The organism is Rhizobium sp. NFACC06-2 (assembly GCF_900101425.1).
Classification (GTDB): Bacteria; Pseudomonadota; Alphaproteobacteria; order Rhizobiales; family Rhizobiaceae; genus Agrobacterium; species Agrobacterium leguminum.
In genome coordinates, this window is record NZ_FMVA01000018.1 from 1 (window position 1) to 100449 (window position 100449).

Sequence of the window (100449 nt, forward strand, 5' to 3'; positions counted from 1 at the left end):
GTCCATCAAGGGTGGCAAGCCATTCATCGATGGCGGTGCCGGTATTGGCGATGCGGACGGCTTTTTGTGTCGCGGCATCGAAAAGATCCAGATGTGCCTTTGAGACGTCGCATCCGATGTAAACAGGGTGTACCATGGCAAGCCTCATCCTGTGCTACGAGGTCCGCGCTCACGGCCTCCATCAACTGTTCAGGTTGGGATCATCAAGAGCGGGCGGAGGTCCAAAAGCCAGCAGGCGGTCTCTAACGACCAGGATTCCGACGGCCTTCCGCCCGCACTCTACATAGCACAAATCCAATACACAGGATTCCGGCTCAGGGCCGGAATGACGGAGGCTGGGGGTAAACCCAGCAAACACCGGCTTATCCTGACACTCCGGAAATACCGTCGCATATTCGCCGCTTCTGCTGGCCCATTGATGACCTCGCCCTTACCGCTTTGCACATTTTGACGCAGGTCAAAAAGGTGATTTGCCGCCCGTCGTTTTTTGCGTTATCGAAATTTCAGAAATTACTGAAAATTCAGGAAACGTAAAAATGCCGACCAGCCTGTCCCCGCTCGTTCAGTCCTTCGTGCTGCATTTCGGTGAGATGGGCAGCCGCTGGGGCATCAACCGCACCGTCGGCCAAGTCTATGCTTTGCTTTATATTTCGCCGCAGCCGCTGTGTGCGGACGAGATTGTGGAGGCGCTGGGCATTTCCCGTTCCAACGTGTCGATGAGCCTCAAGGAGTTGCAGGCGTGGAACCTTGCAATTCTCAAGCATTTTCCGGGTGACCGGCGCGATTTTTTCACGACGCCTGACGATGTCTGGCAAATTCTCCGCACCCTTGCCGAAGAGCGCAAGAAACGCGAGATCGATCCCACGCTCAGCGTGCTGCGCGAAATTCTGATGGAAACGCCGGAAAACGAAGATGAGCGGCATGCGCAAAAGCGCATCGATGAGATGAAGACGCTGATCGAGCAACTGACCGGCTGGTATGACGATGTGAAGCGGCTGGAGACGGAAAGGCTGGCTTCGCTTCTGGCGCTCGGTTCGAAGGTCACGAAGCTTCTGGAGGCCAAGGACAAGATCGTCTCCCTCGCCAGACCCCGTGGCGCGAAGAAGGACGGGTGAGGAGATCGGCCGTGAGCATGTCCGTGGAAATCCGCCAGGGGGCTGATAGTGACGGGGCAGTCTGTCCCGCTCCGGTTGGAGTCTCGCCCGACGCGACGCGTAGGCGCTTCGTCAGCAATGCCAATCGCAAAACCTGCCGCGACAGAGCCGCCGGGCGGGCGAAAATGACAGGCTTGCCAGCGGTTGGGAAATCCGTTGCCCTGCTGCATGTGCTGGCGGCTTTGCTCTGGTTGCCGCAGGCAGGTTTGCTTGCCTTTTCAGTCGGAAGAATTGCCGATGGCGCGCCGATGATGGCGATCGTGCCGGCTGCGGCTGCGGTTCTCATCCTCGGCCTCATCAAGGCATGGCTGGAAAAGATCGCGGCGCGGCTGTCGTTTCGTGCCGCTCGCGCGGCGTTGTCGCAGCGGCGGCTGGAAGCACTGCAGGCGGTGGCGAAGGTTTCCCCGCTCGATCTGTCGCGTACCGCCTCCGGTGAGGCGGCAGGCGTCCTGGCCGAGGCGGCGGAAGCGCTGGTGCCTTATCTTTCCCGTTTCCAGCCGGCGCGGATGAAGGCGACCATCGTGCCGCTGGTTTTCGTGGTGGCGATCCTGCCCTTTACCTGGATTGCGGCGCTGGTGCTGCTGCTCGCCATGCCAACCATCCCGCTTTTCATGGCGCTCATCGGCTGGCAGGCCAAGGCCGCCAGCGAAAAGCAGCTTGCCGAGACGGGCAATATGAATGCCTTCCTGCTCGATCGCCTGCGCGGGCTGGAAACGATCCGCACACTGAAAGCCGTCGATCTGACGGCGGAGCGTCTCAGCGCCGATGCGCAGAACCTCAAGAAGCGGACGATGGCGGTGCTCAGGATCGCCTTTCTCTCCTCGGCGGTGCTGGAGCTTTTCGCAGCGCTCGGCGTAGCCATGACCGCCGTTTATATCGGTTTTCATCTGCTCGGTTTTCTCAATTTCGGCGCTTGGGGCGAGAAGCTGACGCTTGCCGAAGGTCTTTTCATCCTGCTGCTGGCGCCGGCCTTTTTCGAGCCGCTGCGGGAACTCTCCGCTGTCTGGCACGACCGTGCGGCCGGTGAAGCCGCACTTGATGCGCTCGGCAAATTGACGGCCGGCGGTGCGGCCATCGCGGGTGAGGGTGCGGATGTGGCGTCTGTCCTATCCCCGACGCCGGGCCTGCTGGAGATCGACAATCTCTCTTTCGCTTATCCGAGCGCCCCACCTGTCATCCAAAATCTCAACCTGACCGTTCAGCAGGGTGAGCGGATAGCCATTCTTGGGCCTTCCGGTTGTGGTAAATCCACTGTACTCTCCTTGATTGCCGGGTTGGCCGAGGCGGGTGAGGGCGCAATCAGGATCGGCGGCGTGACGCTTGATGACGCGACGGCGGATGGGCTGCGTGGAACGATCGGCTGGGTCAGCCAGAGGCCGTTCTTTTTTGCCGGGTCCCTGAAGGCGAATATTCGTTTTGACCGCCCGGCGGTCAGCGACGCCATGGTGGAAGAGGCCCTGCGCAGTACCGGGCTGGATAGATTGACGCAGGCGCGCCGGCGCCTGCAGATCGGCGATGGCGGATATGGAATTTCGGGCGGGGAGGCGGTGCGGCTTGCCATTGCGCGTGCTTTCGCAGACCCCGCAACGCAGCTTGTTCTGGCCGATGAGCCGACAGCCCATCTCGACCGGGAAACGGCTGCCCTCGTCACGGATAACCTGCTGCAACTGGCAAATGGCAGGACATTGATCGTCGCGACCCATGATCCGGTGCTTGCGGCGCGCATGGACAGGATCGTGGATATGACGGCGATCCATTCGAGGGGGCAGCCATGATCGCGCGTTTTGCGATATTGAGACCCATTATTGGCCTGTTCTGGTCGGCGCGGCGCGGCATGCTCCAGGCGGGCGCGGCTCTTGCGGTAACGACGGTGCTGGCGGGCATCGGCCTTCTCGGCGTTTCCGGCTGGTTCATCACCGCAACGGCGATTGCCGGTCTTCTGCCGGCAACGGCCTATGCTTTCGATGTCTTTGCGCCTTCGGCCGCCATTCGTCTTCTGGCGCTGGCGCGCACCGCCGCCCGTTACGGCGAACGCATGACGACCCATGACGCCACGCTTTCCCTGCTTGCAGCACTTCGGGAAAAGCTGTTTCGCGGCTTTGCCGCGCCGCAGGCCGCGAAATCCCTGGAGGCGAGGCCTGCGCGCCTGCTGAACCGGCTGACGGCGGATATCGATGCGCTGGATTCGCTTTATCTGCGCGTGCTGGTTCCCGCCGCCGTCGCGGTCCTTGCTGCAATCGCGACAGGCCTCGGGCTTGCTTTTCTCCATCCTCTGGCGGGCGTTCTGGCGGCGGTTTTCCTCATCGCGGCGGGGCTTGGAATTTCGGTGCGCGCCGCCTTGCGGGCGGAAACATTCTCGCGCCGCCGGGCAATCGGGCTGGAGGCCCTTCGTGCCCGCACGGCCGATCTCGTGAGCGGGCAGACGGAGCTCTTGACCACCAGCCGCCTTTCCGCGCAGGTCGCGGCGGTGAAACGGGCGGATGACTACCTCTCTGCCTGCGATGATACCCTGAACCGTATCGAAACCAGTGCCGGTTTTTCCTTCGGTGTTTCAGCGGCCATTCTTTTGAGCGCCGCCCTTCTCGGCATGGCCTGGCTCGCGGAACAGGGGGCGGTGAGCGCGCCGGCCGCAGCACTCGGGCTGCTCGTCTGTTTTGCCGCGCTGGAGCCTTTCACGGCGTTGCGCCGTGGGGCGATGGAACTTGGGCGCACGCTGTTTTCCGCACGGCGCATCGCGCCGCGTCTTGCGGCGAAGGCTGAGGGTCGCTGTCCCGCTTCGCCGGTCAGCGGCATGGCGGCGGAGCTCAAAAACGTGCGTCTGGAGCGGGAAGGGAACGACAATCCGGTCCTGACGAATATCAATCTCGCAATCGCCTCCGGAGAACGGGTTGCGATCATCGGCCAGAGCGGCGCGGGCAAGACGAGCCTCATCCAGCTTCTGGCGGGTGAATTGCGGCCGGCGGCCGGCACAGTCAGCGCCCTGCCGTCCACTCTCATGACGCAGCGAAGCCAGCTCTTCCGCGACAGTCTCGCCGACAATCTGCGGCTGGCGAAACCCACCGCAACCCGCGCCGAGTTATGGGACGCGCTCGAGGCGGCAGGCCTTGCCGAACACGTCAAAACCCTGGCCGCCGGGCTGGAGACAAGGCTTGGCGAGGCGGGGCAGGGGCTTTCCGGCGGTCAGTCGCGCCGGCTGGCGCTCGCCCGTTTCCTGCTCGCCGACCGGCCGCTCTGGCTTCTTGATGAGGTGACGGAAGGGCTGGATGGCGAGACCGCCCGCGACGTGCTCACCAGGCTGTTTGCGAGGGCAGAGGAAAAGACTGTCGTGATGATCACCCATAATCGCCGCGAGGCGGAATTTGCCGATCGCATCATCGTGCTGAAAGAGGGGCGTCAATTTGATGAATGTCAAAGCGGCACCCCGGAATACGGCGTAGTGCTGGAGACACTGCGCCCGGACTGAGATTTTTTGAGAGCCGGCGTCGTCTTGAAAATGGAAGGCCGGCCTTCCGGAAAAGGTGGATAGGACTATGGAACTCGACATAGTGGCGCTGTCGCGCCTGCAATTTGCAGTGACGGCTTTATATCACTTTCTGTTCGTTCCCCTGACGATCGGACTATCGGTGGTGATCGCCATCATGGAAACGGTCTATGTCATGACCGGCCGCACGGTCTGGCGGCAGATGACGAAATTCTGGGGCACGTTGTTCGGTATCAACTTCGTGCTCGGCGTTTCCACCGGCATCGTCATGGAATTCCAGTTCGGCATGAACTGGAGTTATTACAGCCATTATGTCGGCGATATCTTCGGTGCGCCGCTGGCCATCGAGGGCATGATGGCCTTCTTCCTGGAAGCCACCTTCGTCGGCCTGTTCTTTTTCGGCTGGGACAAGCTGTCGAAACTCGGCCATCTCGTCGCGACATGGTGCGTGGCGCTCGGTTCGAATTTTTCGGCGCTGTGGATATTGATCGCAAATGGCTGGATGCAGAACCCGACGGGCTCCGCCTTCAACCCCCAGACCATGCGGATGGAGGTGACTGACTTCTTCGAGGTTCTGTTCAACCCGGTGGCGCAGGCGAAGTTCGTTCACACGGTTTCTGCGGGTTACGTGACGGCCTCCATCTTCGTGCTCGGCGTTTCGGCCTGGTATGTGCTGAAAGGCCGTCATGTCGATCTTGCCAAGCGTTCGATGACGGTCGCCGCCTCCTTCGGTCTGGCGTCCGCGCTGTCGGTCGTCGTGCTGGGTGATGAAAGCGGCTATCTCTCCACCGAACACCAGAAGATGAAGCTCGCCTCCATCGAGGCCATGTGGGAAACCGAGCCGGCCCCGGCTCCCTTCACGGCCATCGGTTTTCCCGATCAGGAAGCACGCGAAACGCATTTCGCGGTGAAGATCCCGTGGGTGATGGGCCTCATCGGCACCCGCTCGCTCGACACGCAAATTCCCGGCATCAACGATCTGGTGGAGCAGGCCAAGACCCGCATCCGCGACGGTATCAAGGCCTATGACGCGTTGATGCAGATACGGGCCACCGGCAAGGGCGCGGAGTTGCCGGAAGAGGTGCGCGGCACCTTTGCCGAACTCGGCCATGAGCTCGGTTATGCCCTGCTGCTGAAACGATATGTCGACGATCCGCGCCAGGCGAATGAAGAGCAGATCGCCAAGGCGGCGGCGGATACCATTCCGCATGTGCCGACCCTGTTCTGGTCGTTCCGCATCATGGTCGGTCTTGGCATCTTCTTCATCCTGCTGACGGCGACGTTCTTTTATCTTTCGGCCCGCCGCCGGCTGGATCATTATCCGTTGCTGCTGAAAGTGGCGGTCTTCGCCATTCCCCTGCCGTGGATCGCGGCGGAAATGGGCTGGGTGGTGGCCGAGTTCGGCCGCCAGCCATGGATCATCGAGGGCGTGCTGCCCACGGCCGCGGCCGTCTCCAGCCTCAGCGCCTCCACGGTCCTCATCACGCTCCTGTGTTTCATCGCCATCTACACGGTGCTGTTCATCGTTGAAATGGGGCTGATGCTGAAGGCGATCCGCAAGGGGCCGGAGCCGGACCATGAGCCGGAAGCGCCGCTCGTTCCTGAAAAACTCGTCGCCGCGGAGTAAACGATCATGATATTGCACCAACTCATCGACTACGAAATCCTCCGCGTCATCTGGTGGCTGCTGCTCGGCGTGGTGCTGATCGGTTTTGCCGTGACCGGCGGTTTCGATCTCGGCACCGGCGCGCTGCTGCCCTTCGTGGCGAAAACGGATATCGAGCGGCGTGTCGTCATCAATTCCATCGGCCCAGTCTGGGAGGGCAATCAGGTCTGGCTCATCCTTGGCGGCGGCGCGATTTTCGCCGCCTGGCCGCCGCTTTATGCGGTGTCGTTTTCAGGGTTTTACCTGGCGATGTTCGCCACCCTGTTTGCGTTGATCCTGCGGCCGGTCGGTTTCAAATATCGCTCCAAGCGTGAAAGCGCCGCCTGGCGCACCGGCTGGGACTGGGCGCTTTTCATTGGCGGCTTCGTTCCCGCGCTGATCTTCGGTGTGGCCATCGGCAATGTGCTGCAGGGCGTTCCCTTCCACCTCAATGACGATCTCAGGATTTTCTACGATGGCACGACGCTGTTCGAGCTTCTGAACCCTTACGCCATCCTCTGCGGTCTCGTTTCCGTCGCCATGCTCATCATGCACGGTGCGGCATGGCTGGTGCTGAAGACGGATGGTCCGGTCGCGGCCCGTGCCCGCGCTTTCGGCAGCATCGCGGCGCTTGCCACCACCGTTCTTTTTGCGCTCGGCGGTGTCTTTCTGTGGCTCGGTGTCGATGGTTATCGCTTCACCTCTGAGGTCGTCACCGACGGTCCGTCCAATCCGCTGTCGAAGACGGTCGAGGTTGCGGGCGGTGTCTGGTTTGCCAATTATGCGGCGCATCCCTGGATGATGCTGGCGCCGGCGCTCGGTCTTGCCTTCCCGCTTGTGGCTTTCGTCTTGCTCCGGGCCCGCAGGGAAGTGCTGGCGCTGCTTTCCAGCTCGCTTGCGATTTTCGGCATCATCTCCACGGTGGGGCTGACGATGTTTCCCTTCATCCTGCCGTCTTCGGTCGATCCGAAATCGAGCCTGACGGTGTGGGATGCATCTTCCAGCCACATGACGCTGTTCATCATGCTGGTCGTCGCCCTCGTCTTCATCCCGATCATCGTTGCCTATACGTCATGGGTCTATCGCGTGCTGTGGGGCAAGGTGGATGAAAGGGCGATCCGCGACGACAGCGGTCATGCTTATTGATTGAGAAAGAAGGAGATCGAACATGTGGTATTTCGCCTGGCTGCTCGGCCTGCCTCTCGCCGCCATCTTCGCCGTCATGAACGCCATGTGGTATGAGCTGATGGAAGAAAACGCGAAAAAGGCCGAAGCGAAGCTGGATAAATAAAGCTTCGAGGGACGCGGCATAAAAAGGGGCGGCATCCAAACCGGATACCGCCCCTTTTGCTATAACTGCCGTGCGTGCGATGCGTGGCATCAGTGGATCGCGATGCCGCGCTTGTCCGCTTCTTCCTTGATGATGTCTTCGACGATGGCCCTCTTGAGATTTGGATTTCCAAGAAGATAGTCGTCGGCGATCTCGAAGATCGATTTCGGATTCTCGGTCCTGTGCAGGGTGTCGAGGTCCTGGCCGATCTGCTCTCGAAGGCTGGAATAGTCGTCCATCGCGGCGCTCCCGTTTATCGGTTCAATCCAGAAGGTCGGCCGGAACCTTGCCGCCGTTTTCGGACAGTTTCTTGATGACGGCCTTGTGCAGCCAGATGTTCATGGTCGCCGAATCCGAAGTATCGCCGGTATAACCGAGTTCGCCGGCCAGTTCCTTTCGGGCGCTGAGGCTGCTGTCCAGATTGAGCGCTTTCAGAAGGTCGACGATCGAATGTTTCCAGTCGAGTTTCTGGCCGTTCTGCTTGACGGCCGCATCCAGGATCGAAGCGACGTCGACATTGCCGGTGGGGGCCGGAGCCGCGGCTGTCGGAGCGGGTGCGGCCGGTGCGGCCGGGCTTGCCGTGGCTGCCGGCGTGCCGGCCGGAGCCGAAGTCTGCGGCGCGGCTTCGGCCTTGCCGAAAATAGCGTTCTTGATCTTGTCGAAAAAGCTCATGGTGTCCTCCCCTTAGCGGCGAAATGCCCGCCCGACGGCGATGAGAATGCAGGCGCCGATGAAGCCGGCGATGAGATAGCCAATCCAGCCTCCGAGCGAAATGCCCACGAGCCCCAGAAGGAAATTGGCGACGATGGCGCCGACAATGCCGAGGATAATGTTCATGAAAAGACCCATATTGCTTTTCATGAACTGTTCGGCCAGCCAACCGGCTACGCCGCCGATGATGATTGCTGCAATCCAGCCAACTTGTGCGTCTTCCATAACAAGCCTTTCCTTTGTGAGAGAGGTCCGCAGGCATATGGACAGGCTTTTGCGCGCACTGATCCCCCCGCCTTGAATAGACCCCAGGCGGAGCAATAACGGGGATATGGGCGATTGGTTCCGTGCGGCGAACTATGCGCCGCATATTCTTTAGCTCTGGCTTTGAAAGTCGAGGCCGATATCGAGAACTGGCGCGCTGTGGGTCAGCCAGCCGACGGAGATGAGATCGATGCCGGTTGCGGCGATGGCTGCGGCCGTCTGCGGATTGATGCGGCCGGACGCTTCGGTAATGGCGCGACCGGCGACGATTCCCACCGCCTCGCGCAGCTGTTCGGGTGTCATATTGTCGAGAAGGACCGCATCGACGCCCTCATCCATGACTTCGCGCAACTGCGCAAGCGTATCGACCTCCACCTCGATCTTGACGAGATGCCCCACGCCCTGACGGGCGCGGCGGATGGCGTCGCGCACGCCGCCGGCTACGGCGATATGGTTGTCCTTGATGAGAACGGCGTCATAAAGCGCAAAGCGGTGGTTCATGCCGCCGCCGGCGCGCACGGCATATTTTTCAAGCGCTCTCAGCCCCGGCGTCGTCTTGCGGGTGCAGGCGACCGAGGCCTTGGTGCCGGCAATGGCGGCAGCGATTTTTGCGGTGACGGAAGCGATGCCCGACAGGTGGCCGAGGAAATTCAGCGCCGTGCGCTCCGCCGTCAGAAGGCCGCGCGAGGGGCCTTCGATCGTTGCGATGATATCGCCGGGCGTCACGGCGGCCCCATCCTGCACATGCCGTTTCATCGCGATGGCCGGATCCACGAGCTGGAAAGCCAGTTTCGCCGCGTCGAGACCGGCGATAACGCCCGGTTCGCGCGCGGCCATGACGACGACCGAGCGATGATCGGCGGGAATGACGGCGGCGGACGTGATGTCGCCCGCCAGTCCGAGGTCTTCCAGAAGAGCGTTGCGCACGAGCGGTTCGATGATGAGGCGTGGCAAGGGTGAAAGGATCATGTCAGGCGCTCCGCGCAAGGCTGGCCGAGGAATGGCTGGAAGAGGAAAATTCATGGGCGATGGTGAGGAGGTCGCTGAGGTTCAGCCTGCGCCTTGTGGCCGTCGCATGTTTTTCAGGGAAATCGTCGCGGAAATGCGCGCCGCGCGATTCCGTGCGCAGCGCCGCAAAGACGGCGATGGCCAGCGCGACAAGGGCAGGATCGGATGCCGGGCCGTTCCGCTCAGCCAGTGGCAGAAGATCGCGGATCGCGCCCGTCAGTCCTTCCGCATGTCTTGCGATGCCGAGATGGCGGGAAACGACGGGCCGGACGGGGGAGAGGTCGGCTGCCGGGAAATCGGGCATGGGGAGTGTTGCGATATCCGCTGCCTGTTTTCCCGCATATGCCTGCCTGCCGGCAATGTCTTCTGCGGCACGCATGCCCATGGCTGCCGCTTCCAGCAGGGAATTGCTGGCAAGCCGGTTCGCGCCATGCAGGCCCGTGCAGGCGGTTTCGCCGGCAACCCACAGGCCCGGCACCGAGCTTCGGCCTCTGCCATCGGTGGCGACGCCGCCCATATGGTAATGCACCGCCGGGCGCACCGGCACGAGTTCACGGGCCGGGTCTATCCCGGCTTCGCGGCAGAGCAGGTCGATCGAGGGGAAGCGAGCGGAAAAGCCGGAGCCGAGCGCCTTGCGGGCATCGAGAAAGACCTTGCCGCCACGCAGTATTTCGCGGTCGATGGCGCGGGCGACAATATCGCGCGAGGCGAGTTCCGCACCCGGAACGGCCGCCATGAAACGTTCGCCGTTTTCGTTGAGAAGCAGCGCGCCTTCGCCCCGCACCGCTTCGCTCACCAGCGCCAGCGGCCGTCGGGGCGAGGAAAGCGCCGTCGGGTGGAATTGCACGAATTCCATATCGGCGAGGATGGCGCCGGCGCGGGCGGCGAGCATGATGCCCTGCCCGAAATTGCCGGCGGGATTGGTCGTCGCCTCATAAAGCCCGCCGAGGCCGCCGGTGGCGAGAACGACCTGGCTTGCCGGCAAAGTGAAGCAGCCTTTTGGCCCGATGCAGGCGAGACCAACGACGACGCCGTGTTCCGTCAGCAGGCGGCGAACCTCCGTGCCTTCCAGAACGGTTACGGACGGCGTGCGAAGAACGGCGGCGGCGAGAGCCCTGACGATGGCCGCGCCTGACCCGTCCCCTTCGGCATGCAGGATGCGCCTTCTGCCATGGGCGGCCTCCAGCCCGAAGACGAGCCTGCCTTCGGCATCCCGGTCGAAGCGCACTCCCGCCCGCTCCAGCGCCTCGATGACGGCGGGGGCGGCGGAAACGATCTCTGCGGCCATTTCCGCGTCGCAGAGGCCGTCGCCTGCGGCGAGCGTATCGGCAAGATGCAGCGCGGCGTTATCGTCCGGCCCGAGACTGGCGGCAATGCCGCCCTGCGCCCAGGCGCTGGAGGTCTCGCCGCCCAGAACGCCGCGTGTGAGAAGCAGCACGGGCTGCGGCGCAAGCGTCAGCGCCGCCATCAGGCCCGCAATGCCGCTGCCGACAATGACCGTCCAGCCCGTATGCGACGGGAGGCGTTCGCTCATACTTCCAGCATCCTTTCCACGGCGCGGCGGGCGGCGACAGCGATGGCCGGGTCGACCGTCACTTCGTGGCGGTTTTCCTCAAGGGCCGTGCGGATATTGCCAAGCGTGATGCGTTTCATATGCGGGCAGAGATTGCAGGGGCGGATGAATTCGACATCCGGGTGATGCACGGCGACATTGTCGCTCATCGAACATTCCGTCAAAAGCACCACGCGAGCAGGTCGTTCCCGGCCGACATAATCCGACATGACGGCGGTGGAGCCGGAAAAATCCGCAGCCTCGACGACATCGGGCGGACATTCCGGATGCGCCAGCACGGTGACGCCCGGATAGCTTTCGCGCAATTCGCGAATATCATCGGCGGTGAAAAGCTCGTGCACTTCGCAATGGCCGCGCCATGCGATCAGTTCGACATTGGTTTCCCGCGCCACGTTTTTCGCCAGATATTCATCCGGCAACATCAGCACGCGCGGTACGCCGAGCGATTCCACCACCTGACGGGCATTGCCAGAGGTGCAGCAGATATCAGATGCCGCCTTCACCGCGGCGGAGGTGTTCACGTAGGTCACGACCGGAACGCCGGGATAGGCCTTGCGCAGAAGCGCGATGTCCTCGGGTGTGATGGAATCGGCCAGCGAACAGCCGGCGGCCATATCCGGAATGAGCACGGTTTTCTCCGGATTGAGCAGTTTCGCCGTCTCGGCCATGAAATGCACCCCAGCCAGAACGATGACATCCGCCTCAACCTCCATCGCCTTGCGGGCAAGGGCAAGGCTGTCGCCAACGATATCGGCGACGCCGTGGAAGATTTCCGGTGTCTGGTAGTTGTGGGCGAGGATGACGGCATTGCGCTTGCGCTTCAGCTCGAGGATCGCTTCCACATCGTCCTGAAAGCCCATCCATTCGGCCTTGGGAATGACGCGGGCAACGCGGTCGTAAAGGCTTGCGGCGGAAATCTGCTCGTTCACGGTGCTCTCCCATTTATACTCTTTTTGAGTATATCTAGGGCAAAGACATATTCTCATTGTGAGCATATGTCAATTGCGGGAGAGTGGCAGTTTCGTTCCGGAAAGGGCGCGTTCATCGAGAACGGTCTGGCGGAAGCGGAAGAGCTTTGCCGGGCGGCCGCCGGTTTCGGTCGCCATCTCGCCGGTCTCTTCCACCAGTTGCTGCTGTTCGATCAGCCGGCGGAAGTTCTGCTTGTGCAGCGTCAGCCCGGCCAGCGCCTCGATGGCGCGCTGTAGCTGCAGGAGTGTAAAGGCGTCGGCCATCAGTTCGAACACCACGGGGCGATATTTGATCTTGGCCCGCAGACGCGCGATGCCGGTGGCAAGGATGCGGCGGTGATCGGCAAACATCGGCCTGCCGAAATTGATCTGCGGTTCGCCTTGCGCCTCTTCGACCAGCCCGGCTTCATACAGCAACTCGTAACGCTGCAGGGTCAATTCCTCGTTCCAGCCGCCGCCATCGAGGCCGAAGGTGAAATCGGCCCGCAAATGGCGCTGGCTTTTCGAGGCGGGATCGGAATCCGCCCAGGCGCGCAGCCTGTCGATGATGCTGTCCAGAACTTCCGGGCGCCCCTGACGGTGATCCTCCCAGGGAAAATATTCGTACCAGCCGTGCCAAAGCGGGCGTTTGCCGCCGGAGGCTTCCTGTTCGCGAACCAGCCCGAGATAACCGATGGAGATGGTTCTACCACCTAAAATGTCGTTGTTGCGGTCGCGATCGGCGAAAGTATAGAGCTGTTCGAGATAACCGACGGGGTGATGGGTCTGTTCGTGAATCCATTCCCGCAAGCCGCTCTGGAGGGTTCTGTGCCCGAATTCGAACGGTCCCGACGGAAGCGCTGCACCTTCCCGAACGGTCATGACCCGCGGCTCCTCCGTGGTGATGGCGGTGACGACGGCGATGAGTTCGGCATGGGCAAGCCCGATGGTCACGGCGGCTCCTCTGGTCGTTGGCGCAAGATCAATCTTCTTTGGCACAGGAAGGTTGCTTCGCCAACATGGCGGCAGAAAAGGGTTGTCGATAAATAGTCTCACTGAAAACGGGGCGCCATCAGACAAAAGGATGAATTCTTGTGGTTAGTCGTCCGTCATCTGATATGTTACAGACCCGCACGAGCATTTCAGACTGTAGAAGGCCGATGTTGGAGAACGTATCTCTCGAAGAGACACTTGTGGGTTATTATACCTGGAACATCGGGCAAAACCTGATTTACCTCGATGCCGTGGCGGCCCGCCTGCGCGAATTCTCCCCGGAAAAAGCCGCTTGCGGCATTCCGGTCGAAGATTTCATCGCGCAGATAGAAAGCGGCTCGCGCGCACGCGTCGCCAAGGCGGTCTACAATTCGCTGACAAATGGCGTGTTCTATGATCAGGAATATCGCATTCAGCTCAAATCTGGCGGCTTCCGCTGGTTGCGGACAACGGGGCGGGTGATCCTGGACAGCGACCAGCTTCCGATCATGGCCATGGGCACGGTGCGGGATGTCAGTGCGGGCAAGATTTTATTGATGTGATAAGCGGCGGACCGCTTCGCGGGGCGGCGGCCGATCGATTTTAATTTGTTCATTGTTTTGATGTTGCGGTGACATGGTCCGGCAGATCGCAATTTTGCTGTTTCAGATCGTCCTGGCCATTGGCCTCGGCATAGCCGGCATCCGCATCGCCTCGCTCGTCAATGGTGAGGAAACATCGGCGCCATCAGGTCTTGCGGCCAATACGGAACTGCTTTGGACGACCTCGCCGGTGCGGGTCGATCCGCGTAGCCAAAATTACGAGCGCATTCCGACGCCTCCCGATCTTTATCCGCTGAAAATGCATGCGGACCAGCGCCTGCGCGTCATCTCCAGCAGCCGCTTCACATTCAAGGGCAAGGAGTTCCGCCTCGCCGGCGTGGAGGATGTCGAACGCAACCGCGTCTGCACCGGCCCCGACGGCCGCCGTTACGCCTGCGGCCTCAACGCCTTCAAAGCGCTGGAGAACCGGCTACGCGGCAGATATCTCGAATGTCGGACGATGGAGGAAGGTGATGCCGGCGGTTCCGTGGAGTGCCGGATCAACGGGCAGGATGTGCGAGCGCTGCTGCAATAGGCGATCGGGTCGAACGGCTTGCGAGATGCGCGACAGCGACTGGCAGAAGAGAAGATATTTTTTGTCTGGGAAGATTTGGTGGAGCTAAGCGGGATCGAACCGCTGACCTCTTGCATGCCATGCAAGCGCTCTCCCAGCTGAGCTATAGCCCCATAAGGGTTCCGGCATTTCTTCCGGTTCCGGGAACCGAAGCGGTTGTTGTTCCGTTCGGTGGCGGCTTACTACTGCGGCTTTCCGACGAGTGCAAGCATAAAAAACGGCCCGGCGTCATTTTTTTGTCGTCGGGCCGAATTATCAAGTAAAATCAAGCTTCTTCGTCGTCGCCCGATACGCCGATGATGCCGGACATGTCGTCGTCGTCATCTTCGTCGTCGGTTTCGAGGAAGGTGTCGTCGTCATCGTCGATTTCGACGTCATCGTCGTCGCCGAGATCCGGGATATCGTCGCCGTTGTTGTCGCCATCGGCATCTTCCAGCGAGACGAGTTCGACTTCCGTGTTTTCGGTATCGACTTCCGCCACTTCCTCTTCTTCAGCCTGCTCCATCTTGGCCTGGGCGGTGCTTTCCTCGAAGAAGGAGAGCGGCCAGGACTTGCCGGTGTAGGGAGAAACGACCGGATCGCGGTTCAGATCGTAGAACTTCTTGCCGGTATCGGGGTCTGTGCGCTTGGTACCAAGTTCCGCTTTTGCCACTGTCTAAGCCTCAAATTGTCGAATGAGTTTCGGTGTGTACGCCGTAAAACCGGCATAGACGGTAAAATTTATAGCCGGTCCCCTTAATCGTTGCGCTCTTTCGTGTCAAAGACAAACTTCGGGTGCCGCCTGCCTTGGCGCAACCCCTATGCGGGGATGCTGATATAAATAGGAAGGTGTTGCGCACTCTATTATATGAATGACGAATGCACAGGCGGAAAGCTTCATGACCTTCACGATCGCCATAGACGGGCCGGCTGCGGCGGGCAAAGGAACCCTGTCGCGCAGGATTGCCGAGACCTATGGTTTCCACCATCTCGATACCGGGCTGACCTACAGGGCGACCGCCAAGGCGCTTCTGGATGCCGGCCTGCCGCTCGATGATGAGGCCGTGGCGGAAAAGATCGCGCTGGAAGTCGATCTTGCGGGGCTCGATCGCGCCGTTCTTTCCCGGCACGATATTGGCGAGGCCGCATCCAAAATCGCGGTGATGACGCCGGTGAGGCGCGCGCTCGTGAAGGCGCAGCAGCTTTTTGCGGCAAAGGAGCCGGGCACTGTGCTCGACGGCCGTGACATCGGCACGGTGGTATGCCCTGAGGCGCCGGTGAAGCTTTACGTTACGGCCTCTGCGGACGTGCGGGCGCGACGCCGTTACGATGAAATTCTGGCCAATGGCGGCAGCGGCGATTATGATGCCATTTTCGCTGAAGTGAAAAAACGCGACGAGCGCGACATGGGCCGCGCCGACAGCCCGTTGAAGCCGGCTGAAGACGCGCACTTGCTAGATACGTCGGAAATGAGTATAGAGGCGGCGTTTCAGGCCGCGCGGACGATCATTGACGCCGCCCTGAAGAGATAGGTTTTTCGCGGAACGGCTTCCTGCCGTCCGCGTTTAGTCCGGAATTGCCCGAAGACATGTCCTTGCGCCGGAAAGCCTTTTTAAAAGGCGGGCATGGGGTCGGGTATCAACAACACTAGCCCACCGGCGCTTTTGTATTCGCCATAGCGCGGATGCAATCAGGAGATTTCATGTCAGTATCTACCCCCACGCGCGAAGATTTCGCAGCGCTTCTCGAAGAATCCTTTGCCTCCAACGATCTTGCCGAAGGCTATGTTGCCAAGGGTATCGTAACGGCAATCGAGAAGGACGTTGCCATCGTCGACGTCGGCCTCAAGGTTGAAGGCCGCGTACCGTTGAAGGAATTCGGCGCGAAGTCCAAGGACGGCACGCTGAAGGTCGGCGACGAAGTCGAAGTTTACGTCGAGCGCATCGAAAACGCTCTCGGCGAAGCCGTTCTGTCGCGCGAGAAGGCTCGCCGCGAAGAAAGCTGGGTCAAGCTCGAAGCCAAGTTCGAAGCTGGCGAGCGCGTCGAAGGCGTTATCTTCAACCAGGTCAAGGGTGGTTTCACCGTCGATCTGGACGGCGCTGTTGCCTTCCTGCCGCGTTCGCAGGTCGACATCCGTCCGATCCGCGACGTTACCCCGCTGATGCACAACCCGCAGCCCTTCGAAATCCTCAAGATGGACAAGCGTCGCGGCAACATCGTTGTTTCGCGCCGTACGGTTCTCGAAGAGTCGCGTGCCGAGCAGCGTTCTGAAATCGTTCAGAACCTCGAAGAAGGCCAGGTTGTTGACGGCGTCGTCAAGAACATCACCGATTACGGTGCGTTCGTTGACCTCGGCGGCATCGACGGCCTGCTGCACGTTACCGACATGGCATGGCGCCGCGTCAACCATCCGTCGGAAATCCTCAACATTGGCCAGCAGGTCAAGGTTCAGATCATCCGCATCAACCAGGAAACCCACCGTATCTCGCTCGGCATGAAGCAGCTCGAGTCCGATCCGTGGGATGGCATCTCCGCCAAGTACCCGGTTGGCAAGAAGATCTCCGGTACCGTCACGAACATCACCGACTACGGTGCATTCGTCGAGCTGGAGCCGGGCATCGAAGGCCTGATCCACATTTCCGAAATGTCCTGGACCAAGAAGAACGTACACCCCGGCAAGATCCTGTCCACGAGCCAGGAAGTTGACGTTGTCGTTCTCGAAGTCGATCCGTCCAAGCGCCGTATCTCGCTCGGTCTCAAGCAGACGCTTGAAAACCCGTGGCAGGCATTCGCTTACAGCCATCCGGCTGGCACGGAAGTCGAAGGCGAAGTCAAGAACAAGACCGAATTCGGCCTGTTCATTGGCCTCGAAGGCGATGTCGACGGCATGGTTCACCTGTCGGACCTCGACTGGAACCGTCCGGGCGAGCAGGTCATCGAAGAGTACAACAAGGGTGACGTCGTCAAGGCTGTCGTTCTCGACGTTGACGTTGAGAAGGAACGCATCTCGCTCGGCATCAAGCAGCTCGGCAAGGACGCTGTCGGCGAAGCCGCTTCTTCCGGCGACCTGCGCAAGAACGCAGTCGTTTCCGCTGAAGTCATCGGCGTCAACGATGGCGGCATCGAAGTGAAGCTCGTCAACCACGAAGACCTCACCTCGTTCATCCGTCGCGCTGACCTTTCCCGTGACCGCGACGAGCAGCGCCCCGAGCGCTTCTCGGTTGGCCAGGTTGTCGACGCCCGCGTCGTCAACTTCTCGAAGAAGGACCGCAAGGTCATGCTTTCGATCAAGGCTCTGGAAATCGCTGAAGAGAAGGAAGCCGTCGCACAGTTCGGTTCGTCCGACTCGGGCGCTTCGCTCGGCGACATTCTCGGCGCGGCTCTGAAGAACCGCGGCGAATAATCGCTTCGATCCTTTGAAATGAAGAACCCGCCGGAATTTTCCGGCGGGTTTTTTATTGGTTTCAGTTCGCACCGGCGAACGGGCAGCGGCGCGTTTCTCAGAGCATGCCGCTCATCTTCAGATAATAATTTTCCGCGCTGTCGTCGGAAGCCACCGCTGTCGGGCTTTCCTGCGTGTCGATCCCGTCATTGGCGGCGATGCGCTCTTCTTTTTCGTCCTGACCGTCGGAATTATCAGCGCCGGCTTCGGCCTCGCCGTCCGTCTCATCCTCGGAAAACGGGCCGCCTCCGCGCGGCGGCGTTTCCGATTCATAGTCCTCATCCGCCGGCGGATAGGCGACGAGCGGCAGCGGTGTTCCGTCTTTTACCAGAGCAGCGGCGATCAACGATTGCGAAGCCGATTGCTCCAGCATCGCCATCCTCGCTTCCGGGTCCAGCATGGCCCGAGGCAGCGGCTGGGCTTCGGGGCGAGGGGTCGCCGTTTCCGTTTCTTCACCCGAGGGGCGGGCTGCGGCTGTTGCGAGGGTCGGTTTTTCGGCGGGCTGATCGTCGGACGGTTGCTGCGCAACACCCTGCGGCGCGGGCGGAGGCTCTTGCGTGCCGGTCGGCTTGAGCGGAAGTTTGCCGGCAGTGGCGGCAAGCAGCAGGCTGTTCACGGTCTCCGCGTCGTCTGCGAACAAACCGGATGGCGTGGTAAGGCCCGTGCGGATTTCTTTCTGCTCCGGTTTCATCGTCTCCCGATGCGGAAGGGCAGGGCGGGCTTCGCCGGTTTCGGCGCGGAGCGGATTTGCCGGGCGGGCCTCGGCCGATACTTCCTTCATCACGCTGCCGGTTTGTGGCGGCAGCGGACGTGCCGTGTTTTCGGCTCTTCCATCCGGCCTTGCGGCATTGGTCGGCGTATCATGTGTGTCGGCAGTCGGGGTGGAAAGCGTGGGCCGGGGGTCCAGTTGCGCCGTCAGCGCCGCCACCGTTGCTTTCATCGCTGCGCCACTGAGGGCGAGCGGCCCGATGAGCAGCGGCAGGAGCCGGCTGACGGTCGCGGAATTTGCCGCCTGCGCTGTCGCGGCCGAAGAAGGGCGCGCTTCCGCATTCTGGCTCTCTGCGTTCTGCTGTTTCGGCTGGGCCGATTGTGCGGGGGCGGGATTGGAGGAATTGTTCTGCTGATAGGAGGAAACCACCGCCTTTGCCGCAAGGTCCGTTCCCTTGTAACGGGAAAGCTCGATCAGCAGCGCGAGGCGGGCAGCATCCGGTCCGGTCGGCTGTTTCAGGATTTCGGCAAGCATCGAAAGGGTCAGGCCCTGCAGGGCCTTGCCGACCTGCTGTTCCAGCGCCAGTCGTTGTGGCGCCGGCATCGTGCGGAGGGCCTCCGTCAGCCGCGTCACATAGGTCTCTATGGCTTCGCCATCCCGCCGGGGCAAGTTCATCAGCTTGCCGAGCGCTTCCGCGAGAACGGCGGTACTGCGCGAGAGCTGAAATTCGCTGGTGAGGGAGGCAATTGCCGCGCGGGCAAAAAGGCTGCTGTTTTCAGGGGCGGGAATGTTCGGTTGCGGCGGTGCAGCCTCTTTCACCTGCTCGCGCGGTGTCAGTGAAACCGTGGTTCCATAAGCGGCATCGGTTGCCGCAATTTTCGGTACAGGCGGTAACATGCTGCGCTCCGTTTCTATCGGTGACCGCCGCTGGCTGCGAAAGGGCCAATCCCCATTGGCTCTGTGATCCGCATCTGGCTTGAATGTTGAAAAATCGCCGCGCCGGTGATGGACAGGTGTCATCTCGCCCGCTCATGCGGGAGCGCCGTATACGCCTCTGGCCGCAATGCCGGTTGCAGCGCATACAGAATCATCGAGCTCAATCTTGGCTTGCAGATATTAAGATTTGGCTAACCAACGAATTGCGCGCCCGGTCAGGGCGAAACGCCGATGAACATGCGGTAAAGGCCGTTATCGTCGGAATTGACCGAGGAAATATGGTCGGGATCGCTGGGCGCCGTCTCAAAAGCTTCCGGCGGCATGGCATCGAGCCAGCTTGCCTTGGGAAGATTTCGATCCGGTTGAATGTTGACGGGGTCGATGGGGCTGTCTTCCTCAGCGGGCGCGGTGAAGGCCGCATCATCCGGAACGAGCGTCGGGGCGGCCATGGATAGCAGCGCCTGCGCGGCATTGGGTTCTGTGTCGTAAACGGCGCTGCCGGATAGGCTGGAAATATCGGTCATGTCTGAACTCACATCATGTTTCGCTCAAGTGACGATCGGAAGCGGCAATCATGCCGCCTTTTTCTTCAGCAGTTCATAAAGGCCATTGTCGTCGATCGAGATCGGCAAAATGGCGTTGCGGGTGTCTTCGACAAGCGCCTGCGCATCGAGCAGTTTTTCGCCGTCGTCTTTCGCATCGGCCGGATTGGTGGCTGCGTCTGTCTCCGCAGGTTCATTTTCGTTTTCCGCCGGGGCGGCTTGCTCAGCCGGCACAGCCGCAAGCACGGCGATCAGCGCCGTTTCCGACGATGTGTCGGCTGCCGCCTGCGGGTCGACGCTTTCCGTTTTTTCGTCGCCGGAAGCATCGATATGCTCCTTCACGACGTCCTGAAGCTCCTGCACGTCTTCAAGCTTGCCCTGCGCATCGCGCGCCTGGATATCCTGTTCCCGCTCGGCCTTCACCTCGGCATCGTTGATTTCGCCAATGCGATCTCTGCCGCGTTCGGCCTGCAACTCTTCCCTGGTTTTCGGATCGGCGACATCTTCGAGACGCTGAATGACCTTCAGGGTTTCACGCGTCATGAAGCGGGTGCCCTGCGCCTGTTCGTCCAGGGCCTCCTTCACGGCGCGCGCCTCATCGCCATAGGGGTTGGCGATGGCGGAGATCATCTGCCGGGCGGAGACGCCGAGTTGTTTGAGGCCGGTCGATTCTTCCAGATCGTCGACATTTTTCGGCAGGGTCGCGCGCGCCGCCATGATGGCTTTCGACATCTGCTCGCCGAAATCCTCTTCCGTGCCTGTGAGGCCTGCACCCTTCGCGATGCGGGCGGCAAGGGTGGCCATGGGATCGGTCTTGCTGTTGACGCCATTGTTCAGCACGTCCACGACCTCAGCCTCTGAAACGCCGAAGGATTTCAGGGAAATTTTCGTGGCTTTCCCCTGCGCATCGGTTTTTTCGAAGCTGTCGGTCAGGGTCAGCGCATCCTGAAGCCTTCGCGCGAAGGAAAAGCTCGATTCGTCCTTTTCCTGTGTGATGCCCAGCGCGGAGGAAAAACGGGAGACGAGCGAGGCGAAGGCATCGGCATCGGGTTTCATGACGCCGAAGAGATAGGCGCTTATCTTCTCATTGGCGGCGCGCTGGCTTTCGTCTGGCTGCGGGGTCGTCTTGACCGCATCGTCCTTTTTGGTGCCGTTGGCCTTTTCCTGCTCTTCGCGCTGGCGTTCCTCGATGGTTTGGACCATCGAGCGCATGAGGTCGCTGACTGCAATGCCCGCCGTCTGCTGTAGCGGAGTAATCATCCCTCGAAGTCCCCGGCCGCCAAAGTTGCGGCCGAGAATAGGCAATTCTGGTAAATCAGTGCTTAAACCAGATGCGGGCTCGCTCAGCTATGGGCGAAAATATCGGTTTCTTCCCAGCCGAGGAGGTCGAGCTTCGCGCGGGTCGGCAGAAAGGCGAAGCAGGCGTCGGCATGGTCGAGGCGGCCGTCACGCACGAGGCGCCCTGTCAACTTGTCGCGCAGCGCGTGCAGGTGCAGCACGTCGGAGGCGGCATATTCGAGCTGCGCCGGCGACAGGGTCTCGGCAGCCCAGTCGGAAGATTGCTGGGCCTTGGAAATATCGACTTCCAGCATTTCCTTGAGGTTGTCCTTCAGCCCATGCCGGTCCGTATAGGTACGGGTCAGCCGCGAGGCAATCTTGGTGCAGAAGACCGGCGTGGTGGTCACGCCGAAGGTGTGGAACAGGACGGCGATATCGAAACGGCCATAGTGAAAGATTTTCTGGCGGGCGGGGTCGGCAAGCATCCGCACGAGGTTCGGAGCTTGTCTCTGGCCGGCGGCGATGCGAATGACGTCCGCCGTGCCGTCGCCCGGCGAAAGCTGAACGACGCAGAGGCGGTCGCGGCGCGGCACCAGTCCCAGCGTTTCCGTATCGATTGCGATGGCGCCGGTGTAACGCGCGGCATCTTCGGCGGAAATATCGCCTTCGTGGTAACGGATGGGTGCTGCCATGTCCTGCTCCAGAAATTCCAGTTTCCTGCTCCGGCTATAACGGAAAGAGCGGCGGGACGATACCGTTTTATCGGCTTGTCCAGTGCGCCACGCCGCATGCCCTTGGCACTTGCCTTTGCGAAAGCCCCCGGGTTAGGGTCGGGAAATCCTTTCCTGACAAATCGCATGAATTCCCGATGACAAAGAAAATCTATCTCGCCGGACCGGAAGTATTCCTCCCGAACGCGCGCGAAATGCTCGACATCAAGGCCTCGCTGGCGCGGGAAGCCGGTTTCACGCCGCTTTCGCCGGGCGATCTGCAAATTCCGCCGGCGGACACCAGGGTCGGTCACGGCTGCAACATCAATGCCGTCGATGAGCGGATGATGCTGGAAGCGGATGCGGTGATTGCCAATCTCACGCCGTTTCGCGGGATCGCCGCCGATACGGGAACCAGCTATGAGCTGGGCTTCATGTGCGCGCTGGGCAAGCCGGTTTTCGCCTATACCAATGTCGCGGCCAATCACTTCACCCGCATCAAGGCGCATTATGGCGGCGTCGCCACCCTGGATGAAACGGGCCGTTATCGCGGGCCGGACGGGCTGTCGATCGAGAATTTCGACATGGTCGACAATCTCATGCTGCATGGCGGGATTTTGCGGCGCGGCGGCGTCATCATCGTTGGCGATGCTCCCGAAGAGGCTTTGTATACGGATCTCGAGGCCTACAGGCGCTGTCTTACGGCGGCGGCCGAAAAGTTACTGACACCGATTGACCCTGAAAAAACCAATAGAGTGGAGGCATCATCATGAGCGGAACCATCCTCATCACCGGCGCGACATCCGGCTTCGGACAGGCCACGGCGCGGCGCTTCGTCAAGGAGGGCTGGAAGGTCATCGGCACGGGCCGGCGGGCGGAACGGCTGGAGGCGCTTTCAGCCGAGCTCGGTCCCGCCTTTCATGGCCTCGCCTTCGACATCACCGACGAGGAGGCGACAGGCAAGGCGCTGTCCGGATTGCCGGAAAGCTTCCGGGATATCGACGTTCTCGTCAACAATGCCGGCCTCGCACTCGGCACCGCGCCCGCACCGCAGGTGCCCTTGAAAGACTGGCAGACCATGGTGGACACCAACATCACCGGTCTCCTGAACATCACCCACCATCTGCTGCCGACGCTGATCGGGCGCAAGGGTATTGTCGTCAACCTCTCGTCAGTGGCCGCGCATTACCCCTATACGGGCGGCAATGTGTATGGCGGTACCAAAGCGTTCCTGCGGCAGTTTTCGCTCGGCCTGCGTTCCGACCTGCATGGCAAGGGCGTGCGGGTGACATCCATCGAGCCTGGCATGTGCGAAACGGAATTTACGCTGGTGCGCACCGGCGGCAATCAGGAAGCCTCGGACAATCTCTACAAGGGCGTCAATCCGATCACGGCGGAGGATATTGCCAACACCATCCACTGGGTTGCCTCGCAGCCGAAGCATATCAACATCAACAGCCTCGAACTCATGCCGGTCAACCAGTCCTTCGCCGGTTTCCAGGTCTATCGGGAAAGCTGATGTCTCGCGATTTTAGGGAGTGCTGAAAAACAGGGCAGGAATTTGCGAGCTATGCAAAAACGCAATGCTGCATTGCGAGACTTGCTCTGTTAAAAATCGCAGAAGCCGCTATATTCAAATCATCGAAGCGATGCACTCCTCCTCCCAGCGTTGCTCGATGTGGATCGGTGGTACTCCTCCTCCCAATCACCGATCAAGTTTGAAGCCTGCCGCACCTCCTCCCGCGGCAGGCTTTTTCCTTTTCTGGGCATCTATTCCTTGAATATTTTGGGCTGTCGACTTTCAGCGCACCGGATCGGTGCCGAAGACGGTCCGCGGTCTCCCCTTGGATTTCCGGGGGATTTTGAATTTCTGCGTCAAGGCAACGAGCGTTGAAATCAGGCGTGCGTCGATCACATTTTCGTTATGTCTAGATAAATTTGCACAGTTTTGTGGTGACGTGCCCTGCCGGGCCATTGCCTACCCCCCGCCCTGTGTTTAAGCATGAGCAAAAGAACGCTTGGGAGGTTGCCGGCACGCCTGTGTCTGCGGCCCGAAAGCGGCGGGGAGAGAATGGCAGACTTTCAAGAGGCGCTGAAGCGGTTTCAGCCGATCGCGGTTTCATCGATCGCTGAAGACGAGCTCAGGTTGCGACTACGCGGCCTGCAGGCGCGAATGATCCAGCAAAATATCAAGGCGGTCTGGCTCGATGCATCATCGTCGCTGACCTATTATACCGGCCTGTCGCTTGGTCTTTCCGAGCGCATTCATGGCGCCCTGGTGCCGGCGGAAGGCGTGCCGGTCTATGTCAGCCCGACCTTCGAGGAGCCCAAACTTCAGACGCTCATCCGCATTGCGGGTGAGGTTGCCGTCTGGGAGGAGGATGAAAGCCCCTTCGACCTGATGGCAAGGCGCATTGAGGCGCTGGCCTGTCCCGGCCATCTTGTCGCCATCGATCCCGCCACCCCCTTCGTCTTCGCATCGGCCCTCATGCAGCGTCTTGAAGGGCGCATCATTTCCGCCCAGCCGATGATCGTCGCCCAGCGGCAGGTCAAATCCGCAGCCGAGATCGCCATCATCCAGAGGGCGATGGACGCGAGCTACGGCGTGCAGAAGGCCGTGTTCGAGACGCTGCGTCCCGGCGTTTCCACCACGGAAGTCGCTGATTTTGTTAATGCGGCTCATATCGCCCTTGGCCTGAAGCCGCTTTTCGTGGCGGTGCAGTTCGGCGAGGCGACGGCCTATCCGCATGGCGTGCCCCATGCGCAGACGCTCAGCGAAGGCGATATGGTGCTGGTCGATCTTGGCGGCATTCTTCACGGCTATCGTTCCGATATCACCCGCACCTATGTCTTCGGCAAACCGACGGAACGGCAGCGTTTCCTCTGGAACGCCGAGCGCGACGCGCAGGCGGCGGCCTTTGCCGCAGCCAAAGTCGGCGCTGCCTGCTCGGATGTGGACAGGGCCGCGCGCGACAGCCTGGTAGCGGCCGGCTTCGGCCCGGATTATCAGCTTCCCGGCCTGCCGCACCGCACCGGGCACGGGCTTGGGCTGGATATTCACGAAGAACCCTATATCGTTGCAGGAAATGCCACGGCGCTGGAGCCGGGCATGTGTTTTTCCATCGAGCCGATGCTGTGCGTTTATGGCGAATGCGGCGTCCGTCTCGAGGATATAGCCTATATGACGGAGGCGGGACCGCGCTGGTTCTGCCCACCGGAGAAGAACCTCGACCGGTTGTTTCAGCCGGTCGCCGGGTAATTGGTCGGGAGGCAAAGGACCGAACGGCGATAGGGGTGATCCCATGTCGCTGCTGACCAGAAGAGGTAGGCCCCCGGACGGGGCCGCAGGAACTCAGAAAAAGAGGGAAAGGACCACCAGATGAAAACGCTGACCCGCAGTTTGCTTATCGCCTCTGCGATTGCGATCACTTCCGCCATGCCCGCCATGGCGAAGACCTTCGTTTATTGCTCCGAGGCATCGCCGGAAGGCTTCGATCCGTCGCCTTATACCGCAGGCGGCACCTTCGACGCTTCCGCGCATCCGGTCTACAACCGTCTGACGGCGTTCAAGAAGGGCACGACCGAAGTAGAGCCGGGCCTTGCGGAAAAGTGGGACGTTTCCAAGGATGGTCTCGAATACACTTTCCACCTGCGCAAGGGCGTCAAGTGGCACTCCAACGACAAGTTCACGCCGAGCCGCGAATTCAACGCTGACGACGTGATCTTCAGCTACAACCGCCAGGGCGACGCGAAGAATCCGTGGAACCAGTATATCGCAGGCATCACCTACGAATATTACAACTCCATGGAAATGCCGTCCCTGATCAAGGAAATCGTCAAGGTCGACGATTACACGGTCAAGTTCGTGCTGACCCGCCCGGAAGCGCCGTTCCTCGCCAATATCGCCATGCCTTTCGCTTCGATCGTGTCGAAGGAATATGCCGATACGCTTGAGAAGGCCGGCACCAAGGAAGACTTCAACAACCTGCCGATCGGCACGGGTCCGTTCAAGTTCGTCGCCTACCAGAAGGACGCGGTCATCCGCTATCAGAAGAATGCCGACTACTGGGGTGAAGCCCCGAAGATCGACGACCTGATCTTCGCGATCACGCCTGACGCCGCCGTTCGCCTGCAGAAGCTGAAGGCCGGCGAATGCCACCTGATGCCTTATCCGGCTCCGGCTGACCTCGCCACCATCCGCGCCGACAAGAACCTCAAGCTCGATGAACAGCCGGGCCTGAACGTCGCTTACTTCGCCTACAACACGACCGTTGCACCTTTCGACAAGCCGGAAGTGCGCAAGGCGCTGAACATGGCGATGAACAAGCAGGCGATCATCGACGCCGTGTTCCAGGGTGCAGGCCAGGTTGCCAAGAATCCGATCCCGCCGACCATGTGGTCCTACAACGACAGCATCAAGGACGATGCTTACGATCCGGAAGCAGCCAAGAAGGCTCTCGAAGCCGCTGGCGTCAAGGATCTGTCTATGAAGATCTGGGCAATGCCGGTTCAGCGTCCGTACATGCCTAATGCCCGTCGCACCGCCGAGCTGATCCAGTCGGATTTTGCGAAGGTCGGCGTCAAGGCTGAGATCGTCTCCTTCGAATGGGGTGAATATCTCAAGAAGTCCACCGAAACGAAGCGCGACGGCGCCGTCATCCTCGGCTGGACCGGCGACAACGGTGACCCGGACAACTTCCTCAGCGTTCTCCTGTCCTGCGCCGCAACCGGTGAAGGCGGTGCGAACCGTGCACAGTGGTGCAACAAGGAGTTCTCGGACCTGCTCGCCAAGGCAAAGCAGACCACCGACGTTGCAGAGCGCACCAAGCTTTATGAGCAGGCCCAGGTAATCTTCAAGGAACAGGCTCCGTGGGCGACGCTTGCGCACTCCACGCAGTTCGTTCCCATGTCCGCCAAGGTTTCCGGTTTCACCATGAGCCCGCTTGGCGACTTCACCTTCGAAAACGTCGACATCGCGGAGTAATCCCCGAACAACCGGACGCGCGGAAGAACCCTGTTCTTCCGCGCGTCTTTTCAGGAAAAAACCATGATCCGGTTCATTCTCGGCAAACTTCTCTATCTCGTTCCGACCTTCCTCGGGATTACCATCGTCGCCTTCGCCTTCGTGCGCGTCCTGCCGGGCGATCCCGTGCTGCTGATGGCGGGCGAGCGTGGTATTTCGCCCGAACGGCATGCGCAGCTTGCCGAACAGCTCGGTTTTGCTCAGCCCATCTGGCAGCAATATCTCCATTTCCTCGGACGGCTGCTTCAGGGCGATCTCGGCAATTCGCTGGTCACCAAGAAGCCGGTTCTCACCGAGTTCCTGTCGCTCTTTCCCGCGACGGTCGAGCTTGGTCTCGTTGCCATCATCATCGCAACGCTGATTGGCGTTCCGGTCGGCGTGATCGCCGCCATTCGTCGTGGCTCCTGGTTCGACCAGATTTCCATGACGACGGCGCTCGTCGGCTTCTCCATGCCGATCTTCTGGTGGGGGCTGCTGCTCATCATCATGTTCTCCGGTATCCTGCAATGGACGCCGGTGTCAGGCCGAATCTCGCTGATGTATTTCTTCCCCTCCGTTACCGGTTTCATGCTGATCGACAGCCTGATTTCGGGACAGAAGGGCGCGTTTGCCTCGGCGTTTTCGCATCTTATCCTGCCCTCGGTGGTGCTTGCCACCATTCCGCTTGCCGTCATTGCGCGCCAGACGCGCTCGGCCATGCTTGAAGTTCTCGGTGAGGATTATGTGCGCACGGCCCGCGCAAAGGGCATGTCGCCTTCGCGCGTCGTTGGCATTCATGCGCTGCGCAACGCCATGATCCCTGTCATCACCACTATCGGTCTCCAGATCGGCGTGCTGATGGCGGGTGCCATTCTGACAGAAACCATCTTTTCCTGGCCGGGTATCGGCAAGTGGATGATCGATTCCATCTCGCGCCGCGACTATCCGGTCGTGCAGAGCGGCCTGCTGTTGATTGCGGGCCTGGTGATGATCGTCAACCTGCTCGTCGATTTGACCTACGGCCTCATCAATCCAAGGATCCGTCACAAATGAGCGATGTGACCACAGCTCCGGTCGTCAGGCTTTCTGACGCCGCCATCCGCCGCCGGATGATCGCCGATTTCTGGTTTTATTTTCGCCAGAACCGTGGTGCCGTCATTGGCCTTGCTGTCTTCATCCTGTTGGTGCTTGTCGCGGTGTTTGCGCCGCTCATCGCGCCGCATGATCCAACACAGCAATATCGCGACGCCCTGCTCGTGCCGCCGGTCTGGCAGGAAGGCGGCCGCGCTGGCTTCTTCTTCGGCACGGACGCCGTCGGGCGTGACATGTTGTCCCGCCTGATCTACGGCGCGCAATATTCGCTGTTCATTGGCATCGTTGTCGTTTCTATCGCGCTCGTCGGCGGTATCGTCATCGGTCTCATTGCCGGCTTTTTCGGCGGTTGGGTCGATTCCGTCATCATGCGCGTCATGGACGTCATCCTGGCGTTTCCATCTCTGCTTCTGGCGCTGGTGCTTGTCGCGATCCTTGGGCCGGGCCTCACCAACGCGATGATCGCCATTGCCATCGTCTATCAGCCGCATTTTGCCCGTCTGACGCGCGCTGCCGTCATGAGCGAGCTCAGGCGTGAATATGTCACGGCCGCGCGCGTGGCCGGTGCCGGCAATCTGCGGCTGATGTTCAAGACCATCCTGCCGAACTGCCTTGCGCCGCTGATCGTGCAGGCAACGCTTTCGTTCTCCTCTGCGGTTCTCGATGCGGCTGCACTCGGCTTCCTCGGCATGGGCGCGCAGCCGCCCGCTTCCGAATGGGGCACGATGCTGGCGGAAGCGCGTGAATTCATCCTGCGCGCCTGGTGGGTCGTGACCCTTCCGGGCCTGACGATCCTGATCTCGGTGCTCGCCATCAACCTCATGGGTGACGGCCTGCGCGATGCGCTCGATCCCAAACTGAAGCGGAGCTGAGCGATGAGCCTGCTGAAAATCAAGAACCTCACTGTCAAATTCGCCACCGCCACCGGCGCCTTCACGGCCGTCAACGGCATCGATGTTTCCGTCGACAAGCACGAGGTGCTGGCCATCGTCGGCGAGTCCGGTTCCGGCAAGTCGGTATCGATGCTCGCCGTAATGGGGCTTCTGCCCGATACGGCGACGATCACCGCCGACGAGATGACCTTCGATGGCAAGAATCTTTTGGCCATGTCGCCGCAGGAGCGCCGCCGGGTGATCGGTCGCGAGATCACCATGATCTTCCAGGAGCCGGTCGCCTCGCTCAACCCGTCCTTCACGGTCGGTTTCCAGATCGAGGAGGTTCTGCGCCTCAATCTCGGCATGAGCGGCGCTGCCGCGCGCGCCCGCGCTCTGGAACTGTTCCGGGCTGTCGGCATTCCCGAGCCGGAAACCAAGCTCAAGGCCTATCCGCACCAGATGTCGGGCGGCCAGTGCCAGCGCGTGATGATCGCGATTGCGATCGCTTCCAAGCCGCGCCTGCTGATCGCCGACGAGCCGACCACTGCGCTCGATGTGACGATCCAGAAGCAGATTCTCGATCTCTTAATGAACCTGCAGGCGGAATATGGCATGGCGCTGATCCTCATCACCCATGACATGGGCGTGGTGGCGGAAACCGCCGACCGCGTCGTCGTGCAATATAAGGGCCGCAAGATGGAGGAGGCGGATGTCTTGAGCCTGTTCGAGGCCCCGCAGCATCCCTATACCAAGGCACTGCTTTCGGCCCTGCCGGAAAATGCCACCGGCGACCGTTTGCCCACGGTTTCCGATTTCTTCGGCAAGGAGGGCGTTCAATGAGTATCGTTGTCGAAGGCAAGGGCATTACTCGCGACTATCACGTTCCCGGCGGCCTGTTCGGCGGCGCTAAGACCGTTCAGGCCCTGAAGGGCATCGATTTTGCCGTCGAGCGCGGCAAGACGCTCGCCATCGTCGGTGAATCCGGCTCCGGTAAATCGACGCTGGCCCGCATCATCGCGCTCATCGATCCGGCATCCGGCGGCGAACTGAAGATCGAAGGCAAACCTGTCGATATCGCCAGACGCCGTCCCGATACTGAGATGCGCTCCAAGGTGCAGATGGTGTTCCAGAACCCCTATGGCAGCCTCAATCCGCGCCAGAAGGTGGGCGACGTGCTGATGGAACCGCTGGTCATCAACACCAAGATACCGGCTTCCGAGCGCCGCGAGCGGGCCGAAGCCATGCTGGTGAAGGTCGGTCTCGGTCCTGAGCATTTCAACCGATATCCGCACATGTTCTCCGGCGGCCAGCGCCAGCGCATCGCCATTGCGCGCGCACTGATGCTGAACCCGGCGCTGCTGGTGCTGGACGAGCCGGTCTCCGCGCTCGATCTTTCGGTGCAGGCGCAGGTGCTGAACCTTCTCGCCGACCTTCAGGAAGAATTCGAGCTGACCTATGTTTTCGTCAGCCACGATCTTTCGGTGGTGCGTTACATCGCCGACGATGTGATGGTCATTTCGAAGGGTGTGGCGGTGGAGCAGGGCACGCGCGAGGAACTCTTCGCCGATCCGAAGCACCCCTATACCCGCCAGCTTTTCGCTGCGACACCGATCACGGATGTCGATGCCATCCGCGCCCGCGTGGAACGCCGCAAGGCGGCACGGCTGGCAGCGACAGCCTGAAGGCTGACGACATAGGTTAGGAACAGGCCGGATTTCCGGCCTGTTCTTTTTTCAGGACTTCAGGAAACGCTCGATTGCCGCAAGCGCGCCGTGTTCCCGAATGTCGCGATAGGCGGCTTTCAGGGTTGGGACGAAGGTTTCGTTCCCGGGCAGGTCGCTGCCAAATGTGCGTTCGAAAGTCAGAAAACGGTCGACCACCGCATCCGGCGCCATTGCCAGTTGATCCGGCGCGTCCCACTCCTTGAAAGCGGGATCGAGAATGGTGATCGGCTGCCCCTTTTCATTTTTGTCCGCGCAGGACCTTATCCAGAGCGCGACGGCGAAAATGACCGCCCGGCTTTCGGCCTTCTCCGCAAGCAATTCGCGCAAGGGGCCAAGAATGCGCAGCGGTACTTTCTGCGACGCATCCGAGGCGATCTGCATGGTCGTGTGCTGCAATGAGGGATTGGCGAACCGCTCCCGCAGGCCGGCTGCGAATTCCGCCCCGTCAACGGCGGGGTCGAGCGTCCGTTCGATCTCGCGCCAATAGGCGTCGATGAAATCGCGCACGGGCTTTTCATTCCATGCATCCGCCACCGTCGCAAGGCTGGCAATCTGGCCGATGGCGGCGATGGCGCTGTGGGAGCCGTTCAGAATTCTGAGCTTCATATGCTCGTATGGCTCAACATTGCCGACGAATTCCACGCCCGATTTCTCGAGCGCCGGCCTTCCATGCGGAAAACGGTCCTCAATGACAAAACGGAAATAGGGTTCGGCCACCACCGGCCAGGCATCGCTGAGGCCGAGTGCGGTCGAAATCTGCTCGCGGTCCGCATCCGTGGTAGCGGGAACGATCCGGTCCACCATCGAGCAGGGGCAGGCAATATTGGTTTCGATGAAGGACGTCAGTTCCGGATCGGCCAGTTCCGCAAATTCCAGCAGCAGCTTTTGCAGCACATGGCCGTTGGCGGGCAGGTTGTCGCAGGAAAGGAGCGTCAGGGGCTGAGAACCTTGCCTGCGCCTGCGCCGTGTGGCCGCAAGGATGAAGCCGAAGATGGAGCGCGGCCGCTCCGGGTTTTCGATATCATGGACGATATCGGGATGATCGCGCAGCAGGCTGCGGGAGGCGAGATTGGTCAGGTAACCCTTCTCCGTCACGGTCAGGGTGACGATGAGGACGCGCGGATCGGCCATCCGCTCCACCAGCCGCTCGGGCTCTTCCGGCGCGACGATGGTTTCGATAATCGAGCCGATGATGCGCAGGCGCTCGCTCTTCCCGTCTCGCAGGCAAAAGGTGTAGAGATTATCCTGCGGCTCGATGGCGTCGCGCGTATCCGGGCTGCGCAGCGATGCCGCGACGATGCCCCATCGGGTTTCGCCACGACTAAGGCAATCGTCGATGAAAACCGCTTGATGCGCCCGATGAAAGGCCCCGACGCCGAGGTGGACGATGCCGGGCGTGACGCTTTGACGGTTATAGGCGGGTGTCGTGACGGATTGCGGCAGGCGGGGCAGGGTTGCAGCGGAAAGCCGGTCTGTCATCGATGCGAAATCCCCAGGCGGAACGGGACCGTTGTGGTTTGCGCCGCTTTCATCGCGGCGTCCGGCTTGTGGCGCATCATGTCGGTTCCTCCCCTATATGCGGAATGATCAGGCGCCGGCCTCTTTGAGCAGCCGGACCTGGCGCAGCGTATTCTGGCGGCTGCGCTCGAGATGCCGCCACAGGGCATCGACGATCTGGGCCTTGCTGCCGGCGGCGATGGCATCGGCGATATTCTGGTGCTCTTCGACCGAGCGGGCGTAGTCGCCGAGGATCGAGACGAAAACCGTGTGGGTCTGGTCGAGAATGCGTCCATGCGAGCCGGAAATGACCGGAATGCGTGCGGCCGACACAAGGGTCGTATGGAAGCTGCGGTCGTAAAAAAGCGCTTTCGACAATTCGTCGAGCGTTGAGCCTTTGGCGAATTTACGATGTTTCGCAAGGCTTTCCAGCAGTTCCGCGTGCAGCGCTCCATCCAGTTGCCCGGCGTCGAACGCCACTTCCACCGCGCCTTTTTCGAGCAGCATTCTGGCGGCGTAAAGTTCCTCCACATCCTCCACGGTGAAATCGCGCACCACCATGCCGCGACGGGAGGAATTGACTACCAGCCCATCGGCCTCGAGTTTCAGGCAGGCTTCCTTGACCGGCGTGGGGCTGATGCCGAGATCGGCGGCAAGCTCATTGGGCAGCAGGCGTTCACCGCCGCGCAATCTGCCGCTGACGATGCGTGCGCGCAGTTCCTGATGCGCCTGTTCGGCGAGCGTGACTTTGACCAGCGAGTTCATGGCGGCATCATTGCCCAGCTTCGAAGGGCTGGCAATGGCTGAATATTAAAAATAAAAAATTTTTTATTTTACAAAGGCCATTTTTCCTTTAGCTCTATCCCTCATTGGAAGCAGGCTGCTGGAGGAGGGCGGTCTGGCGATCTCCCGAAAGCCATCTTCGCGGCCATGGTCGCGGGGACGCGGCGTCTATTCCTCCCCGCAAGCGATCAGCAATCGAGGAATGACCGATCATGAAAATTACCGCCGTCGAACCTTTCATCCTGCACCTGCCGCTGACATCGGAGTCCATTTCCGATTCCACCCACAGCATCACCCATTGGGGCGTCGTCGGTGCAAAGATCACCACCAGCGATGGCCTTGAGGGCTATGGTTTTACCGGCACCCACGCGCATCTGCCGTCGGACAGGCTGATCACATCCTGCATCAGCGATTGTTACGCGCCCTTGCTGGTGGGGGAGGATGCGTCTGAGCATTCGAGGCTGTGGACGAAACTGGCCCGTTATCCGGCGCTGCAATGGGTCGGCAGGGCGGGCATCACCCATCTGGCGCTGGCCGCAATTGACGTTGCGCTCTGGGATCTGAAGGCGAAAAAGGCGGGCGTGCCGCTCTGGCACTATCTTGGCGGCGCGCGCACGGCGGCGGTGGAAGCCTATAATACCGATATTGGCTGGCTTTCCTTCACGCTGGAGGATTTGCTGGCGGGCAGCACAAGGGCGGTGGAGGAAGACGGTTTCACCCGGCTGAAGATCAAGGTCGGGCATGACGACCCGAATATCGATATTGCCCGCCTTGCGGCCGTCCGCAAGCGTGTCGGTTCGTCCATCCGCATCGCCATTGACGGCAACGGCAAGTGGGATTTGCCCACATGCCAGCGTTTCTGCGCGGCGGCGAAAGATCTGGACATTTACTGGTTCGAGGAGCCTCTCTGGTATGACGATGTGACGAGCCATGCGCGGCTGGCGCGCAATACGTCCATTCCCATTGCGCTCGGGGAGCAGCTTTACACGGTGGATGCGTTCCGCTCATTCATCGATGCCGGTGCGGTTGCTTATGTCCAGCCGGATGTGACCCGGCTTGGCGGCATCACCGAATATATTCAGGTTGCCGATCTCGCGCTCGCCCATCGCCTGCCCGTGGTGCCGCATGCCGGTGAGATGAGCCAGGTGCATGTGCATCTGAGCTACTGGCACCCGGCTTCGACCATTCTCGAATATATTCCCTGGATCAAGGATCACTTCGAAGAGCCGATCCATGTGCGGGACGGTGTCTACAAACGTCCGGAGCGCCCCGGCGCCAGCACGACGCCGCTGGCGGAAAGTTTCGCCCGTTATGGCAAGGCGTTGAAATGAGCAGCGGTACACAGCCCGGATTTTAAGGGAGGTAAGTCCGTCCTCCGTCATGCCGGACTAGATTCCGGCATCCAGCCACGGCGCGTCTGCGCTGTGAGTGGAGTCTCCCGCGATCAAAGACTTGATCGCGCTGGACCCCGGATCAAGTCCGGGGTGACGGAGTACGGATGATGCAATTTTTCCAAATTTAGCGCCAGCCGAGAGCCGGCGCTACCTGCTTGAGGATCGTCTCGATCACATGGGCGTTGTAATCGACGCCCAGCTGGTTCGGCACGGTCAGGAGCAGCGTGTCGGCCTCGGCGATGGCCTCGTCGGCTTTCAGCTGTTCGATCAGTTTTTCCGGCTCGGCGGCATAGCTGCGCCCGAAGATCGCGCGTGTCTTGTCGTCTATATAACCGATCTTGTCGTCGCCTTCGTTGCCGTAACCGAAATAGGACCGGTCGCGGTCGTTGACGAGGGCGAAGATGCTGCGGCTGACCGATACACGCGGCTCGCGGGTGTGGCCTGCTTCTTTCCAGGCTTCCCGGAAGGTGCGGATCTGCTGCGCCTGCTGGACATGGAAAGGCTCGCCTGTTTCATCGGTCTTCAGGGTGGAGCTTTGCAGGTTCATTCCGAGCTTTGCCGCCCACACCGCCGTTGCATTGGAACTCGAACCCCACCAGATGCGCTCGCGCAGCCCTTCGGAATGCGGCTCCAGCCGCAAAAGGCCGGGCGGGTTCGGGAACATCGGGCGCGGATTCGGCTCAGCGAAACCTTCGCCCTTCAAAAGCTCGAGGAAGACTTCGGTGTGCTGACGCGCCATGTCTTCTTCGCTCTGGCCCTCGGCCGGGCGGTAACCGAAATAACGCCAGCCATCGATCACCTGCTCCGGCGAGCCGCGGCTGATGCCGAGCTGCAGGCGTCCGCCGGCGATGAGGTCGGCCGAACCGGCGTCCTCCGCCATGTAGAACGGGTTTTCATAACGCATGTCGATGACGCCGGTGCCAATCTCGATCTTTTTCGTGCGCGCGCCGACGGCAGCCAGCAGCGGAAAGGGCGAGGCAAGCTGGCGGGCGAAATGGTGCACGCGGAAATATGCGCCGTCGGCGCCCAGTTCTTCCGCCGCGACGGCGAGGTCTATCGATTGCAGCAGCGTGTCAGCAGCCGAGCGGGTTTGCGACTGGGGCGAGGGCGTCCAGTGGCCGAAGGACAGGAATCCGATCTTTTTCATGATGACCTTCCAGATGTCGGAGGATGCCGGTCTTCACAAACCGGCTTCGTTGTTGTCAGTCATATAGGCTGGCACGCGTATCCTCCAACCAGCCGCGCGTAGACACGGTGTCGCCGAAATGTGAACGATGGCTGTTCAGACCATCATCCTGCGGTCGAGGATGAAGAGTTTTTCATGCGCGCGCGCCGTGGTGAGAATGAAGTCCATCAGCGAGCGCACACGCGGCACATTGGCAAGGTCTTGATGGCTCGTCAGCCAGTAGCCGCGCCGCAGTTCCACTTCGCCGGCAAGCACCATCTGCAAATCCGGAAAGCGCGCGGCGATGAAATTCGGCAGGATGCACAGGCCCCTGCCGCTCAGCGTGGCCGTCAGCTGCGCGAAAATACTCGAGGACTGAAAGCCCGGACGCAGGCCGGGCAGCACATCGCGCATATAATCAAGGCCGGGTGAGAAGATCAGGTCCTGTACGTAACCGATGAAGAAGTGATCGAGCAGGTCCTCGCGCTTGGTGATTCTCGGCCGTCCGGCGAGATAGGAACGCGAGGCATAGATATGCAGCGTATAATCGATGATCTGTTCGTTGATATAGGGACCGGCTTTCGGCGGATCGAGCGTGACGGCGACATCCGCCTCCTTTCGGGAAAGCGCCATGATCTGCTGGATCGTCACCATCTCCACCATGATGTGAGGATGCGTGATGGCGAAGTCCTTCAGCCTTTCCACGAAGAAAAAATTGGAAAAACCTTCAGGCGCGCTGAGCCGCACCACGCCGCGCAGCAGGCTGCCGCTTTCGGAAATATCCGATTGCAGCCTTTCGGCTTCCGCCTCGATACGCTCGACCGTATCCACCAGCCGCCGCCCGACGGTCGTCAGTTCATAACCGCGCGGGTTTCGCTCGAACAGCTTGGTTTTAAGCGAGAATTCCAGCCGGTCGATATGGCGGGAGACGGTGGCGTGGCTGGTGCGCAGGCTTCGAGCTGCCGACGAGAGCTGTCCGGTGCGGGCCACGGCCAGAAAATATTGCAGGTCGTCCCAGGTGAAAGGGGTGGCCATATTTGTCTCCCATCAAGAGTTCTGTTCAAAAATGAACAGTTCCTGTTCGCAATTTGATGATGCCCCGCTCTTGTGTCAACGGCCGAATTCGAGAAGTCTAGGCTCAGGATGCATCGCTTTGAGGAGGGCGGTGTGACCGTTCAGGTGCAATGGCATGGAAGCCCGCAGGCGGTTTCGTTCACCGTTGCACAGACCCATCTGAGGCTCGCAATCATCTCTGGGAGGAGAAGTCATGCGTAAGAGTATCGTTTTATCCACGGCCATGGCGCTGGCCGCTGGCACCGCCGCTTATGCCGCCGAGATTTCGGACGGCAAGGTCAAGATCGGCATTTTGAACGACCAGTCGGGCGTCTACGCCAATTTCGGCGGCAAATACTCTTATGAAGCCGCGAAGATGGCGGTCGAGGATTTCGGCGGCAAGGTGCTGGACGCGCCGGTGGAAGTGGTGACCGCCGACCACCAGAACAAGGCGGACGTCGCCTCCAATATCGCCCGCCAATGGTATGATACCGAACAGGTCGATTCGATCATGGAACTGACCTCGTCGTCGGTCGGCCTTGCCGTGCAGGCGCTGTCGAAGGACAAAAAGAAGATCACCATCAATACGGGTGCGGCAACCACCGAGCTGACGGGCAAGCAGTGCAGCCCCTATGGTTTCCATTGGGCCTATGACACCTATTCGCTGGCGGTCGGCACCGGTGGCGCGCTCGTCAAGCAGGGCGGTGACAGCTGGTTCTTCCTGACCGCCGACTATGCCTTCGGTTATTCGCTGGAAGAAAACACGTCGAATTTCGTCAAATCCAATGGCGGTAAGGTTCTGGGTTCCGTGCGCCATCCGCTTGCCACGACGGACTATTCCTCCTTCCTGCTGCAGGCGCAGTCCTCGGGCGCGAAGGTCATCGGTCTTGCCAATGCCGGTCTCGATACCTCCAACGCCATCAAGCAGGCGGCCGAATTCGGCATCGTCGCCGGCGGCCAGCGGCTTGCGGCGCTTCTCTTCACGCTTGCAGAAGTCCACGGCCTCGGTCTCGAAGCGGCTCAAGGGTTGACGCTGACGGAAGGTTTTTATTGGGACCGCGACGATGAATCGCGCAAGTTCGGCGAACGCTTCAAGGAACGCACCGGCGCCATGCCGAACATGGTGCATGCCGGCACCTATTCCGCCGTGCTGCACTACCTGAAGGCCATCGAAAAGGCCGGCACAGACGATGCCGATGCCGTCGCCAAGGCCATGAAGGAAATGCCGGTCAACGACGTCTTCTCGAAGGACGGCCATGTGGCCGCCAACGGCCGCATGATCCACGACATGTATCTCATGGAAGTGAAGAAGCCGGACGAAAGCAAGCAGCCGTGGGATTATTACAAGGTACTTGCCACCATCCCCGGCAAGGAAGCCTTCATGGACCCCGCAAAGAGCGGTTGCCCGCTGGTAACGCAGTAAAGAAGAATAAAAAGGGGAAAGCTTGATGACGATCGCTCCCGCCCTTGCCGGGCAGGCCGAACCTCGCGTCGTTCTTTCGGCGCGCGGTCTCTCCAAGACCTTCGGCGCATTCGCGGCCGTGAAAAACGTCGATCTCGACGTCCACCATGCCCGCGTGCATGCGCTGATCGGCCCCAACGGCGCCGGCAAGACAACGGTCTTCAACCTGTTGACCAAGTTTCTCCAGCCGACAGGCGGGGCGATCACCTTCATGGGAACGGATATAACAAAGACGCCACCGGACAAGGTGGCGCGTCTCGGCCTCGTGCGCTCTTTCCAGATATCGGCGGTGTTTCCGCATCTGACGGTTCTGGAAAACGTGCGGGTGGCGTTGCAGCGGCCGAACAGCCTCGCCACGCAGTTCTGGCTGCCGCTCTCCTCGCTCGACAGGCTGAACGCCCGCGCCGAGGAGCTGATCGCCATGGTCGGCCTGACACGGGAAAAACATGCGCTTGCGGCCGATCTTTCCTACGGCCGCAAGCGGGTTCTCGAAATCGCGACCACGCTGGCGCTCGATCCGAAGGTTCTGCTGCTGGATGAACCGATGGCCGGCATGGGCGGCGAGGATGTCGCCCATGTGGCCGAACTCATCCGCGAGGTGGCAAAGACACGCGCGGTGCTGATGGTCGAACATAATCTGAAAGTCGTGGCCGATATCTGCCACCACGTTACGGTGTTGCAACGCGGTGAAATTCTGGCGGAGGGCGATTATGCCACTGTCTCCGCCGATCCGCGCGTGCGCACGGCCTATATGGGCACGGAGGAGGCTTGATATGGCGGCAATGCTCGAAGTCTCCAACCTGAAATCCTGGTACGGCGAAAGCCAGGCGCTGCATGGCGTCGACCTGACCGTCGGCGAAGGCGAAACCATCACCATTCTCGGGCGCAATGGCGTGGGCAAGACCACGACGCTGCGCACCATCATGGGCATCATCCGCAACCGCAAGGGCGTCATCAAGCTCGGCGGCAAGGATCTGATGCCGGTGCCGCTGCATCGCACGGCGAAATACGGCCTCGGTTTCGTGCCGGAGGAGCGCGGCATCTTCGCGACGCTGAGCGTCGAGGAAAACCTGAAGCTGCCGCCCGTCGTCGCATCCGGCGGCATGACGCTCGATGAGATATACGAGCTGTTTCCCAATCTTTACGAACGCCGCACCAGCCCCGGCACCAAGCTTTCCGGCGGCGAGCAGCAGATGCTGGCCATGGCGCGCATCCTGCGCACCGGCGTGAAGGTACTCTTGCTTGACGAACCGACCGAAGGACTTGCCCCGGTCATCGTGCAACGCATCGGCGAGGTGCTGCAGAAGCTGAAGAGCCGCGGCATGACCGTGGTTCTGGTCGAGCAGAATTTCCGTTTCGCGAGCCGCATCGCTGACCGTTTCTACCTGATGGATCACGGCCAGATGGTCAGCAATTTTCCGGTCAGCGAGCTTTCCGGCCGCATGGGCGAGCTCAACAAGGTGCTGGGGGTTTAACCATGACGATGATCTTCGGCGTTCCCATTCAGGCGCTTCTCGGGCAATTGCTGGTCGGCCTCATCAACGGGTCGTTCTATGCTCTGCTGTCGCTCGGTCTCGCCGTCATTTTCGGCCTGCTGCGCGTCATCAATTTTGCCCATGGCGCGCAATATATGCTCGGCGCTTTTGTCGCCTTCCTCGGCCTGCAATATTTCGGCATCAATTTCTGGGTGGCGCTCATCGTCACGCCGCTCGTCGTCGCTTTGTTCGGCGCGATCATCGAACGCTTCCTGCTGTCGCGGCTTTATGATCTCGATCCGCTTTACGGGCTGCTGTTCACCTTCGGTCTCGCGCTGGTGGTGGAAGGCACGTTCCGCTGGCTTTATGGCGCTGCTGGCCAGCCCTATTCGGTTCCGCCGCAGCTTGCCGGCGGCACCAATCTCGGCTTCATGTTCCTGCCGAATTACCGCGCTTTCGTCGTCGTCATCTCGCTCATCGTCTGCATCGCCACCTGGGCGTTGATCGAAAAGACGCGGCTTGGCTCCTATCTGCGCGCTGCGACAGAAAACCCGACGCTGGTGCAGGCTTTCGGCATCAATGTGCCTGTTCTCCTGACGCTGACCTACGCGCTGGGTGCCGGCCTTGCCGGTTTCACCGGGGTTCTCGCCGCGCCGATCTATCAGGTCTCGCCGCTGATGGGCACGAACCTCATCATCGTCGTCTTTGCCGTGGTCGTGGTCGGCGGCATGGGGTCGATCATGGGCGCCATTGTCACCGGTTACATGCTGGGCGTCGCAGAGGGCCTGACCAAAGTGTTCTACCCGGAAGCCTCCAACATCGTCATCTTCGTCATCATGGCCTTTGTGCTGCTCATCCGCCCCGCCGGACTTTTCGGAAAGGACGCCTGATATGTCCAAAGCCACCCATAGCCCCACCGCCGGAGCAATGCCGCAAACGGAGGTTTCGACGACTGCCGGCACCATCAAGACCGTGCTTATTCTCGCAGGGCTTGCCGTCCTCATCGCCGCGCCGATGTTCGTTTATCCGATCTTTCTGATGAAGCTGCTGTGCTTTGCGCTGTTTGCCTGTGCCTTCAACCTCCTGATCGGTTACACCGGGCTGCTCTCCTTCGGCCATGCGGCGTTTTTCGGCGGTGCAGCCTATTTCACCGCCTATTCGGTGAAGGAATGGGGCGTGACGCCGGAAATCGGCCTTATCATCGGCATGGCGGGGGCGGCGCTGCTCGGTCTCGTCATCGGCTTCTTCGCCATCCGCCGCCAGGGCATCTATTTCGCCATGATCACGCTGGCACTGTCGCAGATGTTTTATTTCTTCTGCCTTCAGGCGCCCTTCACCCATGGTGAGGATGGCTTGCAGGGCGTGCCGCGCGGCCATCTCTTCGGCCTTCTCGACCTCAATGCGCCACTCAATATCTATTATACGGTGCTTGTCGCCTTTGTGCTCGCACTTCTGGTCATCTGGCGTTTCGTCAACTCGCCCTTCGGCATGATCCTGAAATCGATCCGCGAAAATGAGCAACGCGCCATTTCGCTGGGCTACAGCGTCCAGCGCTACAAGCTCGGTGCTTTCGTCATGTCGGCGACGCTGGCCGGTCTTGCGGGTGGCCTCAAAGCGCTGGTCTTCCAGTTTGCGACGCTCACCGACGTCACCTGGCAGATGTCGGGCGAAGTTATCCTGATGACGCTGCTCGGCGGAATCGGCACCATGATTGGCCCGATCTTCGGTGCGGGTCTCGTCGTCACCCTGCAGAACTATCTCGCGACGTCCGATTTCCCGGTCACCATCATCACCGGTCTCGTGTTCATGGCCTGCGTTCTGGTGTTCCGGCGCGGTTTGATCGGCGAATTTTACGCGTCGCGGCTCGGGAGAAAACTCGGCTTTCAGCACCGCAGCTAGACGTTTTTGAAAACACAGGAAAGGCCTCCTCCGCGTCCGGGACGACGCGGCAAGGGCGGCGCGTGGAGAAGAGCATGGGCGAATATGACTATATCGTCATCGGAGCGGGGAGTGCCGGATGCGTTCTCGCCAACCGCCTTTCGAAAGATCCGAACAACCGCGTGCTGCTGCTGGAAGCGGGCGGCAACGACAATTACCACTGGATCCATATTCCCGTCGGTTATCTCTATTGCATCAACAATCCGCGCACCGACTGGTGTTTCAAGACGGCGGAAGAGCCGGGGCTTAACGGCCGCTCGCTGATCTATCCGCGCGGCAAGGTGCTTGGCGGCTGCTCCTCCATCAACGGCATGATCTATATGCGCGGCCAGGCGCGGGACTACGACGTCTGGCGTCAACTCGGCTGCGAGGGCTGGGGGTGGAACGACATCCTGCCCTATTTCCTGAAATCGGAAGACTTTTATCGGGGAAAAAGCGATCTGCACTCCGCCGGCGGCGAGTGGCGCGTTGAAAAGGCGCGCGTGCGCTGGGATGTGCTGGATGCTTTCCAGAAGGCGGCGGGCGAAGCCGGCATTCCCGCAACCGACGATTTCAACCGGGGCGACAATGAGGGGGCCGGTTATTTCGATGTGAACCAGCGCTCCGGCTGGCGCTGGAATACGGCCAAGGCATTTCTGAAACCGGCGCTTGGCCGCAAGAACCTGACGGTTCTGACCAAGGCCCATGTCAAGCGTCTCATCATCGAAGAAGGCCATGTTACGGGGGTGGAGTTCCACCATGACGGCGTCTTGAAAAAGATGCGGGCGCGGCGCGAGACGGTGCTGTCCGCCGGCGCGATCGGTTCGCCGCATGTTCTGGAGCTTTCCGGCGTCGGCCGTGGTGATGTGCTTCAGGCCGCGGGTATCGGCACCGTGGCCGAGGTTCAGGGGGTGGGAGAAAACCTGCAGGACCATCTGCAACTGCGCATGGTCTACAAGGTCTCCGGTGTCCTGACGCTGAATGAAAGGGCCTCCACCCTGTTCGGCAAGGCGCGGATCGGTCTTGAATATGCGCTGACGCGCTCCGGGCCGATGTCGATGGCGCCGAGCCAGCTCGGTGTTTTCACCCGTTCTTCACCCGAGAAGGAAACCGCCGATCTGGAATATCATGTCCAGCCGGTTTCACTCGACAAGTTCGGCGATCCGGTTCACACTTTTCCGGCCATTACCGCAAGTGTCTGCAATTTGCGGCCGGAAAGCCGGGGCTCAGTGCATGTGAAAGGACCGGATTTCGCCATGCAGCCGGAAATCCGCCCGAACTATCTTTCCACCGAAGGCGACCGCCAGGTGGCCATCGACGCCATGCGGCTGACGCGCCGCATCGTCGCCCAACCGGCCTTCGCGCGCTTCAAGCCGCAGGAATACAAGCCGGGTCCCTCCTTTGAAAACGACAATGATCTTGCCAAGGCGGCGGGGGATATCGGCACCACCATCTTCCACCCCGTCGGCACGCTGCGCATGGGGTCGGATATGGAAAGCGTGGTCGATGCGCGTCTGAAATTCCGCCGGCTCGCCGGGCTGCGCGTCGCCGACGCATCGGTGATGCCGCGCATCACATCCGGAAATACCAATTCCCCGACGATCATGATTGCCGAAAAGGCCGCCGACATGATCCTTGCGGATAATCGCTGAAAGGAGCGCTCCGATGAAGACCGTCGCTTTTATCGGGCTGGGACATATGGGCCTGCCCATGGCCGCCAATCTCGTCAAGGCCGGATATGCCGTCAGGGGTCACGATCTTTCCGAAGCCTGCCGCGCGGCGGCGAAAGAGGCGGGCGTTCCCGTTGCTGCGGGTTCTGCCGAGGCCATCGAAGCCGCTGACGTCATCATCACCATGCTGCCGAAGGGCGAACATGTCGTTTCGGTCTATGGCGATCTGGTTCGGAAAATCCCTGCTGGAACGCTTCTCATCGACTGCTCGACGGTGGATATGGAAAGCGCGCTTAAGGCGCATGAACTGGCCGCTTCCGCCGGTTGCCCCTCGGTCGATGCACCCGTTTCCGGCGGCACGGGCGGGGCTGCCGCCGGCACCCTGACCTTCATGTGCGGCGGCGAGGCTGCGGCCTTCTCTGCGGCAAAGCCGGTGCTGGAGGTGATGGGCAAGAAGATCGTGCATTGCGGCAAGGGCAGTAACGGCCAGGCGGCCAAAATCTGCAACAACATGATCCTCGGCATTTCCATGATCGCCGTTTCGGAAGCTTTTGTTCTGGGCGAAAAACTCGGCCTCTCACATCAGGCGCTGTTCGACGTCGCCTCCACCTCTTCCGGGCAATGCTGGTCGCTCACCACCTATTGCCCGGTGCCGGGACCGGTGCCGACATCGCCCGCCAACAAGGATTACCAGCCCGGATTTGCGGCGGCCCTGATGCTGAAGGATCTGAAGCTTTCGCAGGAGGCCGCCAATGGAGCCGGGGCTTCCACCCCGCTCGGTGCGGCGGCGGCGACGCTTTACGAGACCTTCGTCGATGAGGGGAGCGGCGGACGCGATTTTTCCGCCATCGTCGAAATGCTGCGCGGGAGCGAAGCATGACGGACGCCGCGCCTTCCGATATTTTGTGGGTGCCACCGAGGGAAAGGCTGGAGCGCTCGGCGCTTTTCTCCTTCGCGACGAAAACGGCAAAGCTGCACGGGCAGGCCGCCGATGATTATGCCGGCCTGCTGCGCTGGTCCATCAACGCGCCGGATGAGTTTTACGATGCGCTGTGGGATGAACTCGGGATCATTGGCACACGCGGCGACACGGCGGTCAAACCGGGCGCGACGATCCGGGATGCCGAATTCTATCCGGGCGCAAGGCTCAACTATGCAGAAAACCTGCTGCGCGATGCCGACGAGCGGCTGGCCATCATCGCCCATCGCGACGATGGCACAAGACGCGAGATTACCCGCAGAGAGCTTTACGACGACGTGTCCCGCATGGTGCAGGCGCTTGCCCATGCCGGTGTGAGCGAAGGCGATCGCGTCGGGGCCATCGTCACCCATGATATTGAGGCGATCGTGAGTTATCTGGCTGTCAGCGCCATCGGCGCGATCTGGTCTTCCTGCTCGCCGGATTTCGGCCCGGCGGGAGCCTCCGACCGCCTGTCGCAGATCGGTCCAAAAATTCTCATCGCCGTGCCGGAATATGGTTATGCCGGCAAACGCATCGATGTCGGCCCGACCATTCGGGCGGTGGCGGAAAGCGCGGCGCCTGAGAAGATCGTGCTGATCGGCGATGCCGTGCCCGAAAACCTTGCCGATCTCGGCTGCGTGACGCTTAAGGATTTCGTCGCGCCTTATGCGGCGGGCGAGATTGCCTTCAACCGTCTGCCCGTCAAGGCGCCGCTGGCGATCCTTTATTCCTCGGGCACGACCGGCAAGCCGAAATGCATCACCCATTCCGGCGGCGGTTTGCTTCTTCAGCACATGAAGGAGCTGAAACTGCAATGCGATATTCAGGAAGGGGAGCGCTTCTTCTATTTCACCACCTGCGGCTGGATGATGTGGAACTGGCAGGTCTCCGGTCTGGCGCTCGGCGCTACGCTCGTCACCTATGACGGCAATCCCGGTTATCCCAACCCTGCGCGGCTGATCGACCTCATCGACGCCGAACGGATCGCCACTTTCGGCACGTCGGCGAAGTTTATCGACGCCTGCCTGAAGGCCGGGCTGAAGCCGCGCGAAAGCCACGATCTTTCATCGCTGCGGACAATTCTTTCCACCGGCTCGCCGCTCATCCCGCAATCCTTCGATTATATCTATCGCGATTGGAAGGCTGACGTGCACCTGGCCTCCATTTCCGGCGGCACGGATATCTGCGCCTGTTTCCTCGGCGGCAACCCTTTGCAGCCAGTGCATCGCGGTGAATTGCAGGGTGCGATGCTCGGCATGGATATCGACACGCTGGACGATGAAGGCCGTTCCGTTCGCGGCGTCGCCGGCGAACTCGTCTGCCGCAATGCGCATCTGTCCATGCCGGTCAAATTCTGGGGCGATGAGGATGGTTCGCGCTATCGGGCCGCCTATTTCGACCGGTTTCCGGGCATCTGGGCGCATGGCGATTTCGCCGAAATGCGCCCCTCCGGCGGTTATGTCATCCATGGCCGTTCGGATACGACGCTCAATCCTGGCGGGGTGCGCATCGGGACCGCGGAGATCTACCGGCAGGTGGAAACCGTGCCTGAGGTCGAAGAGGCCATTGCCGTGGGGCAGGATATCGACGGCGACCAGCGGGTCATCCTCTTCCTGCGCATGAAGGGCGGCGCGGTTTTGACGGAAGAGCTGGAAAAGACCATCCGCAGCCGCATCCGCTCGGGTGCCACGCCGCGGCATGTGCCGGCAAGGATCATTGCCGTCAGCGCCATTCCCCGCACCCGTTCGGGCAAGATTTCCGAAATCGCGGTGCGCGACACCATTCATGGCCGGCCGGTGAAGAATGCCGATGCGCTCGCCAATCCCGAAGCGCTTGAACTTTTCCGCAACCTGCCGCAGCTGAAGGACTAGGCCGATGGAGGATCAACCGAAAACCGTGCTTGTCACGGGTTCCACCAGCGGCATCGGGCTCGCCATCGCCAAGCGTTTCGCCGAGGCGGGGTATCTGGTCGGGGTGCATGGCATAGAGACGGCGGAGGAGGCGACGCAGGCGCTGGAGGCGGTCGCGAAGGTGGCGCGGCACAGGCCGGTCTATTTTGCCGCCAACCTCGCCAATTATGATGAAAGCGCGCATCTGCCGGAGACTGTCATCGCCGAATTCGGTCATATCGACGTCCTCGTCAACAATGCCGGCATCCAGAAGGTCGCGCCGATCGACGAGTTCGATTTCGCCGATTTCTCCCGCATCGTTGCCATCTCGCTCGACAGCGCGTTTCACACCATCCATGCGGCCCTGCCGGGCATGAAGGAAAGGGGCTGGGGCCGCATCGTCAACATCGCTTCCGCGCATGGCCTGCGCGCTTCACCCTTCAAGGGGCCTTATGTCGCGACCAAACATGCGGTGGTGGGGCTGACGAAAAGCGTGGCGCTGGAAGTGGCCGAACTTGGCATCACCTGCAACGCCATCTGCCCCGGTTATGTCTGGACGCCGCTCGTCGCCGCCCAGGTCGCCGATCAGGCGCGCGTGCATGGCATGAGCGAGGAGGATGTGGTGAAGAAGGTGATGCTCGCGCCGCAGCCGACAAGGCGGTTTGTGCAACCGGAAGAAGTAGCGGAAATGGCGCTTTATCTCGCGGGCGATATGGCGCGCTCCATCACCGGCACCACCATCTCCATCGATGGCGGCTGGACCGCGAAATAATTTTCACGCACGCGCTTTAGGCGAACTGTCTCACCGGCTTCCGGCATTGTTGAGCGGTTTCAATCCTGTATAGTTTTCGTGGATGGCGGAGGTTCAGCGCCGTGTCCATGGAAAAGCGTCATGATGAACACAGGGTCTTTTGAAGCGCCGCTGGCGCGTTCGCGCTTCGATACGCGCCAGGTGCCGAAACGCGACGCCATGGGGTTGTGGCGGGATTCGATCAACGTGCTTTTCGATGCCCGCCTGCGCCGCTTGCAGGATGACGGCTTCTTCGCCAGCGTGGACGCCGCTTTCATCGGCAATGTCGCGCTTGGCCGCACCCAGTCCTCGGCGCAGGATTTCGACCGTTCGCGCCACAAGCTTGCCCGCGACGGCATGGACGGTTTTCTCCTGCAATTTTACGCGAGCGGACAAAGCATGTCGCGGCGCGGATCGGGTGAGACTGCGGGGCCCGGCGATCTCTATCTCATCGACATGGCGCAGCCGCTTGCCACCGCCACGACCGACCACGACCATCTCAGCCTCGTCGTGCCGCGCCGGCTGCTGGAAGGCAGGCTTGGCGGTTCCGGCAATCATCATGAACGCGTGCTGCCGGCCGGTTTGCCGCTGGTATCGCTGCTGCGCGAAACGATGACGAGCATCTATCGCCATTTCGATGTCATGAACGCCAGCGAGGGCGCAGCGACGGTCTCGCCGCTGCTGGAACTGGCTGCGGCCGCCATCAACAATCATGTCGGGCACGACAATGCGCAGGGCGTGCAGCGGGCGCTCAGGGCATCCATCCGGCGTTATATCGACAATCACCTTCTCGATCCGGCCCTGTCGGTGGAAAAGGTCATGGGCGAATTTGGCGTGTCGCGACGCACCGTCTACCGGCTCTTCGAGCCGCTGGGAGGGTTTTCGGCCTGCATCACCCATCGGCGTCTCGAGCGCGCGATGGATTTCCTGCGGGCACCGCAGTCGGCGCATATGACGATTGCCGAGGTGGCGGCGTCCTATGGTTTCACCAATCCGGAAAATTTCAGCCGCGTCTTCAAGAAGGCCTTCGGCCTTTCGCCGCGTCAGATGCGGCATTTCGCTTCGGAAAACCGTGACCTCACGTCGGATATTCTGAAGCCGGACAGCGCGGAATGGACCCGCTGGATAGTGCAACTCGGCCGCTGACCACGCTTTTAGGGGTGCCCTTCTGACACTTTATGACGGTTTGTTGGCACAATCCGACCATTCGCTGCGGTTGCGGCGCGATGGGGATGCGCATGTCTTTCAGACGTGCCAAACAGGGCTGGTTATTTTTATCAATATATTGCCTGACAATCATGATGTTGAGAATCCTCGCTTTTCTGGACCTGTGTCGCCAATGGCGCCATGAGCTGAAACAACACCTCTCCTTTTCCGGCGCCGGATTTCACAGGCGGCCATCACCTCTGCCGTCGGCGAATTTTGACAGCCCAGCAGACGATCCATCGGAAACGGATGATGGAGCGCTGCGGCCTGTTTCCTGGCTCGGCCTCGGGCAAAGCTTCAGCGCGGTGGATGTAGCAGACTGTGACAGGGCGCGTTTGCCGGCCGAGTGAGGTGAAAGCCGTTCTCCGGCGATCTGGAACAAAACCCTGACCCCGGGGATTAGATCAACAGGGTTACAGGGAGTGAAAGACATGGCCAGAGAAAATACCAGCTATCTCGACGGTCGGGATGTGAAAAGCGAAACGGCAACGCGCGCGCGGCAGGGATCGCGCGGACGACCCGTGCTTGTCATTCTGATCGTCAGCGTGCTTCTTGCATTGGTGGTTTGGGCCGTTGTCGAATATTCGGTTTTCGAACCCGACGAGAACCTGCCGCAGAACCCGCAGACCGAGACTGCGCCCGTGCCGCAGCAGCCGTCGGGATCCGGAAGCTTCGACAACAATCCGGCGAATGGCCGCCCCCAGCCGCCGTCATCGACAGAGACAAATCCCGCGCCGCAGGATTCGACCGGCGCGCCGCAGAACCCGTGACCACCATGGCGTGAAGTTTTTTCGCGACGATGATGATTTTCATGGAACCAGATCGCGCCCGATTTCATTTCACGCAAAGTGACAGGAATCGGGGGTTTCATTCATGGCAGTCACCGTCACTGCAGTTGTTCTCACGCTGATCGGTCTTGCGCTGTTCGGTTTCGGCTCTCAGCTCGTTATGCTGGGCGGGAGCTTTTATTACGTACTTTCCGGACTGGCTTTTCTGTTGACGGCCGTCCTGCTGTTCAAGCGCAATCGCGCAGCCCTTCACGTCTATGCCGTCTTCATTGTCGCGACGCTCGCCTGGGCCATATGGGAAGTCGGCTTCGACTGGTGGCAGCTTGGTCCGCGCGGCGGCATCATCATTCTCATAGGCCTCTGGCTTCTGGTTCCCTGGGTCAGAAAGCCGCTCGGTTTTTCGAGCCCGACCGGGCTTAGCTACGGGCCGAACGCCTGGCCGCTTGCCCTTTCCGTCCTCGCCTCGATCGTCGTGGCCGGATATTCCATGGCGCAGGATCCGCACGATACGGCCGGTTCCCTGCCTCAGGAAACGGCCTCTGCCACGCCCGCCTATGGCGGCAATGTGCCTGACGGTGACTGGCATCAATATGGCCGCACGCCCTATGGCCAGCGTTATTCGCCGCTCACCCAGGTCAATGTCGACAATGTCTCGCAACTCAAGGAAGCCTGGCGTTACCAGACGGGCGATGTGAAGCTGCCTGATGATGTGGGTGAAACCACCTATCAGGTGACGCCGCTGAAAATCGGCAACACGCTTTATATCTGCACGCCGCATAATTGGGCGATTGCCATCGATGCCGCCACCGGCAAGGAAAAATGGAAATACGACCCCAATGTCGGTCTCAATCCGGATCGCCAGCACCAGACATGCCGCGGCGTTTCCTATTATGCCGAGCCGAATGCCGCTCAAGGTACGGCCTGCGCCGAGCGCGTCTACCTGCCGACCTCGGATGCGCGGCTGATCGCGCTTGACGCCGCCACCGGTCAGGTCTGCACGTCCTTTGCCGATCAGGGAGTGCTGCATCTCGAGCAGGGCATGAAATACAATCCCGCCGGTTATTATTATTCGACCTCGCCGCCCGTCATCGTGGCGGGCAAGATCATCATCGGTGGCGCGGTGAACGACAACTATTCCACGCAGGAACAGTCTGGCGTCATCCGCGCTTTCGATGTGAACAGCGGCGCGCTCGTCTGGAACTGGGATTCCGGCAACCCGGCGAAAACCGAACCGATTGCGGCGGGTGAAACCTACACCACCAATTCGCCCAACAGCTGGTCGGTCTTCAGTTACGATGAAGGCCTCGGCCTCGTTTATATCCCGCTCGGCAATCAGGTGCCGGATCAGCTCGGCATGGGCCGCAGCGAGAATGTGGAGAAATATTCCTCCTCCATCGTTGCGCTGGATATAAACACCGGCAAGGATCGCTGGGTGCGCCAGACGGTCCATCACGATCTCTGGGACATGGACGTGCCGGCCCAGCCGGTGCTGCTCGACATCACCAAGGACGGCCAGACCGTGCCGGCTCTCGTCGGCCCCACCAAGCAGGGCGATATCTACGTTCTCGACCGGCGCACCGGCGAGCCGCTTCTGCCGATCACCGAAGAACCTGCACCGGGCGGCGCCATACCGGAGGACTTCACCTCTCCGACGCAGCCGACGACGGCCCTGTCCTTCAAGCCGGAGCCATTGCAGGAAAAGGACATGTGGGGCGTCTCCATGTTCGATCAGCTCGCCTGCCGCATCCGCTTCCATCAGCTGAACTACAAGGGTCGCTACACGCCGCCTTCGCTGACCGGCTCGATCATCTATCCCGGCAATTTCGGCACCTTCAACTGGGGCAGCGTGGCGGTCGATCCCGAGCGTCAGGTAATGTTCGGCATGCCGACCTATCTCGCCTTCACCTCGCAGCTCGTACCGCGCGCCGACATTCCGCCGAAGGGTCAGGACGAAAAGGGTAGCGAACAGGGCCTCAACCGCAATGACGGTGCACCCTATGGCGTGTTCATGGGTCCGTTCCTCGGTCCGTTGCAGATTCCCTGCCAGGCCCCGCCATGGGGTTATGTCGCGGGTGCTGATCTGCGCACCGGCGATATCGCTTACAAGCACAAAAACGGCACGGTCCATGACATGACGCCGCTGCCGCTGCCCTTCAAGGTGGGTGTGCCGGGCATTGGCGGGCCGATGATAACCAAGGGCGGCGTGGCGTTCCTCGGTGCTGCCGTCGACAACTACCTGCGCGCCTATGATCTGACCACCGGCAGGCAGCTTTGGGAAGCGCGCCTGCCGGCCGGCGGTCAGGCAACGCCGATGACCTATGCGCTGGATGGTGGCAAGCAATATGTGGTGATGGTTGCGGGTGGCCACGGCTCCGTCGGAACCAAACCGGGCGACTATGTGATCGCCTATACCCTGCCGTAATCTCTGCAGGTTTCAAGATACAAAAAAACCGGAATGGGCGACCATTCCGGTTTTTGTTGCCAAGAGGGGTATCAAGCCGCTTTTTTCTCGGCGGCGGCGTTAACCGAAGTTTTGGCGAGCGCGGTCAGCGCATCATCGGTTTTCGCTTCTTCCTTGAGCGTGGCATCCAGCAACGAAACCGCTTTCGTGTGTCCCAGCTTTTCCGCCCATGCCTTCAGCGTGCCGTAACGGGCGATCTCATAGTGCTCGACCGCCTGTGCCGAGGAAACCAGGCCGGCGTCGAGGGCGGGCGTGCCCTTGAAGTCCTCCATGATTTCCTCGCCCTCGGCGATGATGCCCTGAATGGCTTCGCAGGTCTTGCCCTGTGCCCGCTTGCCGATGATCTCGAACACCTCCTGCAGGCGCTCGACGTGCCCCTGGGTTTCTTCCTTGTGTTTTTCAAAAGCCTGTTTCAGCTTCGGATCGGTCGCCGCCCGCGCCATTTTCGGCAGGGCTTTCAGGATCTGCCTTTCGGCGTAGTAGATATCCTTCAGCGTATCGTAAAACAGGTCGTCGAGTTTCTTCTCGGCCATTGTTCCTTCTCCCATGTGTGAAAATGCATGACGTGCGCCCATGCGCACGGGAGACAAACCCTTTGCTGCGCCCATGGTTCCGGCTCGGTTGCGCGCAACGTTTATATTGCCGCGCGGAACCAACACGCCTTTGCGAACTTAGTGTGAAGAAATTTCGGGAGGAGACGCGACAGTGCCCCAGAGCCTTGCAGAAGAATTTTCCATGAATATTTCCATCCCCTTCGAGGTGCTGCTGGTGCGTGTGTTCGGCGCGGTCATCCTGTGCGGCCTGATCGGTCTGGAACGTGAGTTTCACAAGAACACCGCCGGCCTGCGCACCAACATGCTGATCGGCCTTGCCGCCGTCACCTTCTGCGTTATCACCATTCACATGATGGAGACGATGGCGGAAGGCCATGAGGCCGCGCGGCTCGATCCCATCCGGCTGGTGGAGGCCGTGACGGCGGGCATCGCCTTTCTTGCGGCGGGTGTGGTGGTTTATACCAGAGGCGATGTCAAAGGCCTGACGACGGGCGCCAGCATGTGGCTTTCGGCGGCAATCGGCCTCTCGGCCGGCCTTGGCATGTGGCCGCTCGCTCTTCTTGCTTCGGGAATGGGCATTGTCGTCCTGTGGACGCTGCGCCGCTTACAGGTGGCGGCGGGCATCAAGGAGGAATGAACGACATCAGCCGAAGCGGAAGAGATCGGCGTCGGGGTCCTTGCCGCCACTGACGGCGGCGGCCACGATTTCAGCGGCGATCTGGCTGAAGGTGATGCCGTTGCCGCCGAAACCCATCACGGCATAGACGTTATTCATTCCGGGCACCGCGCCAATCAGCGGCAGGCCGGTGGTGGTCGTGCCGAAGGCCGCCGCCCACCGATATTCCGGCTTTCCCATATCGATGCCGAGAAGCTTTTCGATCTTGCGGCGGATCGCTTCCGCCTTGGCGGCGAGCTTGCGCTCCGACTGGTAGGCGGTGGGGTTTTCCTCGTCCTCGCCTCCGGCGATCATCCGCCCCTCCCGGTCGGTGCGCAGGTAGAGATAGGGATCGGAGGCCTCCCAGATGATATGGTTCTCCAGCCAGTCGGGTAGGTCGAGCCCCTTTCGGCTCGCCAGCGCCCAGGTGGAAATGATCTGGTGTTTCGGGCTCTCCAGCACTTTCAGGAATTCATAGCCGGTGCAGAAAACGACATTGCGCGCTGAAAGGATTTTGCCGCCGGCGGTGGCAAGGACAACCTCGTCGCCGAGGTTCCTGAGATCGGTGATCTCAAGCTGGGAGACGATTTCGGCGCCGGCGCCCGCCGTGTGGCGCAGCAGGCCGGCCGTCAGCTGCGCGGGATTGGCGGAGGCCGAAATATCGCTGAGGATGGCCCCGGTCCGGTGCAAGCCGTATTGCTCTCTCAGTTCCGCGGCGGTGAGGAGGTGTGCCTCGATGCCCGCTTCTTTCCGGGCTTCTGCTTCGGCCTTCAATGCGCGCGATCCCATTTCGTCTCCAGCCAGATAAAGGGCCTGTTTGCGCCTCATGCTGCAGGAGATGCCGAGCGAAGAAACGATTTCCTCCAGCCGCAGGACGGCGCGGGCGGAACGCTGCCATGCCGTGTCAGCCGCGTGCCTGCCGATCATCTTTCGAAGCTGCGTCAGCGGCGTGTCGATTTCGTGCTGGATCATCGCTGTGCTGGCGACGCTGCTGCCCATGACCGGTTCGCGCCGGTCGACAATCAGCATGGATTGACCTGTCCGTTGCAGGGCGTGGGACACCAGCGCGCCACTGATACCGGCGCCGATGACGATCGTGTCGTAATGGTCGGCCTCCGGCGTGTGCCTGCTGCGGACGCCAATGCGAGGCGTATCCGCCCACACGGGCTTTGAATCCCTGAGATCGCGTTCTTTCGTCAGTTCCGATGTCGGCATGAAATCATCCTGAAAGGTGTCACGGCTCGGTATAGCCGGCGACATTGATGGTGAGCGTTGCGGTGCGGGGATCGTTGCGGAAGAAAAGCGTGCCGGTGTCGCGAGACTCCGAGGCGACGTAATCGAACGTCACATCGGCGCTCTCCAGCGTCGCGCCGTTTTGCTGCAGGTCGCCGCGCACCTGCACCTGCGCCGCCGTCGTCATGGACAGGTTGCGGATGTCGAACCGCACCCGGTATTGCCCGGCCTGCGCCTCCACACCGGTAACGGCGATTTCGAAGCGGGCATCCTCCGGCCTGTAGCGATAGATGTCATAACCGATCCAGCCCAGCATGGCGGCGACAAGGAGCGTGCAGATGGCGCCCGTCAGCCATTCCACCCAATGCGGCTCGGGGCTTTCCGTATGTTTGCGGCCCTTGGATATCGTCATATTGTCCTCACAGGATCAGCCGGGCAGAGGCAGCGCCGATCGAGGCGGGAACGCCGAGAATGACGGCGGCATTCATGATCTGCGACAGCGATGTGTGGTCGAGGCGCTCGAAGGTCCAGAGCGTATAGATGCTGATGGCGATGGCGATGACGTAGCCGGGCAGGGTGAAGCGGATGAAGGATTGCCACCACTTCTGCCCTTCGTGCAGCTGGTGCGAGCCCTTGAAGTGAAGCGCGTAGACAAAGCCATGCATGATGGCGACCGACAGCAGGCAAAGCGCCAGAATGTGATAGGGCGTCACCTTATAGGCGATCAGGATCATTTCTTCCGTCGGCGCGACATTGAGGCTGAGGAAAAGCGCGCCGACCACCATCATGAACAGTTCGTGCAGATAACCCGTCTCGCCGGAATATTCGCCCTCCTCTTCATCCTCCGCGTCGGAATGCTGGCCGAGCTGGCTGCGCCCAAGCAGCGCGCCGATGCTGGCTGGAACGGATTGCAGCGCAATCTTGGCGACGATGTTGGAGGCGGTGATCTGGTCGTTCAGAATGCCGAACAGCAGCAGCACGGCGGCACTGACGGCAATGCCCAGCCCATAGGCCGTTATCGCATCGCGCAGCGCCTGGCTCCAGGAGTGAATATTCTCGAAACCGATGCGGCGGGCGAGAAGAAGCAGCAGCGGCAGGTTGAGGATGCAGAGCAGCAGAAGCCGCCAGGAATTGACGTAAAGGCCGAGAAACCACATTTCCATGGTCATCAGCATGGGCAGGGCAAATAGCAATGCACCCGCCGTACCGCGCGCGAGGCCGATCAGAAATTGCCCGACCTCGTCATCGTCCGCATCTCTTCGATTGATCGCCGTCACCATGCCGCCCCCTGTCCACAGCGATAACGCAATGGCGTTTTTCCGGTTCCGTGGGTTTATTTCGCGGGATCGATGAGAGCGATGCCGAATTCCGGGCGATAGCTGCGCCGCAATTCCGCAGGTGTTTCGCGGATGACGACTTCCAGCGTCGGCCGCACCACCCCTTTTAGAAAATGGCCGCCCCTGGTGGAGCCATCGGCAAAGCCCAGAACCACATGCAGGTGCGGATTGGGCGTATCGTTCTCGTCAAGGGTGATATCGCCAAGCAGGCTTAGAACCTCGCTCTGGTCGGTGACCGGTATTTCCTTATAGTCCTGCGTCGAAAGATCGAAAAAGGCGAGTGTTGCCGTGGCGAAGGCGCCGATCGCGCTCACCGAGGCGGCGTTGATATTCTCTTCTCTGGCAAAGCGCCTAATGGCCTCGAAGGCTTCTTCCTCGGGATCGATGACGAGGATGAAGGTGCGCTCCGCGCCGCTTGCCAGCAATCTGCTTTTCATGTCTTCCTCCCAAATAAAAGTGCCGCCGGAAAACCGGCGGCACGGAAATAGGGTGTGTCTTAAGCGGCGCGGCGTTCGTGGCGGCCTTCCTCGACCTCTTCCACGATCTTGGCGACGAAGGCGTCGAGATCGTCAGGGCTGCGGGAGGTAATGATCCCCTTGTCGGTCACCACCTTTTCATCCTTCCAGTTCGCGCCGGCGTTCTTGAGGTCGGTCTTGATCGACCAATAGGAGGTGGCGTCGCGGCCACGCAGGGCGTCGGCTTCTACAAGCAGCCAGGGTGCGTGGCAGATGGCGGCCACCACCTTGCCGGATTTGATGAAATCACGCACCACCCGCATCGCATCCTCGTCATGGCGCAGAACGTCCGGATTGATCTGGCCGCCGGGTAGAACCAGCGCGTCAAAATCTTCGGTTTTTACGGCCTTGGCGGATAGATCGACGGCGATGCTGTCACCCCAGTCTTTCTTGTCCCAGCTCTTGATCTCGCCCTCCTTGATGGAGGCGACCTTCACGTCTGCACCTTTGGCCTTCAGCTGGTCATAGGGCACGCGCAATTCGGAACGCTCATACCCGTCCGTTGCGAGAATGAGGATTTTTGCAGCGTTGATGGCAGTCATGTCTGTCTCCTTTCGGGTTCAGTCTTCCTTGTCGGAATTGATGGAGGGCAGGAAAAATTCCACGTCCTTGAGCCGCTCCGCGTCGAGATTTTCGATATGCGTTTGCCAGAACCGTTCGGCTTCCGCCGGTTCGTGCTGCCATTGGCGCACGAAGGTCTTGTTGTCGTCGATCATCACCTGACGCGTGCCGCCGAGACGCAAATATTCTTCCGCAAGTTTGCGTGTTTCGGTCTTTTCCATGTCGCGGCTCCTTGTGCGTGGAAAGCGGGAACGGAGGGGTGCCGGATGGGTAAGAAGCTCGGCTGCCATTTCGTTGGCCACCGGGAGAAAACGGAAAAATCCCGATGTTCTTCAGCGCCATCGCGTCCGTTTGACACGGCGGCCCCTCCTGCTGGAACAACGTGAGCTTTCCGGTAAGGTTCCGCAGTTTTTTCCAGCGGCGTCGTTGCCGAAGCCGAATATATCGCGCGCAATTTTTTACCGGAACAAACGGGCATGTCCCGCTGTTTTATCCCCGATGCAGGGGAGGCAGCATGGCAGCCAGACACAGTGACGACGAATATCGCGGTGACAACAAAAACAAGGGTTTCTGGTCGTTCGATTTCGGCAACTCACCGGTTATCGGCACGGCCATTCACGACGGTCATCGCATTAGACCGGACGTATCCGGGCTCATCGCCCTTTCCCCGGAACAGCGGCTGCGGGAGGAAGACCCTTTCACCGGTGAGATGATCGCCGGGCTGACGAACCGTATCGTCGTTCACCATTCACGGTTCGAAATCGATCTCAACCGTGCGGCCGATCAGGCGATCTATCTGAAGCCGGAACAATCCTGGGGGCTTGAGGTCTGGAAAGAAGAGCCGGCGCAGGAAGCCGTCCGGCAGTCGCTCGACTTTCACGCCGACTATTACACGATGCTGGAGACCGTGCTCTCCGCAATCGAAAGGCGGCATGGGGCTTTCGTGGTGCTCGATATACACAGCTATAATCATCGCCGGCAGGGTGCGGCCGCGCCACCGACGGCGCAGGCGGAAGCGCCCGATATCAATATCGGCACCTTTTCCATGGATCGCAGCCGCTGGGGCGATATCGTCAGCGCGGTCGGGCATCATTTCGCGTCAGCGACCATCGGCGGACGCCGCCTCGATGTTCGCGAGAATGTGGCGTTTCAGGGCAAGGGGGAGCAGACCCGTTTCATCCACGAAAGGTTCGCCGAAAATGGCTGCGCCATCGCGGTCGAGTTCAAGAAATTCTTCATGGACGAGTGGACGGGAAAGCCGGATGCGCGTGTGGTGGCGGATATTCGCCAAGCGATAACAGCACTCCAGCCGGTGCTCGAAGAGTGCCTGAGGTCGCGGCGATGAACCTTTCTCCCGCCCGCAGCGCACCGTCTCCCATCGCCGATCTGGTCGATGATGTCGTGTCCTGCCTCGAGGCTGGCAAGGCCATCCGCCGCGATGTCGGCAAAGACGGTCGTCTGCATATCGACCGGCCGCTGCCATTCCTCTGCCTGCATCTGACCGGCGGCACGAAAAATCTCGCCGCACGCGATATCGCCGCCGCCCATGCGTCCTATCTGATCGCGTCGACCATTCAGGAGGCAGCGCCGCTGATCGAGGCCGTTGGCACGGTCATGCGGCAGCGCTTCGGCGCCTTCATCGTCCTTGATATCGGTGAGCTGGAGCATGACATCCTGCTGGCCGACGATTCGCCTTTCCTGCCGCTTTATGAGGTTTCCGTCTCGGCGACGGCTGAGCCAGAAACGCAGAATGCCCGCCGGGTCTTCATCAAGGCGGTTTGCGATGCCGAAGTGCGTTTTCGCACGCCGCGCATCACCCGGCCGGAACCAGATGCCGATCCCGTTCTGCGCTTCAAAAAAGCCGGCCTCGAATTTCCCTGTATCGGCGTGCGTTTCGCGCCGATCTACCGCCAGCCGGAATCCGGTGCGGATTATCCGGGCCTGCGGGTGACGATGATCGCCGATCTTTTCGATGCCGGTCTGCAGGCTTTTTCATCCTTCGCTTCGGGCAAGGACGCGCTCAAGGTTACCAGCCATCGGGCGCTGGGGCGCAAGGCTTTCGTCGATGCGGTCAGGCGTGCCGACCGGTCCGTCGACGATATTGTTTCATCCTTCGATTTTCTGCTTTCCGTCACGCCCATCAATGCCCGCCGGGCCTTCGAGGAATTTCGCGATGGCGGCTTTCAGTTCGCGCCGCGCCTGCTCTACCGGCCGCTCGGCGTCGATGTCGAGGAGCAGAAACGCAAGCTTTATTCCGTCGTGTTCGATCATCTGGAAGACCCGGTGCTTTATAATCTCTACCGGGAGAAACAGCAGGAGATCGATCTGCAACTGACGATGCTCGCCAATCTGCACCATCGCACCTTCACCGATTTTTCGCGCGCCCTTTATGGCGCTGTCGAACCGGCCCTTCTTCAGCTGGCGCTGAGGGTGCTTGCGGATTGCCCGCGCCGGGAGGACAGCAGCGAAATCGCCATGGTCGATTGTTACGCGGTCGCCAAGAAGTCGCGGGAGATGGTCGAGACCTATCTTGCGGAAGCCCCGGAATTCAAGGCACGCGTCGAAATCCGCGACGACCTGCCGCCGGGCCTGATGGTGACGGGTGAGAAGCTTTTGATTTCGCGCCACACCGTCATGGAACAGCGCCGTGTCGAGGCGCTGCTGTCGCATGAGATCGGCGTGCATCTTCTGACGTATTTCAACGGCTCGTTTCAGGGGCTGCGGCTCTTCCGCACCGGCCTTTCCGGTTATGAGGGCGTGCAGGAAGGCCTGGCAGTGCTTGCGGAACATCTGGCCGGCGGCATGACGCGTGAGCGCCTGCGGCTGATCGCCGGCCGCGTTGTCGGCTGCGCCGCCATGCTCGATGGGGCGAGCTTCGTGGAGACCTTCCGTACCATGACCCGCGATCACGGTTTCGATGAGGCTGGGGCCTTCAACATGGTGCTGCGCATCTATCGCGGCGGCGGTCTTTCCAAGGATGCGATCTATCTGCGCGGGCTTGCTGAAGTGCTGGACCATCTGCGCAGGGGCGGGGCGCTCGATCCGTTCTGGATGGGCAAGATCGCCGCCGCCCATTTTCCGGTGATGCAGGAGCTTGCCCTGCGCGGCCTGCTTCGCCCCCCGGGCGTCAGGCCCGCATTCCTGCTGCCCGCGAGGGCCAATGAACGGCTGGAAAAAATACGGGCGGGATTATCCATTGCCGAACTGGCGACATTATAGGAGGGGCTTCATGCGTATCGCATTTTTCGTCAATTCCATCGAAACAGAGGGACCGAACTACGCGACCGGCCTGCTTGCCATGGCGGCGCTCAATCGCGGTCATGAGGTGGTCTATCTGACGCCCGGCGATTTCACATTACGCTCGGACGACAGCCTGACCATTCACGCCACCGTGCTGCCGAAGGGCAAAATCAAGAAAGGCGAGACGTTCCATTCCACGCTTCAGGACAAGGCGCTGGAGCGGCGAACCATGGATGTGGAGGAAATCGATGCGCTGATGCTGCGCAACGACCCCTCGCTCGACCAGACGACGCGGCCATGGGCGGTGCATGCCGGCATCCTGTTCGGGCGGCTGGCCGAACAGCGGGGTGTGGTAGTGCTGAACGATCCCGAAGGTCTGGCGCTCGCGCAGAACAAACTCTATTTCCAGAGCTTTCCCGAAATCGTCCGCCCGACCACGATCATTTCGCGCAATGTCGAGGAAATTCGCGCCTTTGCCGACGCGCATCCCAAGGGCGTCATCGTCAAGCCGCTGCAGGGCTCCGGCGGCAAGAATGTGTTCAAGATCGGCTCCAGCAAAGAGACCAATCTCAACCAGATTTTCGAGGCAGTGAGCCTTGAGGGATATCTGATCGCGCAGGCCTATCTGCCGGCCGCCAAGGATGGCGACATCCGCTTCTTCATGATGAATGGCCGGCCGCTGATGCGGGACGGCAAATATGCCGCCCTTCGCCGCGTGCCCGCCAAGGGCGACCTGCGCTCCAATATCCATGCCCATGGCACGGCGGAAGCCGTGAAGGTGACGGATGAGATCGTGGCGCTTGCCGAAATGGTGCGGCCGAAGCTGGTGGAGGACGGCATGTTCCTCGTCGGGCTCGATATCGTTGGCGACAAGATACTGGAAGTGAACGTCTTTTCCCCGGGCGGTCTTTCCAATATCCGCGATCTCACCGAGATGGATTTCAGCGACACGATCATCGAGGCCGTGGAAACCAAGATCACCATGCAGAGCGCTTCCGGCGGCACCATCTCCAATCGCCTGCTGGCGACGCTGTGAGGTTATTCCCGTAATTCGGCCGGGTGCATCTCGCGATACCAGGCGACGAGGGCCTTGATGCCCTCTTCGACCGGGGTTTGCGGCACGTAACCGGTCAATGCCCTCAGCAGATCGGGAGAGGCGAAAGTGCGGGGAACATCGCCCTGCTGCATCGGCAGCATATTGCGGATCGCGGGTTTTCCGACCGCCTTTTCGACCGTTTCGACGAAATGCATCAGCTCCACCGGCTGGCCGCCGCCGATATTGACCACGCGGAAGGGCGCGTGGTGCGAGAGCGTGTCGGTGACACCTTCCTGCGTGACGCGGTTTTCCTCGGACGGGATGACCGCGCTCAACCGGACGATGCCCTCCACCAGATCGTCGATATAGGTGAAATCGCGGCTCATATTGCCTTGCCCGTAAATATCTATCGGCCGGCCGTTGGAAACGGCGTCGACGAATTTGATCGGCGCCATGTCCGGCCGCCCCCACGGGCCGTAGACCGTGAAGAAACGGAAGGCGGTGGTGGGCAGCTTGTGCAGATGGGCATAGCTGTGCGCCATCAGTTCCATCGATTTTTTGGTGGCGGCGTAAAGCGTCATAGGCTCGTCGGCCTTGTCGCTCTCAGCGAAGGGGATTTTCTCGTTGGCGCCGTAGATTGAGGAGGTCGATGCCAGCATCAGGTGCTTGACCTGCAAGCTTCTGGCGAGCTCCAGCATGTTGAACGAGCCGATGAGGTTGGAATCGATATAGGCCCGCGGATTTTCAAGGCTGTAACGGACACCCGCCTGTGCCGCGAGGTGGATGATGATCTCAGGTTCGGCGGCCTCCGCTGCACGCTTCAGCGCATCCGTATCTTCCAGCATGCCGATTTCGGCCCGGAAGCCGTTGGAGCGGGAAAGAATGGCGTGGCGTTTTTCCTTGAGGCTGACATCGTAATATTTCGTCATGCCGTCGAAACCGGTCACGAAGTGGCCGGCGTCCAACAGCCGCTTGGCAACATAAAAGCCGATGAAGCCAGCCGTACCGGTAACCAGATAACGCATGATGATTATATCCCGAATTCGTTGGTGCGTTTGCGGTCTGACCGAAGCGCAGAAAACCTTTTAATGAAATGGCGAAAACGAAACCTCTATGCGCCCTTGTCGGAACCGCCTTCATGCGGACGACCGACCGCGGCATAGATGAAACCATGCGCGGCGACCTCATCCGTGCGGTAGATATTGCGCAGATCCACCAGCACCGGATGTTTCATGATCGCTTTCAGGCGCGGCAGGTCGAGCGCGCGGAACTGGTTCCATTCCGTCACGATCACCACGGCGTCGGCATCTTCCGCCGCCTCGTAGGGGCCGGCCGCGTATTCGATGTCTTCCATCAGATGGCGGGCATTCGCCATGCCTTCCGGGTCGTAACCGACCACTTTCGCACCGCCATCCTGCAGGGTCTGGATGATGGCGATTGCCGGGCTGTCGCGCATGTCGTCGGTATTCGGCTTGAAGGTGAGGCCAAGCACGGCGATCTTCTTGCCGCGCACATCGCCGCCCACCGCATTGATGACCTTGCGGCCCATGGCGCGCTTGCGATTGTCGTTGATGGCGATGGTGGTCTCGATCAGCCGCACCGGCGCATCATAATCCTGCGCGGTCTTGGCAAGCGCCAGCGTGTCCTTCGGGAAACAGGAGCCGCCATAACCGGGGCCGGCATGCAGGAATTTCGGGCCGATACGGCCATCGAGACCGATGCCGCGCGAGACATCCTGCACATTGGCGCCGACCTTTTCGCAGAGATCAGCCATCTCGTTGATGAAGGTGATCTTCATCGCCAGAAAGGCGTTGGCGGCATATTTGATCAGTTCGGAAGCGCGTCTTGTGGTGAAGAGCAGCGGCGACTGGTTGAGATAGAGCGGGCGGTAAACCTCGGTCATGACGGGGCGGGCGCGCTCGTCCGAAAGGCCGACGACGATGCGGTCCGGCCGCTTGAAATCTTCGATGGCCGCACCTTCGCGCAGGAATTCCGGATTAGAGACCACGGCAAAATCTGCCGAGGGGTTTTCCTCGTGGATGATGCGTTCCACCTCGTCGCCGGTGCCGACGGGAACCGTGGACTTGGTGACGATGACCGTGAAACCGTCCAGCGCATGGGCGATCTCTTTTGCCGCCGCATAGACATAACCGAGATCGGCATGGCCATCGCCGCGCCGCGAGGGCGTGCCGACCGCGATGAAGACGACATCGGCATTGGCGACGGCTGCGGAAAGATCGGTCGTGAAGCTCAACCGCCCGGCCTTTGCATTGTTGGCGACAATGGTCTCCAGACCCGGTTCGAAGATCGGAATATGGCCGTTTTTCAGGGCCTCGATCTTCTCCGGCATCTTGTCGACGCAGACCACGTCATGGCCGAAATCTGCAAAACACGCGCCGGACACGAGGCCGACATAACCCGAACCGATCATCACAATCCGCATTCTTTTTCCTTTCGGTTAGCGAGGCCATGGTAACGCAGCAATACCAGCCGGGGAAATCGGCGGGTGAAAATCGCATGATAATATTTAGCCGCCTTCATGCCCGCCGCCAAGCGCCACGATGAACACCGGCTAACCTCTTTCCATGACGGGGATGTGATGGCCATGGCGGGACAAATTTGCCGCACCTTGCAGCCATTTGCACTGGCCGGGTCCAATCGGGCAATTTTACTTCTTTTGCGGCTTGCACTCATAGGTAGCCGGGTCTAGCCATAGGGTGAGGATCAAATCTGCCAGACTGTGTGTCCCTTGAAAGGGGCGTCCGGGTCGCGTTCCGCGCGGCCGGGGGATGCTTTGCGTTGCGGTCGGTGTTTGGGGACGTTCAAATGCAAAAGGGTTTTCTGCTCGGTCTGTTCGCTTATGCGACCTTTTCCATGGGCGATGCCACCATCAAGTCGCTTGGATCGCAGATCAGCGTTTTCGAAATCGGCTTCTTCAGCATTCTGTTTTCCGGCATCTTCATCTTCTTCAGCAAACCGCGCGAGGAAAGGTGGCGCGAATTCTGGCGCATGAGCCGGCCCTTCGCCGTGCACGGGCGCGCCATCTCCGGCCTTTTCGCCGGTATTTTCGGCATCTATGCCTTCACCACCATTCCGCTGGCGGAAGCCTATGCGCTGATCTTCCTGTCGCCGCTCTTCGTGACCGTGCTTTCCGCCGTCGTGCTGAAGGAGAGTATCGGCCCATGGCGCTGGGCGGCGGTTCTGGCCGGCATCGTCGGTGTCATCCTCGTCGTGCGGCCGGGCTTTAAGACACTCGAACTCGGGCATTTCGCCGCCATCGGCGTCGCCTTCCTGGCGGCGATGACCATCGTTTTGCTGCGCTCGCTTGCGGGCAAGGAAAAGCGTACTTCGATCATGGGCGTGCTGCTGATCTACGGTCTCACCTTCAACGGCATTGCCTCCATCCCCGAATTCGTCATGCCAAACCTGCACCAGCTCCTGGCCTTCGCCTTCATCGGCCTTTGCACGGCCACGGGGCAGATCACCCTTCTGGTCGCAACCCGCATCGCGCCAGCAAGCCAGATCGCGCCGTCGCATTATTCGCAAATCCTCTGGGCCGTGGCGATCGGCATGGCTTTCTTCCACGAATATCCGGATGCTGTCGCCGTGCTTGGTCTGGCCGTCATCGCCGCATCGGGACTGCTGACGATGATCCGCGAAAAGGTGAGGCTTGGCACCGTGCGCTGGAACCCGTTTTTCCGCAATCGCCTCTGAATTCACCCTTGATCGGAAACAGTGCGTCAACCGAAGCGCGGCTTGTGAAGCGGCGGCAACCCGGCCCATAAGGCTTTCATCTTTAGATGAACGGAGAGCCGCAAATGCTCGTGGATGGAAAATGGACCGCCGAATGGCATCCGGTGCAGGCAACCGACAGGAAGGGCGGCTTCGTTCGCCAGACCTCCGGCTTCCGCAACTGGGTGACACCTGACGGTTCGGCGGGGCCAACGGGTGAGGGCGGTTTTGCGGCCGAAAGCGGCCGTTATCATCTTTACGTCGCGCTGATCTGCCCATGGGCATCGCGCACGCTGATCGGCCGAAAGCTGAAGAAGCTGGAGGAGGTGATTTCCGTTTCCGTGGTTGAGCCCGCCCTTTCAGACGAGGGCTGGAAATTCGGCGACTATCCGGGTTCGGATCGCGATACGCTCAACGGCTTCACCTATATGCATGAGGTCTATACCAGCGCGAATCCGCATTATACCGGCCGCGCCACCGTGCCCGTTCTTTGGGATAAAAAGACGAAAACCATCGTCAACAACGAATCCGCCGATATTCTGCGCATGCTGAATTCCGGTTTCGGCGATCTGGCCGATAATAGCGTGGACCTCTATCCGGAAGCGCTGCGCGATGAGATCGATGCTCTCAATGACCACGTCTATCCGCGCCTCAACAACGGCGTTTACAGAACCGGTTTCGCCACCACGCAGGTCGCCTACGAAGAGGCCTTCACCGATGTGTTCGCAACGCTTCAGGAGCTCGAAAACCGCCTCATCTCAGGCGGACCTTTCCTGTTCGGCGATCTGCTGACCGAAACGGATGTCCGGCTCTTCGTGACGCTGGTTCGTTTCGATGCCGCCTATTATGGCCTGTTCAAATGCAATCTTCGCCGTATCGCAGATTACCCCGCCCTTCAGGCCTATATGATGCGGATACTGACCATTCCGCGCGTGCGCGACACGGTCAATATCGACCATATCAAGCGTGGTTATTATTCCATCAAGGCGCTCAACCCGACCCGAATCGTGCCCGTCGGCCCCGATCTTCCGGGACTTGATGATGTTTCCCTCCGCCCTTCGAACTGAGCGGATGACGGATTACACCGGCTTGCCGACCTGATCGAGCAGCCAGGTCTGAAAGGCGCGGGCCAGCGCATTGTCCTGCCGTCCTTCCGGCAGGGCGACGTAATAGCTCTTGTCGGTCTGAAGGGGAATGTCGAAGACGATTTCGAGGCGGCCGGAGGCAAGTTCCGCCTCGATGAGATATTTCGGCAGAAGGACAAAACCGATGCCGCTTGCGGCTGCCTCGATGATCATCGAGAACTGGTCGAAACGGCTTCCCTGATAGGCATTCTCGGCTGTCACCCCGTTCATCTCCAGCCATTCCGTCCATAGTTTCGGCCGCGTCGTCACATGCAGGAGCGGCTGCCCGGTCAGATCCTGTGGCTTGCTCACGCTGGCGCGGCGTAGCAGGGCGGGGCTTGCGACCGGCACGATCACTTCGTTGCACAAAAATGTGCAGGTGCCATGCGCCCAGACCGGCTGGCCGTAGTGAATGGCGAGATCGAAACCTTCTTCATCAAAATCGAAGGGATGCGAGCGCGAGCCGATGGTGATCGTTATTTCCGGATTGTCGTCGATGAAGCGGTGGAGGCGCGGCATCAGCCAGCGGCTGCCGAATGTTGGCAGCGTCGCGACGGAAAGCGATGCGTGTGAAGTTCCGGCCGAGACCGCGCGCACCATCAACTGTTCGGATTGCTGCAACAGGCGCCGCACATCGGGCAGGAATTTACGCCCCGCTTCGGAAAGCACGACCCGCCTGCGGATGCGCTCGAAAAGCTGCATTCCGGTCTGCGCTTCCAGTTCGCCGATCTGCCGGCTCACCGCGCTCTGCGTAAGGTTGAGTTCTTCCGCCGCACGCGTAAAATTGCCATGCCGTGCCGCGCATTCGAACGCTTGCAGGGTAACGATGTCAGGGACCAGTCTTCTGCGCGGATCCATTCCATTCTCGCATCAACTTACCCGCTTTCCTCATTGGAAAAGGGTCATTATGGCCATATATGATTACAGGAAAGAATGGAACGGTGTAAAACGCCAGTTTCACAGAACGAATGGCAAATTCGGGGAAAGAAGAGTGACGGGAGTTGAAAGCGCCGTATCGAAACGGCCTTTCCTCCCCTTTTAAGCCAAAAGGACGATGGACATGGATGCGACCACGAAGCTCGATGTGAAACAGGAAGCGGCGGCCCTGCTCGACAGGATGGGCGTTGCCCGCGATCTTTATACCGGCGGCGATATGGCCTCCTTCAGCCCGGTGACGGGTGAACAGGTCGCGAGCCTGAAGACCGTTTCGGTCGAGGGTGTCGCAGCCGTGATCGACCGGGCCGATGCCGCCTTCAAGACATGGCGCAATGTGCCGGCGCCCCGCCGTGGTGAACTGATCCGGCTGCTCGGCGAAGAACTGCGCACCTTCAAGGCCGATCTCGGCCGTCTCGTGTCGCTCGAAGCGGGCAAGGTTCCCTCCGAGGGCCTCGGCGAAGTGCAGGAAATGATCGATATCTGCGATTTCGCGGTCGGCCTTTCCCGCCAGCTTTATGGTCTTACCATCGCCACCGAACGCCCCGGCCATCGCATGATGGAAACCTGGCATCCGCTCGGCGTTGTCGGCGTCATCTCCGCCTTCAACTTCCCGGTTGCGGTGTGGTCGTGGAATGCGGCGCTTGCCATCGTCTGCGGCAATTCGGTGGTCTGGAAGCCTTCGGAAAAGACGCCGCTCACGGCGCTTGCCGTTCAGGGCATCTTCGAGCGCGCCGCCGCCCGTTTCGGCGATGCACCGGAAGGTCTTTCGCAGCTTCTGATCGGCGACCGTGCCGTGGGTGAAGCTCTGGTGGACAATCCCAAGGTGCCGCTCGTCTCGGCCACCGGCTCCACCCGCATGGGCCGCGATGTCGGTCCGCGTCTGGCGAAACGCTTCGCCCGCGCCATTCTGGAACTCGGCGGCAACAATGCCGGCATCGTCTGCCCTTCCGCCGATCTCGACATGGCGCTGCGCGCCATCGCCTTCGGCGCCATGGGCACGGCCGGCCAGCGCTGCACCACGCTTCGCCGTCTCTTCGTGCATGACAGCGTCTATGACCAGCTCGTGCCGCGTCTGAAAAAGGCCTATGCCTCCGTTTCCGTCGGCAACCCGCTGGAAACCTCCGCACTCGTCGGCCCGCTGGTCGACAAGGCGGCTTTCGACGGCATGCAGAAGGCCCTCGAAGCGGCGAAAGCGCATGATGGCGTGGTGAATGGCGGCGGCCGCGTGGATACGGGTGCGCCGGATGCCTATTACGTCAAGCCCGCTCTGGTCGAAATGCCGAAGCAGGCTGGACCGGTGCTGGAAGAAACCTTCGCGCCGATCCTCTATGTCATGAAATACAGCGATCTCGATCAGGCGATAGACGACCATAACGCTGTCGCTGCTGGTCTTTCCTCATCGATCTTCACCCGCGACATGCAGGAATCGGAGCGGTTCCTGTCGTCGGAAGGCTCCGATTGCGGCATTGCCAACGTCAATATCGGCACCTCGGGTGCGGAAATCGGCGGCGCCTTCGGCGGTGAGAAGGAAACCGGCGGCGGCCGTGAATCCGGTTCGGATGCGTGGAAGGCCTATATGCGCCGCGCCACCAACACCATCAACTACTCCAAGGCGCTGCCGCTGGCGCAGGGCGTTTCCTTCGATATCGAATAATCGCTTCCATAGAGAAATTGATCCATCATGCCGGCGCGGCTCCATCCGCGCCGGCATTTCTATTCGATGGGTCAGACGAGGGTGTCCGCGACGATTTGCGGAAAAGAGGCATTTGCGCGGAATTTTATTCCCGCAATATTGCTCATATTGAATTATCGTCTCTCTATCGTTTTAATGGAAAACCCTAGCATTGCTCCATATCGTGAACCGGCCAGAGGGGCTGGTGACAAGGAGATAAAATGCCAGCCATCACCCGCCGCGCGCTTTCCGCCAGCCTTTTTGTTGCCGCCGCATTCTCCGTTCTGCCGCTGCAGACGCAGGCGGCGGAAGAGCTGAAGATCGGTTATCAGAAAACCGGCCTGCCGGTGATCGCCCGCCAGCAGGGTGTCATCGAAAAGGCGCTGGAGGCCAAGGGCGTGAAGGTTTCCTGGGTTGAGTTCACCGCTGGCCCGCCGCTGGTGGAAGCCCTGAATGTCGGCTCCATCAATGTCGGCTGGACGGGGGATGCGCCGCCGATCTTCGGTCAGGCGGCGGGTTCCGCCATCGTTTATGTCGCGGCCCTTCCTTCGAACGGCAAGGGTGAAGCGATCTTCACCAAGCCTGAAAGCGGCATCAAATCGGTTGCCGATCTCAAGGGCAAGAAGGTCGGTGTCGGCAAGGGCACCAGCGCGCATAATCTGCTGGTGGCGGCGCTCGAGAAGAACGGCCTGAAATTCAGCGACATCGACGTGGTCTATCTCAGCCCCGCCGATGCTTCCGCCGCCTTCGCCAGCGACAAGATCGACGCCTGGGCCGTCTGGGATCCCTTCTATGCGATTGCGGAAACCCGCTACAAGCCGGTCACTCTGGCCCGCACCAGCGATGTGCTTGCTGTCAGCACCTATTTCCTCGCCAATCGCGGTTACGCCAAATCCAATGCGGATACGATCAACATCACCATCGATGCTCTGGGCGAGGCGGCGAAATGGTCCGCCGCCAACCGCGACAAGGTCGCCGCAGCTTTGCATGAGGTGACGGACGTGCCGCTGGAGGCGCAGACGCTTGCCGCCAACCGCTCGGAATTCGGCATTACGAGGATCGACGACAAGATCGTCGCCAGCCAGCAGGAAACCGCCGACCGCTTTTATCGTCTCGGCCTGATCCCGAAACAGATCAGCATCAAGGATGCCGTCTGGTCGGGCGCGACGAACTGAGCAAGAGCCGGAGGGTATGCCATGAGCACCGGAAAGCGTATCGAGATTGGCGGCATCACAGGCTGGCTGCTCCCCGCACTCATTCTTGCAGGCTGGGAGGCGGCGGCGCGTGCCGGTCTGATTTCCGCCAATGTGTTGCCGGCACCCTCCGCTGTCGCGGAAGCCTTCTGGCGGTTGCTGCTCTCGGGTGAGCTTATCGCCAATATCGGCGTCAGTTCCGCCCGCGCACTCGCCGGTTTCGCCATTGGCGGCTCCATCGGTTTCATCTTCGGGCTGGCCAACGGCCTCTCCAAATTTTCCCGCAGCTTCACCGATACGACGCTGCAGATGATCCGCAACATTCCGCATCTGGCGCTCATTCCGCTCGTCATCCTGTGGTTCGGCATCGATGAGGAGGCGAAGCTTTTCCTCGTCGCGCTCGGGGTGTTTTTCCCGATCTACATCAACACGCTGCTCGGCATTCAGGGTGTTGATCCGCAACTGGTGGAAATGGGCCGTACCTATGGCATGTCGCCATTCACGCTGTTCCGGCGGGTCATTCTGCCCGGCGCGCTGCCCGCCATTTTCACCGGCCTGCGTTATGCGCTCGGCATCATGTGGCTGACGCTCATCGTCGCCGAAACCATCTCTTCCTCGTCCGGCCTCGGCTATATGGCCATGCAGGCGCGCGAGTTCCTGCTGATCGACGTCGTGGTTCTGTCGATTCTCATCTATGCGCTTCTCGGCAAGCTGGCCGACAGTTTCGCCCGCTTCCTCGAAAGCATCTTCCTGCAATGGCATCCAGCCTTCAAGAAAGTCTGAGGTAACCCATGTCGACCGGCAATGTTACGACGCTGAGACGCCCGGATGCCCCGCCATCCCTCCCGTCGCAGGCGAAAATCGAACAACGCGAGAAGACGACAGAAGGCAAGGTCGCCTTCAGCTTCCGCAATGTGGCGAAGAGTTTTGGCGACAAACCGGTTCTGCGCGGTATCGATCTCGATGTGCGGGAAGGCGAGTTTCTGGCCATCATCGGCAAGAGCGGCTGCGGCAAGAGCACGCTCCTGCGTATTCTGGCCGGCCTCGACACCCCGACCACCGGAACCGTGTCGAAGGACGCTTCGAGCCGCACCCGCATGATGTTTCAGGAGCCGCGTCTTCTGCCGTGGGAACGTATCGCGAGCAACGTCTCCGTGGGGCTGACCGGCATCGCCAAGGGCGAGGCGGCGCAGGAACAGGCGCTTACAATTCTCGAAGAGGTCGGTCTGAAAGACCGGGCTGGCGAATGGCCCTATGTGCTTTCCGGCGGCCAGAAGCAGCGCGTGGCGCTGGCGCGCGCGCTGGTGGCCCATCCGCAAATCCTGGCGCTGGATGAGCCGCTCGGCGCGCTCGATGCGCTCACCCGCATTGAAATGCAGCTTCTGCTGGAGCGTATCTGGCGCAAGCAGAAATTCACCGCCGTTCTCGTCACCCACGATGTTTCCGAGGCCGTGGCGCTTGCGGATCGCATCGTCGTCATCGATGAAGGGCGCATCGCGCTCGATCTCGATGTGAAACTGCCCCGCCCGCGCCGTCATGGCACTGCGGAATTCGCAAGGCTGGAAGAGCAGGTTCTGAACCAGCTCTTCGGCCGGGGTGAAATCAACGGATAAAGCGTGGACCGGCAGGGCCGAGACCCCGCCGGACGATATCATCAGCCAATGCTCATCAGGCTGGCATTGCCGCCGGCGGCCGTGGTGTTGACGCTGACGGAAACCTCTTCGACCAGCCAGTCAAGATTATAGGGCTGGCTTTCCCCGGAAAGTGCTTCCGTTGCCGCGGCCTGAACGAGAACCAGCGGGCCGGGCAGGGCGGCGATCTTTTTATTGACGGCCACGACACGCTCCGCATCGCCCTCGACCAGTGCGCCGGCGAAGGGTGCTGATTTTTCCCAGTCATCCGCCCAGGCGATGCGCGAGGTCACGGTTGCCGGCAGTCCGTAAATGGATTTCTCCAGTCCCGAAGCATTGTCGATGACAACCGCGTTTCCGGTCGCGAGCGCTGCCGCAAGCTGGCGGTAAAGCCCCTGTTCGGTTGCCGGAACCAGCAGAACCTTTCCACGCGGATGCAGCGCATAGACATTGCGCTCGCCGACAGGACCCGCCAGCTCGGTTTCGAAACCGAGGCCGGAAAGAACTGCCGTCTGTCGTGCGGCTTCGGCCGCAACGGTTTCGCCGTTTTCATCCAGCCAGCGGGCAAGATCGACTGCGGCCTGATCCTGCTGGCTCGCAACCCGGTCAATCTTTGGGGCAACCTGTGTCATGCGGCCGAGATAAAGCGGACCGCCCGCCTTGGGACCGGTGCCGGAAAGGCCGCGCCCGCCAAAGGGCTGCACGCCGACCACCGCGCCGATGATGTTGCGGTTCACATAAAGATTGCCAGCCGCGACGCGGGACAGCACATGCTGGATCGTATCGTCGAGACGGGTATGCAGGCCGAAGGTCAGGCCATAGCCGGTAGCGTTGATCTCATCGATCAGCCGGTGGAGATTGTCGCGCTTGAAGCGGATGACGTGCAGCACCGGGCCGAAGACTTCGCGTTTCAGATCGGCGAGCGATTTCATCTCGATGATCGTCGGCGGTACGAAGGTGCCCTTGCCGGTTTCGCCGGCAAGCGTGATCTGTTCGATGCGATGGCCGAGCCCGCGCATTCCATCGATATGCTTTTCGATGATGCCCTTCGCCTCGGCGGTAATGACGGGACCGACATCGACGGAAAGCTTGTCGGTGCGGCCGATCCGCAATTCGTGCAGCGCGCCCTTCAGCATGGTCAGCGTGCGGTCCGCCACATCTTCCTGCAGGCAGAGAATGCGCAATGCCGAGCAGCGCTGGCCGGCGCTGTCGAAAGCGGATGCGATGACATCGGCGACCACCTGCTCGGCAAGCGCTGAGGAATCGACGATCATGGCGTTCTGGCCGCCGGTCTCGGCAATCAGCGGAACCGGCTGGCCATTGGCCAGAACCCGGCCGGCAAGCTGGCCCTGAATGAGCCGCGCCACTTCCGTCGAGCCTGTGAACATTACACCGGCTGTAAGGGGTGAACCAACAAGTGCGGCACCCGTCTTGCCGTCGCCCGGCAGAAGCTGCACGGCATCCTGCGGAACGCCGGCCTCATGCAGCAGGCGCACGCCTTGGGCCGCGATCAGCGGCGTTTCTTCGGCCGGCTTTGCAAGAACCGGATTGCCGGCAACCAGCGCCGCCGTCACCTGACCTATGAAGATCGCAAGCGGGAAGTTCCACGGGCTGATGCAGACGACCGGGCCGAGCGGCGTTTCGCCGGTCTTGAAGTTTCTGCGGGCTTCCGCCGCGTAATAACGCAGGAAGTCGATGGCTTCGCGCACCTCGGCAATGGCGTTCGGCATGGATTTTCCCGCTTCGCGCATGATGAGGCCGAGCAGGGCAGGCATTTCGGCCTGCATGGCGTCGGCGGCGCGCTCCAGGCAAGCGGCGCGCTCTTCCACCGGGGTGGATGGCCAGTTAGAGGCCACCGCCCGCTGCATGGCGGCTTCGACATCGGCTTCAGTCGGCTCCGTCACATGGCCGACGATATCATTGTGGTCGCCGGGGTTGAGAACCGGGCGCGTTTTGCCACCCGCCTGCGGTGCCGACGCTTTCCATTCCGTCGCAGCACCTGCCTTCAGGGTTTTGTCCAGTGCGGCGAGCGTCGTTTCACTGGAAAGATCGAGGCCGGCGGAATTTTTGCGTTCCGGGCCGAACAGGCCTTCAGGGGCGGCGATGCGGTCGTGACGCGCGCCGGGAACGGTATAGGCCTTGACGACGGCAACCGGGTCTTCCAGCAGGGAATCCACCGGCACGGCTGGGTCGGCAATGCGGTTGACGAAGGAAGAGTTCGCACCGTTTTCCAGCAGGCGACGGACGAGATAGGCCAGCAGCGTCTCATGGGTGCCGACGGGGGCATAAAAGCGGCACGGCCGGTCGAGCTTCTTCTTGCCGACGACTTCGCTGTAAAGCGGTTCGCCCATGCCATGCAGGCACTGGAACTCATAATCGCCGAGTTTGAAGCCGGGGCCGGCGAGATGGTAGATCGTCGCCATGGACTGCGCGTTATGGGTCGCAAATTGCGGAAAGACCAGATCGCGCGCGGCGAGCAGCTTGCGGGCGCAGGCAATGTAGGAGACGTCCGTGTGGACCTTGCGGGTGAAAACCGGGAAGTCCTCCAGCCCGTCCACCTGCGCGCGCTTGATTTCCGCATCCCAATAGGCGCCCTTGACGAGACGCACCATGATGCGGCGGCCCGAACGGCGGGCGAGATCGATGATGTAGTCGAGAACGAAGGGGCAGCGGCGGCCATAGGCCTGCACGACGAAACCGAGGCCATTCCAGCCGGCGAGGTCCTTGTCGAGCGCCAGTTCCTCCAGAAGGTCAAGCGACAGTTCCAGACGGTCGGCTTCCTCCGCATCGATGTTGAGGCCGATATCGTATTTCTTGCTGAGCAGCATCAGCGATTTGACGCGCGGCAGCAGTTCCGCCATCACCCGCTCCGCCTGCGCACGGGCGTAACGCGGATGCAGAGCCGAAAGCTTGATGGAAATGCCCGGTCCGCCATAGATGCCGCGCCCGGCAGACGCCTTGCCGATGGCGTGGATGGCGTTTTCGTAGTCCTTGTAATAGCGCTCCGCATCCTTGGCGGTGGTCGCGGCTTCGCCCAGCATGTCGTAGGAATATTGGAAGCCCTGTTCTTCCAGCGGCTTCGAACGCTTGATCGCTTCGCCGATCGTTTCGCCGGTCACGAATTGCTCGCCCATCATGCGCATGGCCATATCGACGCCGCGACGGATGACGGGTTCGCCAGCGCGGGCGATCAGCTTGGTCAGCGCCGCCGAAAGGCCGCTGTCGTTTACCGTCGAGGTCAGCTTGCCGGTGATGACGAGGCCCCAGGTGGCGGCGTTGACAAAGAGCGAGCGCCCGCCGCCAATATGGGACTTCCAGTCTCCGCGGGCGATCTTGTCGCGGATCAGCGCGTCGCGGGTGGCGGTGTCGGGAATGCGCAGCAGCGCTTCGGCAAGGCACATCAGCGCCACGCCCTCATGGCTGGAGAGCGAATATTCCTGCACCAGCCCCTCGACGCCAGTACCCTTGGTCTTGGCGCGCAATGCCTCGATCAGTTTGCGGGCCGTGTCGCGAATGGCTTTCGTTTCTTCCGCCGTCACCGTAGCCGCCTCGATCAGCGGCGCCAGGCATTCTTCCTCGGGGCGACGATAGGCGGCAGTGATCGCCTTGCGCAGCAGGCTTTGCTCGCGCACCGGCGGCGCAAAATTCTGGAAGATACCGTTCGCCACTACACCGGCGTTGCTTGCACCATCGGCCATTCTGAAAAATCCTGAAAACGCTGTTGAAGACAGACCTTCGGCGGCAGCGTGTCCTCCGCCCGCCGCTTGTCATCCTGTCGCAGACAATATCATCACCGCAGAAATTGCTATGGCCCTATTTTCAGGATAAAACAGGCAATATGAACTTTTATTTTTGAGATATGGCGTTAAATCACATGGCAAATAGTCAAAAAACAGACGATCTGGATCACTTCGATCTCAAGATTCTCGAGGCGCTCAGCGAAGACGGGCGCATGTCCGTGCTGCAGCTCTCGAAAAGGGTCGGTCTTTCCAAGACGCCCTGCCAGACACGGCTGAAACGGCTGGTGGACGAGGGCTATATTCTCGGCTTCCGCGCCATGCTCAATCCGCAGAAGCTCGGTGTCGATCACATCGCCTTCGCCGAGGTAAAGCTTTCCGATACGCGCGAAAAGGCGCTGGAGGAATTCAACGCGGCGGTGCGCAAGATCAAGGAAGTGGAGGAGTGCCACATGATCGCCGGCGCCTTCGATTATCTTCTGAAGGTGCGCACCAGCGATATCCGCAAGTATCGAAGGGTACTCGGCGAGAAAATCTCAAGCCTGCCATCCGTCGCCAACACCTCGACCTTCGTGGTCATGCAATCGGTCAAGGAAACCGGCATCTGAAAAGCGGATATGAAAAAACGGGCAGACGTTTGCCTGCCCGTTTCTGATGTTCACTTTCCTCAGCGCGCCGTGGCCGCCGCCGTCACCGCGGTCATCTGCGCGTCCGGGCCGAACTCGTTTTCGTTTTCGATGCCGAGCAGCTCCTGCAGCCGCAGCCTTGCGCGGCTGACACGGCTCTTGATGGTGCCGACGGGGCAACCGCAGATTTCGGCGGCCTCCTCGTAGGCAAAGCCCGAAGCCCCGATCAGCAGGATCGCTTCACGCTGGTCGTCCGGCAGTTTTGCCAGTGCCGCGCGGAAGTCCTGAAGGTCGACCGAACCATGCTGTTCTGGCGGCACCGACAGGCGCGAGGTATAGACCCCATCCGTATCCTGCACCTCACGGCCGGATTTGCGGATCTGGCTGTAGAACTCGTTGCGCAGGATCGTTACCAGCCATGCCCGCATGTTGGTGCCCGGCTGGTAGCTGTCCTGTTTCGCCCATGCCTTCATGATCGTGTCCTGCACGAGGTCGTCGGCACGGTCCCGCGAGCGGATGAGCGAAATCGCGAAGGCGCGCAGGTTTGGCAGCGCCGCCAGCATTTCCCGTTTGAAGTTGTATTCTGTCAGCTCCGGCTCTTTCGCCATCATTCCTCCGAAGCCTTCATTTTGGCTCTGCTTTCGGCTTCATCGAGTTTTTCGAGAAGGTCGAGGAATTTGTCAGGGATGCCTTCATCCTGAACGGCATCATAAAGCTCCCTGAGCTTACGGGAAATCACCGCCCGCCCGGAGTGTGGAACCTGGGGGGCGGCCGAATTGTCCGGCTGATCTTGGTCCGATTGAAATATGCTCATAACGTCCGGTATTCCTTTTGCGTCGTGGCAAAGAATGCGCCGTGAAAAAAATAGTTCCGGCGGTCCGGAACTTTTTTTGCAACGCGCACGTTGCTATCGTGGGTTTGCGTTGCAGACCGCATGAAAGGGGAGAATTCCATGTCAGTTTCTACACGCATCGCACCGCACCTGCCATATCTGCGCAGGTTCGCGCGTGCCGTTTGCGGCTCACAATCGACGGGCGATGCCTATGTTGCGGCAACACTCGAAGCTCTGATCGCCGATATCAGCATTTTTCCGCAGACAAGCAGTGATCGCGTTTCGCTCTATCAATTGTTCGTATCGATCTTTAGTTCCGTCACGATCAATATTAAGACCGACGAAAACCTGTCGGGATGGGAAAAACGCGCCTCGGCCAACCTCTCCGCCGTGCCGGCGCTGGCCCGTCAGGCGTTCCTTTTGACCACGGTCGAAGAATTCACACCTTCGGAAACCGCAGAGGTTCTGAAAGTCTCCGAAGATCAGGTCGGCAAGCTGATCGATGAGGCAGCCTCTGAAATCGCCCGGCAGGTGGCGACCGATATCATGATCATCGAGGACGAACCTCTGATCGCCATGGATATCGAGCAGATGGTCACCGATCTCGGCCACCGCGTCACGGGCATCGCCCGCACCCATACGGAAGCGCTCGATCTCTTCCATCGCACCCAGCCGAAGATGATCCTTGCCGATATTCAGCTCGCCGATGGCAGTTCCGGTCTCGATGCAATGAAGGACATCCTGCAGATGACCACGCTGCCGGTAATCTTCATCACCGCCTTCCCCGAGCGTCTTCTGACGGGCGAGCGGCCCGAGCCGACCTTCCTTGTGACGAAGCCGTTTAATCCGGACATGGTGAAAGCGCTTATCAGCCAGGCCCTGTTTTTCAACGAAAGCTCACGCGTCGCGGCGTGAATTTTGCCGAAACCGCAGACTGACCGGGAACCACTCTGGTGCCCGGGCGTTGGCGGTTACGGTCGTGGGGCTGCACCCGCGGCTTTCTGCAAGGAGACGAATTTGCATCGGCTGGCATGGCATAACGCGGAGAGGGACGAAAGCGAACTTCACGATTCGCTCGTCCTCGCCTTGCTCGATTCGGGTGAGACAGTCATGCTGCAGGACTGGAACCGCGACTATATATTCGTGGCCAATCTGCCGGATGTCTGGAAAATTCCGGCAGAATCCCGTCCCACAGATGAAAATCTGTTCGGTAACGATCTCTCCGCCCGACTGGCCGATCTCAAGAAGGACATGAACACGGCGGGCAGCCGCGGCATGCTGGAAGTCAATGCCGGCAATGATCGCGTCTTCCAGTTTCAGGTTCATTCCACTCTTAACCAGACGAACCAAGTGGTGATGAAAACCACCATTCGCGAGGTGACGGCGGAAAGGCGGCGCGAGCAGCTTCTGCGCTCGCTACTGCGCGAGGTCAGCCACCGTTCCAAGAACCTCCTGGCGATCATCCAGAGCCTTGCCGGCCAGACGGCCCGGTTCAGCCTGACCAAGGATGATTTTCTGCGCAAGTTCCGCGGCAGACTACACGCTCTCGCCCAGAGTCAGGATCTCATTACGGATTCGGACTGGCGGGGCGCGCGCATATTCGAGTTGTTGCGCCAGCAATTCGATCTTTATGTGCCGGAATATCCGAACCTCATCCATATGGAAGGCGAAAACCTGCTGCTCAATCCGAATGGCGCGCTTTATATCGGGCTCGCCTTCCATGAGCTGGTCGTCAACACCGTCAGCCATAGCGGCAATCTCGCCTATCACCCGCCCATATCCCTGCAATGCCGTCAGGAGGGTGATTTTTATATCGTTGAATGGAATGAGCCGATGATGCCGTCGAAAGAGCCGGCGGAGACCCGGCGCGGCAGCTTCGGCAGCGTGGTGCTGGAAAAGGTGGTTCCGTCCGCATTGGGGGGAAGCGCGGAATACGAGTTGACGCCGGAGCGGATCGTCTACCGGCTGAAATTTCCTTCCGGCGACGGCGCGGATGCCTGAAATCGCGATATCGCGCGCAGCGCCGGGTTCATCTTTGATTTCATGAAAACCAAAACAAATAGCACGGCTCATGAAAGAGCCGTGCTATTTTTATGACAGGTTTTCAGGGGCGAAACCTGTTTATTTTCAGCCAAGCTTCAGGCGGGGACGGGGGAATTGCTTGGCCTGCAGTAAAAACACGCCCGACCGGATTCGGTTCCCAAAAAATGCGTTTTTTTAACTTTGCGCAAAATACCAGCCATTTTTGCCTCGGCTTTTGCGGTCTGCGCGGCGGATAGGTCCGCAAGTCTCGGCCTCAATGCGTGCCTGTCTGTTCCGACCGTTTGGGCGTGAAATAACGCATCGGCGCTTCCAGCGACCACTCGAAGCCGGATTCACGATATTCCGTCAGCACCTGCCCGCCGAAGGCGCCTTCCGCATGTCTTTTGATGACCGTGGTGCCGAAGCCTTTGCGGCTCGGTTCTCTGGCCGGCGGTCCGCCGGTTTCGGTCCAGACGAGATGGATCATCTGCCGCCCGTCTTTTTCACGCGACTGCCAGCGCAGGGTAATTTTTCCCGCTGGAGCCGACAATGAGCCGTATTTGATGGAATTCGTCGTCAGCTCATGGACCACCAGACCGAAATTCTGTGCCGCTTCCGGGGAAAGCATGAAATCGTCTCCCACCAGCACGATGCGCTGTGCCACGGTTCCGAAAACATCGAGGTGGGTTTCAATCAGCTTGCGGATCGGCAGACCCTGCCATTGTACCTCCGCCAGCGCCCGGATCGACATTCCAAGGCCGCGCAGGCGGTGATCGACCTCCTTCTGGAATTCCGGAATGCTTTTATTTTCGCGTCCCAATTGCCGTATCATCGCCTGAACAAGCGTCAGAATGTTCTTGGAACGGTGAACCAGCTCGTGCAGCAGCAATTGCAGGCGCTCTTCCGACTGGCTTCTGTCGAAGGATGCGTTGGAGAGCGCGATGGCGACCTGATTGGCCTCCTTTATCTTGGTATCGACGGGCGCGACGATCTCGCCTTCGCCGATGCGCTCGGCCATCAGGGTCAGGTCACGAATGGAGCTGCGCAATTGCCGGCCGACCAGATAGGCGCCGCCAATGGCAATCAGCACCAGCATCAGGCTGCCGATCATCATCTGCCGCCAGGTGTCTATCAGCGCCGCCTGACTTGCGGCGAGCGGACCCCACATCACCGTCTTCCATTGCCAGCCCGGCAATTGAGCATAGGCATAGAGGTTACCCTTGCCGTCGAAAAAATTGCCGCTGAAGGCCTGCATTTCCGAAAGGACATCGGGGGTGACAAACGGCTTGCCCACTTCCGCCTCTTCGGGCGCGCTTGAGACGACAACGCGGTTGTTGCCGTCAATGATGGCGACCGCCCAGTTGCGCGGCAGGTTTTCCGTGGGGATGAGCCGGCTCAGGTCGCTGGTATTCTGCGTCAGGATCAGGGCGTCTCCGGCGGGATCCAGGTCCGGGCCGAGCGGCATGGTGACGTTGAACACCCATTCCTTGCTGGTCGAGCCGAAAAACATGTCCGAGACGGTGATGCGGCGGGAGTCGATCGCTTTGGCCAGATTGGCTTCCGCCGGCACCTTGCCGAGCGGCTGGCCATAGGGCACGCGCGTATTGAGACGTTGCTGACCATCCTTGGTGGCGAGAATGGCGTAAAGGCCCTCCCGTTTCAAACTATCGGCGACGCGCCCCTGAAACGCGGCGAGGTTGCCGCTCTCAAGTTCCGGGAATTGCGACAGGAGATTGAGCGAGGTGGCGATTTCCTGCAGGCGGCGGTCGATGTTGCGGGAGACCACCCGTACATCTTCGATGGTTTCCCGTTGCAGGTCGTCGCGTTTTTCCGCCTCTAGGCGCAGCATCAGATAGCCGCCGAAAAGAATGAGCGGCAGGGTAATGACGGTAGCCATCACCACCAGATAGGTGCCGATGGAGGCGGTCGGGAAAAAATTCGCACTGCGCCGACGCAAAGCCGAGATCATGTCTTTCAGTCTGTCGCCGGGTCGAGGCATACAAAAAACTCCGGCAGTCATGGCATTGTTACGACACGGATAATACCGTGCCGTCCCCCTTTAGCAATGCCTGATTTTTACCTTCGGTTGTTGCGGCCGGTCACAATCGCACAGACTCGGTTGAAAAAATCGGAACTATTTCAACGACCAACCCGTTTGCCAGACGAACCGGCCGAGGAGCGGACATGAAATTCATCACCGCCGGCCAGTTGAGAACGATGAAAGGAAGGTACGAAATGGCAAAGAAACTTACAATCCTCGTCACTGCCGCTCTGATGGGCACGACGGCTTTCGCGCCGCTGGCCATCGCTCAGGGCACGACCCAGCCTGCGCCGGCAAACCCGAGTGTACAGACGGAGCCGGCAACCCCGCCTGCCACACCGATGACGCCTGCTGCTCCTTCGACCAATGACAGCGCGGCTACAACGACAGGCGGCGCTTATCTCACCGAACAGGGCGAAACGCAGGTCAGCGCCAATGATTATATCGGCAAGGCGGTCTATACCGCTGCCGATGAAAGCATCGGTAACGTCACCAACCTGATCATGGAAGAAGACGGTGGTCTGGTTGCGGCCGTGATTGGCGTCGGCGGCTTCCTGGGTATCGGCGCAAAGGACGTTGCCGTTCCGATGGACAAGGTAACGATGACGCGCAACGCGCAGGACGGCACCATCCGCCTGACCACGACCGAAACGGCGGAAACGCTGAAGGCCGCTCCCGAATTCAAGACGCTGGAACAGAAGGCCAGCGAAAAGAATGCGGCAACGCCGGCGGCTCCTGACAGCACGACGACATCCGCCACCAAGCCCTAATTCCCGTCCCTGGGAGGCAGGAGCGGGACCGGCTTCAATCAGCTGTCCCGCAGGAGGCACCGGCCAACAGGCCGGTGTCTTTTTTATGTTTGGCCGCCGGCTGTTCAATCCCCGGCATTGCGGGAGGAATGCCACGCCCAGGCGGATTTGATGATGTCCGACAGGGAATAACGCGGTTCCCAGCCGAGAACCTCCTTCGCCTTGTCGTTATTGGCAACGAGTGTCGTGGAATCGCCGTCGCGCCGCCCGGTATATTCGACGGGGAAGGGGCGGCCGGAAACGTCCGAAATCGCCGCCAGCAGTTCCTTCACCGTGGTGCCGGTGCCGGTGCCGAGGTTGAGTTCGACGGTCTCCCCGCCGGCAAGCAGATAATCCACAGCCCGCACATGCGCATCGGCGAGATCGAGAATGTGGATATAGTCGCGCACGCAGGTGCCGTCGCGCGTGTCGTAATCCGTGCCGAACACCTTGAAGCCCTGACGCCGGCCGAGTGCGGCCTCGATGGCCAGCGGGATCGCGTGGGTTTCCGGCTTGTGCCATTCGCCGATGCGGCCTTCGAAATCCGCGCCGGCGGCATTGAAGTAGCGCAGCATCACGGAGCGCAGCCCCTTATAGGTGCTGTAGTCCTTCAGCGCCTGCTCCACCACCCATTTGGTGCGGCCATAGGGGTTGATCGGCGCCTGCCGGTGCGTCTCGTCGATCGGCACCTGTTCCGGCAATCCGTAAGTTGCGCAGGTGGAGGAGAAGACGAATGCCGTGACGCCGGCATCGATGGCGGCGGAGAGGAGGTTGAGCGAGCCGATGACGTTGTTGTCGTAGAAAGCCACGGGCTGCTTGACCGATTCGCCGACTTCGATCAGCGCGGCGAAATGCAGAACGGCTTCCGGCCGGTGTTTGGTGAAGACCTCATCCAGCCGCGCCCGGTCGCGAATATCGCCCTGTTCGAAGGGCCCCCAGCGGACGAATTCCTCGTGCCCGTTGGACAGATTGTCGAAAACGACCGGTTCATATCCTCGCTCAGACAGGAGAAGGCAGGTGTGCGAACCGATATAGCCGGCACCGCCGACGACAAGGACTTTCTTCTTCATCAATTGCCTTTCAGAAAATTACGGACGCGCCGAGACCGCCCGAGACTGTATGTCACTTTGTTCAAATAAGGGCGGCGTGGCGGGTAACGCCATCAACCATTCTATCCTTCGCGGGTAACATAAAAAAAACCGCGCATCCATCGTCTGGACGCGCGGTTTGCCTTGTCGTGCCGCCAAGAAATTACTTGGACTTTTTCGTATTGACCCTTGTGGCCAGGAAACCGGCCGCGACAGCCACGGCGAGCGTCGCATAGGGACGTGCCTGGATCGCCAGCGTCAGCAGCGATTGCAGGGCGAGCGGCGCTGCGGCAAGCGGCGCCGCCGTCAAAGGCGCGACAGCGGGCCGTGCGGCGTAGACCCTCGGACGTTTGACGATCGCCAGCGCCACCAGCATGATGACGCCGAGCAGGAACGCTGTCCCTGCGACGACGAGCGCCGCAGGGCCTGCACCCACATGCCGGGCAAGATAGATTGACCCCGCCACCACGGCGGCGATGAAGGCGATCAGAAAAAATATCCCGGTCATCACCGACAGGATTATGGTCGCGCGCAATCGCCGTGTAACGACACGCCCCTCGCGCTGGGTCTCCCCCAGATAGACCAGCAATGCCTCAAGCATGAGCGCGGCCTTATCGACGCGTCAGAAGGGCGAGCACGAAACCGACGCCGACGGCGATGCCGAGCGACTGAAGCGGGTTCTTCTGGACGTGGTCGGTGAGGTTGTCGTTGAGCGTGGAGATTTCATTGCGGACGCTGTCGGCCATTTCTCCGGATGCGGTGAGGGCGTCATCGGCCACACGGGCGGCCTGCGCCTTCAGCTCATGCGAAGCGCCGACGCCGAGCGCCTTCACGCTTTTGGCAAGACTAGCCAGATCTTCGCGAAGCTGGGCGAGCTGCGCTGCCACATCGGCCGCATCGCCGTTTTCGAGGGATTGCTGGATCTTGTCGCTGACGCTGCTACGCACGCTTGCCATAGGTGAGGTCCTTCCTGAACATCATTGATGGGACGACGGCACGTCACCGTCGTCCGTGAAGCTTCGTTTCGGCGGCCGAAACACCCGCCTGTCCGTCAGTCAAACGCGCCGATGCCGGCTTGGTTCCGCAACGGGACGGGTTTTCTTGTTGGCACTTCGGCTCGGGGGCGATTTTCGAGGAATTCGGTGCCTGACATTTGTTTTCCTGTCACAAGCATCCTATAAGGCCCATCATCGAGACGTACCTTGACTTCAATCAATATGTGAAACGACATGCTCCAGACGCCCTATTACCTCATCGACAAGACAAAACTTCTTCGCAACATGGAGAAGATTGCCTATGTGCGGGAAAAATCCGGCGCCAAGGCGCTCTTGGCGCTGAAGTGCTTCGCCACATGGTCGGTGTTCGATTTCATGTCGCAATATATGGACGGCACCACCTCGTCCTCGCTCTACGAGGTCCGTCTCGGCCGCGAGAAATTCGGCGGCGAGACCCATGCTTATTCCGTCGCCTATGCCGATTATGAAATCGACGAGGTGATTGCGAATGCGGACAAGATCATCTTCAATTCGATCGGTCAGCTGGAGCGTTTTGCCGACAAGGCATCTGGCATCACGCGCGGTCTGCGCCTCAACCCGCAGGTCAGCTCCTCGAGCTTCGACCTCGCCGATCCCGCACGTCCCTTCAGCCGTCTCGGCGAATGGGATGTCGCCAAGGTCGACAAGGTGATGGACCGGATTTCCGGCTTCATGATTCACAACAATTGCGAAAACAGCGATTTTTCCCTGTTCGACCGCATGTTGACGCAGATCGAGGAGAAATTCGGATCGCTGCTATCGCGCGCCGAATGGGTAAGCCTCGGTGGCGGCATCCACTTTACCGGAGACGATTACCCGCTCGACCAGTTCTGCGACCGTCTGCGCGCCTTCTCGGAAAAATACGGCGTTCAGGTGTATCTCGAGCCGGGCGAAGCGTCGATCACGAAGAGCACGACGCTCGAAGTGACCGTTCTCGACACGCTGTTCAACGGCAAGAACCTCGCCATCGTCGACAGTTCGATCGAGGCGCACATGCTTGATCTCTTGATCTATCGCGAGAGCGCCAAGGTTTCGCCGAACGAGGGCGAACATCCCTACATGGTCTGCGGCAAGTCCTGCCTCGCCGGTGATATTTTCGGCGATTTCCGTTTCGACAAGGAGCTGAAGGTCGGTGACCGCATCTCCTTCCAGGATGCTGCCGGCTATACCATGGTCAAGAAGAACTGGTTCAACGGTGTCAAGATGCCGACGATCGCCATCAAGGAACTGGACGGCAGCGTGCGCGCCGTTCGTGAATTCGACTTTGCCGATTTCGAGCAAAGCCTGTCTTAAACCCTGTTTTTAACATGAAACGAAGCTCATCCCTGCGGGGAAAAGGAGGCATCACCTGAAATGAAGAAGAACGTTCTGATCATCGGCGCCGGTGGCGTAGCACAGGTCGTGGCGCATAAATGCGCCCAGAACAGCGATGTATTGGGAGACATTCATATTGCGTCACGGACCTTGGGAAAGTGCCGCAAGATTGTCGAGTCCGTACGCGAAAAGAAGAGCCTCAAGACAGATGTGAAACTTGAGGCCCATGCGCTTGACGCGATGGATATCGAGGCGACGAAAGCCTTGATTAAACAGACCGGTGTTGAAATCGTCATCAACGTCGGTTCGGCTTTCGTCAACATGTCCGTTCTTCGTGCCTGCATGGACACGGGTGTTGCCTATATGGATACGGCGATCCATGAGGATCCCACCAAGATTTGCGAGACGCCGCCGTGGTACGGAAACTACGAATGGAAGCGCGCTGAAGAGTGCAAGGAAAAGGGCATTACCGCCATTCTCGGCGTCGGTTTCGACCCGGGCGTGGTCAACGCCTATGCGCGTCTTGCCAAGGATGAGTATTTCGACAAGGTCACTTCGGTCGATATCGTCGATATCAATGCCGGCAGCCACGGTCGCTGGTTCTCAACCAACTTCGATCCGGAGATCAACTTCCGCGAATTCACCGGTGTTGTTTACTCCTGGCAGAATGGCCAGTGGCAGACGAACCAGATGTTCGAAGTCGGCCAGGAATTCGACCTGCCTGTCGTCGGCAAGCAGAAGGCCTATATGACCGGCCATGACGAAGTGCATTCGCTGTCCAAGAACATGGACGGCGCCGATGTGCGCTTCTGGATGGGCTTTGGCGATCACTATATCAACGTCTTCACGGTGCTGAAGAACCTCGGCCTCCTGTCCGAAAAGCCGGTCAAGACCGCCGAAGGCCTGGAAGTCGTGCCGCTCAAGGTGGTCAAGGCCGTGCTGCCCGATCCGTCTTCGCTGGCGCCCGATTATGTTGGCAAGACCTGCATCGGCGATATCGTCAAGGGCATCAAGGACGGCAAGGAGCGCGAAGTCTTCATCTACAACGTGGCCGACCACAAGGAAGCCTATGAAGAAGTCGGCTCGCAGGGCATTTCTTACACCGCCGGCGTTCCGCCGGTCGCCGCCGCCATGCTCATCGCCACTGGCGAATGGGATGTGAAGCAGATGGCAAACGTCGAAGAACTGCCGCCGAAGCCGTTCCTGAACCTTCTGAACAAGATCGGTCTTCCGAACCGCATCAAGGACGAAAGCGGCGATCGCGCGCTGGAGTTCTGATTGCCGGTGCTCTGAGAAGTTGAGACAAAATAAAAGCCCCGCGAAAGCGGGGCTTTTTGCTGAATCTGTCGACCTGAATCGATTGCAAAGTTTTCGCATCCCCACTCCGTCACCCCGGACTTGATCCGGGGTCTAGCGCGATCAAGTCTTTGATCGCAAAAGGGTCTTCTCACGACGCAGACGCGTCGTGGCTGGATGCCGGATCAGGTCCGGCATGACGGAGGAGGTCGTCGACCGCCTTGAGTCCCACAAAAAGGGACCCATTTTCCTGCAAGAGCTAAAAACGAAGGGCGTCCTCAGCCCTTCGTCGGCTTCGGCCCACGCTTTTCGAAAGGCTTGTCCTTCTTGCCCTCGTATTTCGGCTTGTCGCCGAAGGGCTTTTTCTTTTTCCAGGACTTATCGTCGCCCTTGCGGTCATCGCGGGGGCCGCTTGCATTGTCCGATTTGCTGAATTTCCGCTGCGCCTTGGCCGGGCGCGTGTCTTCGCGGAAACCGCCGGTCATTTCCGGCTTGCCTTCCAGCGCCTTCAGACGGATGCCCTTTTCGAGCGTCATGTCCTTGCCGATGGCAGAGGTGAAACGGTCGACGGCGTCGGCCGCCAGTTCCACGAAGGTCTCCGTCTGCTGCATGCGGATCGCGCCGATATCCTGGCGGGTGATCTTGCCGAAACGGCAGAGCATGGGGATCAGCCAGCGCGGTTCGGCGCTCTGCTTGCGGCCGACGGACAGCGAAAACCAGGCGCTGTCGGCGAAATCGGAGCGTTCGCGGCGCGGCGCATTGTTCTCGACCGTCTCGAAGCTGTCGCGGCGCGGCTTGCGATTGTTGTCCAGCGAGACTTCCGCGATGTCTTCGGGCGCGGAACGTCCGGCGTGGTACAGGCGCACGAAAGCGGCGGCGACCTTTTCAGCGCCGTGCTGTTCGAGCAGCCTCGTGACGAAATCGCGCTCGTCCTCGGCCACGTCCTCGGTGAGCGATGGATCGGCCAGAAGCCGGGCGCCATCGCGCTCGACGATCTCTTCGGCCGAAGGCGGGCGAACCCATGCCGGGCTGACCTTGGCGCCTTCCAGCAGGCGCTCTGCCTTGCGGCGCTGGTTGATAGGCACGACGATGGCGCTAACACCCTTCTGACCGGCGCGGCCGGTGCGGCCGGAGCGATGCAGAAGCGTTTCGGAATTGGTCGGCAGGTCGGCGTGGATGACGAGTTCGAGACCCGGCAGGTCGATACCGCGGGCGGCAACGTCGGTCGCCACGCAGACGCGGGCGCGACCGTCGCGCATGGCTTGCAGCGCATGGGTGCGTTCGTTCTGGGTCAGTTCGCCGGAAAGGGCCACCACGGCAAAGCCGCGATTGTTCAGGCGCGCCGTCAGATGGTTCACGGCTGCTCGGGTGGAGCAGAAGACGATGGCGTTGCGGGCTTCATAAAAGCGCAGCGCATTGATGATGGCGTTCTCGCGGTCGGCCGGCGTCACCTGCATGGCGCGGTATTCGATATCCACATGCTGCTTCTGTTCGGAAGCGGTGGCGATGCGAACGGCGTTCTTCTGGTAGCTTTCCGCAAGCTTGGCGATGCTGCGCGGAACGGTGGCCGAGAACATCAGCGTGCGGCGGGTTTCCGGCGATTCTTCCAGAATGAATTCCAGATCTTCACGGAAGCCGAGATCGAGCATCTCGTCGGCCTCGTCAAGCACCACGGCGCGGATGGACGACAGATCGAGTGCATTGCGCTTGATGTGGTCGCACAGGCGACCAGGCGTGCCAACGACGATATGGGCCCCGCGCTCCAGCGCCCGGCGCTCATTGCGGATATCCATGCCGCCGACGCAGGAGGCAATGGATACACCGGCAAACTCATAAAGCCATTCCAGTTCGCGCTTGACCTGCATGGCCAGTTCGCGCGTGGGGGCGATGGCAAGCGCCAGAGGAGCAGCGGCCTGGCCGAAACGGGTATTGTCACGCAGCAGCGTGGTCGCGAGCGCGATGCCGAAGGCAACGGTCTTGCCGGAACCGGTCTGCGCGGAAACCAGCGCGTCCTTGTCGGCGAGTTCGGGCGCAAGCATGGCCTGCTGCACGGGGGTCAAGTCTTTGTAGCCGCGTTTTTCCAACGCCTGCGCGATCGCCGGGGCGATACCCTGGGTGTCTGTCATCTACCGTCTTTCGGATATGAAGCTGCCCGCATCCGCCCGAAACCAATAGATCCTAAAGTCTCCGGGGCAGCCGATACGGGCCATTTCGGCCATCTGGCCGGTTGCATTGCCGCGCTCATACTGCGAATGGGCCGGTTTGTACAGTGCACTGCGGTACGCTCTTTTGCCGGTGCTTTAACCCGCCGACGTTTTCGTCCCGCCATAGTTCCGGAGCGATGCTGCGAAAAAGGCGTACCGCATGGTTCATAAACGGCATTGCGTGCCCCCCGCCTTTTCGCTAAGAGACCCGCAACTTGAGGCTCTTTGTCAGGAAGAGCCGACTGGGTTTGTTCTTGTCCGTCCGCTCTTCGAAGGAGCCGGCGGGAAAATGGGATGGTACTGGTCAAGGCTATGGCTCGCATTGTCATGAAATTCGGCGGCACGTCCGTCGCGAACCTCGAACGCATTCACAATGTCGCACGGCATGTGAAACGCGAAGTGGATGCCGGCCATGAAGTGGCCGTGGTCGTTTCCGCCATGTCCGGCAAAACCAATGAGCTGGTGGACTGGGTGCAGAACGCCGCGAAGGTGGCCGGCGCCAACGCCGCCTCCTTTTTCGATGCGCGCGAATATGACGCGGTCGTCGCATCCGGCGAACAGGTGACATCCGGTCTTCTGGCGATCACGCTGCAATCCATGGGCATCAATGCACGCTCCTGGCAGGGCTGGCAGATCCCGATCCGCACCGACAATGCGCATGGCGCCGCCCGCATTCTTGAAATCGACGGCTCGGATATCGTGAAACGCATGGGTGAAGGTCAGGTTGCCGTTGTCGCCGGTTTCCAGGGCATCGGCCCGGACAACCGCATCGCGACGCTCGGACGCGGCGGTTCGGATACGTCCGCCGTTGCGATTGCCGCGGCCGTCAAGGCGGATCGTTGCGACATTTATACCGATGTCGACGGCGTTTATACGACCGATCCGCGCATCGAGCCCAAGGCTCGCCGCATGAAGAAGATCGCCTTCGAGGAAATGCTCGAAATGGCGTCTCTTGGCGCGAAGGTTCTGCAGGTGCGCTCGGTCGAGCTTGCCATGGTACACAAGGTGCGCACCTTCGTTCGCTCCAGTTTCGAGGATCCCGATGCGCCGGGCATGGGCGACCTCATCAACCCGCCCGGTACTTTGATTTGTGACGAGGATGAAATCGTGGAACAGGAAGTCGTAACCGGCATCGCCTATGCCAAGGATGAAGCACAGATCTCGCTGCGCCGCGTGGCCGACCGTCCGGGCGTTTCCGCCGCGATCTTCGGGCCGCTCGCCGAAGCGCATATCAACGTCGACATGATCGTGCAGAACATCTCCGAAGACGGTTCGCGCACCGACATGACCTTCACCGTTCCTTCGGGCGACGTTGCCAAGGCGATCAAGCTTCTGGAAGACAACAAGGCCCAGATCGGCTTCGATGTTGCGCAGAACGAGACCGGTCTCGCAAAGGTTTCAGTCATCGGTATCGGCATGCGCAGCCACGCCGGCGTTGCCGCCAGCGCCTTCAAGGCGCTTGCCGAGAAGAACATCAACATCAAGGCGATCACCACCTCCGAGATCAAGATTTCGATCCTGATCGACGGCGCCTATGCCGAACTTGCGGTTCGCACTTTGCATTCCGCCTACGGTCTCGATAAGAGCTAAGCCGAGACATCGGTTCCCGATGCTCCGATTCTTCGGAGTTGCGTTCTTCCGATGTGGCGTTTCATGAAAGCGTGTCCCTTGCGGGACGCGCTTCTCGCGCTATAAATTTTTAAATGACCTTTTGATTCCCGAATATTATGACATTCGGATTGGAAGTGTCGGGGAGCAAACGCGATGAGAGACCTTTCCGCAGGTCCGCGCGTCCTGCTCAAGCGGCTGCGCGAAATGATGGCGGAGCACCTTGAACCGCAGGAGCGTCTGGACCAGATCGTCCGTCAGATTGCCAGCAACATGGTGGCGGAGGTTTGCTCGGTCTATGTGCTGCGTTCCGACAGCGTGCTGGAACTTTATGCGACCGAAGGTCTCAATAAGGATGCCGTGCATCTTGCCCAGCTGAAAATGGGGCAGGGTCTTGTCGGCACCATCGCCGCTTCCGCCCAACCTCTCAATCTTTCCGATGCGCAGGCGCATCCCGCTTTCCGCTATCTTCCTGAAACCGGTGAGGAAATTTATCATTCCTTCCTCGGCGTGCCGATTTTGCGTTCCGGTCGCACTCTTGGCGTTCTTGTGGTCCAGAACAAGGCCAGCCGAACATACCGGGAGGATGAAGTGGAAGCGCTTGAGACAACCGCGATGCTCATTGCCGAAATAGTGGCGAGCGGCGAGTTGAAGAAGATCACCCGCCCCGGGGTGGAGCTGGATCTGACGCGCGCCGTCTCCATCGATGGCGACGGCTATGGCGAAGGCATCGGTCTTGGCCATGTCGTGCTGCATGATCCGCGCATCGTCGTCACCAATCTCTTGAACGAAGATGCCGATACGGAAATCCGGCGTCTTGCCGATGCCATCGGTTCGCTGCGTCTGTCCATCGACGACATGTTGCAGCGTCGCGATGTGCCGACCGAGGGTGAGCACCGCGAGGTTCTGGAAACCTACCGCATGTTCGCCCACGACCAGGGCTGGGTGCGGCGCATGGAAGAGGCGATCCGCAACGGCCTGACGGCGGAAGCGGCGGTCGAGAAAGTGCAGAGCGACACCAAGGCGCGCATGATGCGCCTGACCGATCCCTATCTGCGCGAGCGCATGCATGATTTCGACGATCTCGCCAACCGGCTGCTGCGGCAGTTGATCGGTTTCGGCGGTCGTGGGCCGGAGCAGGATTTCCCGCTCGATGCCATCGTTCTGGCGCGCGCCATGGGTGCTGCCGAACTGCTGGATTACCCGCGTGAAAAACTGCGTGGTCTGGTGCTGGAAGATGGCGCGGTGACGAGCCATGTCGTCATCGTCGCGCGTGCCATGGGCATTCCGATCATCGGGCAGGCGACCGGTATCGTCGCTCTGGCGGAAAACAACGATCCCATCATTATCGATGGCGATGACGGCCAGGTGCATCTGCGCCCGATGTCGGATTTGCAGCGTGCTTATGAAGAAAAGGTGCGCCTGCGCGCCAAGCGGCAGGAGCAGTTCCGCGCGCTGCGCAATGTAGAGCCGGTCACCAAGGATGGCCAGAAGGTCAATCTGAAGATGAATGCGGGCCTTCTGGTGGACCTGCCGCAGCTCGACGAATCCGGCGCCGACGGCATTGGCCTGTTCCGCACCGAGCTGCAATTCATGATCGCCTCCAACATGCCGAAGGGCGAGGAGCAGGAGGCGTTCTACCGCTCCGTTCTGCGGCAGGCGAAGGGCAAGAGCGTCACCTTCCGCACGCTCGATATCGGCGGCGACAAGGTCGTTTCTTATATGCGCGGCCAGGAAGAGGAAAATCCGGCGCTGGGCTGGCGGGCGATCCGCCTGTCGCTCGACCGGCCGGGCCTGATGCGAACGCAGATGCGCGCGCTGCTGCGCGCCGCCTCGGGCGCCGAGCTGCGCATGATGCTGCCGATGGTGACGGAAGTGTCGGAAATCCGCGCCGCTCGCGACCTTTTGCAGAAGGAAGTGCAGCATCTTTCGAAATTCAGCCATGCGCTGCCGAAAAAGCTGCAATTCGGTGCCATGCTGGAAGTGCCCTCCCTGATGTGGCAGCTCGACGAGCTGATGCAGGAGGTGGATTTCGTGTCCGTCGGTTCGAACGACCTGTTCCAGTTCTCGATGGCGGTGGATCGCGGTAATGCGCGTGTTTCGGATCGTTTCGACAATCTGGGCAAGCCGTTCCTGCGCATTCTGCGCGATATCGTCCGCGCCGGCGAAAGGCACCACACATCGGTCACACTGTGCGGCGAAATGGCGGGCAAGCCGCTTTCGGCCATGGCTCTGATCGGCCTCGGCTTCCGTTCTGTTTCCATGTCGCCGACGGCTATCGGTCCGGTAAAGGCCATGCTGCTTGGGCTCGATGCCGCGCGCCTGGCCGAAGAGCTGAACGCGGCGCTGGACGACCATAATTCGCTGGAAAGCGCGCGCGAGGTGTTGTTACGCTTTGCCGCGACGCATTCCATTCCCATTTAAAGAATTTCCAGGAAAAGTGGATCCCGGTTTTCCGTCCGGAAATGCGTTAAGGCAAAAGGTTACAGCGTTTTCGCGTTTCGAAGAAAAGCGAAAACGCTCTAAAAGACCTGTTTCATTATTGGAGTGACTGGTGGCGAAGCTTCCCGTCGAAAAAATGCGCGAGTTGGAAAGGCGTTTCGGTGAGATCGAAGCGCGTATGTCGGCTGGGCCTGCTGCGGATGTCTATGTGAAACTGGCTTCGGAATATTCCGAACTCGAGCCGGTGGTGAAGAAAATCCGCGACTACGAGAAGGCGGTTTCCGAAGCCGCCGATCTCGAGGCGCTGCTGGCCGACAAGTCGACCGACAAGGATATGCGCGACCTGGCGGAAATGGAGCTGCCGGATGTCGAGGTCCGCATCGGCGAGCTTGAAAAGGACATGCAGGTTCTGCTGCTGCCGAAGGATGCGGCGGACGAAAAAAGCGCGATTCTCGAAATTCGCGCAGGAACTGGTGGCTCCGAGGCAGCCCTTTTCGCCGGCGATCTGTTCCGCATGTATGAGCGCTTCGCCTCGACCAAGGGCTGGAAGGTGGAAGTGCTTTCCGCAAGCGAGGGCGAAGCGGGCGGTTACAAGGAAATCATCGCGACGATCAGCGGGCGAGGGGTGTTCTCCAAGCTGAAATTCGAATCCGGCGTGCACCGGGTGCAGCGCGTGCCGGAAACGGAAGCGAGCGGCCGCATCCACACGTCTGCTGCCACCGTTGCGGTGCTGCCGGAAGCGGAAGATATCGATATCGAAATCCGCCCGGAAGACATTCGCATCGACACGATGCGGGCTTCGGGTGCGGGCGGCCAGCACGTCAACACCACCGACTCCGCCGTTCGCATCACCCATCTGCCGACGGGCCTGATCGTTACCAGCTCGGAGAAATCGCAGCATCAGAACCGCGCCAAGGCCATGCAGGTCCTGCGCTCGCGGCTTTACGACATCGAGCGTCAGAAGGTGGAGAGCGAACGTTCAGCCGACCGTAAGAGCCAAGTAGGTTCCGGCGACCGTTCCGAGCGCATCCGCACCTATAACTTCCCGCAGGGCCGCGTTACCGATCACCGTATCAACCTCACGCTCTACAAGCTGGACCGGATGATCGAAGGCGAGATCGATGAGCTTGTGGATGCGCTGATCGCCGACTATCAGGCGGGGCAGCTTGCACAGCTCGGCGAACAGCTTTGAGCACGGCCGCTGAAGCGAATGTTGCGAGTGCGCTTGCCGCAGCCCGCAAAAGCCTGCAGGCGGCGGGGATCGCCGATCCGCTTCTCGATGCGCGGCTTTTGATTGCGGAGGTCGTCGGTTTTTCATTGACCGATTTCGTGATGAAGCCTGATCGTGCCGTTACGCCGGAAGAAAGCGCCCGTATCGCGGCCATGATCGAAAGGCGGGCGAATGGCGAGCCCGTGCACCGCATTCTCGGCCACCGGGAATTTCATGGCCTCGACCTTCTTTTGTCTAAGGAGACGCTCGAGCCCCGGCCGGACACGGAAGTTCTTGTCGATACCCTGTTGCCGGCGCTGAAAAAAGCCGTTTCCGCCAAGGGCAGCGCCCGCATTCTGGATATGGGCACGGGCACGGGGGCGATCGTTCTCGCGCTTCTGAAGGAGTGCCCCGAAGCAACCGGTATCGGCAGCGATATTTCCGCCGATGCGCTGGAAACGGCGGTCCGGAATGCGGCCCGAAACGATCTCGGTGGGCGCTTCGAGGCCATACGCAGCGACTGGTTTGAAAAAATCTTTGGCCGCTTTGACATAATTGTGTCGAATCCGCCTTATATAAGGACTGATATCGTCGCAACGCTTGACCAGGAGGTTCGTAACCACGACCCCATGGCGGCGCTGGATGGAGGTCAGGACGGCCTTGCACCGTACCGCCTCATCGCTGCCGATGCAGGCCGCTTTCTTGTGGAAAACGGGATTGTCGGTGTGGAGATCGGTTTCGATCAAAGGCTTGATGTTTCCGCTATATTTGCTTCCCACGGCTTCTCTCTTCTGGACGCCGTGAAGGATTATGGCGGTAAAGACAGAGTTTTGACCTTCCGGAGATAGTTGTTCGCGATATGTCTGCGGATTTTTTGCAAGGATATTTTGCACAGCAAAAGAAAAGGCTTGGATTTCCGCAGGAAGCGGGATAGTTTGCGGCCACATGCCGGGTGGCTGAGGACGAACACAGATTCGTCAGGGTATGGGTCAGTCCCGAAGCGGGTTCTTTAAAGAGCCCTGAAAGGCTGGGCGTTTCCGGCATGTGAATCAGTAAACTTTGTTCGCAGGCGGCTCGGTGCAGCATTTGCGCAGCCGGTCGTCATACGCGAGGTCTTGCCCTGGGGTTATCTTCGGCAAGGCGCGTGATGGAGCAATTTCAGGAAAAATTTCCAGCGGTTTTCCGCCCGGAATTGCATGAAAACAACCAGATTGTCAGCAAAACAGAATTCAGGTGAGCAATTGATGAGGCCAGGACAGCAAAACAAGCGCGGCCGGGGGCGTGGAAACAACAACAATAACAATGGTGGCGGTAACAATAACAACTTCAACCGCAAGGGCGGCAACCCGCTCACCAGGACTTATGACAGTTCCGGCCCCGATGTTAAAATCCGTGGCACAGCCCAGCACATAGCGGAAAAATACGCCGCTCTGGCGCGCGACGCGCAGAGTTCCGGCGACCGCGTGATCGCTGAGAACTATCTGCAGCACGCTGAACACTATAACCGCATCATCGCTTCGGCTCAGGCCCAGATGCAGGAACGCTTCCAGCGCGACGACCGCGGCGAGTACAATGCTGCCGATGGCGACGATATGGATGTGAACGACGGCGATGAAGGCGTCATTGCACCGCAGCAGCAGACCGAACAGGCCGAGCGCGCGCAGCAGCCGGAACGTCAGGAGCGTACTGAGCGGAACGAACAGCGCCAGGAGCGTCGTGAGCGTCCGGACCGCCGCGAGCGGCAGGAGCGTCAGCCGCGCCAGCCGCAGGTAGCCGCCGAACAGCAGCCGCCTGTATACGACGCCAGCCAGGCGCCGCAGCCCGTCATCGAAGGCACGCCCATGGAAGTGGCCGTCGAAGAAGAGCAGCAGCAGGCGGAAGCTCCGGCGGGCGAACGCGCACCGAAGGCACGCCGTGCAACCGGACCGCGCCAGCGCCGCCCGCGCCGCACTGCCGCTGCGGAAGGCGCCGAAGGCGAAGATGCGCCGGCCGGTGAAGAGGCGGCACCCGCCACGCTTGAGAACGCTGCCGAATAAGCAGCTTCTGCAAATTACTCTGCAATCGAAAAACTCCGGCTTGCCGGAGTTTTTTGTTTTTGGCGGTTGGTGATGAACATTCCGCCAGCAATCGGCGTGCTTTCATATGGCGAATTGATACCTGTCAAATCATGTGAAAATTTCCCGGACGGTAGATTTTCTCCCCTTTAAACCGATGAAAATGCCTCCCATATTCGTGCAGGAAGGACGGAAGCCGCATTCGCTGGCAACCGACCATCAAGAGGCGGCGATCGTGAAATCCTATAAACACGGCTGTCGTAGCGGGGCTTGCCTTTTGAGGGAGCCTCAACCCTAACACCCGGAGCCGTGCCGAAAGCGGGCGGGCCGGTCAATGGAGGTTCGACTATGAATATTGAAAAATACTCCGAGCGCGTTCGCGGTTTTCTGCAATCGGCGCAGACCTTTGCGCTGGCCGAAAACCATCAGCAGTTTTCGCCCGAACACGTTCTGAAAGTTCTGCTCGATGACGAGCAGGGCATGGCGGCATCGCTGATCGAGCGCGCCGGCGGCAACGCCAAGGAAGCGCGTCTTGCCAATGATGCGGCTCTGGCGAAATTGCCCAAGGTTTCCGGCGGCAATGGCGGCCTTTCGCTCACCGCGCCGCTCGCCAAAGTGTTCTCGACCGCGGAAGATCTCGCCAAGAAAGCCGGCGACAGTTTCGTCACTGTGGAGCGTTTGCTGCAGGCACTTGCGATTGAAAGCTCCGCCACCACTTCGGCTTCTCTGAAGAAGGCCGGCGCAACGGCGCAGGCGCTCAATCAGGTCATCAACGATATCCGCAAGGGCCGCACCGCCGATAGCGCCAATGCCGAACAGGGCTTCGATGCGCTGAAGAAGTTCGCGCGCGACCTGACGGAAGAGGCCCGCGAAGGTAAGCTCGATCCGGTGATCGGTCGCGACGACGAAATCCGCCGCACCATCCAGGTGCTCTCGCGCCGCACCAAGAACAATCCCGTGCTGATCGGTGAACCCGGCGTCGGTAAAACGGCGATTGCCGAAGGCCTTGCGTTGCGCATCGTCAATGGCGACGTGCCGGAAAGCCTGAAGGACAAGAAGCTGATGGCGCTCGATATGGGCGCGCTGATCGCCGGTGCGAAATATCGCGGTGAGTTCGAAGAGCGGCTGAAGGCTGTGCTCAATGAAGTGCAGGCCGAAAACGGCGGCATCATCCTGTTCATCGATGAGATGCACACGCTGGTCGGCGCCGGCAAGGCCGATGGTGCGATGGATGCATCCAACCTCCTGAAGCCCGCGCTTGCCCGTGGAGAGTTGCACTGCGTCGGCGCCACCACGCTCGATGAGTACCGCAAGCATGTGGAAAAGGACCCGGCCCTTGCCCGCCGTTTCCAGCCCGTGCTGGTGGACGAGCCGACCGTGGAAGACACGATCTCGATCCTGCGCGGCCTGAAGGAAAAATACGAGCAGCATCACAAGGTCCGTATCTCGGATTCGGCCCTGGTTGCGGCTGCGACGCTTTCCAACCGCTATATCACCGACCGCTTCCTGCCCGACAAGGCAATCGACCTGATGGATGAAGCCGCTTCGCGTCTTCGCATGCAGGTGGATTCCAAACCGGAGGAACTGGACGAACTGGATCGCCGCATCATTCAGCTCAAGATCGAGCGCGAAGCCCTGAAGCAGGAAACGGACCAGTCGTCCGCCGACCGGCTGAAGAAGCTCGAGGACGAGTTGGCCGATACGGAAGAAAAGGCGGATGCGCTGACGGCCCGCTGGCAGGCGGAAAAGCAGAAGCTCGGCCATGCCGCCGACCTCAAGAAGCGGCTGGACGAAGCCCGCAACGAACTGGCAATTGCCCAGCGCAATGGCCAGTTCCAGCGCGCCGGTGAGTTGACCTATGGCATCATTCCTGGTCTCGAAAAGGAACTGGCTGCGGCGGAAGCCCGCGATAGCAGCGGTGCCGGATCGATGGTTCAGGAAGTGGTGACGGCGGACAATATCGCCCATGTCGTTTCCCGCTGGACCGGTATTCCTGTCGACAAGATGCTGGAAGGCCAGCGCGAAAAGCTACTGCGCATGGAAGACGAGCTTGCCAAGTCCGTTGTCGGGCAGGGCGAGGCCGTTCAGGCGGTTTCCAAGGCGGTTCGCCGCTCGCGCGCCGGCCTTCAGGATCCCAACCGGCCGATCGGCTCGTTCATCTTCCTTGGCCCGACGGGCGTGGGCAAGACCGAGCTGACCAAGTCGCTCGCTCGCTTCCTGTTCGACGACGAAACCGCGATGGTTCGCCTCGACATGTCGGAATATATGGAGAAACACTCCGTTGCCCGGCTGATCGGTGCGCCTCCCGGCTATGTCGGTTACGAAGAGGGCGGGGCGCTCACGGAAGCGGTTCGCCGCCGGCCCTATCAGGTCGTGCTGTTCGACGAGATCGAGAAAGCGCATCCGGACGTGTTCAACGTCCTCTTGCAGGTGCTGGATGATGGCCGCCTCACGGATGGCCAGGGCCGCACCGTCGATTTCAAGAACACCATCATCATCATGACCTCGAACCTCGGTTCGGAATTCATGACGCAGATGGGCGACAATGACGATGTAGATTCGGTTCGCGACCTGGTTATGGAGCGGGTCCGGTCGCATTTCCGGCCGGAATTCCTCAACCGTATCGACGATATCATCCTCTTCCACCGCCTGCGGCGCGACGAAATGGGTGCAATTGTCGAAATCCAGCTGAAGCGCCTCATCTCGCTGCTCGGCGATCGCAAGATTTCGCTCGAACTGGATGAGGATGCCCGCAACTGGCTTGCCAATAAGGGTTACGATCCGGCTTACGGTGCGCGTCCGCTGAAGCGGGTGATCCAGAAGGCAGTTCAGGACAGGCTTGCCGAAATGATCCTCGGCGGCGAAGTCCCGGATGGATCGCGGGTCAAGGTGACCTCGGGCACGGACCGGCTGCTGTTCAAGGTCAAGCCCGCCAAGGGTGAGGCCGAAGCTGAAACGGCCGATGCGGCATAAAATGAAAGGGCTCCGGAAACGGAGCCTTTTTCATATGACCGGGATTGTCGTTCGGGTCTCCCCGCAGATCAGCGGCTCGCCACCTGATTGGGTTTTTCGTCAATATTCAGCAGATTGTCGATGCGCTTTCTCTCATCGGAGAAACGCGCCAGCGCCTCGCCGGAAAGCGACTTGCCGCCCGGCAGTCGCACTTTCATTGCGTCCACCTTGGTGCCGTTGACGATCAGCTCGTAATGCAGATGCGCGCCGGTCGAAAGGCCGGTCGATCCCACATAACCGATGACCTGACCCTGCCGGACCTTTGCACCTTCGGTGACACCCTTGGCGATGGCGCTCTGGTGGTTATAGGAAGAGACATAGCCATTGGCATGGCGGATCAGCGTCTGGTTGCCGTAACCGGAGGCCCATCCGGCCTTTTCGACAGTGCCGTTGCCCGTCGCGATGATCGGCGTGCCGCGGGCGGCGGCCCAGTCGGTGCCGGTATGCATGCGGCTGAATTTCAAAACCGGGTGGCGGCGCATGCCGAAACCGGATGTCATGCGGCCGTTCGGAACCGGGTTGCGCAACAGGAATTGCCGGATGCTTTTGCCGTTTTCATCGAAATAATCGATGCTGTTGTCGTCCGGGTTCTGGAAACGGTAAAAACGTGTCTCGTTGTCGCCGAATTTGGCGTTGACGTAGAGCAGTTCCGACTTGTCCGTCGCCTTGCCATCCGCGTCTTCCACGGAGAAGAAGGCTTCCAGCGTATCCGCCGGCTTGAGCTGCGCCTGGAAATCGACGCTGCTGGCGAGAAGCTTGATGAGCTGCGAAACCATGCCCTGGTTCATGCCGTAGGCCAGGGCCGCACGGTAGACCCCGTCATAAACGCTCGGCAGATCGCGTCCGGCGGCAGGCGCCGGGGTGCTGTCGAAGGCGGTCGCCACGGCATCGAGCTTCGGCGGCTCGCTGGCCTTGATGAAACGCTTGCTGTCATCGATGGCCATGGTGACCATGTGGCGGCCCTTGCGGTAAAGGCTCACGCGCACGATGTCGCTTTTCTCGTCTTCCTGAATGATGCCGACGCGCAGCACATCGCCGCTTTCGACATTGTTCGACTGGATCTGCGGCGATAGCAGCCCGGCGATTTCCGAGGACTGCGCCTTGGAATAACCGGCGCCGAAAAGGGCGGCCTCGATGGTTTCGGTCTGGCGGGCAGGGATCACGTCGTCGGCATATTCCTTCACGGGCACCGAGGCGGACTGCGGGGTCGAGACCGACATGTTCTGTTCGACGACACGGGCGGCAAGGCCCGCTGTAATGTCGACATCGCCGTCGTCATTATCGAAACGGCGTGGGTCGATGTAATAGAGCGCGGCCAGCTGCTCGTTGCCGTCCGTCAGGATCGAACCGTTCGAGCGCACCGCCTCTTCGACCTCGTCGAAGCTCAATGAGCCGGCGAAGGCATATTTGGAGTGCTGGACGGGAAAGGCGACAGTCTTCAGGCTGACTTCGGATTCAACCTCGGAGCCATAGATCGTTCCCGTCCGGCTTGGCGCGGGTGCCGATGCGTCCTTGTCCTCGTTGCTGGCAAAAATATTCAGGGGATCAAAGGCGGGATAGTCATCCTGCTTGGCGTAATTTGACGCCAGCGGAATCTTGACGTGGGAGAAGGGGACCTTGCGGACCACTTCCTTGTCGCCTTCATTGATAACCGTGGAAACTTCCATGATCGACCGGTCGGACGGCCGGGCCGCGATATTTGGTGCGACGAGGCGCGTTCCGCGACGGGCGGCTTCCGTGGCATTGTTACCCATATCCGCCTTGGCGAAGGCCTCGGCGGGAATGGCAAGCTGCTGGCGACCGTCAAGAGCGGCAAACAGCGCCACGCCCATCAATATGGAAGAGGTAATGCCGGTGAGGAACGTGCCGGAAAGCCATCGAAGCGAAATTTCGCGACGATCGGGTGCACGGCGCCCTTCCGCCAGAATTGGCGGTTCCGTGCCTAGCGACCGGATCACATTGCGATCCGCAGTCATACCAGCTGTGCCCCGTCGGTCATGCGCTCTCCAGAAACTTCAGGCGAAGGTGTGCAACTTTCAAAGCTGGGAGTCAAATCGGTCGACGCACCAGCGGGACATGTCGCAGCAGCCCATATAAGGACACGCGCAGGCATGTCTCGTATTAACGCTTCGTTGACGAAGCAATTAGCGAGGAACGGGGCTAAAAGAAGGCGCGAGCCCTGCCTTGGTGCCCGGCGAGCTGTTCTCCTGTGCAAAACCAGGAGTGTGGTTGCGTCTTTTTATGCCAATAAGCTCATGAAAACGAAATTCCCTTTTACAATCAGGTACATATCACATTTCTTGTTTTTTTTGATATTGCTGTGTTGACTTGTTTGGCTGGGTAGATTTATAAGTCCGCTCACTGAACGAGGGCGGCGGCGCTGCTGGCGACGGCGACTTTCGTTCTGAAGAAATCAAGTTGATGAGCGGATTGCTTGTTGGGTTTCGGGGCTTATGGCTTTGGGGCGATTGATTTTGTGACTGCTTTGGGCGGTCTGTTATTTGACAATTGAATATGAGAAGAAAGAGAAACGTGGGCGGCGAAGCTTGCGGGGTCTGAAGGTAATTTGGATCTCAGGAATAGACTTTGACGGTCACGTTTGGATAAGAGAATACACCTCATTATGAGCGCAGTGATGCGCGGAATGATGGGTGTGAGTTC

Annotated in this window: 89 protein-coding genes and 1 tRNA gene; 54 read left to right on the forward strand and 36 right to left on the reverse strand. The window is 60.4% G+C overall.

Features of this window, described 5'->3' with window-relative positions; translation table 11 throughout:
- Positions 1–536 precede the first annotated feature (536 nt).
- The 6 genes from F3H58_RS22940 (at position 537) to cydX (ending at position 7571) form a co-directional block, all read left to right on the forward strand.
- Positions 537–1115, forward strand: a complete 579-nt coding sequence (locus tag F3H58_RS22940; RefSeq protein WP_003522458.1) for a GbsR/MarR family transcriptional regulator — start codon at positions 537–539, stop codon at positions 1113–1115.
- Between the two features lie 17 nt (positions 1116–1132).
- Positions 1133–2929, forward strand: a complete 1797-nt coding sequence (gene cydD / locus F3H58_RS22945) for a thiol reductant ABC exporter subunit CydD (RefSeq protein WP_149743950.1) — start codon at positions 1133–1135, stop codon at positions 2927–2929.
- The gene (locus F3H58_RS22950) at positions 2926–4617 is read left to right on the forward strand and encodes an amino acid ABC transporter ATP-binding/permease protein (RefSeq protein ID WP_149743898.1); all 1692 of its coding nucleotides are present in this window, start codon (positions 2926–2928) and stop codon (positions 4615–4617) included. Before cydD ends, F3H58_RS22950 begins: the two co-directional genes overlap by 4 nt.
- Before the next feature lie 67 nt (positions 4618–4684).
- Positions 4685–6262 (forward strand): cytochrome ubiquinol oxidase subunit I, encoded by a 1578-nt coding sequence (locus F3H58_RS22955; protein ID WP_059756945.1) that lies wholly within the window; start codon positions 4685–4687, stop codon positions 6260–6262.
- A 6-nt stretch (positions 6263–6268) separates the two neighbouring features.
- The gene (cydB, locus tag F3H58_RS22960) at positions 6269–7426 is read left to right on the forward strand and encodes a cytochrome d ubiquinol oxidase subunit II (RefSeq protein WP_149743899.1); all 1158 of its coding nucleotides are present in this window, start codon (positions 6269–6271) and stop codon (positions 7424–7426) included.
- Between the two features lie 22 nt (positions 7427–7448).
- Complete coding sequence (gene cydX / locus F3H58_RS22965) at positions 7449–7571, forward strand: cytochrome bd-I oxidase subunit CydX (protein WP_003508602.1); 123 nt, start codon at positions 7449–7451, stop codon at positions 7569–7571.
- 89 nt (positions 7572–7660) lie between these two features.
- Here cydX and F3H58_RS22970 read toward each other — a convergent pair whose 3' ends face one another.
- The 7 genes from F3H58_RS22970 to F3H58_RS23000 form a co-directional block, all read right to left on the reverse strand.
- Positions 7661–7849: a hypothetical protein gene (locus F3H58_RS22970; protein ID WP_003522463.1), complete on the reverse strand. Its 189-nt coding sequence runs from the start codon at positions 7847–7849 to the stop codon at positions 7661–7663.
- Positions 7850–7871: 22 nt separating this feature from the next.
- Positions 7872–8282, reverse strand: coding sequence for a DUF3597 domain-containing protein (locus F3H58_RS22975; RefSeq protein ID WP_065657363.1), 411 nt, complete (start codon positions 8280–8282; stop codon positions 7872–7874).
- Between the two features lie 12 nt (positions 8283–8294).
- On the reverse strand, positions 8295–8546 hold the full coding sequence (locus F3H58_RS22980) for a GlsB/YeaQ/YmgE family stress response membrane protein (protein ID WP_003522465.1): 252 nt from the start codon (positions 8544–8546) through the stop codon (positions 8295–8297).
- Positions 8547–8696: 150 nt separating this feature from the next.
- On the reverse strand, positions 8697–9554 hold the full coding sequence (nadC, locus tag F3H58_RS22985) for a carboxylating nicotinate-nucleotide diphosphorylase (protein WP_149743900.1): 858 nt from the start codon (positions 9552–9554) through the stop codon (positions 8697–8699).
- A gap of 1 nt (position 9555) precedes the next feature.
- Positions 9556–11127, reverse strand: coding sequence for an L-aspartate oxidase (locus tag F3H58_RS22990; RefSeq protein WP_149743901.1), 1572 nt, complete (start codon positions 11125–11127; stop codon positions 9556–9558).
- Positions 11124–12095 (reverse strand): quinolinate synthase NadA, encoded by a 972-nt coding sequence (gene nadA, locus F3H58_RS22995; RefSeq protein ID WP_188129039.1) that lies wholly within the window; start codon positions 12093–12095, stop codon positions 11124–11126. The genes F3H58_RS22990 and nadA overlap by 4 nt, the downstream gene beginning before the upstream one ends.
- Positions 12096–12164: 69 nt before the next feature.
- Positions 12165–13067 carry an NUDIX hydrolase gene (locus F3H58_RS23000; RefSeq protein WP_149743903.1) on the reverse strand — a complete coding sequence of 301 codons (903 nt, stop codon included), beginning with the start codon at positions 13065–13067 and terminating at the stop codon, positions 12165–12167.
- 206 nt (positions 13068–13273) lie between these two features.
- Between F3H58_RS23000 and F3H58_RS23005 the strand changes: the two genes are divergently transcribed.
- Both F3H58_RS23005 and F3H58_RS23010 read left to right on the forward strand, forming a co-directional pair.
- Entirely contained in the window at positions 13274–13648 is a 375-nt protein-coding gene (locus F3H58_RS23005; protein ID WP_149743904.1) for a PAS domain-containing protein, read from the forward strand.
- A 73-nt stretch (positions 13649–13721) separates the two neighbouring features.
- Positions 13722–14222, forward strand: coding sequence for a thermonuclease family protein (locus F3H58_RS23010; RefSeq protein ID WP_149743905.1), 501 nt, complete (start codon positions 13722–13724; stop codon positions 14220–14222).
- A 76-nt stretch (positions 14223–14298) separates the two neighbouring features.
- Here the strand turns inward: F3H58_RS23010 and F3H58_RS23015 are convergent.
- Positions 14299–14374: transfer RNA gene (locus F3H58_RS23015), tRNA-Ala, on the reverse strand.
- Between the two features lie 152 nt (positions 14375–14526).
- Positions 14527–14913: a TIGR02300 family protein gene (locus F3H58_RS23020; RefSeq protein ID WP_003522472.1), complete on the reverse strand. Its 387-nt coding sequence runs from the start codon at positions 14911–14913 to the stop codon at positions 14527–14529.
- 226 nt (positions 14914–15139) lie between these two features.
- Here F3H58_RS23020 and cmk point away from each other — a divergent pair, with 226 nt between their 5' ends.
- Together cmk and rpsA are read left to right on the forward strand one after the other, a co-directional pair.
- A complete protein-coding gene (gene cmk / locus F3H58_RS23025) occupies positions 15140–15772 on the forward strand; it encodes a (d)CMP kinase (RefSeq protein ID WP_149743906.1) in 633 nt (210 codons plus the stop codon).
- 170 nt (positions 15773–15942) lie between these two features.
- Positions 15943–17643 carry a 30S ribosomal protein S1 gene (gene rpsA / locus F3H58_RS23030; protein WP_003522474.1) on the forward strand — a complete coding sequence of 567 codons (1701 nt, stop codon included), beginning with the start codon at positions 15943–15945 and terminating at the stop codon, positions 17641–17643.
- A gap of 97 nt (positions 17644–17740) precedes the next feature.
- Here the strand turns inward: rpsA and F3H58_RS23035 are convergent, their stop codons facing one another.
- The 4 genes from F3H58_RS23035 to F3H58_RS23050 form a co-directional block, all read right to left on the reverse strand.
- Complete coding sequence (locus tag F3H58_RS23035) at positions 17741–19288, reverse strand: hypothetical protein (protein WP_149743907.1); 1548 nt, start codon at positions 19286–19288, stop codon at positions 17741–17743.
- A 254-nt stretch (positions 19289–19542) separates the two neighbouring features.
- On the reverse strand, positions 19543–19851 hold the full coding sequence (locus F3H58_RS23040) for a hypothetical protein (RefSeq protein WP_149743908.1): 309 nt from the start codon (positions 19849–19851) through the stop codon (positions 19543–19545).
- Positions 19852–19899: 48 nt separating this feature from the next.
- Positions 19900–21129, reverse strand: a complete 1230-nt coding sequence (locus tag F3H58_RS23045; RefSeq protein ID WP_149743909.1) for a hypothetical protein — start codon at positions 21127–21129, stop codon at positions 19900–19902.
- 83 nt (positions 21130–21212) lie between these two features.
- Positions 21213–21839, reverse strand: a complete 627-nt coding sequence (locus F3H58_RS23050) for a ribonuclease D (protein ID WP_035263279.1) — start codon at positions 21837–21839, stop codon at positions 21213–21215.
- A 176-nt stretch (positions 21840–22015) separates the two neighbouring features.
- Here F3H58_RS23050 and F3H58_RS23055 point away from each other — a divergent pair, with 176 nt between their 5' ends.
- The 8 genes from F3H58_RS23055 (at position 22016) to F3H58_RS23095 (ending at position 30508) form a co-directional block, all read left to right on the forward strand.
- Positions 22016–22630 (forward strand): nucleoside 2-deoxyribosyltransferase, encoded by a 615-nt coding sequence (locus F3H58_RS23055; RefSeq protein ID WP_188129040.1) that lies wholly within the window; start codon positions 22016–22018, stop codon positions 22628–22630.
- Positions 22627–23376: an SDR family oxidoreductase gene (locus F3H58_RS23060; RefSeq protein WP_149743910.1), complete on the forward strand. Its 750-nt coding sequence runs from the start codon at positions 22627–22629 to the stop codon at positions 23374–23376. The genes F3H58_RS23055 and F3H58_RS23060 overlap by 4 nt, the downstream gene beginning before the upstream one ends.
- A 552-nt stretch (positions 23377–23928) precedes the next feature.
- Positions 23929–25116 (forward strand): M24 family metallopeptidase, encoded by a 1188-nt coding sequence (locus tag F3H58_RS23070; protein WP_149743911.1) that lies wholly within the window; start codon positions 23929–23931, stop codon positions 25114–25116.
- Between the two features lie 120 nt (positions 25117–25236).
- Positions 25237–26841 (forward strand): ABC transporter substrate-binding protein, encoded by a 1605-nt coding sequence (locus F3H58_RS23075; protein WP_149743912.1) that lies wholly within the window; start codon positions 25237–25239, stop codon positions 26839–26841.
- Between the two features lie 63 nt (positions 26842–26904).
- The gene (locus F3H58_RS23080; RefSeq protein WP_149743913.1) at positions 26905–27912 is read left to right on the forward strand and encodes an ABC transporter permease subunit; all 1008 of its coding nucleotides are present in this window, start codon (positions 26905–26907) and stop codon (positions 27910–27912) included.
- On the forward strand, positions 27909–28823 hold the full coding sequence (locus tag F3H58_RS23085) for an ABC transporter permease subunit (RefSeq protein ID WP_063947192.1): 915 nt from the start codon (positions 27909–27911) through the stop codon (positions 28821–28823). The genes F3H58_RS23080 and F3H58_RS23085 overlap by 4 nt, the downstream gene beginning before the upstream one ends.
- 3 nt (positions 28824–28826) lie before the next feature.
- Positions 28827–29666 (forward strand): ABC transporter ATP-binding protein, encoded by an 840-nt coding sequence (locus F3H58_RS23090; RefSeq protein WP_003522485.1) that lies wholly within the window; start codon positions 28827–28829, stop codon positions 29664–29666.
- The gene (locus F3H58_RS23095; RefSeq protein ID WP_080819997.1) at positions 29663–30508 is read left to right on the forward strand and encodes an ATP-binding cassette domain-containing protein; all 846 of its coding nucleotides are present in this window, start codon (positions 29663–29665) and stop codon (positions 30506–30508) included. Before F3H58_RS23090 ends, F3H58_RS23095 begins: the two co-directional genes overlap by 4 nt.
- Before the next feature lie 51 nt (positions 30509–30559).
- Here the strand turns inward: F3H58_RS23095 and F3H58_RS23100 are convergent, their stop codons facing one another.
- Together F3H58_RS23100 and F3H58_RS23105 are read right to left on the reverse strand one after the other, a co-directional pair.
- Positions 30560–32029, reverse strand: coding sequence for a mannitol dehydrogenase family protein (locus F3H58_RS23100; protein WP_149743914.1), 1470 nt, complete (start codon positions 32027–32029; stop codon positions 30560–30562).
- Between the two features lie 108 nt (positions 32030–32137).
- On the reverse strand, positions 32138–32812 hold the full coding sequence (locus tag F3H58_RS23105) for a GntR family transcriptional regulator (RefSeq protein ID WP_149743915.1): 675 nt from the start codon (positions 32810–32812) through the stop codon (positions 32138–32140).
- A 230-nt stretch (positions 32813–33042) separates the two neighbouring features.
- Here F3H58_RS23105 and F3H58_RS23110 point away from each other — a divergent pair, with 230 nt between their 5' ends.
- Positions 33043–34161, forward strand: coding sequence for a mandelate racemase/muconate lactonizing enzyme family protein (locus F3H58_RS23110; protein WP_149743916.1), 1119 nt, complete (start codon positions 33043–33045; stop codon positions 34159–34161).
- Positions 34162–34348: 187 nt separating this feature from the next.
- On the opposite strand, the gene F3H58_RS23115 is transcribed toward F3H58_RS23110, so the two are convergent.
- On the reverse strand, positions 34349–35371 hold the full coding sequence (locus F3H58_RS23115; RefSeq protein WP_003522491.1) for an LLM class flavin-dependent oxidoreductase: 1023 nt from the start codon (positions 35369–35371) through the stop codon (positions 34349–34351).
- Between the two features lie 135 nt (positions 35372–35506).
- On the reverse strand, positions 35507–36424 hold the full coding sequence (locus F3H58_RS23120; RefSeq protein WP_065657343.1) for a LysR family transcriptional regulator: 918 nt from the start codon (positions 36422–36424) through the stop codon (positions 35507–35509).
- Between the two features lie 232 nt (positions 36425–36656).
- On the opposite strand from F3H58_RS23120, the gene F3H58_RS23125 reads away from it, so the two are divergent.
- The 13 genes from F3H58_RS23125 to F3H58_RS23185 all read left to right on the forward strand — a co-directional run bounded on the left by F3H58_RS23125 (position 36657) and on the right by F3H58_RS23185 (position 51022).
- Positions 36657–37865: an ABC transporter substrate-binding protein gene (locus tag F3H58_RS23125; protein WP_080857693.1), complete on the forward strand. Its 1209-nt coding sequence runs from the start codon at positions 36657–36659 to the stop codon at positions 37863–37865.
- A gap of 25 nt (positions 37866–37890) precedes the next feature.
- Complete coding sequence (locus tag F3H58_RS23130) at positions 37891–38676, forward strand: ABC transporter ATP-binding protein (protein ID WP_149743917.1); 786 nt, start codon at positions 37891–37893, stop codon at positions 38674–38676.
- Between the two features lies 1 nt (position 38677).
- The gene (locus F3H58_RS23135; RefSeq protein WP_065657340.1) at positions 38678–39379 is read left to right on the forward strand and encodes an ABC transporter ATP-binding protein; all 702 of its coding nucleotides are present in this window, start codon (positions 38678–38680) and stop codon (positions 39377–39379) included.
- Between the two features lie 2 nt (positions 39380–39381).
- Complete coding sequence (locus F3H58_RS23140; RefSeq protein WP_149743918.1) at positions 39382–40269, forward strand: branched-chain amino acid ABC transporter permease; 888 nt, start codon at positions 39382–39384, stop codon at positions 40267–40269.
- A gap of 1 nt (position 40270) precedes the next feature.
- Complete coding sequence (locus F3H58_RS23145; protein ID WP_149743919.1) at positions 40271–41278, forward strand: branched-chain amino acid ABC transporter permease; 1008 nt, start codon at positions 40271–40273, stop codon at positions 41276–41278.
- A gap of 74 nt (positions 41279–41352) precedes the next feature.
- A complete protein-coding gene (locus tag F3H58_RS23150; RefSeq protein ID WP_149743920.1) occupies positions 41353–42948 on the forward strand; it encodes a GMC family oxidoreductase in 1596 nt (531 codons plus the stop codon).
- Between the two features lie 13 nt (positions 42949–42961).
- Entirely contained in the window at positions 42962–43846 is an 885-nt protein-coding gene (mmsB, locus tag F3H58_RS23155) for a 3-hydroxyisobutyrate dehydrogenase (protein ID WP_149743921.1), read from the forward strand.
- Complete coding sequence (locus F3H58_RS23160) at positions 43843–45798, forward strand: acetoacetate--CoA ligase (RefSeq protein ID WP_149743922.1); 1956 nt, start codon at positions 43843–43845, stop codon at positions 45796–45798. The genes mmsB and F3H58_RS23160 overlap by 4 nt, the downstream gene beginning before the upstream one ends.
- A 4-nt stretch (positions 45799–45802) precedes the next feature.
- Complete coding sequence (locus F3H58_RS23165) at positions 45803–46588, forward strand: 3-hydroxybutyrate dehydrogenase (protein ID WP_149743923.1); 786 nt, start codon at positions 45803–45805, stop codon at positions 46586–46588.
- A gap of 120 nt (positions 46589–46708) precedes the next feature.
- Positions 46709–47752, forward strand: coding sequence for a helix-turn-helix domain-containing protein (locus F3H58_RS23170; protein WP_149743924.1), 1044 nt, complete (start codon positions 46709–46711; stop codon positions 47750–47752).
- Between the two features lie 92 nt (positions 47753–47844).
- A complete protein-coding gene (locus F3H58_RS27325) occupies positions 47845–48162 on the forward strand; it encodes a hypothetical protein (RefSeq protein WP_188129041.1) in 318 nt (105 codons plus the stop codon).
- A gap of 81 nt (positions 48163–48243) precedes the next feature.
- Positions 48244–48582, forward strand: coding sequence for a flagellar basal body-associated FliL family protein (locus tag F3H58_RS23180; protein ID WP_149743925.1), 339 nt, complete (start codon positions 48244–48246; stop codon positions 48580–48582).
- A gap of 103 nt (positions 48583–48685) precedes the next feature.
- A complete protein-coding gene (locus F3H58_RS23185; RefSeq protein WP_149743926.1) occupies positions 48686–51022 on the forward strand; it encodes a glucose/quinate/shikimate family membrane-bound PQQ-dependent dehydrogenase in 2337 nt (778 codons plus the stop codon).
- A gap of 71 nt (positions 51023–51093) precedes the next feature.
- Here the strand turns inward: F3H58_RS23185 and F3H58_RS23190 are convergent, their stop codons facing one another.
- Positions 51094–51594, reverse strand: coding sequence for a YciE/YciF ferroxidase family protein (locus tag F3H58_RS23190; protein ID WP_065657331.1), 501 nt, complete (start codon positions 51592–51594; stop codon positions 51094–51096).
- Positions 51595–51766: 172 nt separating this feature from the next.
- Between F3H58_RS23190 and F3H58_RS23195 the strand changes: the two genes are divergently transcribed.
- Entirely contained in the window at positions 51767–52252 is a 486-nt protein-coding gene (locus F3H58_RS23195; RefSeq protein WP_065657330.1) for an MgtC/SapB family protein, read from the forward strand.
- Positions 52253–52258: 6 nt separating this feature from the next.
- On the opposite strand, the gene F3H58_RS23200 is transcribed toward F3H58_RS23195, so the two are convergent.
- From F3H58_RS23200 to F3H58_RS23225, 6 genes are read right to left on the reverse strand one after another with little or no spacing between them, the layout of a single operon-like run.
- The gene (locus tag F3H58_RS23200) at positions 52259–53485 is read right to left on the reverse strand and encodes an NAD(P)/FAD-dependent oxidoreductase (protein WP_149743927.1); all 1227 of its coding nucleotides are present in this window, start codon (positions 53483–53485) and stop codon (positions 52259–52261) included.
- 19 nt (positions 53486–53504) lie between these two features.
- Positions 53505–53915: a TIGR02588 family protein gene (locus tag F3H58_RS23205; protein WP_149743928.1), complete on the reverse strand. Its 411-nt coding sequence runs from the start codon at positions 53913–53915 to the stop codon at positions 53505–53507.
- Between the two features lie 7 nt (positions 53916–53922).
- On the reverse strand, positions 53923–54783 hold the full coding sequence (locus F3H58_RS23210; protein WP_078052646.1) for a TIGR02587 family membrane protein: 861 nt from the start codon (positions 54781–54783) through the stop codon (positions 53923–53925).
- Between the two features lie 53 nt (positions 54784–54836).
- Positions 54837–55277: a PPC domain-containing DNA-binding protein gene (locus F3H58_RS23215; RefSeq protein WP_149743929.1), complete on the reverse strand. Its 441-nt coding sequence runs from the start codon at positions 55275–55277 to the stop codon at positions 54837–54839.
- Between the two features lie 59 nt (positions 55278–55336).
- Entirely contained in the window at positions 55337–55897 is a 561-nt protein-coding gene (locus F3H58_RS23220; protein WP_142781042.1) for a type 1 glutamine amidotransferase domain-containing protein, read from the reverse strand.
- A gap of 18 nt (positions 55898–55915) precedes the next feature.
- Positions 55916–56137: a hypothetical protein gene (locus F3H58_RS23225; RefSeq protein WP_078052649.1), complete on the reverse strand. Its 222-nt coding sequence runs from the start codon at positions 56135–56137 to the stop codon at positions 55916–55918.
- Positions 56138–56430: 293 nt separating this feature from the next.
- On the opposite strand from F3H58_RS23225, the gene F3H58_RS23235 reads away from it, so the two are divergent.
- The 3 genes from F3H58_RS23235 to F3H58_RS23245 are packed head-to-tail and all read left to right on the forward strand — an operon-like array spanning position 56431 to position 60192.
- Entirely contained in the window at positions 56431–57261 is an 831-nt protein-coding gene (locus F3H58_RS23235) for an N-formylglutamate amidohydrolase (protein ID WP_149743930.1), read from the forward strand.
- The gene (locus F3H58_RS23240; protein ID WP_149743931.1) at positions 57258–59135 is read left to right on the forward strand and encodes a flavohemoglobin expression-modulating QEGLA motif protein; all 1878 of its coding nucleotides are present in this window, start codon (positions 57258–57260) and stop codon (positions 59133–59135) included. The genes F3H58_RS23235 and F3H58_RS23240 overlap by 4 nt, the downstream gene beginning before the upstream one ends.
- A 10-nt stretch (positions 59136–59145) precedes the next feature.
- Positions 59146–60192 (forward strand): glutathione synthase, encoded by a 1047-nt coding sequence (locus F3H58_RS23245; RefSeq protein WP_080857707.1) that lies wholly within the window; start codon positions 59146–59148, stop codon positions 60190–60192.
- A 2-nt stretch (positions 60193–60194) separates the two neighbouring features.
- On the opposite strand, the gene F3H58_RS23250 is transcribed toward F3H58_RS23245, so the two are convergent.
- Both F3H58_RS23250 and F3H58_RS23255 read right to left on the reverse strand, forming a co-directional pair.
- On the reverse strand, positions 60195–61217 hold the full coding sequence (locus F3H58_RS23250) for an NAD-dependent epimerase (protein ID WP_020811546.1): 1023 nt from the start codon (positions 61215–61217) through the stop codon (positions 60195–60197).
- Positions 61218–61303: 86 nt separating this feature from the next.
- Positions 61304–62635, reverse strand: coding sequence for a UDP-glucose dehydrogenase family protein (locus F3H58_RS23255; RefSeq protein ID WP_078052652.1), 1332 nt, complete (start codon positions 62633–62635; stop codon positions 61304–61306).
- Between the two features lie 383 nt (positions 62636–63018).
- Between F3H58_RS23255 and F3H58_RS23260 the strand changes: the two genes are divergently transcribed.
- Complete coding sequence (locus F3H58_RS23260) at positions 63019–63906, forward strand: DMT family transporter (protein WP_104679831.1); 888 nt, start codon at positions 63019–63021, stop codon at positions 63904–63906.
- Between the two features lie 104 nt (positions 63907–64010).
- Positions 64011–64991 (forward strand): glutathione S-transferase family protein, encoded by a 981-nt coding sequence (locus F3H58_RS23265; RefSeq protein WP_149743932.1) that lies wholly within the window; start codon positions 64011–64013, stop codon positions 64989–64991.
- 12 nt (positions 64992–65003) lie between these two features.
- Here the strand turns inward: F3H58_RS23265 and F3H58_RS23270 are convergent, their stop codons facing one another.
- On the reverse strand, positions 65004–65906 hold the full coding sequence (locus F3H58_RS23270) for a LysR family transcriptional regulator (protein WP_149743933.1): 903 nt from the start codon (positions 65904–65906) through the stop codon (positions 65004–65006).
- 202 nt (positions 65907–66108) lie between these two features.
- Here F3H58_RS23270 and amaB point away from each other — a divergent pair, with 202 nt between their 5' ends.
- From amaB to F3H58_RS23290, 4 genes are all read left to right on the forward strand, one after another.
- A complete protein-coding gene (gene amaB, locus F3H58_RS23275; RefSeq protein WP_188129042.1) occupies positions 66109–67638 on the forward strand; it encodes an L-piperidine-6-carboxylate dehydrogenase in 1530 nt (509 codons plus the stop codon).
- A 239-nt stretch (positions 67639–67877) separates the two neighbouring features.
- On the forward strand, positions 67878–68831 hold the full coding sequence (locus tag F3H58_RS23280; protein WP_149743935.1) for an aliphatic sulfonate ABC transporter substrate-binding protein: 954 nt from the start codon (positions 67878–67880) through the stop codon (positions 68829–68831).
- Positions 68832–68852: 21 nt separating this feature from the next.
- Complete coding sequence (locus tag F3H58_RS23285; protein ID WP_149743936.1) at positions 68853–69632, forward strand: ABC transporter permease subunit; 780 nt, start codon at positions 68853–68855, stop codon at positions 69630–69632.
- A gap of 8 nt (positions 69633–69640) precedes the next feature.
- Positions 69641–70462, forward strand: coding sequence for an ABC transporter ATP-binding protein (locus F3H58_RS23290; protein WP_149743937.1), 822 nt, complete (start codon positions 69641–69643; stop codon positions 70460–70462).
- 41 nt (positions 70463–70503) lie between these two features.
- On the opposite strand, the gene putA is transcribed toward F3H58_RS23290, so the two are convergent.
- Complete coding sequence (gene putA / locus F3H58_RS23295) at positions 70504–74178, reverse strand: trifunctional transcriptional regulator/proline dehydrogenase/L-glutamate gamma-semialdehyde dehydrogenase (protein ID WP_149743938.1); 3675 nt, start codon at positions 74176–74178, stop codon at positions 70504–70506.
- 176 nt (positions 74179–74354) lie between these two features.
- Here putA and F3H58_RS23300 point away from each other — a divergent pair, with 176 nt between their 5' ends.
- Positions 74355–74825, forward strand: coding sequence for an Lrp/AsnC ligand binding domain-containing protein (locus F3H58_RS23300; RefSeq protein WP_003522526.1), 471 nt, complete (start codon positions 74355–74357; stop codon positions 74823–74825).
- 59 nt (positions 74826–74884) lie between these two features.
- Here the strand turns inward: F3H58_RS23300 and F3H58_RS23305 are convergent, their stop codons facing one another.
- Both F3H58_RS23305 and F3H58_RS23310 read right to left on the reverse strand, forming a co-directional pair.
- A complete protein-coding gene (locus F3H58_RS23305) occupies positions 74885–75451 on the reverse strand; it encodes a sigma-70 family RNA polymerase sigma factor (RefSeq protein WP_065657313.1) in 567 nt (188 codons plus the stop codon).
- Complete coding sequence (locus tag F3H58_RS23310; protein ID WP_003522527.1) at positions 75451–75657, reverse strand: NepR family anti-sigma factor; 207 nt, start codon at positions 75655–75657, stop codon at positions 75451–75453. The genes F3H58_RS23305 and F3H58_RS23310 overlap by 1 nt, the downstream gene beginning before the upstream one ends.
- A gap of 138 nt (positions 75658–75795) precedes the next feature.
- On the opposite strand from F3H58_RS23310, the gene F3H58_RS23315 reads away from it, so the two are divergent.
- Both F3H58_RS23315 and F3H58_RS23320 read left to right on the forward strand, forming a co-directional pair.
- Positions 75796–76590, forward strand: coding sequence for a response regulator (locus F3H58_RS23315; RefSeq protein ID WP_003522529.1), 795 nt, complete (start codon positions 75796–75798; stop codon positions 76588–76590).
- A gap of 102 nt (positions 76591–76692) precedes the next feature.
- Complete coding sequence (locus F3H58_RS23320; protein WP_142845681.1) at positions 76693–77676, forward strand: sensor histidine kinase; 984 nt, start codon at positions 76693–76695, stop codon at positions 77674–77676.
- Positions 77677–77971: 295 nt separating this feature from the next.
- Here the strand turns inward: F3H58_RS23320 and F3H58_RS23325 are convergent, their stop codons facing one another.
- Positions 77972–79696 carry a sensor histidine kinase gene (locus tag F3H58_RS23325; protein WP_188129043.1) on the reverse strand — a complete coding sequence of 575 codons (1725 nt, stop codon included), beginning with the start codon at positions 79694–79696 and terminating at the stop codon, positions 77972–77974.
- 236 nt (positions 79697–79932) lie between these two features.
- Between F3H58_RS23325 and F3H58_RS23330 the strand changes: the two genes are divergently transcribed.
- Positions 79933–80508, forward strand: a complete 576-nt coding sequence (locus tag F3H58_RS23330; RefSeq protein ID WP_149743940.1) for a PRC-barrel domain-containing protein — start codon at positions 79933–79935, stop codon at positions 80506–80508.
- 104 nt (positions 80509–80612) lie between these two features.
- On the opposite strand, the gene galE is transcribed toward F3H58_RS23330, so the two are convergent.
- From galE to F3H58_RS23345, 3 genes are all read right to left on the reverse strand, one after another.
- Entirely contained in the window at positions 80613–81596 is a 984-nt protein-coding gene (gene galE, locus F3H58_RS23335; protein WP_149743941.1) for a UDP-glucose 4-epimerase GalE, read from the reverse strand.
- A 181-nt stretch (positions 81597–81777) separates the two neighbouring features.
- Positions 81778–82215: a hypothetical protein gene (locus F3H58_RS23340; RefSeq protein ID WP_149743942.1), complete on the reverse strand. Its 438-nt coding sequence runs from the start codon at positions 82213–82215 to the stop codon at positions 81778–81780.
- A 10-nt stretch (positions 82216–82225) separates the two neighbouring features.
- Positions 82226–82570 carry an ElaB/YgaM/YqjD family protein gene (locus tag F3H58_RS23345; protein ID WP_003522534.1) on the reverse strand — a complete coding sequence of 115 codons (345 nt, stop codon included), beginning with the start codon at positions 82568–82570 and terminating at the stop codon, positions 82226–82228.
- Between the two features lie 273 nt (positions 82571–82843).
- On the opposite strand from F3H58_RS23345, the gene nspC reads away from it, so the two are divergent.
- Together nspC and F3H58_RS23355 are read left to right on the forward strand one after the other, a co-directional pair.
- Positions 82844–83941 (forward strand): carboxynorspermidine decarboxylase, encoded by a 1098-nt coding sequence (gene nspC, locus F3H58_RS23350; RefSeq protein ID WP_149743943.1) that lies wholly within the window; start codon positions 82844–82846, stop codon positions 83939–83941.
- 60 nt (positions 83942–84001) lie between these two features.
- Complete coding sequence (locus F3H58_RS23355) at positions 84002–85240, forward strand: saccharopine dehydrogenase family protein (RefSeq protein ID WP_149743944.1); 1239 nt, start codon at positions 84002–84004, stop codon at positions 85238–85240.
- A gap of 296 nt (positions 85241–85536) precedes the next feature.
- Here the strand turns inward: F3H58_RS23355 and F3H58_RS23360 are convergent, their stop codons facing one another.
- Positions 85537–87384: a DEAD/DEAH box helicase gene (locus F3H58_RS23360; protein ID WP_149743945.1), complete on the reverse strand. Its 1848-nt coding sequence runs from the start codon at positions 87382–87384 to the stop codon at positions 85537–85539.
- 390 nt (positions 87385–87774) lie between these two features.
- Between F3H58_RS23360 and F3H58_RS23370 the strand changes: the two genes are divergently transcribed.
- From F3H58_RS23370 to clpB, 6 genes are all read left to right on the forward strand, one after another.
- Complete coding sequence (locus tag F3H58_RS23370) at positions 87775–89052, forward strand: aspartate kinase (protein ID WP_149743952.1); 1278 nt, start codon at positions 87775–87777, stop codon at positions 89050–89052.
- A gap of 174 nt (positions 89053–89226) precedes the next feature.
- The gene (gene ptsP, locus F3H58_RS23375; protein ID WP_149743946.1) at positions 89227–91494 is read left to right on the forward strand and encodes a phosphoenolpyruvate--protein phosphotransferase; all 2268 of its coding nucleotides are present in this window, start codon (positions 89227–89229) and stop codon (positions 91492–91494) included.
- A gap of 130 nt (positions 91495–91624) precedes the next feature.
- Positions 91625–92704 (forward strand): peptide chain release factor 1, encoded by a 1080-nt coding sequence (gene prfA / locus F3H58_RS23380; protein WP_065657303.1) that lies wholly within the window; start codon positions 91625–91627, stop codon positions 92702–92704.
- Entirely contained in the window at positions 92701–93570 is an 870-nt protein-coding gene (prmC, locus tag F3H58_RS23385; RefSeq protein ID WP_149743947.1) for a peptide chain release factor N(5)-glutamine methyltransferase, read from the forward strand. Before prfA ends, prmC begins: the two co-directional genes overlap by 4 nt.
- 396 nt (positions 93571–93966) lie before the next feature.
- A complete protein-coding gene (locus F3H58_RS23390) occupies positions 93967–94758 on the forward strand; it encodes a DUF4167 domain-containing protein (protein ID WP_149743948.1) in 792 nt (263 codons plus the stop codon).
- A 366-nt stretch (positions 94759–95124) separates the two neighbouring features.
- Complete coding sequence (gene clpB, locus F3H58_RS23400) at positions 95125–97749, forward strand: ATP-dependent chaperone ClpB (RefSeq protein WP_003522543.1); 2625 nt, start codon at positions 95125–95127, stop codon at positions 97747–97749.
- 68 nt (positions 97750–97817) lie between these two features.
- Here clpB and F3H58_RS23405 read toward each other — a convergent pair whose 3' ends face one another.
- On the reverse strand, positions 97818–99764 hold the full coding sequence (locus F3H58_RS23405; protein WP_020811299.1) for a M23 family metallopeptidase: 1947 nt from the start codon (positions 99762–99764) through the stop codon (positions 97818–97820).
- Positions 99765–100449 lie beyond the last annotated feature (685 nt).

What these genes read in the sequence shown, in the direction of transcription:
- F3H58_RS22940 (WP_003522458.1), top strand. Translation starts at nt 537, where the DNA reads ATGCCGACCAGCCTGTCCCCGCTCGTTCAGTCCTTCGTGCTGCATTTC.
- cydD (WP_149743950.1), top strand. Translation starts at nt 1,133, where the DNA reads ATGTCCGTGGAAATCCGCCAGGGGGCTGATAGTGACGGGGCAGTCTGT.
- F3H58_RS22950 (WP_149743898.1), top strand. Translation starts at nt 2,926, where the DNA reads ATGATCGCGCGTTTTGCGATATTGAGACCCATTATTGGCCTGTTCTGG.
- F3H58_RS22955 (WP_059756945.1), top strand. Translation starts at nt 4,685, where the DNA reads ATGGAACTCGACATAGTGGCGCTGTCGCGCCTGCAATTTGCAGTGACG.
- cydB (WP_149743899.1), top strand. Translation starts at nt 6,269, where the DNA reads ATGATATTGCACCAACTCATCGACTACGAAATCCTCCGCGTCATCTGG.
- cydX (WP_003508602.1), top strand. Translation starts at nt 7,449, where the DNA reads ATGTGGTATTTCGCCTGGCTGCTCGGCCTGCCTCTCGCCGCCATCTTC.
- F3H58_RS22970 (WP_003522463.1), bottom strand. Translation starts at nt 7,849, where the DNA reads ATGGACGACTATTCCAGCCTTCGAGAGCAGATCGGCCAGGACCTCGAC.
- F3H58_RS22975 (WP_065657363.1), bottom strand. Translation starts at nt 8,282, where the DNA reads ATGAGCTTTTTCGACAAGATCAAGAACGCTATTTTCGGCAAGGCCGAA.
- F3H58_RS22980 (WP_003522465.1), bottom strand. Translation starts at nt 8,546, where the DNA reads ATGGAAGACGCACAAGTTGGCTGGATTGCAGCAATCATCATCGGCGGC.
- nadC (WP_149743900.1), bottom strand. Translation starts at nt 9,554, where the DNA reads ATGATCCTTTCACCCTTGCCACGCCTCATCATCGAACCGCTCGTGCGC.
- F3H58_RS22990 (WP_149743901.1), bottom strand. Translation starts at nt 11,127, where the DNA reads ATGAGCGAACGCCTCCCGTCGCATACGGGCTGGACGGTCATTGTCGGC.
- F3H58_RS23005 (WP_149743904.1), top strand. Translation starts at nt 13,274, where the DNA reads ATGTTGGAGAACGTATCTCTCGAAGAGACACTTGTGGGTTATTATACC.
- F3H58_RS23010 (WP_149743905.1), top strand. Translation starts at nt 13,722, where the DNA reads ATGGTCCGGCAGATCGCAATTTTGCTGTTTCAGATCGTCCTGGCCATT.
- cmk (WP_149743906.1), top strand. Translation starts at nt 15,140, where the DNA reads ATGACCTTCACGATCGCCATAGACGGGCCGGCTGCGGCGGGCAAAGGA.
- rpsA (WP_003522474.1), top strand. Translation starts at nt 15,943, where the DNA reads ATGTCAGTATCTACCCCCACGCGCGAAGATTTCGCAGCGCTTCTCGAA.
- F3H58_RS23035 (WP_149743907.1), bottom strand. Translation starts at nt 19,288, where the DNA reads ATGTTACCGCCTGTACCGAAAATTGCGGCAACCGATGCCGCTTATGGA.
- F3H58_RS23040 (WP_149743908.1), bottom strand. Translation starts at nt 19,851, where the DNA reads ATGACCGATATTTCCAGCCTATCCGGCAGCGCCGTTTACGACACAGAA.
- F3H58_RS23045 (WP_149743909.1), bottom strand. Translation starts at nt 21,129, where the DNA reads ATGATTACTCCGCTACAGCAGACGGCGGGCATTGCAGTCAGCGACCTC.
- F3H58_RS23050 (WP_035263279.1), bottom strand. Translation starts at nt 21,839, where the DNA reads ATGGCAGCACCCATCCGTTACCACGAAGGCGATATTTCCGCCGAAGAT.
- F3H58_RS23055 (WP_188129040.1), top strand. Translation starts at nt 22,016, where the DNA reads ATGACAAAGAAAATCTATCTCGCCGGACCGGAAGTATTCCTCCCGAAC.
- F3H58_RS23060 (WP_149743910.1), top strand. Translation starts at nt 22,627, where the DNA reads ATGAGCGGAACCATCCTCATCACCGGCGCGACATCCGGCTTCGGACAG.
- F3H58_RS23070 (WP_149743911.1), top strand. Translation starts at nt 23,929, where the DNA reads ATGGCAGACTTTCAAGAGGCGCTGAAGCGGTTTCAGCCGATCGCGGTT.
- F3H58_RS23075 (WP_149743912.1), top strand. Translation starts at nt 25,237, where the DNA reads ATGAAAACGCTGACCCGCAGTTTGCTTATCGCCTCTGCGATTGCGATC.
- F3H58_RS23080 (WP_149743913.1), top strand. Translation starts at nt 26,905, where the DNA reads ATGATCCGGTTCATTCTCGGCAAACTTCTCTATCTCGTTCCGACCTTC.
- F3H58_RS23085 (WP_063947192.1), top strand. Translation starts at nt 27,909, where the DNA reads ATGAGCGATGTGACCACAGCTCCGGTCGTCAGGCTTTCTGACGCCGCC.
- F3H58_RS23090 (WP_003522485.1), top strand. Translation starts at nt 28,827, where the DNA reads ATGAGCCTGCTGAAAATCAAGAACCTCACTGTCAAATTCGCCACCGCC.
- F3H58_RS23095 (WP_080819997.1), top strand. Translation starts at nt 29,663, where the DNA reads ATGAGTATCGTTGTCGAAGGCAAGGGCATTACTCGCGACTATCACGTT.
- F3H58_RS23100 (WP_149743914.1), bottom strand. Translation starts at nt 32,029, where the DNA reads ATGACAGACCGGCTTTCCGCTGCAACCCTGCCCCGCCTGCCGCAATCC.
- F3H58_RS23105 (WP_149743915.1), bottom strand. Translation starts at nt 32,812, where the DNA reads ATGAACTCGCTGGTCAAAGTCACGCTCGCCGAACAGGCGCATCAGGAA.
- F3H58_RS23110 (WP_149743916.1), top strand. Translation starts at nt 33,043, where the DNA reads ATGAAAATTACCGCCGTCGAACCTTTCATCCTGCACCTGCCGCTGACA.
- F3H58_RS23115 (WP_003522491.1), bottom strand. Translation starts at nt 35,371, where the DNA reads ATGAAAAAGATCGGATTCCTGTCCTTCGGCCACTGGACGCCCTCGCCC.
- F3H58_RS23120 (WP_065657343.1), bottom strand. Translation starts at nt 36,424, where the DNA reads ATGGCCACCCCTTTCACCTGGGACGACCTGCAATATTTTCTGGCCGTG.
- F3H58_RS23125 (WP_080857693.1), top strand. Translation starts at nt 36,657, where the DNA reads ATGCGTAAGAGTATCGTTTTATCCACGGCCATGGCGCTGGCCGCTGGC.
- F3H58_RS23130 (WP_149743917.1), top strand. Translation starts at nt 37,891, where the DNA reads ATGACGATCGCTCCCGCCCTTGCCGGGCAGGCCGAACCTCGCGTCGTT.
- F3H58_RS23135 (WP_065657340.1), top strand. Translation starts at nt 38,678, where the DNA reads ATGGCGGCAATGCTCGAAGTCTCCAACCTGAAATCCTGGTACGGCGAA.
- F3H58_RS23140 (WP_149743918.1), top strand. Translation starts at nt 39,382, where the DNA reads ATGACGATGATCTTCGGCGTTCCCATTCAGGCGCTTCTCGGGCAATTG.
- F3H58_RS23145 (WP_149743919.1), top strand. Translation starts at nt 40,271, where the DNA reads ATGTCCAAAGCCACCCATAGCCCCACCGCCGGAGCAATGCCGCAAACG.
- F3H58_RS23150 (WP_149743920.1), top strand. Translation starts at nt 41,353, where the DNA reads ATGGGCGAATATGACTATATCGTCATCGGAGCGGGGAGTGCCGGATGC.
- mmsB (WP_149743921.1), top strand. Translation starts at nt 42,962, where the DNA reads ATGAAGACCGTCGCTTTTATCGGGCTGGGACATATGGGCCTGCCCATG.
- F3H58_RS23160 (WP_149743922.1), top strand. Translation starts at nt 43,843, where the DNA reads ATGACGGACGCCGCGCCTTCCGATATTTTGTGGGTGCCACCGAGGGAA.
- F3H58_RS23165 (WP_149743923.1), top strand. Translation starts at nt 45,803, where the DNA reads ATGGAGGATCAACCGAAAACCGTGCTTGTCACGGGTTCCACCAGCGGC.
- F3H58_RS23170 (WP_149743924.1), top strand. Translation starts at nt 46,709, where the DNA reads ATGATGAACACAGGGTCTTTTGAAGCGCCGCTGGCGCGTTCGCGCTTC.
- F3H58_RS27325 (WP_188129041.1), top strand. Translation starts at nt 47,845, where the DNA reads ATGTCTTTCAGACGTGCCAAACAGGGCTGGTTATTTTTATCAATATAT.
- F3H58_RS23180 (WP_149743925.1), top strand. Translation starts at nt 48,244, where the DNA reads ATGGCCAGAGAAAATACCAGCTATCTCGACGGTCGGGATGTGAAAAGC.
- F3H58_RS23185 (WP_149743926.1), top strand. Translation starts at nt 48,686, where the DNA reads ATGGCAGTCACCGTCACTGCAGTTGTTCTCACGCTGATCGGTCTTGCG.
- F3H58_RS23190 (WP_065657331.1), bottom strand. Translation starts at nt 51,594, where the DNA reads ATGGCCGAGAAGAAACTCGACGACCTGTTTTACGATACGCTGAAGGAT.
- F3H58_RS23200 (WP_149743927.1), bottom strand. Translation starts at nt 53,485, where the DNA reads ATGCCGACATCGGAACTGACGAAAGAACGCGATCTCAGGGATTCAAAG.
- F3H58_RS23205 (WP_149743928.1), bottom strand. Translation starts at nt 53,915, where the DNA reads ATGACGATATCCAAGGGCCGCAAACATACGGAAAGCCCCGAGCCGCAT.
- F3H58_RS23210 (WP_078052646.1), bottom strand. Translation starts at nt 54,783, where the DNA reads ATGGTGACGGCGATCAATCGAAGAGATGCGGACGATGACGAGGTCGGG.
- F3H58_RS23215 (WP_149743929.1), bottom strand. Translation starts at nt 55,277, where the DNA reads ATGAAAAGCAGATTGCTGGCAAGCGGCGCGGAGCGCACCTTCATCCTC.
- F3H58_RS23220 (WP_142781042.1), bottom strand. Translation starts at nt 55,897, where the DNA reads ATGACTGCCATCAACGCTGCAAAAATCCTCATTCTCGCAACGGACGGG.
- F3H58_RS23225 (WP_078052649.1), bottom strand. Translation starts at nt 56,137, where the DNA reads ATGGAAAAGACCGAAACACGCAAACTTGCGGAAGAATATTTGCGTCTC.
- F3H58_RS23235 (WP_149743930.1), top strand. Translation starts at nt 56,431, where the DNA reads ATGGCAGCCAGACACAGTGACGACGAATATCGCGGTGACAACAAAAAC.
- F3H58_RS23240 (WP_149743931.1), top strand. Translation starts at nt 57,258, where the DNA reads ATGAACCTTTCTCCCGCCCGCAGCGCACCGTCTCCCATCGCCGATCTG.
- F3H58_RS23245 (WP_080857707.1), top strand. Translation starts at nt 59,146, where the DNA reads ATGCGTATCGCATTTTTCGTCAATTCCATCGAAACAGAGGGACCGAAC.
- F3H58_RS23250 (WP_020811546.1), bottom strand. Translation starts at nt 61,217, where the DNA reads ATGCGTTATCTGGTTACCGGTACGGCTGGCTTCATCGGCTTTTATGTT.
- F3H58_RS23255 (WP_078052652.1), bottom strand. Translation starts at nt 62,635, where the DNA reads ATGCGGATTGTGATGATCGGTTCGGGTTATGTCGGCCTCGTGTCCGGC.
- F3H58_RS23260 (WP_104679831.1), top strand. Translation starts at nt 63,019, where the DNA reads ATGCAAAAGGGTTTTCTGCTCGGTCTGTTCGCTTATGCGACCTTTTCC.
- F3H58_RS23265 (WP_149743932.1), top strand. Translation starts at nt 64,011, where the DNA reads ATGCTCGTGGATGGAAAATGGACCGCCGAATGGCATCCGGTGCAGGCA.
- F3H58_RS23270 (WP_149743933.1), bottom strand. Translation starts at nt 65,906, where the DNA reads ATGGATCCGCGCAGAAGACTGGTCCCTGACATCGTTACCCTGCAAGCG.
- amaB (WP_188129042.1), top strand. Translation starts at nt 66,109, where the DNA reads ATGGATGCGACCACGAAGCTCGATGTGAAACAGGAAGCGGCGGCCCTG.
- F3H58_RS23280 (WP_149743935.1), top strand. Translation starts at nt 67,878, where the DNA reads ATGCCAGCCATCACCCGCCGCGCGCTTTCCGCCAGCCTTTTTGTTGCC.
- F3H58_RS23285 (WP_149743936.1), top strand. Translation starts at nt 68,853, where the DNA reads ATGAGCACCGGAAAGCGTATCGAGATTGGCGGCATCACAGGCTGGCTG.
- F3H58_RS23290 (WP_149743937.1), top strand. Translation starts at nt 69,641, where the DNA reads ATGTCGACCGGCAATGTTACGACGCTGAGACGCCCGGATGCCCCGCCA.
- putA (WP_149743938.1), bottom strand. Translation starts at nt 74,178, where the DNA reads ATGGCCGATGGTGCAAGCAACGCCGGTGTAGTGGCGAACGGTATCTTC.
- F3H58_RS23300 (WP_003522526.1), top strand. Translation starts at nt 74,355, where the DNA reads ATGGCAAATAGTCAAAAAACAGACGATCTGGATCACTTCGATCTCAAG.
- F3H58_RS23305 (WP_065657313.1), bottom strand. Translation starts at nt 75,451, where the DNA reads ATGGCGAAAGAGCCGGAGCTGACAGAATACAACTTCAAACGGGAAATG.
- F3H58_RS23310 (WP_003522527.1), bottom strand. Translation starts at nt 75,657, where the DNA reads ATGAGCATATTTCAATCGGACCAAGATCAGCCGGACAATTCGGCCGCC.
- F3H58_RS23315 (WP_003522529.1), top strand. Translation starts at nt 75,796, where the DNA reads ATGTCAGTTTCTACACGCATCGCACCGCACCTGCCATATCTGCGCAGG.
- F3H58_RS23325 (WP_188129043.1), bottom strand. Translation starts at nt 79,696, where the DNA reads ATGCCTCGACCCGGCGACAGACTGAAAGACATGATCTCGGCTTTGCGT.
- F3H58_RS23330 (WP_149743940.1), top strand. Translation starts at nt 79,933, where the DNA reads ATGGCAAAGAAACTTACAATCCTCGTCACTGCCGCTCTGATGGGCACG.
- galE (WP_149743941.1), bottom strand. Translation starts at nt 81,596, where the DNA reads ATGAAGAAGAAAGTCCTTGTCGTCGGCGGTGCCGGCTATATCGGTTCG.
- F3H58_RS23340 (WP_149743942.1), bottom strand. Translation starts at nt 82,215, where the DNA reads ATGCTTGAGGCATTGCTGGTCTATCTGGGGGAGACCCAGCGCGAGGGG.
- F3H58_RS23345 (WP_003522534.1), bottom strand. Translation starts at nt 82,570, where the DNA reads ATGGCAAGCGTGCGTAGCAGCGTCAGCGACAAGATCCAGCAATCCCTC.
- nspC (WP_149743943.1), top strand. Translation starts at nt 82,844, where the DNA reads ATGCTCCAGACGCCCTATTACCTCATCGACAAGACAAAACTTCTTCGC.
- F3H58_RS23355 (WP_149743944.1), top strand. Translation starts at nt 84,002, where the DNA reads ATGAAGAAGAACGTTCTGATCATCGGCGCCGGTGGCGTAGCACAGGTC.
- F3H58_RS23360 (WP_149743945.1), bottom strand. Translation starts at nt 87,384, where the DNA reads ATGACAGACACCCAGGGTATCGCCCCGGCGATCGCGCAGGCGTTGGAA.
- F3H58_RS23370 (WP_149743952.1), top strand. Translation starts at nt 87,775, where the DNA reads ATGGCTCGCATTGTCATGAAATTCGGCGGCACGTCCGTCGCGAACCTC.
- ptsP (WP_149743946.1), top strand. Translation starts at nt 89,227, where the DNA reads ATGAGAGACCTTTCCGCAGGTCCGCGCGTCCTGCTCAAGCGGCTGCGC.
- F3H58_RS23390 (WP_149743948.1), top strand. Translation starts at nt 93,967, where the DNA reads ATGAGGCCAGGACAGCAAAACAAGCGCGGCCGGGGGCGTGGAAACAAC.
- clpB (WP_003522543.1), top strand. Translation starts at nt 95,125, where the DNA reads ATGAATATTGAAAAATACTCCGAGCGCGTTCGCGGTTTTCTGCAATCG.
- F3H58_RS23405 (WP_020811299.1), bottom strand. Translation starts at nt 99,764, where the DNA reads ATGACTGCGGATCGCAATGTGATCCGGTCGCTAGGCACGGAACCGCCA.